This window comes from Chromatocurvus halotolerans, assembly GCF_004340525.1.
GTDB classification, from domain to species: Bacteria; Pseudomonadota; Gammaproteobacteria; order Pseudomonadales; family Halieaceae; genus Chromatocurvus; species Chromatocurvus halotolerans.
Map to the genome: position 1 here is coordinate 57672 of NZ_SLWX01000010.1, position 82007 is coordinate 139678.

The 82007-nt window shown below is 61.9% G+C and carries 67 protein-coding genes (1 of these 67 only partly in view); 25 read left to right on the plus strand and 42 right to left on the minus strand.

The features are described from left to right. The 4 genes from glmM to rlmE form a co-directional block, all read right to left on the minus strand. On the minus strand, positions 1–1058 hold the 5' portion of the coding sequence (gene glmM, locus EV688_RS11850) for a phosphoglucosamine mutase (RefSeq protein ID WP_205686670.1). 295 nt of this gene lie to the left of the window's left edge; 1058 of the gene's 1353 nt are visible here — the first part of the coding sequence; its start codon is at positions 1056–1058; the stop codon falls past the left edge of the window. Beyond that, entirely contained in the window at positions 1058–1927 is an 870-nt protein-coding gene (gene folP / locus EV688_RS11855) for a dihydropteroate synthase (protein ID WP_117318525.1), read from the minus strand. The genes glmM and folP overlap by 1 nt, the downstream gene beginning before the upstream one ends. A gap of 29 nt (positions 1928–1956) precedes the next feature. Continuing rightward, positions 1957–3894, minus strand: coding sequence for an ATP-dependent zinc metalloprotease FtsH (gene ftsH / locus EV688_RS11860; protein WP_117318625.1), 1938 nt, complete (start codon positions 3892–3894; stop codon positions 1957–1959). A 215-nt stretch (positions 3895–4109) separates the two neighbouring features. Continuing rightward, the gene (gene rlmE / locus EV688_RS11865) at positions 4110–4733 is read right to left on the minus strand and encodes a 23S rRNA (uridine(2552)-2'-O)-methyltransferase RlmE (RefSeq protein ID WP_117318523.1); all 624 of its coding nucleotides are present in this window, start codon (positions 4731–4733) and stop codon (positions 4110–4112) included. A gap of 89 nt (positions 4734–4822) precedes the next feature. Here rlmE and EV688_RS11870 point away from each other — a divergent pair, with 89 nt between their 5' ends. Continuing rightward, on the plus strand, positions 4823–5134 hold the full coding sequence (locus EV688_RS11870; RefSeq protein ID WP_117318521.1) for a YhbY family RNA-binding protein: 312 nt from the start codon (positions 4823–4825) through the stop codon (positions 5132–5134). 30 nt (positions 5135–5164) lie between these two features. Here EV688_RS11870 and greA read toward each other — a convergent pair whose 3' ends face one another. Genes greA through carA form a run of 3 tightly spaced genes read right to left on the minus strand, consistent with a single transcriptional unit; the run spans position 5165 to position 10013 of the window. Beyond that, complete coding sequence (greA, locus tag EV688_RS11875) at positions 5165–5641, minus strand: transcription elongation factor GreA (RefSeq protein ID WP_117318519.1); 477 nt, start codon at positions 5639–5641, stop codon at positions 5165–5167. Beyond that, positions 5638–8859: a carbamoyl-phosphate synthase large subunit gene (gene carB, locus EV688_RS11880; protein WP_117318517.1), complete on the minus strand. Its 3222-nt coding sequence runs from the start codon at positions 8857–8859 to the stop codon at positions 5638–5640. The genes greA and carB overlap by 4 nt, the downstream gene beginning before the upstream one ends. An 8-nt stretch (positions 8860–8867) precedes the next feature. Further along, positions 8868–10013, minus strand: coding sequence for a glutamine-hydrolyzing carbamoyl-phosphate synthase small subunit (carA, locus tag EV688_RS11885; RefSeq protein ID WP_117318515.1), 1146 nt, complete (start codon positions 10011–10013; stop codon positions 8868–8870). 342 nt (positions 10014–10355) lie between these two features. Here carA and EV688_RS11890 point away from each other — a divergent pair, with 342 nt between their 5' ends. Next, entirely contained in the window at positions 10356–11192 is an 837-nt protein-coding gene (locus EV688_RS11890; protein ID WP_117318513.1) for an SDR family NAD(P)-dependent oxidoreductase, read from the plus strand. Further along, on the plus strand, positions 11189–12394 hold the full coding sequence (locus EV688_RS11895) for an MFS transporter (protein WP_205686663.1): 1206 nt from the start codon (positions 11189–11191) through the stop codon (positions 12392–12394). The genes EV688_RS11890 and EV688_RS11895 overlap by 4 nt, the downstream gene beginning before the upstream one ends. Here the strand turns inward: EV688_RS11895 and EV688_RS11900 are convergent. The 10 genes from EV688_RS11900 to EV688_RS11945 all read right to left on the minus strand — a co-directional run bounded on the left by EV688_RS11900 (position 12383) and on the right by EV688_RS11945 (position 23129). Beyond that, on the minus strand, positions 12383–12820 hold the full coding sequence (locus tag EV688_RS11900; RefSeq protein WP_117318511.1) for an acyl-CoA thioesterase: 438 nt from the start codon (positions 12818–12820) through the stop codon (positions 12383–12385). The genes EV688_RS11895 and EV688_RS11900 overlap by 12 nt on opposite strands. Continuing rightward, positions 12817–13983, minus strand: a complete 1167-nt coding sequence (locus tag EV688_RS11905; protein ID WP_117318509.1) for an iron-containing alcohol dehydrogenase — start codon at positions 13981–13983, stop codon at positions 12817–12819. The genes EV688_RS11900 and EV688_RS11905 overlap by 4 nt, the downstream gene beginning before the upstream one ends. Before the next feature lie 17 nt (positions 13984–14000). After that, positions 14001–14981, minus strand: coding sequence for an NADPH:quinone oxidoreductase family protein (locus EV688_RS11910; protein WP_117318507.1), 981 nt, complete (start codon positions 14979–14981; stop codon positions 14001–14003). Between the two features lie 80 nt (positions 14982–15061). Further along, on the minus strand, positions 15062–16240 hold the full coding sequence (locus EV688_RS11915; protein WP_117318505.1) for an acetyl-CoA C-acyltransferase: 1179 nt from the start codon (positions 16238–16240) through the stop codon (positions 15062–15064). Positions 16241–16277: 37 nt separating this feature from the next. Next, positions 16278–17198: an SDR family NAD(P)-dependent oxidoreductase gene (locus tag EV688_RS11920; protein ID WP_117318503.1), complete on the minus strand. Its 921-nt coding sequence runs from the start codon at positions 17196–17198 to the stop codon at positions 16278–16280. Between the two features lie 31 nt (positions 17199–17229). Next, positions 17230–17694, minus strand: coding sequence for a MaoC family dehydratase (locus EV688_RS11925; protein ID WP_117318501.1), 465 nt, complete (start codon positions 17692–17694; stop codon positions 17230–17232). 72 nt (positions 17695–17766) lie between these two features. After that, the gene (locus EV688_RS11930; RefSeq protein WP_117318499.1) at positions 17767–19017 is read right to left on the minus strand and encodes an acyl-CoA dehydrogenase family protein; all 1251 of its coding nucleotides are present in this window, start codon (positions 19015–19017) and stop codon (positions 17767–17769) included. Positions 19018–19022: 5 nt separating this feature from the next. Next, positions 19023–20786: a class I adenylate-forming enzyme family protein gene (locus EV688_RS11935; RefSeq protein ID WP_117318497.1), complete on the minus strand. Its 1764-nt coding sequence runs from the start codon at positions 20784–20786 to the stop codon at positions 19023–19025. Continuing rightward, positions 20786–21922 carry an acyl-CoA dehydrogenase family protein gene (locus EV688_RS11940; protein ID WP_117318495.1) on the minus strand — a complete coding sequence of 379 codons (1137 nt, stop codon included), beginning with the start codon at positions 21920–21922 and terminating at the stop codon, positions 20786–20788. Before EV688_RS11940 ends, EV688_RS11935 begins: the two co-directional genes overlap by 1 nt. 25 nt (positions 21923–21947) lie before the next feature. Further along, positions 21948–23129 (minus strand): acyl-CoA dehydrogenase family protein, encoded by a 1182-nt coding sequence (locus EV688_RS11945; RefSeq protein WP_117318621.1) that lies wholly within the window; start codon positions 23127–23129, stop codon positions 21948–21950. A 157-nt stretch (positions 23130–23286) separates the two neighbouring features. Here EV688_RS11945 and EV688_RS11950 point away from each other — a divergent pair, with 157 nt between their 5' ends. After that, a complete protein-coding gene (locus tag EV688_RS11950; RefSeq protein WP_117318493.1) occupies positions 23287–23757 on the plus strand; it encodes a type III secretion system chaperone family protein in 471 nt (156 codons plus the stop codon). 4 nt (positions 23758–23761) lie between these two features. On the opposite strand, the gene EV688_RS11955 is transcribed toward EV688_RS11950, so the two are convergent. Next, a complete protein-coding gene (locus EV688_RS11955) occupies positions 23762–25021 on the minus strand; it encodes an MFS transporter (RefSeq protein WP_205686662.1) in 1260 nt (419 codons plus the stop codon). Between the two features lie 148 nt (positions 25022–25169). On the opposite strand from EV688_RS11955, the gene EV688_RS11960 reads away from it, so the two are divergent. The 4 genes from EV688_RS11960 to EV688_RS11975 all read left to right on the plus strand — a co-directional run bounded on the left by EV688_RS11960 (position 25170) and on the right by EV688_RS11975 (position 30540). Next, positions 25170–25850 carry a YIP1 family protein gene (locus EV688_RS11960; RefSeq protein ID WP_117318489.1) on the plus strand — a complete coding sequence of 227 codons (681 nt, stop codon included), beginning with the start codon at positions 25170–25172 and terminating at the stop codon, positions 25848–25850. A 255-nt stretch (positions 25851–26105) separates the two neighbouring features. After that, positions 26106–27851, plus strand: coding sequence for a DUF5666 domain-containing protein (locus EV688_RS11965; RefSeq protein ID WP_117318487.1), 1746 nt, complete (start codon positions 26106–26108; stop codon positions 27849–27851). Between the two features lie 105 nt (positions 27852–27956). After that, the gene (locus tag EV688_RS11970) at positions 27957–29390 is read left to right on the plus strand and encodes a tetratricopeptide repeat-containing sulfotransferase family protein (RefSeq protein ID WP_117318485.1); all 1434 of its coding nucleotides are present in this window, start codon (positions 27957–27959) and stop codon (positions 29388–29390) included. Then, positions 29362–30540, plus strand: coding sequence for a PrnB family protein (locus tag EV688_RS11975; protein WP_117318483.1), 1179 nt, complete (start codon positions 29362–29364; stop codon positions 30538–30540). The genes EV688_RS11970 and EV688_RS11975 overlap by 29 nt, the downstream gene beginning before the upstream one ends. On the opposite strand, the gene EV688_RS11980 is transcribed toward EV688_RS11975, so the two are convergent. The 4 genes from EV688_RS11980 to EV688_RS11995 all read right to left on the minus strand — a co-directional run bounded on the left by EV688_RS11980 (position 30518) and on the right by EV688_RS11995 (position 37524). Further along, positions 30518–31522: a cytochrome-c peroxidase gene (locus EV688_RS11980; RefSeq protein WP_162883933.1), complete on the minus strand. Its 1005-nt coding sequence runs from the start codon at positions 31520–31522 to the stop codon at positions 30518–30520. The genes EV688_RS11975 and EV688_RS11980 overlap by 23 nt on opposite strands. 66 nt (positions 31523–31588) lie before the next feature. After that, entirely contained in the window at positions 31589–34111 is a 2523-nt protein-coding gene (locus EV688_RS11985) for a TonB-dependent receptor plug domain-containing protein (protein WP_117318479.1), read from the minus strand. 112 nt (positions 34112–34223) lie between these two features. Continuing rightward, positions 34224–36944, minus strand: coding sequence for a cation-translocating P-type ATPase (locus EV688_RS11990; protein WP_117318477.1), 2721 nt, complete (start codon positions 36942–36944; stop codon positions 34224–34226). Next, positions 36934–37524 carry an HdeD family acid-resistance protein gene (locus EV688_RS11995; protein WP_117318475.1) on the minus strand — a complete coding sequence of 197 codons (591 nt, stop codon included), beginning with the start codon at positions 37522–37524 and terminating at the stop codon, positions 36934–36936. Before EV688_RS11995 ends, EV688_RS11990 begins: the two co-directional genes overlap by 11 nt. Before the next feature lie 248 nt (positions 37525–37772). On the opposite strand from EV688_RS11995, the gene EV688_RS12000 reads away from it, so the two are divergent. The 3 genes from EV688_RS12000 (at position 37773) to EV688_RS12010 (ending at position 41684) form a co-directional block, all read left to right on the plus strand. Beyond that, positions 37773–38333 (plus strand): acyl-CoA thioesterase, encoded by a 561-nt coding sequence (locus EV688_RS12000; protein ID WP_117318619.1) that lies wholly within the window; start codon positions 37773–37775, stop codon positions 38331–38333. A 124-nt stretch (positions 38334–38457) separates the two neighbouring features. Then, on the plus strand, positions 38458–39996 hold the full coding sequence (locus EV688_RS12005) for a C69 family dipeptidase (protein WP_117318473.1): 1539 nt from the start codon (positions 38458–38460) through the stop codon (positions 39994–39996). A gap of 2 nt (positions 39997–39998) precedes the next feature. Further along, entirely contained in the window at positions 39999–41684 is a 1686-nt protein-coding gene (locus tag EV688_RS12010; RefSeq protein ID WP_162883932.1) for a tetratricopeptide repeat-containing sulfotransferase family protein, read from the plus strand. A 22-nt stretch (positions 41685–41706) separates the two neighbouring features. Here EV688_RS12010 and EV688_RS12015 read toward each other — a convergent pair whose 3' ends face one another. Next, a complete protein-coding gene (locus EV688_RS12015; RefSeq protein WP_240624379.1) occupies positions 41707–43212 on the minus strand; it encodes a C69 family dipeptidase in 1506 nt (501 codons plus the stop codon). An 8-nt stretch (positions 43213–43220) separates the two neighbouring features. Continuing rightward, positions 43221–45437 (minus strand): TonB-dependent siderophore receptor, encoded by a 2217-nt coding sequence (locus EV688_RS12020; RefSeq protein ID WP_162883931.1) that lies wholly within the window; start codon positions 45435–45437, stop codon positions 43221–43223. 410 nt (positions 45438–45847) lie between these two features. Here EV688_RS12020 and EV688_RS12025 point away from each other — a divergent pair, with 410 nt between their 5' ends. Together EV688_RS12025 and EV688_RS12030 are read left to right on the plus strand one after the other, a co-directional pair. Continuing rightward, on the plus strand, positions 45848–46738 hold the full coding sequence (locus tag EV688_RS12025) for a trigger factor (protein ID WP_117318469.1): 891 nt from the start codon (positions 45848–45850) through the stop codon (positions 46736–46738). Further along, a complete protein-coding gene (locus tag EV688_RS12030; protein WP_117318468.1) occupies positions 46735–48099 on the plus strand; it encodes a sulfotransferase family protein in 1365 nt (454 codons plus the stop codon). Before EV688_RS12025 ends, EV688_RS12030 begins: the two co-directional genes overlap by 4 nt. Here EV688_RS12030 and EV688_RS12035 read toward each other — a convergent pair. The 3 genes from EV688_RS12035 to EV688_RS12045 all read right to left on the minus strand — a co-directional run bounded on the left by EV688_RS12035 (position 48069) and on the right by EV688_RS12045 (position 51083). Next, positions 48069–49172 (minus strand): histone deacetylase family protein, encoded by a 1104-nt coding sequence (locus EV688_RS12035; protein WP_117318467.1) that lies wholly within the window; start codon positions 49170–49172, stop codon positions 48069–48071. The two genes, EV688_RS12030 and EV688_RS12035, sit on opposite strands and share 31 nt — an antisense overlap. Further along, a complete protein-coding gene (locus EV688_RS12040) occupies positions 49173–49712 on the minus strand; it encodes a GNAT family N-acetyltransferase (protein ID WP_117318466.1) in 540 nt (179 codons plus the stop codon). 105 nt (positions 49713–49817) lie between these two features. Further along, on the minus strand, positions 49818–51083 hold the full coding sequence (locus tag EV688_RS12045) for an MFS transporter (protein WP_117318465.1): 1266 nt from the start codon (positions 51081–51083) through the stop codon (positions 49818–49820). A 210-nt stretch (positions 51084–51293) separates the two neighbouring features. On the opposite strand from EV688_RS12045, the gene EV688_RS12050 reads away from it, so the two are divergent. After that, positions 51294–51875 (plus strand): hypothetical protein, encoded by a 582-nt coding sequence (locus EV688_RS12050; protein ID WP_117318464.1) that lies wholly within the window; start codon positions 51294–51296, stop codon positions 51873–51875. Further along, the gene (locus EV688_RS12055; RefSeq protein WP_165876888.1) at positions 51794–53326 is read left to right on the plus strand and encodes a GTPase domain-containing protein; all 1533 of its coding nucleotides are present in this window, start codon (positions 51794–51796) and stop codon (positions 53324–53326) included. Before EV688_RS12050 ends, EV688_RS12055 begins: the two co-directional genes overlap by 82 nt. Positions 53327–53376: 50 nt before the next feature. On the opposite strand, the gene EV688_RS12060 is transcribed toward EV688_RS12055, so the two are convergent. The 5 genes from EV688_RS12060 to EV688_RS12080 all read right to left on the minus strand — a co-directional run bounded on the left by EV688_RS12060 (position 53377) and on the right by EV688_RS12080 (position 60054). Continuing rightward, positions 53377–55281 carry a GGDEF domain-containing protein gene (locus EV688_RS12060; RefSeq protein WP_117318462.1) on the minus strand — a complete coding sequence of 635 codons (1905 nt, stop codon included), beginning with the start codon at positions 55279–55281 and terminating at the stop codon, positions 53377–53379. Positions 55282–55582: 301 nt separating this feature from the next. Further along, positions 55583–57145, minus strand: a complete 1563-nt coding sequence (locus EV688_RS12065; RefSeq protein WP_117318460.1) for a cation:proton antiporter domain-containing protein — start codon at positions 57143–57145, stop codon at positions 55583–55585. A 78-nt stretch (positions 57146–57223) separates the two neighbouring features. After that, positions 57224–57814 carry a Crp/Fnr family transcriptional regulator gene (locus EV688_RS12070; protein WP_205686661.1) on the minus strand — a complete coding sequence of 197 codons (591 nt, stop codon included), beginning with the start codon at positions 57812–57814 and terminating at the stop codon, positions 57224–57226. A 13-nt stretch (positions 57815–57827) separates the two neighbouring features. After that, a complete protein-coding gene (locus EV688_RS12075) occupies positions 57828–58028 on the minus strand; it encodes a YgaP family membrane protein (protein WP_117318456.1) in 201 nt (66 codons plus the stop codon). Between the two features lie 103 nt (positions 58029–58131). Next, positions 58132–60054, minus strand: coding sequence for a propionyl-CoA synthetase (locus tag EV688_RS12080; RefSeq protein WP_117318454.1), 1923 nt, complete (start codon positions 60052–60054; stop codon positions 58132–58134). A gap of 251 nt (positions 60055–60305) precedes the next feature. On the opposite strand from EV688_RS12080, the gene EV688_RS12085 reads away from it, so the two are divergent. From EV688_RS12085 to EV688_RS12095, 3 genes are all read left to right on the plus strand, one after another. Then, positions 60306–60749, plus strand: a complete 444-nt coding sequence (locus EV688_RS12085) for a DsrE family protein (RefSeq protein ID WP_117318452.1) — start codon at positions 60306–60308, stop codon at positions 60747–60749. A 139-nt stretch (positions 60750–60888) separates the two neighbouring features. Then, complete coding sequence (locus EV688_RS12090; protein WP_162883930.1) at positions 60889–61824, plus strand: sulfurtransferase; 936 nt, start codon at positions 60889–60891, stop codon at positions 61822–61824. A gap of 4 nt (positions 61825–61828) precedes the next feature. After that, entirely contained in the window at positions 61829–62989 is a 1161-nt protein-coding gene (locus EV688_RS12095) for a YeeE/YedE family protein (protein ID WP_117318448.1), read from the plus strand. A 99-nt stretch (positions 62990–63088) separates the two neighbouring features. On the opposite strand, the gene EV688_RS12100 is transcribed toward EV688_RS12095, so the two are convergent. Next, entirely contained in the window at positions 63089–64846 is a 1758-nt protein-coding gene (locus EV688_RS12100; RefSeq protein ID WP_117318446.1) for an FAD-dependent oxidoreductase, read from the minus strand. A 343-nt stretch (positions 64847–65189) separates the two neighbouring features. Between EV688_RS12100 and EV688_RS12105 the strand changes: the two genes are divergently transcribed. Beyond that, a complete protein-coding gene (locus EV688_RS12105; RefSeq protein ID WP_117318444.1) occupies positions 65190–65648 on the plus strand; it encodes a GNAT family N-acetyltransferase in 459 nt (152 codons plus the stop codon). Between the two features lie 30 nt (positions 65649–65678). Here the strand turns inward: EV688_RS12105 and EV688_RS12110 are convergent, their stop codons facing one another. Together EV688_RS12110 and EV688_RS12115 are read right to left on the minus strand one after the other, a co-directional pair. After that, on the minus strand, positions 65679–66626 hold the full coding sequence (locus EV688_RS12110) for a hypothetical protein (protein WP_117318442.1): 948 nt from the start codon (positions 66624–66626) through the stop codon (positions 65679–65681). A 53-nt stretch (positions 66627–66679) separates the two neighbouring features. Next, the gene (locus tag EV688_RS12115; RefSeq protein WP_117318440.1) at positions 66680–69223 is read right to left on the minus strand and encodes a TonB-dependent receptor; all 2544 of its coding nucleotides are present in this window, start codon (positions 69221–69223) and stop codon (positions 66680–66682) included. 456 nt (positions 69224–69679) lie between these two features. On the opposite strand from EV688_RS12115, the gene EV688_RS12120 reads away from it, so the two are divergent. Both EV688_RS12120 and EV688_RS12125 read left to right on the plus strand, forming a co-directional pair. Continuing rightward, positions 69680–70102 (plus strand): hypothetical protein, encoded by a 423-nt coding sequence (locus tag EV688_RS12120; RefSeq protein WP_131917642.1) that lies wholly within the window; start codon positions 69680–69682, stop codon positions 70100–70102. Between the two features lie 346 nt (positions 70103–70448). Then, positions 70449–70997, plus strand: a complete 549-nt coding sequence (locus tag EV688_RS12125; protein ID WP_117318436.1) for a ferric reductase-like transmembrane domain-containing protein — start codon at positions 70449–70451, stop codon at positions 70995–70997. A gap of 1 nt (position 70998) precedes the next feature. Here the strand turns inward: EV688_RS12125 and EV688_RS17585 are convergent, their stop codons facing one another. Further along, on the minus strand, positions 70999–71304 hold the full coding sequence (locus EV688_RS17585; RefSeq protein ID WP_205686660.1) for an NAD(P)/FAD-dependent oxidoreductase: 306 nt from the start codon (positions 71302–71304) through the stop codon (positions 70999–71001). Between the two features lie 955 nt (positions 71305–72259). On the opposite strand from EV688_RS17585, the gene EV688_RS12135 reads away from it, so the two are divergent. After that, positions 72260–72904 (plus strand): NAD(P)-dependent oxidoreductase, encoded by a 645-nt coding sequence (locus EV688_RS12135; RefSeq protein WP_117318434.1) that lies wholly within the window; start codon positions 72260–72262, stop codon positions 72902–72904. Positions 72905–73261: 357 nt separating this feature from the next. Here EV688_RS12135 and EV688_RS12140 read toward each other — a convergent pair whose 3' ends face one another. Further along, positions 73262–73729: an aldo/keto reductase gene (locus EV688_RS12140; protein WP_117318432.1), complete on the minus strand. Its 468-nt coding sequence runs from the start codon at positions 73727–73729 to the stop codon at positions 73262–73264. A 345-nt stretch (positions 73730–74074) separates the two neighbouring features. Here EV688_RS12140 and EV688_RS12145 point away from each other — a divergent pair, with 345 nt between their 5' ends. Continuing rightward, positions 74075–74278 carry a hypothetical protein gene (locus EV688_RS12145; RefSeq protein WP_117318430.1) on the plus strand — a complete coding sequence of 68 codons (204 nt, stop codon included), beginning with the start codon at positions 74075–74077 and terminating at the stop codon, positions 74276–74278. Positions 74279–74283: 5 nt separating this feature from the next. Continuing rightward, the gene (locus EV688_RS12150; RefSeq protein WP_117318428.1) at positions 74284–74631 is read left to right on the plus strand and encodes a hypothetical protein; all 348 of its coding nucleotides are present in this window, start codon (positions 74284–74286) and stop codon (positions 74629–74631) included. Positions 74632–74878: 247 nt separating this feature from the next. Here EV688_RS12150 and EV688_RS17800 read toward each other — a convergent pair whose 3' ends face one another. The 3 genes from EV688_RS17800 to EV688_RS12160 all read right to left on the minus strand — a co-directional run bounded on the left by EV688_RS17800 (position 74879) and on the right by EV688_RS12160 (position 76650). After that, positions 74879–75001: a hypothetical protein gene (locus EV688_RS17800; RefSeq protein ID WP_276309882.1), complete on the minus strand. Its 123-nt coding sequence runs from the start codon at positions 74999–75001 to the stop codon at positions 74879–74881. A gap of 90 nt (positions 75002–75091) precedes the next feature. Beyond that, a complete protein-coding gene (locus tag EV688_RS12155) occupies positions 75092–75394 on the minus strand; it encodes a glycine zipper 2TM domain-containing protein (protein ID WP_009024665.1) in 303 nt (100 codons plus the stop codon). A gap of 293 nt (positions 75395–75687) precedes the next feature. After that, positions 75688–76650, minus strand: a complete 963-nt coding sequence (locus tag EV688_RS12160; RefSeq protein WP_117318424.1) for a transposase — start codon at positions 76648–76650, stop codon at positions 75688–75690. A gap of 463 nt (positions 76651–77113) precedes the next feature. On the opposite strand from EV688_RS12160, the gene EV688_RS17740 reads away from it, so the two are divergent. After that, the gene (locus tag EV688_RS17740) at positions 77114–79228 is read left to right on the plus strand and encodes a c-type cytochrome (RefSeq protein WP_117318420.1); all 2115 of its coding nucleotides are present in this window, start codon (positions 77114–77116) and stop codon (positions 79226–79228) included. A 226-nt stretch (positions 79229–79454) separates the two neighbouring features. Here the strand turns inward: EV688_RS17740 and EV688_RS12175 are convergent, their stop codons facing one another. Then, entirely contained in the window at positions 79455–80582 is a 1128-nt protein-coding gene (locus EV688_RS12175) for a hypothetical protein (RefSeq protein ID WP_117318418.1), read from the minus strand. A 1050-nt stretch (positions 80583–81632) separates the two neighbouring features. After that, positions 81633–82007 (minus strand): ATP-binding protein (locus EV688_RS12180; RefSeq protein ID WP_165876889.1); only part of this gene is annotated, 375 nt, incomplete at its 5' end.

The window sequence follows — 82007 nt, forward strand, 5'->3', positions numbered from 1 at the left end:
CGCAACACCTGCAGCGATGCGACGATACCGTCCCCAGTGGTCGTGACGTCACTGCAGATGATATGTCCGGATGACTCACCACCGAGCTGCCATTTCTCACTTTCCATCAACTCGCGAACGTAGCGGTCGCCGACCTTCGCCCGCCTGAACTGCAGGCCTAGCTCACTGAGGGCGAGCTCGAGGCCGAGATTCGACATGAGGGTACCCACGACACCGGCGTCGCTGACGCCAGTGTGCACACGATGTCGCGCAATGACGTAGAGAAGCTCGTCTCCATCGACAATCTCTCCGCGCTCGTCCACAAAAAGCACGCGATCGCCATCACCATCGTAGGCTACGCCAAGATCGGCCCCGGTTTCCCGCACCAGGTTACACAGGGCACGCATGTCGGTGGATCCCACCGCCTCGTTGATATTGAAGCCATCCGGCTGGACGCCGATCGCACTGACGTCTGCGCCCAGTTCACCGAGTACACTCGGGGCGATGCTGTAGGTTGCGCCGTGAGCACAGTCGATTGCGATGCGCAGACCGCGCAGGCTGAAGCCCTCGGGAACCGTGGACTTGCAGAACTCAATGTACCGCCCGGCGGCATCGACCACACGCTGCACCTTGCCAATATCCCGGGAACTGACCGTCGTCAGCGGCTTTTCCAGCTCGGCCTCGATTTCCAGCTCTATAGCGTCGGGCAGCTTGGCACCGCTGGCGGAAAAGAACTTGATGCCGTTGTCGTAAAAGGGGTTGTGCGAGGCGCTGATAACGATGCCGGCGTCGGCATTGTGCGTTCGGGTCATAAGCGCGACCGCGGGCGTCGGCATTGGCCCCAGAAGCTTGACGTCCACTCCCGCGGCCACCAGACCGGCCTCAAGCGCCGACTCGAACATGTAGCCGGATACGCGGGTATCCTTGCCAATGATGACCGAACAACGCCCCGCAGAACCGGCATGACGGGTAAACACCCGACCGCAGGCCCAGCCGAGCTTGAGCATGAAATCAGGGGTGATGGGCGACTCGCCCACCTTGCCGCGTATACCGTCAGTACCGAAAAAGCGTTTCTGCATCATGACTCCACAGTTTCAAGTGCGGCCAACATGGCCAGGGCATCCGCCGTAGCCGCGACGTCGTGGACGCGCACCACCGAGGCACCCCGCTGCACGGCCAGCAAGGCCAGCGCCACGCTCGCCGGCAGGCGTTCGTGCACGTCGCGACCCGTCAATGCGCCAATCAGCGACTTGCGGGACAACCCGACCAGTAGCGGCAATCCTTCACCGGCCAGTCGCGAAAGGTGCGCCAGCAAACGCAGATTGTGCGCCACAGACTTGCCAAAGCCAAATCCCGGGTCCAGCAAAAGGCGATCACGCGATATACCCGCCGCTTCGCTGGCTGCCACACGCGCTCTGAGAAACGTCAATACCTCGTCCACGACGTCACCGTAACGTGGCGCCGACTGCATCGTGGACGGCGACCCCTGCATGTGCATCAGGCATATTGGCAAGCCGGTGTCGCGCGCCGCCTCGAGCGCCCCCTCACGCATCAGCGCGCGCACATCATTGAGCATGCCCGCGCCAAGGGCAGCAGCCTCACACATCAGCGCCGGCGAACTTGTGTCCACGGAGATAATGGCGTCCACCGATCCGGCAAGACGCTCGACCACGGGAAGAACACGATCCATTTCCGCCTGCACGCTGACCGGCTCGGCACCGGGCCGCGTGGACTCCCCCCCCACATCGATAATGGCTGCGCCGGCGTTTACCATGGCACTGGCAGCGTCGAGGGCAGCATCGGGATCCGGGCGGCCATCTGTGTAGAGACGCCCACCGTCCGAGAAGGAATCCGGAGTGGTGTTGAGCACTCCCATGATCACGGGGGCCTGGAACGACAAAAGGCGATCGGCACACTGCAGTGCCGATCGCCTCTGTGTTACAGCCATTCTGGCGGAGACATTACCTGGGAGCAGGCTCAGTGCTCACCAGCGGGTCCGCCAATCGGGCTGGCAGGCTTGCTGCTGCCGTCTGCAACGTCAACCTCGTCCGCAGCCGCAGCCTTGCCGCTGGGTCCATCCTTGTCACTGCTGTCCCAATCCTTGGGTTCGCGCGGCGGACGTCCCGACATGATGTCTTCTATCTGGTCGGCGTCGATGGTCTCGTAGAGCATCAAGGCTTCCGCCATCAGGTGCAGCTTTTCGACGTTTTCCTCAAGCAGCTTTTCTGCCGTCTGGTAGCATTCGTCGATAATCCGGCGCACCTCGGCATCGATATTCTTGGCCGTCTCGTCCGACATGGCCTGATGCGACTGCGTTGCGCTACGTCCGAGGAAGGGCTCTTCACCACCCTCGTCGTACATCAGGGGGCCCATCTTCTCGGACAGCCCCCACTGGGTCACCATCTTTCGGGCAATCTGGGTGGCACGCTGGATGTCGTTAGAGGCGCCCGTGGTAATCCCGTCCTTGCCAAGGGTCATTTCCTCGGCAATACGGCCACCGAACAGGCTGCAGATCTGGCTGACAATGTGCCGCCTGCTGTGGCTGTAGCGATCCTCTTCGGGCAGGAACATGGTGACGCCCAGAGCGCGTCCGCGCGGAATGATGCTCACCTTGTACACCGGATCGTGCTCAGGCACCAGGCGACCGACAATGGCGTGCCCTGCCTCGTGATAGGCGGTGTTGCGCTTTTCCGTTTCCGACATGACCATCGATTTGCGCTCGGCGCCCATCATGATCTTGTCCTTGGCCAGCTCGAACTGCGTCATGCCGACCGTGCGCACGCCGGCCCGAGCCGCAAACAGGGCTGCTTCATTGACCAGGTTGGCCAGATCGGCACCAGAGAACCCGGGCGTACCGCGTGCAATCTTTGACGCCTCGACATCCTCCGACAGCGGCACCTTGCGCATGTGAACCTTGAGGATCTGCTCACGACCGCGAATGTCGGGCAGTCCGACCACGACCTGACGATCGAAACGGCCGGGACGAAGCAGTGCCGGGTCGAGCACATCGGGCCGGTTTGTGGCGGCAATGACGATAACGCCATCGTTGACTTCGAAACCGTCCATCTCCACCAGCAGCTGGTTCAGTGTCTGTTCCCGCTCGTCGTGGCCACCCCCCATACCGGCGCCGCGATGACGGCCGACGGCATCGATCTCATCAATGAAGATGATGCACGGTGCCTGCTTCTTGGCCTGCTCGAACATGTCCCTGACGCGGGAGGCGCCGACACCGACAAACATCTCGACGAAATCCGAACCGGAAATCGAGAAGAACGGGACCTTGGCCTCACCCGCGATGGCTTTCGCCAGCAGCGTCTTGCCGGTACCGGGCTGCCCCGCCATCAACACGCCTCTGGGGATACGCCCGCCGAGCTTCTGGAACCGGCTCGGATCGCGCAGGAATTCAACCAGTTCCTGGACATCCTCCTTCGCTTCATCGACACCCGCGACATCGGCAAAGGTGGTCGTGATCTGATCTTCGCCCAGCAGCCTGGCCTTGCTCTTGCCAAAACTCATGGGGCCGCCACGACCGCCGGCACCGCCCTGCATCTGGCGCATGAAGAACATGAACACCGCAATGATGATGAGGATCGGGAAGCTGGCAACAAGAAGCTGAGTCCACACGCTCTGCTGCTCGGGCTCACGCCCTTCGACCTCGACGCTGTGCGTCAGCAGATCGTCCATCAGCTTGGGGTCTTCAATCATGGGCCGGGTTGTCTCGAACCGGGAGCCATCGTTGCGGGTACCCATGATGGTGACACCATCAATGACTACCTTGGACACCTGATCACGATTCACCTCCTGGATGAACTCGGAATAGACCATCCGTTCGGTCGGCGTCTGCATGTTGAAATTGTTGAAAATCGACAGCAAAACTGCAGCGATAACCAACCAGAGAAGTAAATTTTTTGCCATATCGTTCAATGCTGCTTCCTCACCAGTCCAGTGTCAGAAAAACCGAGCGGGACAGCTCCTGTCAGTAAATGTGCCCAACCATTATAGCGCAAGTTCGCCGAGTCGGCTTCCTGCCGCACGTCTGCCCCGCTTCCGCGGTGAAAACGCCGTACCTCTCCCACACTCTATATCAATCGGTGCCGGCATACCATTTTCAAGGGCCAGCGGGAGAACGGCTATTCCCGGCGGTCCCGTGCCACCAGGTACACCTCTCTGGAGCGCGGCCTTGACGCCGCGGGCTTGCGGGTAAGGACCTGGCCGAAACCGTCGCGAGCATCCCTGAGAAGCGATTCAAAGCCCTCTCCCTGGAAGACCTTGCTGACGAATACGCCACCCGGACGCAGAACCCGCAGCGCCATGTCCAGCGCCAGCTCCACGAGGTACATCGACCGGGGCTGGTCCACGGCGGGCATCCCGCTCATGTTCGGCGCCATGTCCGACAGCACGACGTCCGCACCAACGGCGCCGATCCCGGCAAGCAACTGCTCGAAAACTGCGTCCTCGGTGAAGTCGCCCTGAATAAACGCGACGCCCGCAAGAGCATCCATCGGCAGGATGTCCGACGCAATGACCTGGCCCTGGTGACCCACCAGATTTGCCGCGACCTGGGACCAGCCACCCGGTGCACTGCCCAGATCCACCACCGTCATACCGGGCCGCAGCAGGCGGTCGCGCTCCTGGAGTTCAAGCAGCTTGTAGCACGCGCGGGAGCGATAGCCCTCCCGCTGAGCGCGCTTGACGTAAGGGTCGTCGCGGTGCTCCTGCAGCCAGGCCTTGCTGGAAGATCGTTTCTTTGCCATGCGTTCAGGTCCGGCTCCGGGGTTTCCGCCCGGGATGGGGCTGGTGTAGACTGCGCGGCCCCGCCAACGGACCACAGCGTAGCCGTCGAATGACTTCCATTGATCGCCAGGAGCAGCGTCGCCTCAAGGCCATTGGCCACAAGCTCAAACCGGTACTCACAATCGCCGGAAACGGCCTGACCGACAGCGTTATCGCCGAACTCGAGCGCGCCCTGAACGACCACGAACTGATAAAGATAAAGCTCTCGGTCGGTGATCGGGATGTGCGCGATGCCCTCATCGACTCGCTGCTGGAACGCAGCCGGGCGAAAGCGGTGCAGCGCATTGGCAACACTGTCCTGCTACTTCGCCGCAGCTCGCAACCTGATCCACGGCTGTCAAACCTGATCCGCAGGCCCTGATTCGACCACGGCAGGCAGCGACGGTCGCTGTCAGAGATGCTCCACCCGGTCTATCTCATACTCGGTATCGCCGCCGGGGGCTCTCACTACAACGACATCCCCTTCTTCCTTGCCTATCAGCGCCCGGGCAATCGGCGAACTCACTGAAATCAGATTGTTCCTGACGTCCGCCTCGTCGTCACCAACAATGCGGTAAACCACCGTGGCATCCGTATCGACATTGAGCAGCGTTACCGTGGTGCCGAAAATGACTTTGCCCGTGGGAGCAATCTGGGTGACGTCGATAACCTGAGCCCCCGCCAGCTTGCTCTCAATCTCAATGATGCGACCCTCGGCGAAGCTCTGCTGCTCCCGCGCTGCGTGGTATTCGGCATTTTCCTTGAGGTCACCGTGCTCGCGGGCGTCAGCGATCGCCTGACTGATACGCGGCCGGTCCACTTTCTTGAGCCGGTCCAGCTCCTGGCGAAGCGCGGCCTCGCCCTGCACCGTCATCGGAACCTTGTTCATGGCTGAATACTCCCGTGAAGATCCTGCAGCCGTCGCACCTTGGTGTCGCCCTCCTGCTTCAATGACAGGCAGACGGCCTCGGCAGCCGCCAGCGTCGTCGTGTAGAACACCCGGTGCGCCTCGGCACTGGCGCGGATCGGGGCTGAGTCGGCAATGGCGCGCCTGCCCTCGGTGGTGTTGATAATGATATCCGCCTCGTCATTCTTGATCATGTCGACGATATGCGGCCGCCCCTCCAGCACCTTGTTCACCCGCCGCACTTCGAGTCCGGCGGCTTCCAGCGCTGTCGCCGTGCCCCGGGTCGCCGCCAGCGTGAAGCCCAGCTCGACCATCTGCTTCGCCACGGCAATGGCGCCGGGCTTGTCGACATCCCGGACGCTGATCAGCACCGTGCCACTGCGCGGCGCGGGATCGCCAGCCGCGAGCTGCGCCTTGGCAAAGGCATCGGCAAAGGTATCGCCGGTACCCATGACTTCTCCCGTGGACTTCATTTCAGGGCCGAGGATGGGGTCGACACCCGGGAACTTGTTGAACGGCAGAATCGCTTCCTTGACGCTAAAATACGGCGGCACGATCTCGCGGTCGAAACCCTGTGAGGCGAGGGTCTGCCCCACCATGCAGCGAGCCGCGATCTTGGCCAGCGACGCGCCTATACACTTGGACACGAACGGCACTGTACGCGATGCGCGCGGGTTGACTTCAATAATGTAGACGGTGTCGTCCTGCCAGGCCAGCTGCACGTTCATCAAGCCACGCACGCCCAGTTCAAGCGCCATCTGCCGGACCTGCTCGCGCATCATGTCCTGGACGTGCGCCGGCAGACTGTAGGGCGGCAATGAGCAGGCGGAGTCGCCGGAGTGCACCCCGGCCTGCTCGATGTGCTGCATGATGGCACCGATGACCACCGTTTCACCGTCGCTGACGGCATCGATGTCCACTTCGATCGCGGCGCTCAGAAAGCTGTCCAGCAGCACCGGCGATTCATTGGAGACTGACACCGCGTCATTCATGTAGCGCAGGAGATCCTCCTCGCGATAGACGATTTCCATGGCGCGACCGCCGAGCACGTAGGACGGCCGCACCACCAGCGGGTAGCCGATATTCTGCGCCGCCGCCACCGCCGCATCGACGCTGCGTACGGTCGTGTTCGCCGGCTGCCGCAGGCCGAGCTTGTCGATCATCTGCTGGAAACGCTCACGGTCCTCAGCCCGGTCGATGGCATCCGGCGTGGTGCCGATGATCGGCACACCCGCCGCCTCGAGATCCCGCGCCAGCTTCAGCGGCGTCTGTCCGCCGAACTGCACAATCACGCCTTCCGGCTTCTCCAGATCGACTATTTCCAGTACGTCCTCCAGCGTGACCGGCTCGAAGTACAGGCGGTCGGAGGTATCGTAATCGGTGGAGACAGTCTCGGGGTTGCAGTTGATCATGATGGTCTCGTAGCCATCCTCGCGCATGGCCAGCACCGCGTGTACACAGCAGTAATCGAACTCGATACCCTGACCAATGCGGTTCGGACCACCGCCGATCACCAGGATCTTGCGGCGCGAGGAAGCGGCCGCCTCACACTCCTCCTCGTAGGTGGAGTACATGTAGGCGGTTTCGGCGGCAAATTCCGCGGCGCAGGTATCCACACGCTTGTAGACCGGGCGAATGCCAAGGCCATGGCGATGGGCACGCACCTCGGATTCAGAAACGCCGAACAACACGGCAAGGCGGGCATCAGAGAACCCCTTGCGCTTCAGGCTGAACATCCGCTCACGATCAATCTGGCCCAGAGCGAGCTTTTTCAGGCCATTCTCGGTGCTCACGATATCCTCAATCTGCACCAGGAACCACGGATCGACTCCGGAATAGCCGTGCACCTCGTCTACTGACATACCGGCGCGGAAGGCATCTGCAAGATACCAGATGCGGTCACAGCTGGGGTTGGTCAGTTCGGCCACCAGCTCATCGCGCAGATCGGGGTTATCCACATCCATCATATGCTCGAAGCCGGTGGATCCGACCTCGAGACTGCGCAGCGCTTTCTGCAGGGATTCCTGGAAGGTACGGCCAATGGCCATGGCCTCGCCCACGGATTTCATCTGCGTGGTGAGACGCGCATCTGCAGTACTGAATTTCTCGAAGGCGAAGCGCGGTATCTTGGTGACGACGTAGTCGATAGAGGGTTCGAACGATGCCGGCGTAGCGCCTCCGGTGATCTCGTTGCGCAACTCATCCAGCGTGTAGCCAACGGCCAGCTTGGCAGCCACTTTGGCGATCGGGAATCCCGTCGCCTTGGACGCCAGGGCGGAAGACCGGGAGACCCGGGGGTTCATTTCGATCACCACCAGGCGGCCGGTTTTCGGGTCCAGCCCGAACTGGACGTTGGAACCGCCGGTCTCGACGCCAATCTCGCGCAGCACCGCCAGCGAGGCGTTGCGCATGATCTGGTATTCCTTGTCAGTCAGCGTCTGCGCCGGCGCGACGGTGATGGAGTCGCCCGTGTGCACGCCCATAGCGTCCACATTCTCGATCGCGCAGACAATAATGCAATTGTCGTTGCGGTCGCGGACGACCTCCATCTCGAACTCTTTCCAGCCGATCAGGGACTCGTCAATCAGCAGCTCATTGGTCGGCGAAAGATCGAGCCCACGATTGCAGATTTGCTCGAACTCGTCGCGATTGTAGGCGATGCCGCCACCGGAGCCGCCCATGGTGAAGGACGGGCGGATGATGCACGGAAGACCGATGGAGTCGAGGACCTGGTAGGCCTCCTCAAGGCTGTGGGCGAGCATGGCCCGGGGCGTCTCGAGGCCGATGCGTTTCATGGCCTTGTCGAACAGATCGCGATCCTCGGCCATGTCGATCGCCGACTTGGTCGCGCCGATCATCTCAACGCCATGGGCTGCCAGGACACCCTCGCGATCCAGGTCGAGGGCGCAGTTGAGCGCGGTCTGGCCACCCATGGTGGGCAACAGGGCGTCGGGCTTCTCGGTTTCGATGATCCGCGCCACGGTGCGCCATTCGATGGGCTCGATGTAGGTCGAATCGGCCATCGCCGGATCGGTCATGATCGTGGCGGGATTCGAGTTCACCAGGATGACGCGGAACCCCTCCTCACGCAGCGCCTTGCAGGCCTGAGCCCCGGAGTAGTCGAATTCGCACGCCTGGCCGATGACGATGGGTCCGGCACCGAGGATGAGGATACTTTGGATGTCGGTACGCTTTGGCATTGCTGGCTTCAGTCCTGCGCTGGGCGAGCCCGCATGAGCTCGATGAAGTGGTCGAATAGCGGCGCCGCATCGTGCGGCCCCGGGCTCGCTTCCGGGTGCCCCTGAAAACTGAAGGCGGGCCGGTCGGTGCGATGAATGCCCTGCAGGGAGCCGTCAAACAGCGATCGGTGGGTCACTCGCAGATTCTCGGGTAGCGCAGCGTCATCCACCGCGAAACCGTGATTCTGGCTGGTGATCATGACGCTGCCATCGGCCAGATTCTGTACCGGGTGGTTGGCGCCGTGGTGACCGAACTTCATCTTGAGCGTCCGACCGCCGCTGGCCAGTGCCAGCAGCTGGTGCCCGAGGCAGATCCCGAACACGGGGGTATCGGTTTCCAGCAAGGCCGTGATGGCCTCGATGGCATAGTCGCAGGGCTCCGGATCGCCCGGCCCGTTGGACAGGAAGACGCCGTCCGGGCGCAGCGCCAGCACCTCGCTGGCAGGCGTGGTCGCCGGCACCACCGTCAGCCGACAACCCCGATCCACCAGCATGCGCAGAATATTGCGCTTGCAGCCGTAGTCATAGGCAACCACATGCAGATCGAGAGACGCCTTCGCGGGTTCAGCGTAACCGAGGTCCCACTGCCAGCTGCCCTCGTGCCAGGTGTAGGCCTCGGTCACTGACACCTCCCGAGCGAGATCGGCGCCGGCCAGCCCGGGAAAGGCACGGGCAGCGGCAATGGCGGCATCGCTGTCGGCCGCTGCATCGCCGGTGACGATGCAGCCGGCCTGGGCACCTTTTTCCCGCAGCACACGGGTCAGGCGGCGGGTATCGATATCGCCGATGGCAACGACACCGTTATCACGCAGCCAGGCAGCGAGTGGCTGGCTGTTCCGGTAGTTGCTGGCCATCAGGGGCAGGTCGCGAATGATCAGCCCGGCGGCCCAGACACGGCTGGACTCGTTGTCTTCCGAATTGGTACCGGTATTGCCGATATGCGGGTAGGTCAACGTCACCATCTGGCGGGCATAGGATGGATCGGTGAGTATCTCCTGGTAGCCGGTCATGGCGGTGTTGAACACCACCTCTCCGACACTGGAGCCTTCTGCGCCGACGGCGATGCCGCGGAACAGGTTGCCATCTTCAAGGGCGAGTAAAGCCGGGCTGGACAATCTGACCTCCACTCTGCGACAACTGGGCGCCCGTCGAGCGGCCGCAAAAAAGCGAGATGTGTTGACGCATCTCGCTTTCCGTGAAGTCCTCCGACGCTGCGCGGGGGTGGCGCGCGCACGATTCCGGCAACTGCTCCCTGCCAGACCCGTGCACACAATTTGGGGCGCGAGTGTAGGTGATCAGGGGATTGCTGTCCAGCGATAGATGGTGAGCGGGCGCGACAATGAGGACCCACCCGGAGCCGGTCGCGGCAGCCGGGAAAACCCTGGCGAAAACAGTTGCGTCCGCGTTCGGGTTTTTTAAGATGGGGGCACCACCCCAACAACAGGGACACGCTGATCATGAGTTACTGCACCGGGAAAACCGCTGTGATTACCGGCGCGGGCTCCGGCATCGGTCGCGCACTTGCCATCGAGCTGAACCGTCAGGGGTGTGCGCTTTTCCTTGGCGACATCGACCACGCGGGTCTGGCGGCAACCGTGACAGACCTGCCCCGCAAAGAGGTGCCCGCCGATCAGCGATCGATTGATGTCGCCGACAAGAGCGCCGTTGACCGTTGGGCCAGAGAGATCAGTGAGCATCACGGTCACAGGGATCATGCCGCCATCGATATTGTCATCAACAACGCGGGGGTCGCCTACAGTTCGCGGGTCGACGCCTGTGACTATGCCGAGGTGCAGTGGCTGATGGCCATCAATTTCTGGGGAGTCGTCCATGGCACGCTGGCGTTCCTGCCGATGCTGCAGGCAGCGCCCCGGGGACACCTGATCAACATGTCGTCCATCTTTGGCGTTATCGGTGTCCCTACGCAGTCTGCCTACAACGCCTCAAAGTTCGCCGTGCGTGGCTACACCGAGTCACTGCGCCAGGAACTCAGAGCAAGCCGTGTTCACACCTGTTGCGTGCACCCCGGCGGCGTCAGGACCAACATCGCCCGCAACGGTCGCGGCGGTGAACCCGGCCTGTCAGCCGATGACAGGGCGGCGCTATTCGAGCCGCTGGCGCGCACGACGCCCGAGAAGGCTGCAGCCCGGATCATCCGGGCCATTGAGCGGCGTCAGCCGCGCCTGCTGATAGGGCGGGACGCGCGCGTCATTGACCTGTTGGCGCGACTTTTCCCGGCGCGGTATCCGCACATGCTGCCAGGGCTCGGCAGGCTGGGTCAGGCCGCAGAGTGAGCGATACCCTGCAGTGGCGCCACACGGCGGTTCTCATTACCGCCCTTATGGCAACCGGTATCGGCCAGTCGCTGGTGTTTGCCATCCTCGCCCCCCTCGGGCGCGAGGTGGCACTTAGCGAGCTGCAGATCACCTCGATCATCAGCCTGTCGGCACTGGCCTTCGGCCTGGCATCACCATTCTGGGGCCGGGTCAGTGATCGCGTGGGCCGCAAGCCGATCATTATCGTCGGTCTTATCGGCTACACCATCGGCACACTGATCTTCACCTCCGTATTCTACGCCGGCCTTGCCGGCATGATTGGCGGACTCTCCCTTTATGTCGTTGCCCTGGTGGCACGCTGCGCACAGTCGCTGGTGATGTCAGCCGCGGGTCCCGCCAGCACCGCCTACGCCGCTGACCACACATCCCCGGCCGGCCGCACCCGCGCCATGGCCAAGCTGGGCACGGCGAACAGCCTGGGCATGATCCTGGGTCCCGCCGTCAGCGGCGCACTCGCGGCCTTCGGTCTGCTGGCGCCGCTTTACTTTGCGGGAGCGCTGTCAGCCTGTGCTGCCCTGCTGGTCTGGCGCATGCTGCCGATCACCCCGCCCCGCGATCGACGGAAACGGGAAGGGCCCGCCCGACTGCGCTTCAGTGATCCCCGCCTGCGCGCTTACGTGCTGACCGCAATAGCACTTTTCACCGGCTTTTCGGCCATCCAGCAGACTCTCGGCTTTCTGGTTCAGGACACGCTGGAACTGGACGGCATCGCTACCGCACAAATGACCGGCGCCGCCCTGATGGTCTCGGCCATCTTCACGTTCACAGTCCAGGTGACCGCCATGCAGTGGTTGAAGCTGCAGCCAGGGACCTTCATCCGGCTGGGGCTGCTGGCGATGCTGGTCGGCGCCGCCATACTCGGCGGCGGCAGCGCCTTTCTGTTACTCGCGGCGGGCATGGCGTTTCTGGGTGCGGGGCTCGGGCTGACCATGCCGGCCATCATTGCCGGCGCCTCACTGGCGGTCAGCGCGGACGAACAGGGGGGTGCCGCGGGGCTGATCGCCGCCTGCCCGGCGATCGGTTTCGTTGCCGGCCCCCTCTGTGGAGGACTGCTGTACCAGGTGGAGCCAGCCCTGGCACCGCTGTTTGCGGCGCTGATTTTTTTCCTTGCACTGCTGGTGCTCGCGCTGGGCCAGCGCAGCGCCCGATCAGTCGACTAGCAGGGTTTGCAATGCCCGGCGCAGCGTCTCGGGCAACGGCACCGGACGATTGGCGGGGCGCGCGACAAACACGTGTACGGAGAAGCCGCGGGCACAGGGACTGTCTTCGCCCCGGCGGAAAATCCCCACGCCGTATCGGACCGAACTGTTGCCCAGGTGATCGACGCGCAGGCCGGCGTCCAGTGCATCGGGGTAGGCCGCGGGCTTCAGGTAGTCACAGCCCGAGCTCACGACAAAGCCCACAACATTACCGCCGCTGATATCGAGGCCGCCCTCCTCAATCAGAAAGCGGTTCACCACCGAGTCGATATAGGAATAGTAGATGACGTTATTGATATGCCCGTAGATATCGTTGTCGGACCAGCGGGTATCCAGCGGATAGAAATGCCCATAATCCGCTCGCGAGCCGGCGCCCTGCTCCTTCACGCCGGATCACCATAGGCTGCACGGTAGATCGCTCGAGCATCCTCCAGTGCGAGCTCGCGGGGATTGTTCACCAGCAGGCGCTCCTGCAGCATGGCATCCTCTGCCAGACGGTCGATGGCATCCTCCCGGACGCCCGCGGCCGCCAGGGTGGCGGGCAGCGCGACATCGGCGATCAGCTCACGCAGTGCATCAATCAGTGCCTGGGTTTTCGCCTCGTCGCTGCCCGCAACGGGCCTGCCGACCACCAGCTCCGCCAGCTCCGCATACAGGCCGCTCGCCGCCGGCGCATTGAAGGCCAGTACGCTTGGCAGCACCAGTGAATTACTCAGGCCGTGGGGAATGTGATAGTGCCCACCCAGAGGATAGGCCAGGGCATGTACCGCCGCGACCGGCGCATTGGCGAAGGCCTGCCCCGCCTGCATGGCACCGAGCAGCATGGCGCTGCGCGCCTCGCGATTGCCTCCCTCGTGAACCGCCGTACGGATATTGCGCGACAGCAGGGACAGGGCGCTGCGCGCCAGATTGTCGGAAATCGGGTTTTTCCTGAGCCGCGAGGTGTAGGCCTCGATGGCGTGCACCATGGCATCAACGCCGGTCATCGCCGTTACCGCGGGGGGCAGTCCGAGCGTCAGGTCGGGATCGAGAACGGCAATGTCGGGCAGCAGCACCGGGGATGAAATTCCCGCCTTGGTCGTCTCGCCGGTGGTCAGCACCGCCACCGGCGTCACCTCGGAGCCGGTGCCGGCTGTGGTCGGCACCAGAATCAGCGGCAGGCGTCCACCACGCAGCTGCTCCACGCCATACATTGTGGCCAGCGGCTGGCGTCCATCCAGCAGCGCCGCAGCGACCTTTGCCACATCCATGGAACTACCGCCGCCAACGGCAATGACCCCGTCCGCCGCCTGCTCCCGGGCCAGGGCGACCGCGGCCTCGACCACCGACTCCGGCGGGTCCTCCCTTACCTGGTCAAACAGCACCACTTCAAGGCCCGCCGCCTCCAGCGCGTGGCACAGCGGCTGCACCAGACCGAGACTCACCAGACCGGGGTCGGTGACCAGCAGTGGGCGGCGGATTCCCAGAGGCGCACACAGTCCGTCCAGCTCCAGGGCGGCGCCCGGGGCACTGACAATCCGCGCGACGGTCGTGAACGTGTACGCTGTCATGGCGTTGCCTTCCGTTTTCAGTCCATCGTCAGCATGACCTTGCCGCGGGCGCGACGCTGGATCATGCAGTCATAGGCCTTGGCGTAGTCCTCGAGGGGGTAGATATCCGTGATAACCGGCTTCAACTCGCCGGACTCGAACATGGCCCAGAGCTCCTCGATATTGCGCAGGTTCTCCTGCGGCTCCTCACTGGTAAAGCGCCCCCAGAAGACCCCCATGATAGAGCAGCCCTTGAGCAGCGTCAGGTTGAGTGGAATGCTGGGGATGGGGCCGCTGGCAAAGCCGACCACCAGATAGCGGCCTTTCCAGGCCATGCCGCGTATCGCCGGTTCGGAAAAATCACCGCCGACCGGATCGTAGACCACATCCACGCCCTTGCCGTCGGTCAGCGTCTTGATGGCGTTCTTGAGATCGACCTCACTGTAATTGATAACCTCATCCGCGCCCAGCTTGCGGCACAGCTCCAGTTTCTCGTCGCTGCTGGCCGCTGCGATCACCCGGGCACCCATGTGCTTGCCCAGCTCGACCGCGGTGACGCCCACGCCACCAGCCGCGCCCAGCACCAGCAGGGTCTCGCCGGGCTGCAGGTTGGCCCGCTGCTTCAGCGCGTGGTAGGACGTAAAGTACGTCACCGAGACCCCTGCCGCCTGAACATGGCTCAGCGCTTCGGGCTTGCGGAAAACACCGTTTTCGTTCACCGCAATCCGCTCGCAGAAGGCGCCCACGCCGGCCATGGAAATCACGCTTTCGCCGACGGAAAAGCGGGTCACCTTGTCGCCCACTGCGCTGACTACGCCGGCGCACTCACCGCCCGGGATGAACGGCAGATCCGGCTGCATCTGGTACTTGCCCTGGATGATCAGCACGTCCGGAAAATTGAGGCCGGCGGCTTTCACGTCGATCAGAACATCGTGCTCCCCGAGCTCCGGCTCCGGCCAGTCCGTCACCAGGTCCAGCTTTTCGGGACCGCCATGTTCCCTGCATACCAACGCTTTCATCGTTTTTCCCCTGCGCTACCGCGCTGTCGCTGAATGAAGAAACAGCGCCCTGAAGCGCCGTCTGTCGGGTTTATCGGGGCTCAGGCTACCTCGAACAGGCCCGCGGCCCCCATACCGCCACCGACACACATGGTAACCACCACATATTTGACGCCCCGGCGTTTACCCTCGATCAGCGCGTGGCCGATCATGCGTGAGCCACTCATGCCGTAGGGATGGCCAACGGAAATGGCGCCCCCATTGACATTCAATGTGTCGTTATCTATGCCGAGCTGATCACGGCAGTAGATGACCTGAACCGCGAACGCCTCATTCAGCTCCCACAGACCGATATCGCCCACCGACAGGCCGTGCTGCTTGAGCAGCCGGGGCACAGCGAACACGGGGCCAATGCCCATTTCGTCCGGCTCACAGCCGGCAACAGCCATGCCACGATAATAGCCTAGGGGTGTCAGCCCGAGTCGCTGGGCCTCGCCCGCCTCCATCAGCACCTGGGCAGACGACCCGTCGGAGAGCTGTGAGGCATTGCCGGCGGTAATCGTGCCGCCCTCGATCACCGTTTTCAGGCCCGCCAGTCCCTCGGCCGTGGTTGCGCGCAAGCCCTCGTCGGCAGATACCGTCGCCTCTGCCTCTGATTGCTCACCGGTTTCCTTGTTCCAGACAATGCGCGTGCAGGTGACCGGGGTCAGCTCATCGTCAAAACGTCCCGCTTCATAGGCGGCCGCCGTGCGCTGCTGTGACTGCAGGCCGTACGCATCCATCTGCTCGCGGGAAACGCCGTAACGCTTCGCCACCACTTCCGCCGTCTGCAGCATGGGCATGTGGATATCCGGATGCATGGCGACCAGTTCGTCGTCCACCATGCGATGCACGTTCATGTGCTCGTTCTGCACCAGCGAGATGGACTCGAGGCCGCCGGCGACCGCGCAGGTCATGCCGTCGTGCAGGATCTGCTTGGCCGCGGTGGCAACGGCCATGAGTCCGGATGAGCACTGGCGATCCAGCGTCATCCCGGGAACCGAGACCGGCAGGCCCGCGCGCAGCGCAATCTGGCGGGCGACGTTCTGTCCCGTCGAGCCCTGCTGCAGTGCGCAACCCATGATCACATCCTCTACCTGTGCCGGATCGATACCCGCGCGGCGCACCGCTTCAGCGACAGATGCCGCGCCCAGGGTCGCGCCCGGCAGATTGTTGAACCCGCCCCGGTAGGCCTTGCCAATCGGGGTGCGGGCGGTCGATACAATGACAGCTTCTCTCATGATGTTCTCCTTGTCGCGGCGCCATCGCCGGCGTGATTCAGTCCAGCTTGATGCCCAGACCCTCTGCGGCCTTGCCGATCATTTTCCCGGTCTGCTCAAAACCCGCCTTGAGGGCACGCTCGCCATCGCTTGCCGCAATGGCATCCCAGTGCGCCGCAATGCCCTCGGGCGTCTGCTCTTCGGGTGACAGCCACAGGCCATCGCTCTCGACAATCCGGGCCACGGCAAAGCTGCCGGCGCCAGCAGCCAGAATGGTGTGCGTGGGCGCGTCTTCGCTGACCAGGTAGAGTACGGCGGGCGTGACGGTTTCCGGGGTCAGCAGCTCAAAGGCCTTTTCCGGCATCAGGCCCTCGGTCATGCGCGTGCCTGCGGTCGGCGCCAGGGCGTTGACGCGGATGTTGTACTTGGCGCCCTCCTGAACGAGGGTGTTCATCAGCCCGACAACCCCCATTTTGGCAGCACCATAGTTGGTCTGCCCGAAGTTGCCGTAGAGACCGGACGACGATGTCGTCACGACAATGCGGCCATATTCCTGCTCCTTCATGATGTCCCAGACGGCCTTGGTGCAGTAGACCGTGCCCATGAGGTGCACATCGACCACCAGCCGGAAATCCTCCATGCTGCCCTTGCTGAAGCTCTTGTCGCGCAGGATTCCGGCGTTGTTGACCAGAATGTCGATACGGCCCCACTGGTCCATGGCCTGGGCCACCATGGCCTTCACTTCCTCTTCCTTCGCCACGTTGGCGCCGTTGGCGATCGCCTCACCGCCGGCGGCCTCGATCTCGGCGACGACAGCATGCGCTGCGTCACTCGAACCGCCGGTGCCGTCCTTGCTGCTGCCAAGGTCATTGACCACGACCTTCGCACCGCGCTTCGCCAGCTCGATGGCGTGGCAGCGCCCCAGGCCCTGGCCGGCACCGGTCACGATAGCCACTTTACCGTCATATCGAATCGTCATTCCTGCTTCCTCTTGTTCGTTGATGCCTGCTTCAGGCGCATACCACCATGGACAGCCATTCTGCCGCCAGGGCCGGCGTCTCCTCGCCCTCAATCTCCACCGTCACGCTCGACTTGATCAGGAAGCGATTGTCATCCTTCTGCGTGACATCGAGAATTTCGGAATGCACGCGCACGCGCTTGCCCGCGCGCACCGGCGCGAGAAAACGCACTTTGTCGAAGCCGTAGTTGATACCCATCACCATGTTCTCGGGGAACACGCCCTCTTCCTCGCTCATCTTGACCAGCATAGACAGCGTGAGGAAGCCGTGGGCAATCGTGCCCCCGAAGGGGGTCTGCGCCGCGCGCTCCTCGTCGATGTGAATGAACTGGTGGTCCTCCGTGCAGTCGGCAAAGGCATTGATGCGTGCCTGGTCTATGGTGACCCAGGGGCCGGGCGGAAACTTCACGCCCTTCTGCTTCAGCATGTCAGCCTTGGGCACTGTCGTTACTGCCATTGTCGTTATCTCCGTGTTGTCATAAAGGGTTCGCCTCAGGTCCGGACCTTGGCCGGGCCACCGGGACTGGCGTCAGCCATCCCGGAATGTGGCGTTGACGTCCTGTTGTCCAGCGTATTTTTTCAGCTCGTTGCGGCCCACAACCATACGGTGCACGGCATCCGGACCATCGGCGAGGCGCAGCGTGCGCTGCGCCATGTACATACCCGCCAGCGGTGTATCCTGGGAAACGCCGAGTCCGCCAAACATCTGTATCGCCTCGTCGACAATGCGGATGGTGACGTTGGGCACGACGGTCTTGATCATGGAGATCCACACCCTTGCCTCGCGCGGGTCGACGTTGTCCATCATCCAGGCCGCCTTGAGCGTCAGCAGACGCGCCTGCTCGATATCCATGCGCGCATTGGCAACGATGTCAATGTTGCCGCCGAGACGGGCCAGCGGCTTGCCGAAGGCCACCCGTGTCGTCGCGCGCTCGCACATGAGCCGGAGGGCCTTTTCCGCCGCGCCCAGGGCACGCATGCAGTGATGTATGCGTCCCGGCCCCAGGCGGCCCTGGGAAATCTCGAAGCCGCGGCCGGCACCGAGAATGATGTTGTCCTTAGGCACCCGCGCGTTATTGAAGCGCAGGTGCATATGGCCGTGCGGTGCGTCATCCATCGAGAACACCTGCATTGGCCGGATGATCTCAACACCGGGATTGTCCAGAGGCACGAGGATCTGCGACTGCTGCTGGTGCTTCGGCGCCTCCGGATCCGTCTTGACCATGACGATCATGATCCTGCAGCGCGGGTCACCGGCGCCGGAGATCCAGTGCTTCTCGCCGTTGATTACCCACTCGTCGCCCTCCAGAACTGCGCTGGTGCTGATGTTGGTCGCGTCGGAGGAGGCAACGCCCGGCTCGGTCATGGCGTAGGCCGAACGGATTTCACCCGCCAACAGCGGCTCAAGCCACTCAGCCTTCTGCGCCTCGCTGCCGTATTTGTGCAACACTTCCATATTGCCGGTGTCCGGCGCCGCACAATTGAACACCTCCGCCGCGATGTGCGACTTGCCCATCTCCTCGGCGAGGTAGGCGTACTCTACCGTCGTCAGGCCAGAACCGTGCTCTCCGTCCGTCAGGAAGAAGTTCCACAGACCCTGTGCCCGGGCCTCGCGCTTGAGTCCCTCCATGATCTCGATCTGACGATCAGTGAACTGCCATCGGTCCCCCACCGCGATTTGCGCCATGTATTCCGCCTCGACCGGCTCAATGTGCTCGCTGATGAATTGCTTTACCCGCTCGAGCAGCGGCGCCACTTTCTCTGAAATGCCAAGATCCATCGTTGTTACTCCTGGGTTGTTCCGTTTGTCAGGTGGGTCGGCTTCGGGGACGCCGATGAGGCACCGGCCGCAAGCAGGTCGGAATACCGGGATTTCAGCTCCCGCTTGAAGATCTTCCCCGACGCGATTCGTGGCAGTGGCTCATGGGTGAACCACACATGTCCGGGCAGCTTGAAAGCCGCCAGATGACCGTGGAGATGTTCGTGCAGGGCGGCCGGGTCAAGTACGCTGTTGGGCTGCAGCACAATGACAGCTCCCACTGCCTCGCCCAGACGTTCGTCGGGCAGACCGAAAACGGCAACCTCGAACACCGCCGGGTGCCGATAGATCGCCGCCTCGACCTCGAGACAGCTGATGTTCTCCCCCCCGCGGATGATGATTTCTTTCTTGCGATCGACGATGTAAAGAAAGCCGCTGTCGTCGAGATAGCCAATGTCGCCGGTGTGAAACCAGCCGTTGCGGAAGGCCTCAGCGCTTGCCTCGGGTCGATTCCAGTAGCCGCGGCAGTTGGCCGGTGAGCGGATGCACACCTCGCCGTGCTCACCCGCAGCCAGCTGTCGCTGCGAATCATCGAGGATGGCAATATCGGTCACGGCAGGCACCGTCCGCCCGGTGCTGTGGGGATTGGCCAGGTAGAAGGCACCGCTGTTCACCGCGCCCAGCGCGTTGGTCTCGGTCAGACCGTAGCCGATGCCGGGGGATGACTTGCGAAAGGCGTCCTGGATCTTGCCCACCTGGTCCGGAGGCCGCGCTGCACCGCCGGCGAAAATCTCCGTCAGCGAGGAAAGATCGCGGCTCGATTTTCGCGCCGCCGCCTGCAACTCCGCCGACATGGTTGGCACACCGGTAAACCAGGTCACCTTTTCCACCTCGATCAGGCGCAGCGCTTCCTCGACATCCCACTTGTACATGATGACCAGCTTGCGGCCGGTAATCAGGGACAGCAGAAAGGCTGAGTGGCTGGCAGTGCAATGGAACAGGGGAATGGTCAGCAGGCCGCAGGCCGGTAGCGATGGCGCGTCTTTCGCCGACGGCGACAGCGTCTTGGTGACCGTACCCATGAGTATCCAGCTGTAGAGTGCCGACAGAATACCGCGGTGTGAGGACAGCGCGCCTTTGGGGTGGCCGGTAGAGCCCGAGGTATACATGATGGTGGCGTAGTCGTCCGGCGCTACCGCAATCTCGGGCATTGCCGCACCGGCGCGAGCGGCGACAACATCGGCAAACGGGGTGGCCGTGACCTCGAGCCCGCTGCAGTCATCAATCCCGATCAGGCGCAGCGCCAGCGGCTGCACCAGCGGCGCCAGTCGCCCGACACGGACCCGGTCAGCCACCACAAGACGTGCGCCGCTGTCGCGAAGTCCGTAGTCGAGTTCCTCCGTCGTCCACCAGGCGTTCATTGGCACAGCCACCGCACCGATCGACAGCACGGCCATGAAGCTGATCATCCACTGCGGATTGTTGCGGCTGAGGATTGCCACGCGATCGCCGGGCGCAACGCCGTAATCCTCACGCAGCGCCGTCGCCAGCGCTGCCGACTGTGACCAGGCCTGCGCATAGGTCAGCCGCTCGCCCTGGTAGACAGCGAACTCTTTCTCGGCATGACGCCGCATGAGCTGGAAATACTGCCCCATATTGACAGGCATTGCAGCGTAATTACGATACTCGACGCCATCCACTTCGGCGGTATTCAGTGCGAAGGGCTGCCCGGGCGCCGTCAGACGGGCGACCTCTTCCTCGAAGGCGACCAGCTGCGGATGCAGTGGCATCAGAAACCGCTCAGGCGCGCGAAGCGGTCGAGGTGATAGTTGTAGTCACCGAACTGGTGTTGAAGCACCCGTGCACGCTTGATGAAAAAGCCGATCTCGTGCTCGTCCGTCATGCCAATGCCGCCGTGCATCTGTATTCCTTCATTGGTCGAGAGCGTCGCCACCTCGCACAGCTTGGCCTTGGCCGCGCTCGCCAGCAGGGGAAGCTCCGGATCTTCCGCGTCGATCGCCTGCAGCGCCTGCAGCACAATGGAGCGCGAGAGCTCAAGCTCGGCGAACAGGTGCGCGGCGCGATGCTGCAGACCCTGGAAGGATCCGATGACCCTGCCGAACTGCTTGCGCTCGCCCAGGTAGGCAACGGTGCGCTCGAACGCCTCCGTGGCCAGCCCGAGCAGCATCGCCGACAGGCCGATCGAGGCAATGTCCAGTGTGCGCGACAGCCCCGGCCAGGCGGCTCCGATATCGCCAATGACGTTGTCGCTGTCAACGTGTACGTCATGCAGCGTCAGCACGCCGACGTTACGCGAATCGACCAGGTGGCGACGCTCCACATGCACACCCGGCGCGCCGGCCTCGACCAGGAAAGCGCTCAGACCGTGCTCAGCGCCGGGCCGCCCCTCGCTGCGCGCAATCACGATAAAGGCATCGGCGACATGGGCATCCGTCACCAGGCACTTGCTGCCTTCCAGGATGACATGTTCACCGTGCCGAGTGGCACGCAGGGCCGTGCGCAGTGGCGCATGATGGGCGTTCTCCTGCAGTGCCAGCGTCAGAATCTTCTCGCCGCTGGCGATTGCCGGCAGCCAATGTTCTTTCTGTGCCTCGGTGCCAAGCTCCGCAAGCGCCGTGGCAGCCACCAGGACACTCGACTCCAGGGGCGACGCACTGAGATTGCGCCCCGCCTGCTCCAGCACCAGACCGAGGCCGGTGTAGCCATAGCCCAGCCCGCCGTAGGCTTCCGGGATGGCAATTCCCGCCCAGCCCATGTCGGCCATATCCCGCCACACTGCGGGGTCGAATCCGGTCTCATCGTCACTATCGCGCAGCTTGCGCAGGTGTGACACCGTTGCCCGGTCCGCGAGAAAGCCCGCGGCGGCATCCTTGAGCATTACCTGATCTTCATTCAATACCAGCATGTCTTTTCTCCGCTGATCGCCGGACTCACGCGTCCGGCAGGCCAAGTACGCGCTTGGCGACAATGTTCAGCTGCACCTCGCTGGTACCGCCCTCAATGGAATTGCCCTTGGAGCGCAGCCAGCTGCGCGCCGCCTCGCCACCGCGATAGACATCACCTTCCCAGCCCAGGGCGTTCTCACCGCCCACGGCAACGTTCAGCTCGTTTCGACGCTTGTTCAGTTCGGTGCCGTAATACTTGAAAATTGACGACGCAGCGCCGAGACCCTGGCCGGCCTTCACTTCATCGCCGACCCGGGCCATGGTGGCGGCGAAGCAGCGCGCGTCGAGCTGGTACTGGGCAATGGACTGGCGCAGCGCGCTGTTGTCGAGGCGACCCTCTGCATCCGTACCGACGGTTTCGAGTGCCGTTTTACCGGGCGAGGGACCACTGCTCGCGCCGAAGCCGGAAATCATTTCCCGCTCATGGGTCAGCAGGTATTTCGCGATCGCCCAGCCCTTGCCCTCATCGCCGACGCGATTTTTCTTTTCCGCGCGGACGTTGTCGAAAAAGGTCTCACAGAAGGGAGAGGAACCGCTGATCAGGCGAATCGGGCGGGTGGTCACACCCGGCGACGCCATGTCGAAGAGCACAAAACTGATGCCCTCGTGCTTGGACCCACTGTTGTCGGTGCGCACGAGGCAGAATATCCAGTCTGCCTTGTTGGCGTAGGAGGTCCAGACCTTCTGGCCGTTGATCGTGTAGTGATCGCCGTGGTCCTCGGCGCGGGTCTGAAGGCTGGCGAGGTCCGAGCCGGCATTCGGCTCGGAATAGCCCTGGCACCAGCGGATTTCGCCACGACAGATCGGCGGCAGGTGTTCCTGCTTCTGCTCCTCATTGCCGAACTTGAGAAGCGCCGGTCCCAGCATCGAGATCCCGAAACTGTCCAGTGGACGCCGCGCGCCGATACGGGCCATCTCCTCCCGAAGCACACGCTGTTCCTCCGCATCCAGGCCACCGCCACCGTACTCCCGTGGCCAGTGAGGTACGGTCCAGCCGCGCCCGGCCATACGCTCACACCAGAGCTGCTGATCGGGGTGGGCTACCTCGGGGTTGCGCCCACCCATGTAGTAGTCTTCAAAGCTTTGCACAGGCTCGCGCATGGTCGGCGGGCAGTTGTGTTCAAGCCACTCGCGCGCCTCGGCGCGGAATTGCGTCAGGTCGGTCACGGCAATGCCTCTTTTCACGTTCTTCCACAATTTTGAACATACAGTATGTTTTGCTGTCGCTCAAGTATTCCCCGGTGGCGACACACAGCCCGCTCTCGAAACACCGGCATGGATTGCAGTATGATGCAGGCCCATGCACTTCGCACCGGCGACCCCCATGACAGGCCTGAAGAAACCCGATCGCAAGCAGCTGGAAGCATGGCTTGCCGACTCCCACGTGACCTTCGATCACTGCGGTGATTGCGAGGGCCTGCACCTCGCGGCCCTGCAGTCTGTGGACGGCGTGATAGACAGCCGGATCTTCCTTGAGCACTGGGGCATCCTGTTCACCACGGAACTGGAGATACGCCCCATGGCCATGCTGGCTGTCTGCGCCGATCTGGGCCGGCTCAACATGAATTACCCGACGCTGAAGGTGTTCCTCGATATCGTTGACGATGCAACACCGCAGCTGGTGATCGCGGGCACGCTGCCGATGGGGGCGGGTCTCAGCGAGGCCCAGTGTGCTCACTTTGTGTCCACGACCATGGAAGGAACCCGCGAGCTCGCGGCCGAATGCCTGGCACTGGACTACCTGTTCCCGGAGGGAAAGAGCGAGCGAGCGCCGCCGAGCCGCGCATTGCACTGACGGGTCATCCAGGGGGCCACGCGTCGCGGCGCTCTGTCTGCATCAGCCAGCGCCGCTTGCGCGCGAGCAACAGCGTCGCCAGCAGGCCGAACAGACCAAACCCCAGCAGTGATGGGGCGAAACCGAAGGCGTCCGCCAGCGCGCCAAGAATGAACGCGCCGACAGCGGGCGTGCCCATCGCCAGCACTGTCCAAAGACTGAGCACGCGGCCGCGGAAGCTGTCGTCCACACGCAACTGCGCCAGCGCCTGACAACCTGTGCCTACCATCGTTGTGATCATGCCGACCGCCATCACCAGCAAGCCCACTGCCACCGTTCCCGGCAGGACGTAGATCAGCATCAGTGCCAGTGACCCCACCACCAGGCTCCCGATCACAATGGACAGCAGTTGGGTCTCATTGCCGCTTTGCCGGGAAATAATGAGACCGCCGACAATCGACCCCACGCCCGCGCAGGCGGTCAGAATGGCAAGTGTGGATGCGTCGCCGCGCAGGAGCTTGCCCGACAGCGCCGGCAGCAGCTCGATCGCCGTGCGTCCGAGCATGCCGTTGATCAGCGTGAATGCGAGGATCAGACGGATACCCCGGTGCTGCCTCGCGTAGCGCAGTCCCGCTGCGAGTTCAACGCCCATGGAACGCGAAGCACTGGCATGCGCCGCCTTCCCGACACGCAGGGAGAGCATGACCGGCAGCGTCGCGAGAAAAAGCAGGCTGGACGCCAGAAACGCCCAACCCACTGAAACCACGGCAAGCAGACCCGCACCCGCCGCTGGACCGACAATTCTTGAGGTATTGAAGACAATCGCCGAATAACCAATGGCGCTGGGCAGCGCATCGCGGGTGACCAGCCTTGGAATCAATGCCAGGCGAATCGGTGTGTGCGCTGCCGTGGCTGCCCCAAGCAGCACTGCGAGACAGAGCAACACCGACAGGGAAAACAGGCCAAGCGCCAGTGTCAGCGCCGTGCCCGCGGCAATTGCCGCCTGACAGGTCAGCGTGACGAGCAGCCCGTTGCGTGGATTGATCCTGTCGGAAACGATGCCGAATATCGGCGATAGAACAAAGGTGGGCAGAAGCATGAGGCTGGCGACCACACCCACCCAGAACGCGGATTCAGTCAGGTCCCAGGCGCTCCAACCCAGCAGGAAACGCAGGAGCCAGCCGGCGAATGTGGAAAAACAGCTGGAGACGAAGTAACGTCGGTACAGCGGCTCAGCAAACGCAGAACGGTGCCGGGATGACTCGCTGGCGTCCGGAGCGATCAATGCAGTACCTGAAACCCATCCTGAAAGGGAACGGGACATTACCGGCAATGACGGCAGGGCGCAAACCGTAGCCAGGCCAGATGCCGAGACACCCCGCGGCGAGGGCACCATCAGTGCCGACGCTATCTGACGATACAAGGAGACCCGCATGACTGACAACACAGCCTTCAATCCTGACGCGATTATTCGCAAGGTCAGATGGGTGATCACCGATCCCGGCGGTTATTTCCGACAAATGCCACGCAGCGGCGGTTTCGTGGAGCCCATGGTGTTCATTGCGATCATGGCCGCCGTGCTTGGTGTTATCTCCGCCGTATGGGCCTTGTTCGGGGCTACCACGGGAGTCGTGGCCGGTGGTTTTTTTGCCGCGCTTATCATTACGCCGATCGCCGCGGTGATCGGCGCCTTTATCGGCGCCGCCATCCTGTTCGTGATCTGGAAGCTCATGGGCTCGGGTGAAAACTACGAGACGGCCTTCCGCTGCCAGTCCTCGGTGGCCGCCATCTATCCTGTCGTCGGCATCGTTTCCATCATTCCTTATGTCGGCAACATTCTTGCCATTGCCTGGGGCGCTTTCCTCATGATCGAGGCCAGCGTTCAGGTCCATGGACGCTCGCGCAAACTCGCCACCACCGTATTCGGCATACTCGCCGTGCTGCTGATCCTGTCCAATACGGCAGGTGAACGCGCGTCGCGGCAGATGGCCGAGCGAATGGAAAACATGGGCTCGGAGTTCGAGGGTTACGAAGAGATGTCGCCAGAGGAAGCAGGCCGCAAGATGGGTGAATTCCTGCGAGGCATGGAGGAGGCACAGAAGAAAAACAACTGACCCTGCCGCATGGGCGGGGCAGTCCGCTCCCACCCTCCCGACCATCCGGGATCAGCTGGCTGATCCCGGCTCCGCCTCCAGCGCAAGACGACACAAACCGCAAACCCTGCCGGCCCCGGTGGCAAATCGGCAGGTGGTCACTCTTGACAGCGACCTTAATTGGGATTATTTTCCCATTCTGAGAATCGCGCGTTCATTGCACACCCGTGATGACATTCGTTAGAGAAGCCCGGCAGGGCCATCAGGAGATGAACCATGAAAACGACAAGCACCGGTAAACCCGTCATGACCGCCAGCGCCCTTGCACTGGTCCTGACTGCCTGCGGAGGCGGCGGTGGCGGTGGCGGCTTTGTCGGCAACACGGCCACGGAGTCGGTCACCGGTGGTGGCAGCACCAGCAGCGTCGGCCAGAGCACCACAGGCACCATTGACGGCTTCGGCAGCATTTTCGTGAACGGTGTCAGGTTTGAGACCGATGACGCCGAGGTGCTCATCGACGGCGAGAGCCGCGGCGAGGACGCGCTCAGTGTGGGCATGGTCGTTACCGTGCAGGGTGAGATCAATGACGACGGTGTCAGCGGCACCGCACAACGCATTCTTTACGACGACGAGCTGACCGGACCGGTTACCAGTATTGAGTACAGCCCGGACGGCGATGCACTGCTCATGCGCGTTCTCGGGTTCGCCGTGATCGTCGAGCGCAACGGCACGCGCTTTGACGACACGACCTTTGACACCCTTGCCGTGGATGACGTGGTGGAAGTCTCCGGCTTTATCGGCCAGGGCAACCGGCTGCGCGCGACACGGATCGAACGCAAATCGCGCTTCCAGCCCGGCCGCACAGAAGTGGAACTGAAAGGCCGGGTGCGAAACCTCACCGCCACCACCTTCACCCTCGGCGAGCTCACCGTGGACTACAGCAATGCAGAGCTGGACGATATCGACAGCGGCGGGCTCGAGGACGGGCTGCTTGTGGCAGTTGAAGGCACGTTGAATGGCAGCACCATTACGGCCAGTGAGGTGGAAGGCGAGGATGAGCCCAACCGCGGCGGGCGTTTTGCCGAGGGCGAAGCGGTGCGTCTTCACGGCAGTGTGTCCCGCTACGTGAGCAACGCCGATTTTCGACTCAACGGCACACCGGTGGATGCGTCATCGGCAGGTTTCAGTCCCGCCGACCTCACGCTCTTCAACGGCGCCGTAGTGCAGATAAACGGCACCTGGAATGGCAATGTGCTGGTCGCAGACGCAGTCGAGGCCCGCCGCGGGAGAATCAAGCTTGAAGCCAGCGTGGATGATGTCGATGCCGGCGCCGGTGAAATCAGTCTGCGGCTGTTCTCCGGCACAGTCGACGTTCTGGTAGACGCTCGCACCCGATTCGATGATGAAACCGACCAGGTCAGGCGTATGACCCTGGCCGATGTTCGCAGCGGTGACTTTCTTGAAATCGAGGCTTACCTGTTGGGAGATCGACTGATTGCCACGCTGGTGGACCGGGATGACCCCGACGATGACGTGATCAGGGCACCCGTTGAATCCTTCGTGGCAAATTCGGAAATCACGCTTCTTGGCATCACCTATCAGATCGGCGATACCGACTACGAAGATGCGGATGACAACACGGTGGATGCCGACAGCTTTTTCAGTCTCCTCCAGATCGGTGATCTGGTTGAAATTGAAGACAAGGAAGACGCCGACGGCGTGGCCGATGACATCGAGCTCGAAGACCGGCTCCGGCTGGAGGGGACTCGGGAGTTCGGCTGTGGCTTCGAGGATGACAGCAGCAGCTGCGATGATTCAGTCTTCGATGACGAATCATCGGACGACACCTCCGGGGATGACGATCTCGACGAGAGCGACTCGCTGGACGATGTCACCGACGATGATTCCCTGGACGATGACGTGACCGGTGACGACCTCTCCGAGGACGACATCGACGATGCAACAACAGACGAGACTGATGGCGACACAACGGATGAGGAAGAGGCCGACGACGGGATCTGACCCATCCGCCTTCCGGGTCTTAGCAACGGGGCCCGGGATGCCGCGACCCGCTCGGAGTGTGCTAACGTGCGTCGTTATTCACTCATCGGCGGCACTTGATCGGGCATGACAGCGGCGGGTCAAAAAGACGGGGACCGGGCAGCGCTGGAGGCCCTGCAGGCAGATATCCAGCAGAAGCGCTTCGCTTCTGCCCTGGAGCGCAGCCGTGAAATCCTTGAGGATGACACTGATGCGGGACCTGCAGTCTGGGCGCTATGCGGCAAGGCACTGGAGGGGCTTCAGCGCAATGACAACGCGCTGTCCATCTACCTTCAGGGCCTTGAGAAATACCGCGACAATGCGCGCCTGCATCTGTACGCCGGACATGCCCTGACCCGTGCGGGTGAGTCACGACAGGCCGTTCATCACTTCCATCAGGCTCTCAGGATCAGTCCCTCGCTGCTGGATGCCTACCGGGGGTTGCTGAACTTCGAGGCCGTGCACCCGGACAGCCGGGACACCGCGCGCATTCTCTCGGTAGCGTTGAACGAGTCCCGCAACGAGATGGATCGTGCACGTGCCTGCTTCCTGCTGGGTCAGATTTCCGTGGATGCCGGTCGCGACGATGTCGGCTTTACCTTTTATCGCCGTGCCAACCACCTTGTCGGCAATGGCTTCAGTGCCCGGCAGCGACAGTTCATGGTCCCGGCCTCCACGCTGGCGATCAACCGACAGCATTTCCGTGGCCCGGAGGGCAGAAAGCTCCCCGGCGAGAGCTGTCCGGCCATTATCATCGCGGGACTGCCGCGCTCCGGGAAAAGCCTCGTGGAATCGCTGCTGGCAGCGGATGTCCGCATTCTGCCCGGGGGCGAGCTGGCGTTTGTTCGCCGCTTTGTGTCCGACCTCGACACCTCAAAGAATATTGCCGATCTTGCTGAGGACCTTCGCCGCAGGGCCACGCAGAGTCCGCATGGCTCGCCGCTCGCGCGCCGCTACCTCGATTATGCACATCGCGCACGGCCCGATCACCCGCCGCGTTATGTCACGGACACCTCACCGGCCAATCTGCGACGCATTGGCTACCTGTCACTACTGCACCCCGATGTACCGATTGTCTTTTGTCGGCGGAATCCACTGGACCTGGCTGTCGCCCTGTATTTCAAGCATTTCAAGACCGGCCACGGCTACAGCTACAGCCTGGGGACGATAGGCAGGGCTATTGCCAGATCAGAAAGGCTAATGGCGCACTGGCTGCGTGAATTACCCAACCCGATGGCCACGGTGCATTACGAATCGCTCACCAGGGATCCCACCGGAGCGCTGCAGGCACTTGCCCGGGATCTTGAACTCGATATCCATGTCGGCCATCCGGCAGCACCTGATGGCCCTTCTGCAACGCCGGAATCCGAATGGCGTCTTTTCACCTCACGCTCAATCGATTCCCACGGCAGCATCCGGCCCGACCTGATAGGCTTTGGCGCTCGCTTCCAGCGGCAGATGCAGGCCGCGATGACTGCGTACAAGGAGGACTATGCAAACGCCCCTCGCATCGAAGTTTGACCACTGGATACGCCAGGACTTCCGCGACATGAATACCGCGCTGGAGGAGCTGTACTTCGCCCAGGAGAATCGGGACAACCTGGAAGGGGTCGGCGACGGCATCAAGCAGCAGCTGGTTACCGAGGGTCGGGACTACATTGCGCAATTGCTCAGGGAGGGGAACACCGATGAGGGCTTTGACCACGGCTTCGAGCTGCTGGGCAACGTGGGGTTCTACATGGCAGCGTGCCGGCGCCACGGCATCACCGACCCGGCACGCGAAACCCGATCCCCATTGAGAGAAGCCTCCGCACTGGCCATGCAGCTGGGGGCCTCACTGGGCGCTGTTCCTCGCTTCGCCTCGAGCCACCTGGAAACGCACAACCGGGCCGTCAATGGCGTCTACAAGACCTTCACGGCACTCAACGACGAGCGCATTTTCATTGACTACAATACGCGCGGCGTTTTCGGCTACATTCGCACCGCCGAGGCGCTACTGCACTCTCTGCCGCTGGGTGTGTCCCACCCGGTCACCCTCGACCTGCTGCGGGTTGCCCGGGCAGCCCTGGAGGACGTCTTTGCCTCCAACCAGGAGCTGTTCACCGCGCTTGATATGCAGCGTTTCTTCTTCTGCATCCGGCCCTATTACAAGCCACATCGGGTCGGTCTGCGCGAGTACCGCGGGGCGAACGCCGGCGACTTTGCGGGCATCAACGTGATCGATCTCCTGCTCGGCCTGTGCCGCGCCGACGACCCCTATTATTCCCAGCTGCTTGTGGACAAGTTTCTGTTCATGCGGCCCGAGGACCAACTGCTGCTTCGCGACTGCATGCGGCGCAAAAGCCTGCTGAACAGCTTCCTGGAGGAAGCCGAGGAGCACGCCGGGGAAGACTGGTTCCAGACCAACGTGTCTGCATTCCTTGAGGTATGCGAGGCACATGGCAGGGTTGCTGTTCAACACCATGAACTACTGGTCGAGAAGTATATCGTGCAGCCGGCGTCGGACGCTGGCCTCGAGGACAAGGCAGATCTCAGTGCCAGCGGGCCGCCGCTGCCTGTATTACTCAAGGGCCTGAAGACACTGTGCGATCTGCGCTCCGCGGCACCGCGGGATGACATCCCGTCCCGCTATCGGGATATCGGGCGACTCAAGGCTTGTGTCCACCGATAAACGCCTTCGGTGGCGCAAAGTGCGGGGGCACCTCACCCGTCAGGGACGTCAGAAAACTCACGATCTCCCCTGTAGCGCCGTCGTCAGGATCTCGCCCGAGCTGGACCCGTGACATGACGCGAACTGCCTGCGCCAGCGTCGGCACCGAGGCATCGTGGAAATAGGGCGCCGTCTCTGCGACGTTGCGCAATGAGGCAACCCGGAAGACATCGCGGTCCGCGTCGCGGCCGCTGACCTCCATCACGCCGTGATGCGGCTCGTCGGAGCCCGTATGCGCCCAGTAATCCGCCATCAGGCCAAACTTCTGCAGTGACTGGCCGCCCAGTAGTTCTCCGTTGTGGCAACCGGCGCAGCCCACATCCATGAAACGCCTGAGACCCGATTTCTGTGTTTGCGTCATCGCGGCATCGTCGCCCGTCAGCCACGCATCGAAGGGGGCCGGCGTTCGCAGGGTGCGCTGGTAGGCTTCCAGCGCCTCGCCGTAATGATCGACGGCCAGCGGCTCATCGGCATCGGGAAAAGCCGCTGCGAACCGCGAGCGGTAACCGTGCTCGATCAGCGACGCCAGGATATCCTCCCGCTGATCAAAACCCATCGAGCCAGTAATGGAACCCAGCGCCTGCGCCTTTCCGGACGGACGGTCAGCCAGCCAGCGCAAGCCCGCACCCGCTGTCTGCGTATTGAAGACGGTCATTGAGTGAAAGCCGGTCCGGCCGCCGCGGGCAGTTGTGGAGCGAGCACGCCGATCCGAGCCATGGTCCTCGATCAGATGGCAGCTGGCGCAGGCGGTGTCGCCACTTGAGGACAGGCGGGGGTCCCAGAACAGGGCTCGCCCAAGGGTTGCCTGCGGAGCATGGCGCTCTTCAGGAGTCACCTCCGGGATGGCAATAAAGTGGGTTCTGGCCCGTTCCCGCAATGTTACGTCGGCCCGCGCAATCTCTATCGGCCTTACGAGAACGGCACAGACTGCCAGCAGGAGCAACCGGCGCCAACACGGCATCAACAGCCGGATTGACGACGGTGCCCAACCACTTTTCGTCGCCATCAACTAGAACTGAACTGCCACACGTCCATACAGGAAGCGCCCGTTAAAGCCGAACGGCGAAAAACCCGAGTAGGGAAAAATGCGATCAAAGGTCGTGGGCGTCAGTCCCGCCGCCAGGTCGTTGGACACCGTATCATCGGGATAGACGTCGAAAAGATTGTTCGCACCCACGGCTGCAGATATGTTGCGGGTGAAGGAATACGCCACCTCGAGATCGGTGATCCACTGTGCATCCAGCTTTTCATCGAACTCCGCGGACGTGCCCGGGTCGAGTGTCTCACCGAAGCGGGTGAAGCGAAGGTCTACCGTCAGATCGTCGTAATACCACGCCCCCCCCAGGTTGATCTTGTCTTCCGGACCTCCATCCTCGAAACGCGTGACTTCACGGCGGGCAAACAGGTTGTCCTCGGTAACGCCAACCTGCGCCAGCTCTTCGGGCGGCGGCAGTACGCGAGTCACTTCGTTATCGGTGTAGTTATAACCGCCGTTCAGACGCAGCGACCCCCACTCCCCCAGCTCAAGGTTGTAGGTGGCGACAACATCAAAGCCGCTGGTCTCACTATCAATGCCGTTCAGGAAAAAGCGGGCGCGGTTGGCACCTGTACCTGCCAGCAGTTGTTCTATCCCCGGACCGGAAAGGTTCTCGGACAGAACAATGCGGTCATCTATCTCAATGTAAAAGTAGTCTGCGGTCACGGAGAGCCCGTCCAGTGGCTGCCACGAGAAGCCACCCGAGAAGGATATACTGGTCTCTTCCTCCAGGCCCGGTGAGCCAAGCGCCCTGGCGACATCACTGTCAGGGCGAAAGGTGCCGGTTTCCGTCGGCACGGCGTCAACGAAAACCGTGGCGATAGAGGTAAAAGATTGCTGCGCCAGTGATGGTGCGCGAAACCCGGTCGATGTGGATGCCCGCAGGGCAAAGCCCTCCACAATCTCATAACGCGTGGCGAACTTACCGTTGAAGGTTGAGCCGAAGTCCGAATAGTCCTCAAACCGGCCGGCAACCGCCACGTTCCAGCGCGAGGTCACGTCGGCATCAATATCGAGATACAGACTGATGTTATCGCGACTGGCATCGACCTCCGACTCGGGAGTGAAGCCCGGAAACACCTGGGACCCGGCAGCGCGATCTTCAAACTCACCGAGTTGATAACTACCGGGCTCTCCGGCCTCTATCTTGTAGGTGTCATCCCTGTACTCAACACCGAAAGCGACGTTGACCGGGCGACCGCCAAGGTCCAGGAGCTTCGACGCACCCGCATTGAACACCAGGTGCTCATTGATCAAGGTACCGGCGAAGAACTGCGTGGGACTGCTCGGGCCGAAAGAGGCATTCAGCGTGTTCTTGATCGTATAGTCCAGCTCATTGCCACCGACCAGCAATGAAGCGTCCAGGTCCCAGCCATTCCAGTCACCGCGTACACCGGCGGCCACGCTGTAATCCGTGATATCGGTAGTGATGAGCGGCAGGAAGCCATCCGGGTAGATTTCTGTCCAGTTGCGGCTGTCCTGGGCGCGGCGATAAAAGCCCGCACTCTCGCCCTGACGCTCACCGTAACTGCCGAAGCTGTAAAGCTCCCAGTCATCGTTCAACGGCACGCCGGCGTTGTAGAACAGCGCGATATCCTCGACATCCGCATTGCCAAAGCGGTGATTGATGCGATCAAAATCCAGTTCCCTGGGATCGGCACTACCATCCGGAAGGCTCGCGTAATTGTTTCGCGGGTCAAAGCCGCTGCGATTGGTGGGATCGCGATCACGGAATTCACCGGCGACGTTGAGAAAGCCACCGTCACCGAGCTCAACGCCGCCGTTCAGTCGGACGGTCAGTGTATCGCCGTCATTGACATTCCGATCACCACCCTGCGTCAACTGCAGGGCGCCATCAGGCCCGATCGCGGCGCTTCCCAGCCCCGGCGTACCATCCATTTCGCTGTCGTATTCGCCATAGGTGACCGACGCGCCGAAGCCGCTAGAGGCATCCTTGAGAACGATGTTGATAACGCCGGCGATGGCGTCGGACCCGTATTGCGCCGCGGCACCGTCTCTCAACACTTCAATACGCTTGATGGCATTGGCGGGAATCATGTTCATATCCACGGCAGAGGACCCGCGCCCCACAGAGCCGTTCAGGTTCAGCAACGCAGAGGCATGCCGACGCTTTCCATTCACCAGAACCAGCGTGTGATCGGGGGCCAGGCCGCGCAGCGTTGCCGGGCGCACGTGATCGGTGCCGTCAGTGACGGAGGGCAGCGGAAAATTGAAGCTGGGCAGAAGGCGGTTCAGCAACTGGTTGGTTTCAGTGATACCGGTGGACATCAACATGTCCTCGGAGATCACGTCAATCGGCACAGCGCTCTCGAGAATTGAGCGATCAGAGCGCCGGGTCCCCGTGACAACCACCTCCTCGACCATCGCCTCGGCACCCGGCTCCTGCGCGCTAGCCGTTGCGGCGCAAAGTGCAGCGGTAATGCCGGCCATGGCCGCGGCCAGTGGTCGTCTTGCAAAGTTATCCTGTCGCATCATTCTGTCCCCGTATGTCGTGTCGCTCATCGATTCGTCGTTGTTGTTGTTATCCGTTTGTTCCCAGAACGTAGATAATCGAACACGGTGGGACAATGGCGAATCCTGTGAACAATTACCTTTGCCCTCCCGATGCAGATTTCTTGCCGTGTCTGTGTGGCCGCCGGCGCCACCACTTCGCCGCCTCGTCGAGCGCGAGGAGAGACAGGGCAACAGCGAGCAAAAGACTCCACAGTGACAGGGAAACCGGCTCCACTGCGAGCACGTCCCGCAGCACAGGCATATACATCGCCCCGATATGCACACCCTGCGCGAGAATCACCGCCAGGATCAACAGCCGGTTGGCGGCAAAGGGAACCTGCAACACGGAGCGGGTTTCTGAGCGACAGCTGAAGGTATGCACATTCTCGAACAGCACCATCAGCAGCAGCACCAGGTTACGGGCCTCAAATTCGCCAATACCGAAGAACTCAAACATCACGAAAAACAGCAGGAACGCCATGCTCCCCATGTAACCGCCCGAAATAAGGGTCTGTCGGATCATGCGCTGGTTGAAAATGCGTTCCCGGACGGGACGTGGCTTGCGCTTAAGAGCCCCGGGCTCCACGCCCTCTGAGGCCAGTGCAACGTCCTGAATCCCGTTGGTGACAAGATTCAGCCAGAGCAGCTGTATCGCGGTGAGCGGCAGCGGCAGTCCGGCGAAAAGCGCAAGAAAGAACAGCAGGACCTCGGCAACGCCGGTTGACAGCAGCAGCCAGGTCACCTTGCGGACATTGTCATAAGCACAACGACCCTGCTCAATGCCATCGACAAGTGACGCAAAATTATCATCGCCGAGGATCAGCGAGGCGGCCCGGCGCGCCACGTCGGTGCCCCCGCGACCCATGGCAACGCCAATATGCGCCGTCTTCAGTGCTGGGGCGTCATTGACGCCATCCCCGGTGACCGCAACGAGCTCCCCGGCATCCTGCAGCAGCTCAACGATCTGCGTTTTCTGCGACGGCTCAACCCGGGCGAATACCGGCGCGGCGCGAACACGCGCGGCGAGTGACTCGGGTTCATCTTCAAGTTCGCGCAGCGCAGCGCCGGTCAGCGCCTCCGACGCCTCATCTGCCATACCCAGTTCGCGGGCGATCGCCAGTCCCGTGGCAGGATGATCGCCGGTGATCATCCGGATCTGTACGCCTGCCTCGCGGCAGCGCTTTACCGCCTCGGGCACCTCTTCCCGGATCGGATCGATCAGTGCCGCAAAACCCACGAACCCGAGTCCGGCAAGGTCATCCGCACCGTAATCGTTGGCTGTGTCTGATACGCGCCCAGTGGCGACGGCAAGCACGCGATATCCTTCCTGCGCGAGGCACTCCTCGCGTTTAAGCAGCGCCTCCTGGTCGACCTCTGCACACATCGGAAGGACCGCTTCCGCAGCGCCCTTGACGTGCGCCACCACGGCATTATCGACCTCATTGAAGGTTGCGGCGAAGCGCCGCTCGGAACTGAAGGGCAGACTGGCGACCTCCGGGTAACGCTCGAGCATTCGCCCACGCTCTTCGTTGGTCTTGGCGCCCAGCACGAGAAAGGCCAGATCGACGCTATCGCCCTCGCTTGCCGCTGGCTCACCCGCCTTGTCAAAGCGGATACACGCGTCGTTGCACAGCATGCCGGCACGTACCAGGTGCGCTATGGCAGCTGCGCATTCATCATGTGGCTCGCTGTCATCACGATGTATGCGACCGTCAGGCCTGTATCCCTCGCCGGAGACGTCCCATTGCTCGCCACTGGCGAGTTCCAGGCGCTGTATGGTGAGCTGGTTTTCCGTCAGCGTTCCTGTCTTGTCGCTGGCGATCAGCGTACAGGACCCGAGTCCCTCAACGGCGGCTAACTGACGCACAATCACATTGCACCGCGCCATCCGCCGGGTCGCAAGCGCCATCGCCACAGTGATGGCGATAGGCAGGCCCGCAGGAATGGCCGACACCGCGAGGGCCACGCCGAGAAAGAATATCTGTTCGGGTGTCTCACCACGCAGGAACTGGGTGATACTCAACAGAACAACGGCAAACAGCACGAAAAGCGCAATCTGCCGGGTGAGACGGCGCAGCTTCAGCACCAGCGGCGGTGCCTGCGACTCACCGTGCGCCAGGGACTCGGCGATCTGTCCGACCTCGGTGTCCTTGCCAATACGACAGACAATGCCCCGGGCGTTGCCGCTCATGACGGTGCTGCCGGCGAAAGCCATCGTGGTGCGCTCGTTGACCACGGCGCCTTCTTTCACCTCGTCGTCTGCGTTCTTGGCTACCGGCGTGGATTCGCCGGTCAGCGGCGCCTCGTCCACCTCAAGGTCCTGGCTGGAAAGCAGGCGCAGGTCCGCCGGCACAGCGTCGCCCTGTGCAAGCTCCACGATATCACCGGGCACCAGCCCTGTGGCATCCACCCGCTCCTCGCGCCCGGCTCTCACTGCCCGGGTGCGCACCCGGATCATGTCCTGGAGGGCCGCTGCGCTCGCCTCGGCGCGGCCTTCCTGAAGGGCACCGATCCCCGCATTGATCAGCAACACCGCAGCAATGAATGTCGCGTTGGCGAGGTTATCAAGCGCCAGCGAGACTGCGGCAGCGATGAGCAGAATGTAGACCAGCGGATCCTTGAACTGACGCAGAAAAATGCGTAGCGCGCCCGCACGATTCTCCTCGGGAAGTGCGTTCGCACCCCAGGAAGCCTGACGCCTCTCTACCTCGTCGAGGGCAAGTCCGTCGGTGTCACTGTCCAGCCTGTCGAGCGCCTCGCGGCCGGTCAGGGCGTGCCAGGCCTCTTCAGTAGGGGCGTTTCGATCATGCGCCATGCTGCTCGCTGCGTACGGTCAACGCGAGTGACGTCAGCAGTGTTCCGTTGAAGAGTATCTCGATCGCCACGAACAGCCCGATGACCCAGAGCCCGGTTGCCGGCCAGCCCACAACGATCAGACCGGCCAGCGCCACATTGACGAGCCCGGTAAACGCTGCCAGCTTCCAGCGCCAGCCGCGACGCTGCCACTGCCATGCGTGATAAAGACGAAAGACGCCGATGGCCAGCAGGAATGACGCGAGCAGCAGAGTCAGGGACAACGAGCCGCTCAGTGGATCCCACAGGAGAAGACCACTGAATATGAGGTAGATCACGGCGACCAGAAGGTGCAGGCCACGGCCTCCCCAGCTTTCCTCACCTGCGGCGAAGCCGTGCCAGAGCTGCAGCAGACCGGCCGCGAGAACCAACGCGCCGAAAACGATAACGCTTGCCATCGTCAGCGCAAACGTAAAAAAGAGTCCTGTGATGCCGAATGCAATCATGGCAATGCCAAGAGCAAGCAACCAGCCCCATTTTACCGGGAGTTCCACCGATTCTTCGATAAGGGTTGCGCCGGGTTCGATGTGTCTGTCAGTCATGACTTCTCCTTCGCGCCGGTGACGCTGTCTGCGGAATCCGAGGCCGGCATGAAAGACGGGGGAGCACGAGTGGGCCACGCGGCAAATTCGATGTCCTCCGGGGAGCCGGCTGTTCAGGTTCTGTACGGATTACCCACTCTACCAGACCATACTCATCCTGATCGATGTCGGCCAGTACAGCGGTGCAAAAGCGCGGCGTGTGCGCTATCTTCAGGTCTTTCGAGCCGGACGAAGAGGTGGATTCGCCGATGGAAGGACAAGCCGTCAGCTACTCGAAGACCGTCATTACCGAACTGATGATCCCCTCCTATGCGAATTTCGGGGGCAAGATACATGGCGGCACTCTTCTCTCGCTCATGGACAAGGTGGCCTATGCCTGCGCCAGCAAGCACGCGCGCGCCTATTGCGTTACTGTCGCCGTCGGCGGCGTGAACTTCCTGCAGCCGGTCGAAGTGGGAGAGCTCGTGTCCATGCTTGCCTCTGTCAATTACGTCGGCAGAACATCGCTGGTGGTGGGCATCAAGGTGATTGCAGAAAATGTCCAGACCGGTGTCGTCAAGCATACCAACACCTCGTATTTTACCCTCGTTGCCAAGGACGATAGCGGCAAACTGATCGAGGTGCCGCCACTCATTCTGGAATCCGAGGAGGATGTACGGCGCTTCCACTCCGCCGGTCGCCGTCATCGCCTGCGCTCCGAGCTTTTCCGGGCGATGGAGGTGCACAGGGAGGAGTTCAAGCTCAACGAGCAGGTGCGCGCCGACCTCGCCGACGAACGCTGTATTATCCGTCTTGATAACAATGAGTAAGGCTGTGGACTGAAAGAGCGCCGGGCCACCCCGGCAAGCCCGCCCTGAAAGCCAGGCCCTCACCCGGAATCATCGGATAGCGTAGAATTGGAGCTGCAAAGCCTTTGTTTTCGGAGCCAGTACCTTGACCAGATTCATTACCTGCACGTTTATCCTGTTACTGACGAGTATCGCCCCCGATGTGGACGCCAGCTATGGCTACTATGTCGGCAAGAACCTCACGGCCGACGGCAGCGTGCTGCTCGGCGGCACCGGCGAGGAGCCCTCCAGTCACTGGCTGGAGATTGTCCCCCGCCAGATGCACCCGGCCAATGCAACGATTACCGTCGGCGCCACGGCGTCTGCCTCGCTGCCTGCCCGGCTCATCGAGATTCCACAGGTGCGGGAAACCTTCCGCTACATCACGATGAACTACACCAGCTATGCCGGCTTTCCGGCGCCGATAACCAATGGCGGTCTCAACGAGCACCAGGTCGCGATTCGCGACATCTGGTCGCCCTCACGGGATGAGCTGGTGGCAATGACACCCAGCGACCAGACGGGCCCCAACTACAGCGATCTTGCCCGCATAGCGCTGGAGCGCGCGGAAACAGCGCGGCAGGCCGTGGAAATCATCGGCGCACTGATCGACGAGTTCGGCTACACCACCTACGGCGGCAACTCCCACCTGATCGCCGATGCGAACGAAGGCTGGGTCGTTCTGGAGTTCGCCGGCGGGCAGGGTCTCTGGGTCGCAGAGCGGCTGGGCGCGAATGATGTCCGGGTCAGCTATCCCGGATACATCGGGGACGTTCCTGCAGACTACCTCAGTCGTGATGACTGGATGGGGTCGCCAAACCTGATTGCTTTCGCCATCGAGCAGGGCTGGTACGATCCGGACCCGGCACAGCCCTTCAACGTCGACAAGGTCTATGGTCTGGGCGGCACCATGCGTCACCCGGGCACCAAGTACGTCTCGCCGCAGGTGCTAGAGGAGGAGTTCCGGGCCATGGCCCCGGTGACACCGGAGGCGATGATGGCCATGGTTCGCGACCCACGGATTGCCGATGACCACGCGGGTTACGGCCAGGTCGCCCAGCTGCGCGATGATCTTCCCCACCCGGACCTGGCACTGCTCTGGGTCGCCCCTACGGGTTCGGTCACCGCACCGTTCCTGCCGTGGTGGATCGGTACGCGGGATGTCCCCGCGGAGTACGGCCAGCATCGCTACCTCACTGAGGGTTCAGGGCCGAACTTTATCAACCCCGACTTCCAGCTGCGCGAGGCGACCGAGTTCGCGGGCCGCGTTTTCAAGCGTCTGATGTACTATACCTGCGCGTATCCGGAAGAGCTCCTCGAGCGTGTCCAGGGCACACTGCAGGCATTCGAAGACAACACTCGCTCCGCTCTGCCGCACATCGAACGTGCCGCCGCCCTCGCTTATGCCGCCGGTGAACCGGCCGCCGCGCAGGCGCTGCTCACCCGAGAGAGCCATGCCCGCGCCGCCGAAGCGCTGTCCATTGGCCGCGATCTGGTGGCCGGCATCGGCACCGAGGTGCGGCTTCGCCATGGCATTCCGGGGGTGCCGAATGCGGGCGATATCAACGAGGGCGGACCCGCCGTCAGCTGCCTGGTCGGCGCAGATCCCGACCGATTACCCGCAGATCGGGCCGGGAAGCGATGAGCATGCCCGAGTCCCTCGATCCCCGCTTGCGCAATGGTGTTGGACAGCATCGCAGGGGTGATGTCGCGGCGGCAGCAAGGATCTACAAGGCTATCCTCGACCGGGAACCGGAACACTGGCAGGCGCTGCATTACCTGGGTCTCGCGCGGCTGCAGCAGGGCCAGCTCAAGGAGGCCGACAGCCTGTTGTCACGCTCTGTCAGCATCGAGCCGCGTAACGCCAATGCCTGGAGCGATCTGGGCAGTGTCAGGGTGAAGGCCGATGCACCACAGGAGGCTCTGGCTCCCTTCTCAAAAGCGCTCGAACTGTCACCTGAGCATCCCGATGCGCTGAATAACATGGCCCGGGCGCTGCGGCTGCTGAGCCGCTTCGACCAGGCGCGACCACTGCTGGAGCGGCTGGTAGCGCTGCAGCCGGGACAGCCTGGGCCCCTGCGGGCACTTGCCGATGTGCAGACGAAAAGCGGCGATGTCGTGTCGGCGATAGACACCTTTCAGGAAGCCCTGAAAATCGACCCGGACGATCCGCGCATCCGCCTGGGCCTGGGTGATGCCTGCGAGTCTGCGGGGCGCTTTCGACAGGCGCGGATGCAATACCTTTCCATTCTGCGCCGGGAACCGGAGAGTCCGCTGGCCCTGTCCCGACTGCTGCAGATGCGCGAGGGTGAAGTGGAGCCGGAGTGGGTCCAGACAGCGCAGCGACTGGCAGAGAGTACCGCCACGCCAGAGGACGGCCGCATTCGACTGAATATTGCCCTTGGCTATCATGCGGATCGCGCCGGCGAGTACCGCACGGCCTTTCGCCATTTGCGGCGCGGCTACGACGCTCAGGCAGCGCGCGCACCCTTCGACAGCGACGGCTACAGGCGCGCGATTGACCGGCTGATCGACACCCTGGACCACGCGTTCTTCGCGGAAGCCACGGATTCGGGGCTCGACTCGCAGCGCCCGGTCTTCGTCGTCGGCATGCCCCGCTCCGGAACCACGCTCACCGAGCAGATCCTCGCCAGCCATTCCCGGGTCGCCGCCGGCGGTGAGATGTCGATGCTGCTGAAAGTGAGCTACCAGATCGCCGAACTGTCCCGCTCCGGCAAACCCTACCCGGAGGGCCTGCTAACGACCGGACGTGTCTCGCTACGACGCATGGGCCGGCGCTACCTCGAGGCGCTGGAAAAGGTGTCAGAGAGCGCCGACCGGGTCACCGACAAGCTGCCATTCAATTTCATGCACCTGGGCGTGATAGCCCTGCTGTTCCCGGGCGCAAAGGTGATTCACTGCCGCCGCCATCCGCTGGACAACTGCCTGTCCTGTTACTTCACCAGCTTCGCCGACCAGATCCACTTCGCCAATCGGCTCGACACACTGGGACACTACTATCTCGACTATCACCGACTGATGCAGCACTGGCACGACGTACTGCCGATCGAGATTCTGGATCTGCCGTATGAGAGCATGGTGGAGGACACCGAGGGTCAGGTCCGGAAACTTCTGGACCATTGCGGCCTCGCATGGGAAGACGCCTGCCTCGACTTTCATCGCACGGAACGAGGGGTGCGCACCCCCAGCCGGTGGCAGGTGCGACAGCCGATCTACCGAGGCTCAGTGCAGCGCTGGCGCCATTACGAGGAAGAGCTGGAGCCACTGCGGAAAATCCTGTCCCCCATTCTGCCCGTCGGGGACGCGGCCTGAGTCACATCCCAGGCCGCGTCGGTCATTCAACCCGGCAATTCACGTAGGGACCGTAGCGTGTACCCATCTCGCGGGCATCCGCCGGAACTTCCGTCCCCTCGAGGAGCCTGTGGCGGGCTTCGATGCTGCCAAGCAGAGCGTCACCCAGCGCCAGCGCGGCCCGCGCACGGGCTGACGAATAATCGTCGATCACCGCCCGCGCCATCGCCGGTTCCCCGGCGTTGAACAGCACCAGTGAGCGGGACTCAATCGCGCCAGCCTGCTCGATGCTCTGGTCCTCGAAGGCGGTCAGCGCCTCGGTGACCTCGGGCAGGAATCTGGCCGGCGCGTCACAGGTGTAGTACATCAGCCGCTTGAACAGGCGTCCCGCAAATCGCGAGGCTTCCTGCACCGCGAAGTCCGGCCGCACGAAGGTCGATGCCTGCCCCTTGGTCAGATAACGGTGCTTGCCGAACTCCGGCAGCACCTCGGAACCCGCAATCCAGTAGGGGACGAAGGGTGCCGTCACGGAACCCGTGGGCGCCACCCAGAGCATTTTCAGCTCCGGGTGTGGATCCTGCTGCCGGATATGTGCCACCTGGCCATAGCCCGCGGCATCCGAGGAAATCAGCGGATCGCGCACCGCATTCATCATCTGCCGCAGGGTAACACCGCCTTCCATTGCCTGCTGACGCAGCCGCGCCTCGATGATGCGTACGCCTTCGGAGCGGCCTTCACCGTTACCGTAAACCGCGTTGGCGTCGAAGGGCTCACCGGAATCAGGGTCCCACCAGCCCTGATCCACGGCAAAGGAGATGAAGTTCGCCGACCCCATCCATCCCTCGCGCTCCCGAAAGTCTACCGGCACTTCATGGATGTAGCCTGGGTACGACATCCGCACCTCGTCGGAACCCAGGCGCTGTGCAATCCACAGCCCCTGACCACCGGCAAAGTTCAGCACCACCCAGCCCTCGTTCGCATCCGCGAACAGGTGCGAGTTACCGCCGTAGGTGGAATAGCCGTATTCGTCCATCAACCCGCCGATAATCGTCACCGCCTCACGGGCACTGGTAGCGCGCTCCATGGCGATGCGGGAGAGGTCCGAGTAATTGGGACCCCTCTGGGGCTCCGGCGTCATCGCCGCCAGCTCGGGTCGCGAGGGTGCCCAGATGTCCCGAGCGGCCACCCCGTGCTCGTTCAGTCCACCATTGGTCAGCGGCGGTGGAAATCCTTCGTAATCGGTGTAGTTCATCGTGATGTATTTCGCCGTCTGTGGGACCTGCGGTATCTCGATGAACTCACCGGGGTAGGTGGCGCGCCCGTCAACGCCGACGGAAATGGTTGCCCCTTCAGGATGCGTGCCGGCCGGGACGATCTCCAGCCAGTGGCTGGAGACCTCTTCGCCGGTTCCGCCGAGCAGCACGCTGCCGTCGGCAGTGAGGCCACTACCGACGTAGATGCCGTAGCTGGCTAGCGCCGGTGCCGCGAAGGCCAGCGTAAGCGCGAGGCCGCAGCCAGCACGCAGAATCCGCTGCATATCACTATCCATGCCCATCATCACATTGTGTAGCGCAGGCCGACGGTAATGCGCTGCTGATCAATGAACATGATGCCAAAACCGGGATTCCCCTGCTTCGCGACCAGAATGTCCTCGTCGAAGACGTTCAACCAGTTCGCGTAGATCTGGAAGTTCTGCAAGCGGCCGTCGCGGGGCGCGTAGGATGCATTGAGGTCAAAACGCTCGTGGGCGCCAGCCTCCAGCGCACCGAAGCGATTAACGTTGGTCGGACCGTCAATGAAGCTGTAGTCACCGCTGATTTTGAGCGTGGCACCAACCCGAAGACCTGCCATGGGGCCTTCCAGGAACTCGTAGGTGCTGATGATGGCGCCCGCGTGCTCCGGCACGGTCCGCGGTGGTGCCGAGCCACTGTTGGGGTCGGTGATATTGATATCGGACCAGGCGTAGTTCGCGGAGACGTTCCAGCCGGGCAGTATCTCGCCGACGATCTCGGCTTCAAGGCCCGTGGCCTCCTGCGCACCTTCCAGGACCGTGCTGCCGAACCCACCGAAGGAGCCGAGGAAGGAACTCGACACCTCGATGTTGGTGATCTCGTAGTCATACAGCGCCAGCGAGGCACCGACCGCGCCGCCGAACATCTCGGTCTTCAGGCCGATTTCGTGCTGCTCCATCTCCTGCGGCGCGCTCACGTTGTTGCCGTCAGCATCGGTGAAGGTTTGCGGCTCAAAGCCCTCGCTGTAGCTGTAATACACCCGCGCGTCGTTGACGAAGCCCCAGTCGTCCAGAATGTCGTAGGTGGCACCAAACCGATAGACCTCCTGCTCGAAACCGACGTTGGTCACCTCCGGCGGATCGTTCACCACATTGGCATTGATGGGAATGGTGGTGACCGTGTTGTTCTTCTGGTAGAGCACCCCGAACATCAGCCGCAGCCGGTCGGTAGGCTTGAGAAGCACCTGGGCGCTCAATAGAAGGTCCTCCGTCTCCTCCAGTAGTTCCTGGCGAACACCGAAGACCTCCTTGCGACTGCCCTGGATCGGGTTGAAATCCGAACCGTCTGCGAAGCGCGGCTGGCCGTCGTAATCGTCACCGTACATGCCGATAGTGCCAAACCCCTGGAACGCGGAATTCAGCAGCTGGAATCTGTCCGGGTTTTGGTTATCGCTGTACTCGGCGGCGAGAAAGAACTCGTGGTTCTTGCCCATGAGATCGAAATCGCCACCGAGGGTCTGGCGCAGGGTGAGTTCCTCACCATCGCGCTCGATGTCGTAGGTATAGATGTAGATCTCGTCGTCACCCAGCGAGTAGGCACCGAAGGGGCCGAACGGATAGAAATAGGACAGGTCCTCGTCGTACTTGTTCCACGCCACCTGGGTCGTGGAATTCCAGCCGTTGGCGAATTGGTGCTCGAGTTCAAGAATGCCGAAGTGCATATCCAGCGTTTCCCGGGACTGATCCGGGTGCGAAAAATACCACTGCTCTGGATCCACGTCGGGCAAGGCCAGCGAGCCGTCCGGCTGCTCTATCAGTGCACCACCATCCCAGGGATCCATCGTGCGTTCCTGATGGTGCAGGGTTGCGCGGAGCGTCGTCATCGGCGTGATGTCCCAGGCAACGGAGCCCAGCACCATGAACTTCTCGTTGGGAAAGTCTTCCTGGTTGATGTCGAGCGGCAGATCGAACTCATCGTACTTGACCACGAAGCGACCGGATACAGTGCCGGCATCGTTGAGCGGGCCGCCGATGTCCAGGGAGTAATTCTGCGTATCGTAGTTGCCAAACTCCACGCCGACTTCCGCGCGCGGGGTTCGCAGCGGCCGCTTCAGGATGGAGTTGATCTCACCGCCGAAGGAGCCAGTCACGCCGTACAGGACCGTCGCCGGGCCGCGGACAATCTCGATGCGCTCGGCGGCGTAGGACTCGACGGAAGTCAGAATGTTGCCAAACAGGATGTTGTTCACGCGGTGGCGGCCATTGAAGATGCCGCGCATCACGATCTGCTCGAAGCCGAAACCGAAGCCGGACCGCTGCACGCCCGGCACCAGGTCCGTGGCCTCGTAGGCGGAATCGGCGTTGATGGTGTTCATCATCTCCGGCGTGATGACCGTGACCGCCTGGGGGGTGTCGATCAGTTGCATGTCCAGACCGGTCGCGGTGTTCTGCTCTTCCGGCCGGAACTTGCGCGCGACGCCGCGCACAACGATTTCTTCTATCGTCCCCTGGTTGGCCTGCTGCACGGCTTCCTGTGCGGACACTCCCGTGCTCGCGGTGCCGGCAGAAACGAGCGCGGTGGACGTGAGAAGTGACTGTAAATAGCGACTGCGTGAAATTGGTCGGCTGGACATTGTCTGAGGACCCTCTGTTGAAAGCATAAAACGCCCCATAAAGACAGCGCCGTCGGACATCGGCGCTTCAATAGCGGCTTGCGAATAGTTGACCTTGTGGAGTTCGCGGGGGTTCTTCTGGCCGCTTGAAACAACACTACCCTCTGGGCATGAACGCCAGCAGATATTGTTTACACCACTAAAAAATTTAGTATACATCATGTACTTGCGCGAGCCAAATTCAGCGATGCGCCACTCTGGGGTCAGTTCCCGGTAGGACCTGGCCCCAGGGTGGCCTGCTATACTGCGCGACATTTCTCACCGACGCTTCGGAGTTCACCATGGAGCCCGCCCGCATCCTCGCTGAACACACAGACGGCCTGCGCCATGAATACCGGGTAACTCTCGACCCGCAGCAGGTCAGTGAGGCCGTGGATGCGCAGCTGCGAAGGGCCGGGGCAGGGCTGGCAGTGCCGGGTTTCCGGCCCGGACGCGCCCCGCTTGCGGTCCTGCGCAGCCATCACGGCAGGCGCCTGCGTAATGATGTCGTCGACCGCCTTGCCATTGGCGTCGCTCGCCGCCTGATTGCTGAGCGAGGTCTGTCCCCACTCGGCCGCCCGTCCATTCACATCGACACTGCCGCGCCGGAAACCTTCGTCCTGACGGTAGAGGTCACGCCCGAAATCACGCTGGGCCACATGGCAGACATCCACATCCATCGGCTGCAGGTCGAGAATGGCGATGCCGGGAGCAAGGACCTCGCCCAGGAATATGTGCGACGACAGTTGTTCGACGCGCTGATCGCGCAATGCGCCTTTCCGGTGCCGGGAGACTGGGTCGACACGGAGTATGCGGTGCTGATCGCCGGCTACCGCGATGCGGTTGGCGAGGAACCGGATCCGGCAACCCGCAGTGATCTTGAAGCCATCGCCGAGCGTCGGATCCGGCTGGCGCTTCTGCTGTCCGAGGTCGCTCGCGGCAATGCGATTGAGGTACCCCGGAGCGAAGTCGAGCAGCGGGTCGAGCAGATTGCAGACCGCGACCCGGAACACCAGAACGAGATCATCGATTACTACCTGGATCACCCGACCGCCATGGCCGAGCTTCAGTCGCCCCTGCTGGAGGCGCGGGTCGTGGACTTCATTCTTGAGCACTGCCATATCAGCGAGGAAACGGTGGACGCAGAGCACCTCAGAATGCTGGTGCTAGGTGATACCGCGGATGCGTCGTGAGTGCCGCTTCAGACCGGCGGACGCTGCTGCAGAAAACCCTGCAGCAGCCGACAAACCCGGCCATCCATGAGCAGCTCGCCCGCGTGTTGCTCGCGCAGCGGGATTTGACGGCCCTCGCCGCGCTGCAGTCCGTGCTCGATGAACGCTTTGGCGATCACCCTTTCACCCACCTGATTGCCGGCCACGCGGCCAAGGCACGCGGCGATGCAGACGCTGCCGCGCAGCGCTATCGTCGGGCTCTGGCACTGCAGCCTGCCTCCGGCGAGGCCCAGTACAACCTGGTTGACCTGGAAGTCGACCTGCAGAGCGCCGAACGCAAGCGCATTGCTGAACTGGCTGAAAGCCCTGCTGGAGATACACTGCCAGCCGCAGACCGCATCAATATTCACTTTGCGCACGCCCGTCTGCTTGAGCGGGCGGGTGAGGCGGAGCCGGCCTTCGCTCATTACCGGCTCGCCAACGACCTGGCGAAGGCAACGCTTGACGAACGCGGCATCCGCCACGATGCCGCGAGCGCCGAACGACAGCTGCAAGCCGACCTGAAAAACTGGCGCGCCGGGTTGTTCGAGAACCCCTTGCCGCCTCCCGGCATCGATCTGACGCCGGTTTTCGTGACCGGTCTGCCCCGCTCGGGGACCACGCTGGTCGAACAGATTCTCGCCAGCCATCCGCAGGTCTGTGCGGGCGGCGAATTGACGCTGGGGCCAGGGGTGCAGCAGGCCTTTCGCCAGCAGCTCGGTATCGGACCTGCCGACCCACTGCCATCGCCCACGGATACGGCGCTGCGCGAAGCGCTCGCGCGCGCCCGCGAGCAGTATCTGAATGGGTTGTTCGAGCACGGACTGGACGCTCGCTGGGTGGTTGACAAGCTGCCAGCCAATGCAAGGATTTCCGGCTTTTTACGCCTGCTGTTCCCCGACGCGCCAATTATCCACTGCCGGCGCGCGCCCCAGGCACTGGCCTGGTCGCTGTATGCGGCCAACTTTGCAGCGCACGAGGCCTGGTACCACGACCTCAATGACATGGCTGGCGTCTTTCAGCGCCACGACCGCTTGATAGCGCACTGGCGAACCCTGCTGCCGCCGCCTTTCATCGAGTTGACCTACGAGACACTGGTGCGGGCACCGGACGTGCAGATCCCTCGCCTGCTGGCTGACTGTGGCATTCCTTTCGACGCGGCCACGCTGCAGCCGGAGTTGCTTGACCGACCGGTCTTCACTGCCAGTCATGCCCAGGTCCGCAGGCCGATCCACAGCGCTGCCATCGCGCGTTGGCGGCCGCAGGCGAAACATCTGGTGCAGTTCGCATCAGTCGATGACGCTGAAGAAGCTCAGCCATCCTCATTAAATGCCGAGCGGTGAAACTCGGCAGCATGCTCGGCTTCCCTGACACCACTTTCCCGCAGTTCGGGAACGTCACCTCCCGACAGCACCTCAAGCACGGCATGAACACCACGCGACAGTGAGGAGAGGTTATAGCCGCCCTCCAGAACCAGGGCCAGTCGACCATCGCAGTGCTTGTCGGCGATGTCCTGAACAATGCGCGTAATGACGCGAAAACCATCGTATGTGAGATTCAACGCCATATCGTTGCGGTGAGCATCAAAGCCCGCCGAGACCAGCACAAGGTCGGGTTTGAAGTGGTCCGCTGCCGGTACCAGAATCTCGCGAAACACCTTTTCAAAGGCAATATCGCCTGCGGATTCCGGCAGCGGTACATTGATGGTGTAGCCCTCGCCGAGGCCATCACCGATTTCCTCGAGGTCGCCAGAGCCCGGGTAAAAGGGTGCGGCGCAGTGGGTATCGAAAAACAGCACGTCCGGGTCAGCCCAGAAGATATCCTGGGTGCCATTGCCATGATGGGCATCCCAGTCAATGATTAGGATGCGCTCACAGCCAAGCTTTGCCTGTGCATGCGCGGCGGCGACGGCGACGTTGTTGAGCAGACAGAAGCCACGGGCACGCACCGGCTCGGCGTGATGACCGGGCGGGCGAACCAGCGCAAAGGCGCTGTCCGCCTCACCTTTCACGACGCACTCTACTGCCGCAATGGCATTGCCAGCGGCGGCAGTGGCCGCATCGATACTGGCCGGCGATACCGCCGTGGTGTCCTTGTCCAGCCAGGCGCGCTTGCCCGCCAGCGACAGAATATGATCGAGATAGGAGGTTGTGTGCACACGCGCGAGTTGCTCGTAGGTGGCGGATCTGGCACCCGTGCAAATCTTAACACCGGGCACAGGGTGTTCATCGAGATGCTCCTTGATCTCCGACAGGCGGCCCGGGTGCTCCGGGTAGCTCCACTTGAAGTCCAGCCCCTCCAGAACGCTTCTGACTCGCTTCTCCACTCGACTGGGCAGAAAGGGCAGCTCTACCTCAGGGTTGTGTTCCAGCATGATCGGGTCATAGAACACGTGGACACCACGATCACCAATCATTCAATTCTCCAGAGCGGCCCTGACCGTGGCCGTGTACGCTGCGGCACGAACGCCGGTGGTCTTGAAGCCCATTCGGGTCCAGACCGCCTTTGCCTGTTTATTGGTTGCCGAATATTCCAGGATCAGCTCATGGGCATTGTGGCGTTCGGCAAATGCCACCAGCGACTCGAGCAGCGCCCGGAAAATACCAAGGCCGCGAAACGCCGGTTCCACCCAGACATCATCAATAATGCCAGAGCGCAATTCTACCGACTCCGCCTGCTCCCAGATGCCCTGACTGCGCCAGACGTAAACATAGCCCATACCCACAAGCCCGCTTTCGGGGTGATCCGCCACATACAGCCGCTTGTTGTCCTCAAGCAGCGCCGCGTGCAGCACCGACAGCAGGCGCTGATATTCTTCTTCCTTGAGTGTCTGTGGCGCGGCGCCGGACACATGTAGCGCCAGTTTGACCAGAAATTCAACGAGCACCGGGAGATCCGCTTCCGCCGCTTCGCGGATCACGAAGCGCGGCTTTTTTCTGCGCTGTATCGTCACCATGGTTCATGATGCCTGTCCTCCCGGTGCATCGCAACGGCGCCGCCGGTGGCGGCGTTGATTTCAAAAAAAACGCTGGACCTCCCACAGGGGCCCAGGGCTGCTCACTCAAGGCTGTTCCTCGGCCTCGCGTTCAGCCTCCGCGTGCTCGGCGGCCCAGGCCCCAGCGGCCTCTACCGCCACGGGAGACGTACTGGGCAGCACACCCAGATAACTCTCCGTCTCCTGCACCGGAACCACCGCGCGCTGGGTCATGCGGTAAAGAGCGTACAGAGCGATCGTTGAAAACGTTGCGCCGAGAACCAGCCAGAACGCGAACGGATCCATCACCTGCATCGCCCAGCCCGTGATCAAGGGGCCGGTAATTGCGCCCAGTCCGAACGTGAAAACCAGTCCACCGGAAGCGGCCGGCATGTCCTCCGCCGCCAGAAAATCGTTGGTGTAAGCCAGAAACAGCGCATAGAGCGGCGTTGTGACGCCGCCGGCAAAGAACGCTGCCGCCATCAATGGCAACAGCCCGCCGCCCGTCACCCAGCCCGCGGCACAGGAGGCAGCGCCGAGAGACGCGGCCGCAAATATCAGCTTGCGCCGATCCATCTGGTCCGAGAGCCAGCCGATAGGATACTGCAGCACCAGTGCGCCGCCGAACATCATTGCGACAAACAGGGCGATCTGTGACGCGGTCAGTCCAATCTGCGTGCCGAAGACGGCTCCCATGCCAGACTGGGTCGCATAGACGCTGCCGAGCAGGAAGATCCCCACGGTGCCCAGCGGCGAACTGACAAAAAGGTGGCGCAGCGACATGGGACGCGCAACGTCAACCGCCGGCACGGGAACGGCGGACAGAAGAATGGGCGCGAACGACACCGATACCAGAATCGAGGCACAGATGAACAGGACAGACGTGCCCGCGTCCCCCAGAGTGAGCAGACCCTGCGCGCCGATAATACCCAGTGTCTGCGCCATCATGTAGGCCGACAGTACCTTGCCCCGGGTCTCATTGGTTGCGGCATTGTTGAGCCAGCTCTCCGCGGCGACATAGATACCTGACATGCAGAAACCGACCAGCACTCTCAGCAGCGTCCAGGCCCAGGGTTCGGTGATCAGGGGAAAGGTGATCAGGCCTGCCGACATGAAACTGCCCAGCGCCGCAAAGACGCGCACGTGCCCCACGCGTCGGATCAGCAGCGGGGTATAGCGCGCGCCGGACAGGAAACCCATGAAATAGCCCGAAGTGACAAGCGCCAACTCTGCAGCCGAGAACCCCTCAATGCCGCCGCGCAGACCGATCAGCGTGAAATGCATGCCGTTGCCCAGCATGATCAGCAGAACCCCGAGCAAGAGCGCCCATACCCCTGACAACATTTTCATCATCGCGCTGTCTCTCGCTACCGGCGGCGTTTCCGACAGTGTCCAGCCTAGCGCAGTCCAGCCTCAGATGCAGTGCTGACCGCCTGTGCGGTAGCTGAGACGCAGGCTGTCGATCCGGTGCATAAGCTCTGGATATTTCAGTTTGAAATATCCCCTGTTTGCTGCGACTTTAAGCTCACATGTCCGCGGAAAGTCGGCCACGAGTCTCCCATCATGAAAAGCCAGATATCCGAATTCTGCACCGAATTCAGTGAAACCCTGTTCCCCCTTTCCCAATTGCTGGGAGATACGGTGGACCAGATGGAAGCGGTAGACAGCGCCTCCGAAAAGGAACTCGTCACGGCGTCGTTTTCCAACATCTTTCACCGTCTGGAGGCTCTAATAAAGAAGGTACAGGGTCAGGAGGCCTACGTACTGCTTTTCGGTCCCTTGAAGAGCGGCAAGTCCACCCTCATCAATGCGATCAGCGCTGGCTACGTCAGCGAGGTGACCAGCCTGCCTGCCTACCCCTGCATGGTCTACCTGAAGTATGGCGAGACACCGTCCTACTCGGTATTCCGCTATAGCGGCAAGCGGGAGGAGCTCGATTCCCCCGAGGCGCTCAAGCATCTGCTGGAGCAAAGTCACCGCACACTATCGGAACGTATCCGCGCCATGGACGATTTTGGCGAGACCTTTGATCCGACCACACACCTCCCTCCGCAATCCGGCGCGTGCAGGTGGAACTGCCAGCCAGGAACCTGCGCGAGTCGGGAACGGTCCTGGTGGACACCCCGGGGCTCTACAGCAAGATGAAGTTCGGGTACGACTTCATGACGCGCGAATTCCGCGACAGCGCCGCCTGCGCCGTATTCGTGGTCAAGACGGACAACCTGTTTCTGGAGCAGGTGTTCGACGATTTCAACGATCTGCTCGAGCAGTTCAGTCGCGTGTTCGTGGTGGTGAATATCGACAAGAACAAGAGCGACCTGCAGGCCGACGGGAGTCTCTCGCCCAGCCTGGAAAGCCGCGACCCGGACAGGATTGTCGAGGCTTTTGAAATGCTCACCATGAGCGCACCCCTGCGCCGGGCATCGGAAACAGGACGGCTTCACCTGTACCCGATCGACCTGCGTTCGGCGGCCGCACGGCGCCTTCAGGCATCAGCCGCCCCGGTGGAGCCACTCACGCAGGGCGACGAGGCAGCGGATGAGCCGGATGCCTTCGATGACTTCCTGAACGACCTGATGGGCTACCTCAACAGCACGGATTACCTGCGCGAGTTCATGACCGACACCATCCGTCAGTCGGGGAAGCTCTGTGCGGAAATCAGGCAACACTGCGCATCACATCTTGAAAGCGTTGTCGACGCCGAGCAATCGCGCCAGCGAACGACCCTGGATGCCATCGCCCGCAAACAACAGGCGCTGGAGGTGGCAAACACAACCGCCCCAGTGGAATGGATGGCTGACACTCTGGGTCGACTGAAGCGGGAGAGGGAGGAGAGCGTCAACACGACCCGTGCGACATTCAGGGAAGCGGCGCAGCCCGCTATCGCTACCTGGCTGGAATCGGATGAGAGCCTGGAGCAGCTGAAATCCACGTTGAAAGGACTGATGGACGAGAGCTGCCAGCGCTTTCTGGCCGAAGAGGAAATACGACTCACGGCATGTGCACGCTCGGCCCATGCCGGATTCTCCCTGTCCAGCGCTGAGGCCGAGTCTTTTGCCATTCTGGGGATAGACCTGCCCAGCCTCGCGGACGAGTCGCTGAGTGAAAGTGCCTCACCGGCGCTGGATCCGTCCGGGCAGGCGCCCGATCTGAATCCGTTTCCCGTGCGCATGGGGTTCACGGACAAGCTTCTGTTCCGCTCGCCGGACACGGTACGCAAGCGGCTGTTCAAGGATCCCGCACAGGAAATTCCGGCCAGGGCCAAGCGTGGCAAGCTGGAGGACAACGCCGGCGAGGCGATTTTCGCGCTGGCCGAGCCCGATTTGAAGCAGCGACTGGAACAGCTGTCGGCCAGGATCGGCGAATCCGCGGTAGACGCCTATGTCGCAGGCGTCTCCCGACGCGTGCAAGCCGCCTGTACAAAAGTCAAAAAAGACCTGGACGACCAGGAAGCGCACGCCAACCAGACACTCGCCAGGCTAACGGAGCTGAAGGAGAAATACCGTGGGCTCTCCGATCTTGCGGAGGAGGTCTCCGCCACTGTTCACGATCTGGAGGAAAAGCACGCACCGGAGCTGGAACTGACCTCAGGCTGATGGCTTCCGACCGCTCTACGTTTGCGCAGCGTCAACCCGGCGCTGAAGCGTCACGCCACAGGCGCGGCTTCAATCCGGTCCTTGCCGCCTGCCTTCGCGCGGTAGAGAGCTTCGTCTGCTGCTGAATAAAGCGCTTCCGCGCTGGCGCGTGACCGGGTGACAGCAGCCACGCCGATACTCGCACTCACGCGCAATGTCTCGCCACCTGCGCTGACCACATGCAGTTCCCTGATGGCAAGCAGTGCACGCTCGGCCACCGTGCAGGCGCCATCCACTCCGGTGCGCGGCAGCAACATCAGGAACTCTTCACCGCCGATCCGGGACAGCTCGTCCCCGGGGCGCAGGAGCGCCGACAGCGCGGAAGCGATCTTCTGCAGGACGCGGTCGCCTGCGGGGTGGCCATGCTGATCATTGACGCTCTTGAAGTCATCGAGATCCAGAAGCACCATTGAGAGCTCGCCCCGCGCCGGATCCAGCTCCTGCAGGCGGGACGCCAGACGGTCAAAGGCATGGCGGCGATTGCCGACACCGGTGAGAGGGTCGAGGATTGAGAGCTCCCGCAATCGGCGCATGTCGCGCAGCCGCCAAAGCACAATTCCACCGAGGATCAGTCCGCCAACGACAAGCAAGACCGTCCAGAAACGTTGTTGGCGCAGATCTCGGCGCTGCTTGTCCAGTTCGAGAGATCGTACCCTGGCCTGCTGCTGCAGAAGCTCGATGCGCAATGCCTGGCGTTCGTTCTCGAGACCTTCACGCCGGCTCTGCTGCCGCTCCGCTGCGTTTTCCTGCTGCAGCGCTGTCTTCTCCCGGTGAAATACCACCATCGCTTGATAGGCCGCTTCAAAGTTGCCGAGCGCGGCCTCCATCTCCGCCTCACTTCGGCGGAGGTCGATCTCCCAGCGCGTGCCGCGGAGTTCCGGAATGGCATTGATAATGGACTGCGCTCGCGTCAGGGCACCCCGGGCTGCCTGTGCATTGCCTGCCTCGGCCTGACAGACGGCCACGCGTTTCAGCAGTTCGGCCTTGTAGTCCTCGGGCCCGATCGCCGTCAGCGCCCTGCCGATGACAGCGAGTGCCTGCTCGCAGTCGCCGCGGTCGCCGTGTGTGCTGCCAAGCCCGTACAGCGCCATGAAGCGCCCGTGAGTATCCCCTCGCGCCTCGGTCATGGCTCGGTACCGATCAAACGCCGCGAGTGCCTCAGGGTAGTCGCCGGCGTAGCGGTGGGCCGTTGCGAGCCCGTAAACCGCCTCACCGCTAAACACCGCGTACCCGACCTCGTCGTAGTCCTGCAGCGCCAGCCGATAATGTCGGATCGCCCGGTCATACTCGTCGATGTAGGTGTATAGCACGCCAAATACCTCGTTCACCGCAGCGACCAGAAAAATGTCACCCAAGGCCACGGCGTCGGCGTGCGCGCCCTGAAGCTCCTCGACCGCCACGTCATGGCGACCCGCGAGGGTCAGGGCATAGCCGAGTTCGGCGCGGGTCAGAGTCGCAATGCGTGACAGGCCGGCAGCGCGCGACTCTCGAACGGTCGCTTCAAGCTGCACGATCGCCTCGGTATAGGCGCCCGCCCGCAGCAGGCGAACGCCCTCATGAAAATGCAGCATCTGGCGCAGGCGTGCCGGAGTATCTTCTTCCAGCGCGTCGATACCACGCTGCACCGTGTCGGCATAAACCTCGTCGACGTGCAGATACTGAAGTGCCTGCGCCAGCAACAGATAGAGCGCGACGCGCTCGTTGCGACCCGCCGTCCCAGCGCCTTGCGCAAGTGCTTCAAGGGCTGCGCGAGCCTGCCATGGGTCCTGCCAGACACGCGGCTCGAGGGCCTGGAGTTCTTGCGCCAACGACTCCTCCAGGGCTTCCGGCAACAGGCGCGGCTGGGCGCTGACGAGTGTCGCAATGACGGCCAGAGGGGCCACAAGCGCACGTAGCGAGAAAGTCAGAACGTTCAACGAGCGGATATTCCAAGAATTAGGACCCACAAATAATAACACCGGGACCGACGCAAAAGCGGAAGGGGCGACCGGGCTGTGACAGCCATCGAGAAACTGAGGCGCTGCGCGCACTTTGGGGTGATGCGGGAAGCCCCGGCTACACGTGCTTCCAAAAAGTAACGGTGACGCAGAGTGGCAGCAGGACCGAACTGCCAGGCAGCGGAAGCATAATGACCCGGTTGGTTACCATCCCCGGTATTGCCATTCCTGGCTATCTCGCGATAAGACTCTTTTATGCAATGAAGCAGGCTGGGTGAAGTCAGGGCACTGCGGGCCCGGCGCTGTCCAGCGCACCGACGGTTCGGTCCGCCAGGCCCATGCCTGCCTGGTACATCGTCAGGTAGGTGTGCGTGGCGCCCGCCTCGGTAATGCGCGCCACGTGGTCCTCATGCAGGGCGTGGGACACGATGGGCCCGGTGAATCCCTTGGCACGCAGGCTGCGCGCGGCGACCACCTTGGCCTCGATGTCATCCATGGCCAGTACGGCGGCCTTGATCGAGGAGACATCCACACCGCGCCAGAAATTGCTGTCCTCGGCATCGGCGAACACCACGTTGCGACCGGCGTCCCGATGGGCGATAGCCTTGTAGGTATCACCATCCAGGCCCGCCGGTGATTTTCCCTGGGCGCAAAGATGATCATAGGCGGCGGTGCCCGTCCGGCCCATGCCAAAAATGAGAATATCGGCGGCACCCAGATCCGTGGGCTGCTCATCCGGATGCATGGCACGGCGTTCGAAGCGCTGCAGCCGGTCCTCAATACGCGCAAACAGGGGGTGGGCCATGCGGTTCAGGGGCGCGGCAATCACGAAGGAGATCGAGACCGCGAGAGCCAGCGGTACCAGCCAGTCCTGCAGCACCACCGCGGCAACGATCAGGCCGAATTCGCTGTAGGCGGAAAGGCTGACGGCGGCGAGAAACGATGTGCGGGCGCGAAGCCCGAAAGCGATCAGCAGGAAGAAAAACAGCATACCCTTGAGCGGCAGCATGACGCCCACGCCAAGCGCGAACAGCAGTGCTTTCAGATCCGGCAGGCCGGACATGCCGATCTCGAGAAAGAACCCCACGAGGAAAATCTCCCGCAAGGCCCACAGGGACTCCGAGAGCTCCTTGGCCCGCTGATGGCTGGACAACAGCACGCCCATCAGGAGGGCGCCAATTTCCGAACTCAGCCCCATGGCCTCGAAGCCCATACCGCCGATGACCAGCGCCAGCATCATCCCCATCAGCACCAGCAGCTCATCATGGCCGGCAAAATCCAGAAGCCAGTGCATCAGCGGACGTAGCAGCGGCAGTCCGAATACCGACAACGCCCAGATGTTGGGCGTCTGCCCGCTCCATATGGCCAGTACCACGAGGGCAATCACATCCTGGACGATGAGGATGCCAATCGCGGTACGGCCATGGAAAACCGCCAGCTCTCGCTTCGACTCCAGCAGCTTCGCCGCCAGCACGGTGGAAGAGAATGAAAGCGCAATGGCCAGCAGGAGCGCCGTGTTCCAGTCCACCCCGACGAAGTAGAACAACCCGGGGGCAAACACGACAACGCTGATGGCAAAGTGCAGCAGTGCCCCACCGAGAACCTGTGGCTGGGCAATCTGCCGCAGCTTGAGTTTCAGGCCCACGGTGAACAGCAGAAGCAGCACGCCCAGGTGGGCCACGTAGTGCAGAATATTGTCCGTATCGGCGGGCAGACCAAGGCCGGCACCAAAAATATTGATCGCGAAACCGGCAGCCAGAAAACCCACCAGGGGCGGCAGACCTACCTGACGCACGGCCAGGCCGAAGAAAAACGCAAAGCTGATACAGATGACTTCAAACATGACCGGCGCCTTGTCAGTCGCTCGCCCTGGCGGCGGAGCGCCGATGTTACCGCACGAATGCCATCATGCGCGACGGCTTCAGCCGTCGTCGGCGATGTCGTCCAGCGCGTCGCGGTCCAGCAGCGTGACCTGCCCGCGCTCCATGCCAACCAGATTGGCGGCAGCGAAGCGCGCCAGCTGGCGGCTGACCACCGCACGTCCGGAGCCGGTCTCTACGGCGAGCTGCTCGTGGGTAGCCACCACCTTGCCGTCGGCATTTGCGAGGCGCAACAGGGCCCGGGCGAGGCGCGCCGTGAAACCTGTCAGCGCGACATCCTCGACCAGGCGCTCAAAGTCGCTGAAGCGATGGGCGACAGCCGTAAATACCTGGCTGCGGAAATCGCTGTCACCGGCCAGGCGGCGATGGAAATCGGCCGCTGACATGATCTCCGCCGACAGCGCCGTCTCCGCGACCCCGCAGGCGGCATAGTCACGCCCCTCTACCAGGCAGGAGAACGTCTGCAGACAGATATCACCCCGCGAGACACGGTAAAGCACGATCTCGCGACCGCTCGCGGCGGTCAGGGTGACGCGCAGCGTTCCCTCATGCAGAATCACGAAACCCCGACAGGGGTCGCCCGGACGAAAAAGTACCGTTCCGGCCTCAATGCGCTGAGGCGCAGCGCTCACCGCCATTGCGCTGCTACGGCGTCTGCCGGGGTGCCGGACACGTGCGAATGCCAAGCAGACTGTAGGCGGGACAGACACCGAGCAGTCCCGTCGCCAGGGGCACCAGACCCAGCCAGCCCCAGGCTGTCTGTGGGCCGACAAACACCAGTGACAGAATGCCGAGTCCGACGATGGTGCGCAGAACGCGATCGATGGTTCCTTCGTTGCGTTGCATGGTTCTCTCCTTCACTCATTTGCGATAGGTTCCCAAGAAGCCTGACACCGGCGACCGGGACGCGTCGGTGACTTGGTCACACTCGGTCCTCGCCGCAACCTCTTCAGGGCCTTTTTTCTTCATGACCCACCGCGGCCGGCCCCTGCAGACCATGAAGCCTCATCGTGCTTTCAATATCGGAAAGGCTTTCCACATCATCAATGGTTGATGGCACCGCGTACTCCTCCCCATCGGCAATCTGGCGAATCAGTTTGCGCAGGATTTTTCCCGAGCGGGTCTTGGGCAGGCGCTGCACCACAAGAGCGTGGTTGAAACAGGCGATAGGGCCAATCTGCTTGCGCACCATCGCAATGAGTTCCTGTTCCAGCAGCTTCTCATCGACCTCAATTCCGTCCTTCAGAATCACCAGTCCCGTTGGTGCCTGCCCCTTGATCGGATCTTTCAGGCCAATCACGACACACTCGGCGACCGCGGGATGCGCCGCGACTATTTCCTCCATTTCACCCGTGGACAGGCGATGGCCCGCTACATTGATCACGTCATCGGTGCGCCCCATGATGAAGACATAGCCTTCTTCATCCATGTAGCCTCCATCACCAGTTGTGTAATAACCGGGGACGTCGCTCAAATAACCATCGCGAAAGCGCGCGAAATCACGCCAGAGCGTTGCGAGGCACGACGGTGGCAACGGAAGTTTTATGGCGATGGAGCCCTGCTCTCCGGGTGGCAGCTGATGTCCTTCCGCGTCCAGTATCCGGATATCGTAGCCCGGCATCGGCAGCGTTGAAGAACCGGGCTTCGTGGGTTTTGCCTCGATCCCCATGAGATTGCCGCAGATCGCCCATCCGGTTTCGGTCTGCCACCAGTGGTCTACGACGGTCTTGCCGGTTTTTTCGACTGTCCACTCATACGTGGGCGGATCCAGCCGCTCACCGGCCATGAAGATGGTCTGCAGTGCCGAGGTGTCGTATTTGCCAAACTCCAGCGCCTGGGCATCTTCCTTGATAATGGCACGGAAAGCCGTCGGTGCTGCGAACAGCACCTTCACACGGTAATCGGCACAGACACGCCAGAAAGCGCCTGCGTCTGGCGTGCGCACAGGCTTGCCTTCGTAGACGACCGTCGTACAGCCGGCCAGCAGCGGGGCATAGACGATGTAGGAATGCCCCACTACCCAGCCCACGTCTGAAGCGGCCCAGAAGACGTCTCCGGGACTCATGTCATAGATGGCTTTCATGGAGTATTTCAGCGCGACAGCATGTCCGCCATTGTCGCGCTGAACTCCCTTTGGCTTGCCGGTGGTGCCTGAAGTGTAGAGAACATAGAGTGGATCGGTACCCTTGACCGGGACACAGTCAGCCGGTTCCGCTGCCGCCATCGCGTCTTTCCAGTCAATATCCTGGCCGTCAATCAACTGCGCCGGGGCTTCCGGACGTTGCAGCACCACACTTCGCAGCGACTTGTGTGTCGACAGACGCAGCGCCTCATCCAGCATCGGCTTGTATTCAACAATCCGCTTGACCTCGACACCACAGGACGCCGATACCACAACCTTTGGCTCGGCATCCTCAATACGCACAGCGAGCTCACGCGACGAAAAACCACCGAACACCACAGAGTGCACCGCACCCAGGCGAGCCACCGCCAGCATTGCCACCAATGCCTCCGGCACCATTGGCATATAGATGATGACTCGATCCCCCCGCTCAACCCCCTGCTGCCTGAGAACCCCCGCAAACCGGGCGACCTGATCGCGCAGCTCAGAGTAACTCAGCGTAAGACGGGTTTCCGTGACAGGTGAATCGTAAATCACTGCAGCCTGATCGCCACGCCCCTGCTCGATATGGTAATCCAGCGCCATATAGGCGGTGTTCATCTCGCCATCGGCAAACCAGCGATCGATGCCGTTCTCATCCCGGGACAGGATAGTCTGCGGCGGCCTGTACCAGGGCAGATCGTCGGCTTTTTCCGCCCAGAACGTTTCCGGATGCTCAATAGACTCAGTGTATTCAGAAAGATAGGACATGGAGCGATTCCCCTATGTGCGGTTCCCGACAGCGCTATCGCCCGGGCGGGCATTAACGTTGTTATCGCCTGACCCTGACCGGCCTGCTGCGCTGAACTATACCAAGCCCGAATGCTGCTGACACTGTCACGTGATGGGGAACTCACGGGGATAGCGCTGACCGGGAGTGACTTTGTCACCGACCGGGTCCGGTTAACGGCGTACTGTCACTGTGGCTTCGATCAATCCACCGTAAACGAGGAGTTTTTCCCATGCACAACACCGTCAAAGCCATGGCAATTTCCGCACTGATTGCCGTTGCACCTTTCGGCGCTCAGGCCGACAGCCACAACCGTAGCATTGACGAAGTACTGGTCATTCTTTCCAGCGATTCGCTGCAGACTCAGGGTATGGCCATGGTGCTGTCCAATACCATGGCCCAGCAAGGCGCCAGGGTGAATGTACTGCTGTGTGACAAAGCCGGCGACCTGGCACTGAAATCCTATGAAGCGCCAGCACTCAAGCCCAGGGACATGACACCCGGACAGATGCTTCGCGGACTGCTTAAGCAGGGCGGCGAGGCCAAGGTCTGCGCGCTGTACCTGCCCAACAGCGAGCATGACAAGGAAGACCTGATCGACGGCGTCGGTGTTGCCATGCCGCCGGAAATGGCCGGCCAGATGCTGAATGGAAAGATGCGAACTTTCATCTTCTGATACGGCTCTATACCACGATACGCCGCGCCGATGGCGCGGTTTTCCGCAAACCTGCCCGCTCGTACTGTAGGCGTCAGGCGCCTGCCGACCCATCGGCAGACCACCCACTCTTGCTACAATTGGCGTCATGATGAAAAAAATGCGTTTCTTACTGGTACTTCTCACCACCCTGCTAGCGGTCACCGGCACCCGTGCTGCGCCCGAAGGCTGGTCCCCCCTGCTGACTCCAGAGACATTGGCCAGCATGCTGGAGGGCGGCGCCGCGCCGCAAATCCTGCGTATCAGCGGCGACCACGACGCGGGACACATTGCCGGCTCCGTCTCCGCCAACTACGCGGACTTTCGTGGTCCGTCCGGCAATCCCGGCGCCCTGCCATCCCTCCAGGCCCTGACCGACACGGTTCAGTCACTGGGACTGGAAGGAACCCGGCCCGTGGTTCTGGTTCACGATGGCACCAGCCCCTCGGACATGGGCACGGCCACCCGCCTCTACTGGACCCTGAAGTCTCTGGGCCTGCAGGACCTGGCCATCCTCAACGGTGGCTTCAGCGCCTGGAAGGACGCTGGACTGCCGGTTCGTGTGGGCACGGTGGCGGCAACACCGACAGACTGGACCCCGAAGTGGCACGACGACTGGCGGATCAGCACCCAGGAGATGGAGCGTCGTCTCGATGATCCCGACGTCCGCATGATAGATGCACGTCCGACGGCCTTTTACAACGGCTCACAATCCTCTGTCGCCCGGCCAGGCACCATCGAGGGCGCCGCCAGCCTGAGCTTCGACCGCTGGTTCGACGATAGCCGAATGAAGCATCCTGAGGAACTCCGGCAGATCCTGGCATCGAGTCCACTGCCCGACGCCTCCCAGACCGCCTCCTTCTGCAATACCGGCCACTGGGCATCGATCAACTGGTTCGTACTCAGCGAGCTGGCCGGCGTGCCGGATACCCGCCTGTATGCCGAAAGCATGGCGGAATGGAGCGCGGCTGACCGACCCATGGATAACCAACCGAGCCGGATCGCCCACTACTGGGATATGACCGTGGAATGGGTCAATGGACTGTGGAAGGGCTGAACCGATGACAGCAGCAAACCGTCCTCCGATACGCGCCATCCGCAGTGCTCTGACTCTGTTCAGCCTGGCGGTGATCGGATTCACCTTCGCCATGGCGGGCCCCAGGGCCGCCCTGCTGATGCTGATCGGGCTGGGCTTCGGGCTGGTGCTTGAGGGCCTGCGCTTCGGATTCACCGGACCGTGGCGGCGCATGATCCAGGCCCGCGATGGCCGCGGGCTGCTGGCCCAGTTCGTGGCCATCGGCCTGTGTGCGCTGGTCGCCTTCCCACTGCTGGCGGCGTTTCCGGATGAGCTCTATGGCGCCCACGCCCCGGTGGGCATCGCCATGCTGGCAGCGGCCTTCGTGTTCGGCGCGACCATGCAGATAGTGCTGGGCTGCGGCTCCGGTGTACTGGTCAATGCAGGCAGCGGGAACCTGATGGCGGTGCTGGCCCTGCTGGGCTTCGTTGTCGGCAGCTTCTTCGGCACACTGCATCTCGACTGGTGGACCGGCCTGGGCTCGCTGCCGGTGCATACGCTACAGGGCAGTTTCGGCGAGAGTGCCGGACTGTGGGTGACGCTGACCGGCCTGGCCGCACTCGCGATTCTGGTGGCGCGGCTTTCAAGGCCTGGCCAGCGCCTGCCGTCACCGCGGCTGTGGCTGGCGGCCATCCTGGTGGCAGCCCTGGCGGTACTGAACCTCGTAGTGGCCGGCCAGTCATGGGGAATCGTCTACGGCCTGGGATTGTGGGGCGCGAAAGCGGGCCAGGCAGCCGGCATGGATGTGCTGGCCACTGCCTTCTGGTCGGCACCGGACCACGCCGAACGCCTGCAGCAGAGCCTGCTGACGGACGTCACCAGTCTGACCAATATCGGCATTATCATTGGCGCCTTTGTCGCCATGCGCTGGCGCCGGGATCCGGGGCCGCAGGTACCGCGCGGCAGTACGCCCGGCCGCCTGGGTATCGCGCTGTCCGGCCTGATTCTCGGCTACAGCGCCCGCATCGCCTTCGGCTGTAATGTCGGCGCCTATTTCAGCGGCATTGCCACGGGTAGTTTCCACGGCTGGGCGTGGTTCGCGGCCGCCTTTGCCGGCTCGGCGCTCGCACTGCATGCACGGCCCAGGGTTCTGCAATGGCTGTCACTGAGCGCCGCAGCGACGCCCGGCGGGAGCATACGCCCATGATGTCGATATTCCACCGTCCCGGCCGCACCGCTACTGGCCTGCTGACCCTTGCCCTGATTGCGCTTTTGCTGATCCTGGATGCGCGTCAGTCCATGCCGATCAATCCCCACGCCGCCCCGTCACCGGTGGCGCTGGGATCGGGGCAGGCGCCGGCCGGGGCCCACTGTACCCAGCGCTGATGCTGCTTATGGCATGGGCGCGCAGCAGGGTCCCGCCGGACAGATTGTAAACGGTGTTGAAACCGCGCTGCATGAGGATGCGAGTGGCTACGTAGCTGCGGGCGCCCGACGCGCAGCTGACCACCGTCGGCTGCGCCGAATCCAGCTCGGCGATCCGTTCGCGCAGTTCGTGAAGTGGTATGTTGATGGCATGCGGTGCACCGTATAGTGCACTGCCAGACACCTCGTCGCGGCTGCGCACATCAAGCACCTGATAGCCGTCGAGATCGCTGTCGATGGGCATGATCACCGCCGTGCCCGCGAGATCATTTGCCGCGACAAAGCCCGCCATGTGCACAGGATCCTTGGCGGCCCCGAAGGACGGCGCATAGGCGAGGTCCAGTGCTGTCAGATCATGCACGGTAGCACCGAAGTGCATGGCAGTGGCGATCACATCGATGCGCTTGTCGATGCCTTCCCGACCCACCGCCTGCGCGCCGAGAATCCTGCCGGTGCCGGCTTCATAGACCAGTTTGAGTGTCACTGGCTGCGCCCCAGGATAGTAACCCACGTGGTGATTCGCGCGAACCACACAACACCGGGCGTCGAGGCCCGAGCGCCGCGCCATGCTCATGGTCAGCCCGACCATCCCGGCAGCCAGGCCGAACACGCGCACAATGGCAGTACCCCAGGCTCGTGGTACCGGTGCGGAACTGCCGGTCACGGCATGCTCACCGGCCAGACGACCCGCGCGGTTTGCGGGGCCGGCCAGGGCCACCCGCATCTGCTTGCCCGTGGGCCCAAACGTGTATTCGCAGGCATCCCCTACCGCATAGATATCCGGATCATCGGTCTGCCCATGCGCATTCACATGAATGCCGCCCGAGTCACCCAGCGACAGTCCAGCCTGCTCGGCAAGCTGGACGCTAGGCCTGACCCCGATACCGAGGATCACCATATCGGTATCAATCGTCTCTCCACTGCCGAGTACGACGCCCGTGGCCAGGCCCTCTGCAGACACCAGGGCCGAGATACCGTCACCCAGCCGCAGGTCGATATCGTGTGCCGCGATCTCCTCCTCCAGCATGTGTGCCAACTCCGGGTCCATCAGCGGCAGTACCTGTGGCTGCAGCTCGACCAGCGTGACCGCAACCCCGCGCGAGTGGAGCTGCTCCATCATTTCCAGTCCGATATAGCCAGCGCCGACAACGACCGCCCGACCTGGCTGTGCACGGGTCATGAAGGCATTGATACGGTCGGTGTCCGTCACGTTACGCACACTGAAAACATTGCTGGCCGATATACCCGCCAGCGGCGGCACAATGGGTGCCGCCCCGGGGGCCAGAATCAGCTTGTCATAGGCCTGACGGAAGTGCTCACCTGTTGTGTGATTGAGCACCGTCACTTCGCGGCGCGAACGGTCAATGTCGACGACCTCGTGCCGTGTGCGCACATCAATATTGAAGCGATCGGCAAACAGCGCCGGCCTCGCCACAAACAGACTCTCGCGCTCCGCAATCTCGCCGCCGACATGGTAGGGCAGGCCGCAATTGGCGAAGGAGACGTGCTCGTCCTTTTCAAACATGATGATGGTGGCATGTTCGTTCATGCGCCTGGCTCGGGTGACGGCGCTGGCGCCGCCGGCCACACCGCCCACAACGACAAGCGTCGGTGAAGCGGCTGTGGTGGAATCTGTCATGGTAAACCCCGTGGATTGGCTGTGGTTCAAATAGGTCTGGGAGTTGGCTGCTCGCGGAGTCTCTGACCGGCACTGACGCGTGCCGGCCTCACGAGTGAGCCGCGCGCTGGAACCCGGATGTCCCGGTAACGCGATAACGGCAGGTGAAGAATGCCATCTTCGACCTGCCCACGTCGGTGACTTGGTCACAGTCAGGTATCGGGCCCGGCAGACGGTTGAAACCCTCACCCCGCAAGAGGCATGGATAAACGCTGATTTACGTGCCACGCTGCCGCGCAATGATGGTGAAACGCGACCATGAATGCATTCTTACCCATACGCTGACCCCAAGGAGACCCGCGACATGACCGAGCTGTCCGTGCGCCCGAACCAGCCATTTGACCTTGAGCCCCTTGCCGAACTCCTGGTTGACGAAGCCGACCTGGCCAAGGTCAACCCCAACGCCAAACACCCGTTTGATCCGCTCGAGTGGCAAGAAAAATGGCTGAACGAGCCGGATGATGCGTCTTACTACCTCATTGATTCCCAGGGACGCGAGGTGGGCTTTTTCGCCCTTCGGGTTGGCATTGGCCCGGAGGTGCGCCATCTTACCTATGCCTTCGTTGCGCCGGAGGCACGCGGCGGTGCAGGCGGTCAGCTCGCTGCCGAAGTGGAAGCCTCGGCCCGATCACTCGGGGCGCTGTCGATCACGCTGAAGGTGGATCTGGATAACGCACCGGCTCTGAACGCCTACCTGTCGGCAGGCTTTGAGGAACTCGGTCGTAGTGGCGACGTCGCCACGATGCGGAAGGATCTGGATTGATGTCGAAAAAGTGTCTGAACACGATTCCGCTCAAGCGCCAGTTATCGGGATCCTCCTGCGGCACAGTGTAATCACCGAGAGCAGGAACATTGCCGCCGTAGCGACGGCGGCAATGGGGTACTGAAGCGGCTGGATCCAGACCGCCGGAAACCACCCGGCCATGGTCATTGCGTCCACGGGTATTGAGAGCAGGTACGCCGTTGGGATGGCGTAGCGGATCACCAATCCCGTATTGCGGATTCGCACCAGTCTGCCAGCCAGGTACAGGCCCCAGCCCGCGATGAGGGCGACAGCCGAGTAATACAGCTCGGACACATAGCCAAGCAGGCGTGGGTCATAGAGGGCGATGTTCAGCAGGTAAATGAACCAGATCACGAAGACCGTCTCGGTGGCGGCAACACGTGCGGCGCTGTTGCTCTGCCGGGCGACAGGCGCCGGTGGGGCCAGGTGTAGCCGTCGCCGACACCAGCGCATCATGCGGCAGCGCGTGTCCCTGTTGGCCGCCATGAGCAGAACCAGCGGGAGAAAAATAAAGCTGCTGGCCTGCACGAGCAGGAGACTCGCAGGCAGCGCTGGCTGACCGTTGACCATCAGCGGTTCGATCCCCAGCCATACGGACCAGTTTGCCCAGGTCCACTCGAAGAAGCCCATCCACAGAAAGGTACCACCAGCGTAGCCCATAATACTGCCCGAAATATCATCGGCAGTGAGGCCTCGCCAGACCAGGGTAACGCCGACCGCAGCCAGGGTCAGGGACGCCAGGCTGTCCTGCCAGGACGGGCCGCTGAACAGGGCGTGCTGCAGCGCCAAGGTGATGTTTGCCAGAGCCACGCCGGCGAAGACCAGCAGCAGCGCCGCCAGGGTCTGGCGCAGCGGAAGAAGACGGCGGCTGCGCGGCTGCTGCATCACTTTTGCCGAATCCATGAGGGACCTGCTGTCATCTATCCCCGCAATCCGGTTGTGAATGGCACTTCCCATGGCGGGCTCTCCCTTCGCTTACTTTCGTGCTACTGACACCTTGCTAAGGCCTTTTAGCGCCCGAAGCTGTAAGACGCGCGCAGGCCGAAAGCACGCGGCGGTGGCAGGTAGAATTGTGCGCTGTCGGGCAGGACAAAGGTGGCGCCGGCGAGCGAAAAGTCGTTGATGTAGCCACCGGTATTAAAACCGTCGCGAATCGTCTCGTCGTCGAAGAGGTTGTCCACGTAGGCCATGGCCTCCCAGTTGCCGCTGGCCACACCGAGGCGCAGGTCAGTCAACCAGTAGCTATCAAAGCGCAGCAGATTACTCTGGTTCGAGAAGCGCTCGTCACGGAAGGTTGTCTGAACTTCGGCAAACCAGTTGCTGTTTGCGGTCAGCTGGTCCGTGTAGTTAACGATGCCGACGAATGAGTGCCGGGGAACGCGCTCCAGGTCGTTGCCGGTGAAATCCACCCTGCATGTCGACCGGCCGGCGGTGGTGGTGACCACCTCACAGCCCCCCGCGTAGGCGATGGCGCCGGCACTGCTGGTGAGCTGTGTGAAGTCCGTAAACTCCGATTCCAGAAAAGTGTATCCCGCCTGCAGGCTGAGCCTGTCCGTGGCCAACAAGGTGACATCGAGCTCGGCACCGTAGACCTCGGCATCGGCATTGAGCACCCGCGCCACGAGAAAGCCGTTCGCATCCGGCACCTGGCTTGTGACCTGCTTGTCCGTGAAATCTTGCAGGAAAAGCGCGCCGTTGACGCGCAGGCGTCGGTTGAACAGGTCGGTCTTCGCACCAAGTTCGTACACAATGACCTGCTCCCGGTCGAAGCGGCCCTGCTCCGGCTGGAAGGTGCCTCCACCGCCGTTCACGGTGCTGATGCCTGCGGGCTTGATGCCCTGCGCCAGGGAGAAATAGGTCATGGCGTTGTCGCTGATGGTGTACTGCAGAGTTGCCTTGGGCGCGACGAAGCTGTCGTCCTGGGATGCCAGCACCTGGCCCGCAGGCACGGGGAAGAGCACCGAACCACCGCCGAAGATACCCAGGGGGTCAATGATCGAATTGTCAAGGTCGGGGCCGCTGACCTCGAGCTGCTCATCGACGTAGCGCGCCTCGAAGGTAAGCTCCCAGTGGTCGTTGAAGGCCCAGCCCACAAGTCCAAAGGCGGCCCAGTGCTCGATGTCGCGGGTCCATAGATCCGAATTGCGCGGCAATGTGGTCCCAACGGCGGCCACGAAGGGTCCGCAGTTCGGAGCGATATCCGCGGACAGGAATGGCGGCGCGTAGGTAAGACAGGTCACACCGCCGTTCAGCGTTTCACGGTTCTCCTCCCAGTACTCGGCACCCACGGTCCAGGTGAGTGGTCCGTCACCCGCAGACTGAAGGCGGATCTCCTGACTGAACAGGCGCGTTTCGTTATCGATCCAGATTTCGCCAAAGGCGGGCAGGTCGTCGGCGCGGCCGAAGGCGTTGAAGTCCTGATACTGAAAACTGTCTGCCGAGGCGAGATGTGTCAGGGAAATAAACTGGGCCCGACCCAGGCCACCGAGGTTGTCGAATTCCCGCGTGACGTCAAGTGTCGCGCGAAGCACTTCCTGGCTGCTGCCCGGGTACTCGCGGCCCGTGCGTGGATTGTCGCTGTTGCTGATAGTCAGGTCGCCGGCACTCGGTGGTGTACCGCGAATGCCGAGGATCGCGGTTACCGAGGGATCCACGACCGGGCCGAGTGCACTGGCCGGCATGGCAAATGACGCATCGGGCGCCGGATGGCCCTGGGGCTGGATTCCGAACTCTGACTCCTCATAGGAGAGGCGGCCCTGCACGGCCCACTCCCTCGATGGCTCCAAGGCGAAAGTTATGGCACCGCTGCTACCGCTGCGATCACCAAGGTCCCCGCCCGTGATCGGGCTATCGTAGAAGCCGTCGTGGTTCCAGGTCGCAGCACTGACCCCCAGACGCAAGGTATCGCCAAGCACGGGGCCGGACACCCGTCCGCGAATCATCTGCTGACCGTAGTTGCCGATGTCCGTCTCGATCGCATAGGCAAAGGTATCACCGGGCCCGCGGGTCTTGTAACTGATGGCGCCGGCGAAGGCCGACCGGCCGTAAAGTGCATGCTGCGGTCCCTTGACGATCTCGATCTGCTCGACATCGAACAGGAGGGGATCGATGAGCAGCGTACCGCCAGAGGTGATCATCGCCTCCGTGGTGATATCAATGCCGTCCAGGAGTACTGCCATGTTCGGCCGCCCGCGTGTCGGCGTCAGGCCTCGGATGTTGAGGTTGATGTCCTGCGGCACGGACCCCTGCTCAAGGTGGACGCTGGCGCTCTGAGCCGTGACATCAGCGAGCTGGTAGAGGCCCCGACGGAAGAACATCTGCGCATCCAGCGCATCCAGCGCGACCGGCACAGTCTGCAGCGACTCCTCGCGGCGACGCGCATAGACGATAACCTCTTCGATAGCCCGACCGTTCGCATCCGTCCCCGGCTCAGCCCCATCCCGGGGTGGCGCCGCGGATCCGGCCAGAGCGGACGCGGCAAGCAGGCCCGGAACGGACAGGAAGAGGATAGTGGGTAGGGCGGAGCGCGGCAGGGAGAGAGCTGTCTGGGCCATTATTCGTCTCTTTTTTGTCTAACAGGTGTACTTTCGGTTTATCATTTTTTGTGTCAACTTTAGTTGACATTTTTTCCTTTGGCCACAACATTTTTTCCTGGCAACGAAAAAGTGTCCATAATTTGTGACACCTGCCAGTGCTCAAGTTTTTCTAGCTGGCTCGGGTCGCTCTGACACCTGATGCCGGTCTACTCTCGGCTCTCGCGCCAGAAACCAATGGGGATCTCTTGGGCTGCACCGCGGCCGGCGACTGGAACGCCGAACTGGTCGCGATGAGTACGCGGTAAGGCTTGGTCATCATGCTACTGACGCTGAGGACCATGGCGCTCAACCCGCTACCAGAATGGGGCTGGTGTTCTCGTGAAGATGCACAGAGCAGGAGATGGCCTCTAGGCAAACCAATCTATTGGCCTGGGCGTCCTTACTAGCTACTGAATTAACCAAAGGGCACAACGCATGAATCGCTTGACAATAATGACTGGTTTACTTTGGCTCTGGGCAGCCTGGCACCTGGGGTTCGGCCTGCTGTCCACCTTCGCTCCGGAGGCAGGCGCGTCTGCGGTAGGCTGGACCGCAGCCGGTGGGTGGACGCCAGAACTGATCACCATGAGCACGCAATACGGGATGGTTATGGTGCTTCTGGCACTCATGTTTGTGATCATGGCGCTAAATCCGCTGCAGTACCTCAACCTGATCTGGGTGGCTGTAGCTGAGCAGGTGCTGGGCATTATCTACGCAGCCTATATCTACGTTGAGTACGGCCAGCTGACGGTCCCTCAGATGCTTCTCCAGGCGGGTATAAACAGTGTTGTCGTCATCCTGTTCGTGGTGCTCTGGCTTGGGTTGCGGGACGCCGGACCGCACCCAGCGAAGGCATGATCCGACCCAATGGCTTACCGATTGGTCAGCCCTGTGGGTGAGCGCGAACCTGACTGGGTCGATCGGCATTTGGGGAAAATCATTATCGTGGTCGCCCTGTTTTGCACCATCGCCCTGGTCGGACGGGCGATGACAGGCTAGTCTTGTGGGTCAAAAACGAGCAGGCCGCCCTGATACCACGTCAATAGCCGAAGTCGGGGCGGCAAGCGTTCAGCGTCGGGCACCACTGCTATCGTTCATTGTTCTACTATACCTGACCCTAGTTTTCGCGCCCCTGGGCTTTGCCTTTCTGCATGGCGCGATTCACGCCCGGTCCCCTGTCGACACGCTGGCGTCTTCTCTTGGCATGGTCGCTTTCGCGGCGCTGCTGGTCGACTTCCTCTTCTCGGGGCGGACCCGCTGGATCTCTGACAGAATCGGTGTGCGGCGCACCCTGCGGATCCACCGGTGGGTGGCCTACGCGATCATCTCCTGCATCGCGCTCCACCCGTTCCTGTACACCGCGCCCGACGGGGTTTCATGGCCATGGTTCAACGCCAACGATCCCACCTTGATTCTCGGCAACTGGTCGCTTTTTACCGGACTCGCGGCCTGGATTCTTACAGCCGGCATTATTCTTATTGCGGTGGACCACAGGAAACTTCCGGGGTCTTACCGCGCATGGCGGTTGATGCATGCGGGCAGCGCACTGCTGCTTGGCACACTTATCGCTGTCCATGCCATTAGCGCGGATGGCTACAGCGGCCAGACCGGGCTCGCTGTTTACTGGATTCTGCTGCTCTGTGTGGGACTGCTGATATTGATTGAGATGTTTCTTGTGCAGCCCTGGCGACGGCGCCTTGCACTCCGAAGAAAGCACGAACATCCCAGCTGTTCCGGAAACCGCCCGACATGATTCAAGCTGGACCCATTGTTTGGCCGTGGGCATTCACATGAATGCCGCCCGAGTCACCCAATCGCAGGTCGATATCGTGTGACGCGATCTCCTCCTCCAGCATATGTGCCAACTTCGGGTCCATCAGAGGCAGTACCTGTGGCTGCAGCTCGACCAGCGTGACCGCAACCCCGCGCGCGTGGAGCTGCTCCATCATTTCCAGGCCGATATAGCCAGCGCCGACAACAACCGCCCGACCGGGCTGTGCACGGGGTGACGCCCCGGGACCCAGAATCAGATTGTCAGCGACTGTGGTGGAATCTGTCATGGTAAACCCCGTGGATTGACCGTGGTTCAAATAGGTCCGGGAGTTGGCGGCGCGCAGAATCTGTGACCGGCACTGACGCACGCCCGACTCACGGGTGCGCCCCGCGCTGGAATTCGGATGTCCCGGCAACGCGATTACGATAGGGACGGCGTTCCATCTTCCACCTGCCCATGTCGGTGACATGGTCATCGTCAGGTAATTACGAGCTTCCTGGCTGAGATCGTTAATGTCCGTTATGGGGCCCGCCTTTGCGAAGCCCGACACCCGCCAGGTGCGACTGATTAACAATGTGGCTCCACCCGAACGCCTGCGCATTGTCGACCAGGGCACAAGTCGGGATAGGCGCTTACCCGGGCACTCTCAGACCCAGCCTGCGGCGCGGACTCTCGCCGTGGAAAACGAAGACAGTCTGGGCGTCAGCGCGTCGACGCCACAAATCACAGTCGTGGCATTGGCCCACCATCCTGTTTTGTGAACCCGTAACCAAGGAAACTGCGTCATCGGCGGAAAGACGGCATGAGTTCGAATTGGTTGAGCACTCCTGAGGGCGAATTCTGTCAGGTGGAGGACCCAATCCGCGGCAAAAAAAAGTTGATCCAGCCCGGGTGGCCTCTTCGTAGCCCAGCTACATTCATTCGATTGGAGGTGCAACATGCCTCAACCAAGTATGATCTTTTTTCTTGCCGCATTTACCTTTGCCGCAGTCATAACCTATAGCATCTGGCAGATCCGCCGAGCCCGAAAGGCGAAGCTCAGCGGAGAGCAGCCGGCGCTCGGGAACGCCGGCGAAAACCGCTCGTAAACCGGGCGGAGCGACCTGCCGCGACCCATTTGGAGAGGGAGGGGCAGGGACCTTACCGGCCAGGCACTGGTCAGATTCCAGCCTGGTCAAATTCTCTTGCGCAATCCGGAAAGTGGGTCTGTGGCTCGGCCCCTTCAAATTTACAGGTAAGTCATGAAGCACAGAAACCTACTCATCATCGGCGCAAGCAAAGGCATCGGCCGGCGTGCGGTCGATTGCGCGCTGGAGCGCGGCTGTTCGGTGCGCGCGATGGCGCGGGACGCCGGCAAGATCAATCTTGAGCATGAACGGCTTGAGAAATTTTCCGGAGACGCGACGGATGCCGACGACGTGCGGCGTGCGCTAGAGGGCATCGACGCGGTGATTGTCGCGATTGGGGTGCTGGCGGGCATCACGCGGCTTTTGCGCCCCGTAACGGTATTCTCGCGCGCCACCGAGGTCCTGGTCGACGAGATGGATGCAACCGGGCCGAAGCGTCTGGTCGTCGTGACCGGGTACGGCGCCGGCGAAACACGCGGAGCGATGAATGCAGTCGAGGAACTGGGGCACACTATACTTCTCGGCCGTGCGTACGCCGACAAGAGCGTGCAGGAAAAGATCGTCGAGCGCAGCAGCCTGGACTGGACTATCGTGCGACCGACGATTCTGACCAACGGACGGGCGACAGGCAGGTACAGGGTCCTGGTCAACCCGGAATCCTGGCGGAACGGATTCATTTCCCGGGCAGACGTTGCGCATTTCCTGGTCGAGTGCGCGCTTGATAAGAAGTATCTGCATGAAGCGCCGGTGTTGAACTAGGGTTGCACCCCGGCCTTGTGAATCCGGCGAGCCGGATCGGCCACACAGAGACCGATTTTGCAGATCTCCTCGGGCAGGTCGACACACTCGAGAATCTCGTTGCATGATCACCGAGCCGTGTGATCCGCTCGCGCGCCTGTTTCATCCCTGCGTTGAAATCCTCCGCCGGGTTGACCCCGAATAACAGAAGGAAGTCAGAGAATCGGCACAATGGAAGTCACCGGGAAATCCCGGTAGCCGATGATGGCATCGATGAGGCCGTCGCAGTCATCCACTCTTCACGCTTCCGGGCTGGAGTGTGGTCAATTCTGAACAGCAGGCCGCCCGCATGGGGCAGCTCCGCTTCCCGGTGGTTTGTCAGCTCTCGTTCCAGCCGGGCGCGAATTCGGGATGAATCAGCCGTTCATGGCGATCGAGAGCAACGATCCGGTCCATCTCGCTACTGGTCAACTCAAAATCGAAGATATCGATATTGTCGTGGATGTGTGAGGGTTCGCCAGACTTGGGGATGGCGATCACCTGCTCCTGCTGCAACAGCCAGCGCAGAGCCACCTGCACCGGCGTTTTTCCGTTCACCTCGGCTATTTCGCGAAGCGTGGGATCCTCTGCAACCTGCCCGTGGGCGATAGGGCAGTAGGCGGTGACCAGGATGCCGTGTTCGCGGCAGTAGTTGCGTATCGGAATCTCGCCGAGAAAGGGGTGATATTCGATCTGGTTGGCAAAAATCGGGCTGCGGGAGGCTTCGCGGGCTTTTTCGAGCCTCGGTACCGTGAAGTTGCTCACGCCCATGTGCTTCACCTGACCGCGATGCTGCAGGTCGTTCATTGCCAGCGTGCGCTATTTATTCTTGCGATCAGTCGGTTATGCAATATGGAACCCCGCTGCTCATCGCCGATACGGGCTGCGGCGCTGTCCGCCTATCACACCCCCTATCATGATCGAACCGGCCGTCGGGGAGGCACAGCCCTCCCACGCGCGACTTGAGCTGCCTACCGAGAACGTTTTGCCGAGCTCCGCTACACCGGGCCGTATTCGGCCACTTGTATTCATCGACCGGGATGCGGTAGCGTAAAGTCTTGTTTTGCACAAACGCTGAGGGCGTTCCGGGCGCTCTTTCCTTTCCCTGGCAATATCCCCTGACAATCGCGGCCCATTACCAAGGAGTTTTGTATGTCCAGCGAACAAACAACCACCTGGCCGGAATTGGCCATCAGTCTCTACGACAAGCTCACCGGCCGCGGCGCCGAGATCACCTACGAGTTCGAGAACATGGAAGTTTGGGTGCCGAGCGGTACCGGAACCGATGCCGTCAGCGCCAAATGGAAGTTGAATGGCGTTCTGAAAATCCGCACCCGGGACAACGTCGGCGGTTAACTCCCATGCCGCACTCGTTGAGCGTGGAGGCCGACTTCTCCCTGGAGGCTGCCGATGGCACCACTCTTCACATTGAGTCGGATTCTGACCGGGTCACAGTACATCTGCCGGACTTCAGGACGGCCCGCGAAAATGCCGGGCTGTACCGGGACAAGGCGACGCGCGTGAAGGCACTGCATCGGCTGCAGCGGGGCCTGCAGATCAGCGATCTGACGCTCGACATTGTAGTGCGCCAGCACCGCGTGGCGTGTCTGGCCCCCGATTCCCGCGGCAGCTGGCTGTCGCTGTGGATGGGGCTGGGAAACATGGCGCTGTTCCCGATGGGTATGCTGCGGGCCCTGCTGATTCGCTGACGCCCCCCGGCAGACTGGCTTACATGCCGCCCCCAGCAGGCAGACACTTGACGTTAAATAGGAAAATGGTGGGCCGTGCTGGATTCGAACCAGCGACCAATTGGTTAAAAGTCGGACAGCCATTTTCCAGGTGATTGATTTAATTTAACTTTTGTCGGTGACGCCCGTTGCAAGTTGCACCGAAATGCACAACAAAGCAGGACTGTTCCCGGCAAAAGTCCGGCAGTGGCGACCAATTGGAATTCTACTAACTGTCCTCTTCCGAGAAGGCTTTCTCCAGAAAGGTGGCGTAGCCGAGGATGGGTATAGCCTCCGCGACCGCTGCGCGGCGCAGGCCCAACGGATTGTCGGTGTCAGAATCGCCGATCAAAAGCTGTAGTCAAGTATCACGTAGTAGCTACGGCGGGTATAGCGCCCGGGGCGTACACGCGGCAGTCACGTCTCCAGGGGGCTGTCCGCCTCAGGACAGCGGTTCCAGTCTCATCCGCACGGCGATCGTGGGACCCGGATCCACGGACGTGCGCGTCTCATGAATCCTATCCTCAAAGCGGTAGCGCACGCGATAGCCGCTGAGCTGCTCGCGTTCCTCGATCTCGTAGCTCGTGGAACACACCTCCTCCGTCACGTAGTAGCTGTCGTCGCGACGCCGGCGCTGACCAATGTCGTTGCCGATGGAGGCGCCGAGAAGCGCGCCCGCACCGGTAATGAGATCTCGCCGGCTCGAATTGTCACCGAGGACGGATCCCGCGGCCGCGCCGACCACACCGCCAAGGGGTATAGGGTATAGGACAGATAAAGGACCTTTCGGGATTAGACATCCTCGCTGACTGTGCCGACTGGGACTACAGACCGGTCAAAGTTTCCATCTGTTGACCCGTAAATCCAGTTCGCGGCGTGCGGCATGTTATTCCTATCCGGTCAATCCTGACGGAGCGCGCGCAACCGCTCACGCCATGCGGTTTTCAATGGCTTCCTTGCTGGCTATGGGACGAAGTCCTTCCCGGCGAAAAGCAGCAATGTACCCCAGGGCACCCTCTCTCGACGCTTCGCGCCGATTCACCTTGTCCCAGGCGGCGCTCTGGTCGGTGGCGTCAGCAGCGGCCGGGTCAGCGTTTCCCGTTCTTTGTGGCGCAGGTGAGTCAGTATTCGATCAATGACGTCCTGGTCCTCGATACAAGCGATGACCCTGACAGATCCGCCACAAAGACTGCAGACCTCGATGTCGATGTTGAAAACTCGCTTTAGGCGTTGAGCCCAGGTCATTGCGGTATGACGCTCGGCGGGTGTGCGGACTTCTGCGTTGGAGGTGGACTTGATGCCTTTCCCACGCCTTGCTGGTGTGACCAGCCCACGCCAGCGGTGGTTCGGCGCGAGTACGCCGTGATAGCGGGTGAGGTTGACCCTTGGTTTGGGGACCAGTGCTGCCAATCGCGCAATGAAGTCCACCGGTTCGAAGGCGACCTGCGTAGTCCCATCCCGGTACGGTGTCTTCAAGGTGTAAACCACCTTGCCAGTGGAACTCAGTGACAGGCGGGGAACTGCTACGGCAGGGCGGGAAATGTACCGACAAAGGCGCTCACGCTTGCCTTTCTGATTTCCCTCACAGCTGACCCCGGCGTGCAGGGAAAAGCCGTTGGCCTTGGCCACCCGCCCCAGGCTAGGGTCAGGCCTGTCCAGCGGGCGGATGGTGCGGATCATAAACGCTTTACGTCCCTGCTGTGGGCCGACGGCAATGCGGTAGGAAATGGAGCTGCCCAGAATCTGAGGCATGGCATCGGTATCCTCGGCGGGATCGAGGTCCAGCCAGGTGCTCTCGGTGTCCTGTTCCAGCAGGCCCTGGCGCTCAAGGCAACGGCCGACGCGCTGGCTGATCAGTTGGACCAACTCCTCCAACTCGCCTTTGCCCGGTGCATTGACGCGTTGAAATCGGGGTGGTCGATTGTCGCGATACACATAGACGCCAACAATCTGTAGAGCCGCAACGTAGGAATTTACCTGAGATTTTGTTCGAGCCCGCACGGGACCTGGGCGACGTACCGAGCCGTGGGGCTCTGTAGAATGAACTGGGCTTTGCTCTGGCAGGCATCAGCTGGATTTGGAGGCGCTGCTGCGGATCATGGTGTTCAGCAGGCTCTGCGATCCGGAGTCAAAGCGTGGCGTGTTACGGCGGCTGGAGACTGTCATGAAAATTTACAAAAGACACAACTCACCTCATTTTTGATACTACTTTTCACTGTATATCAATACGCTACGCGCATGGTCCAGTCTTTGCTTAAGCCATGGAGCAGCAGCGGCGGACTAGATCGCAAAGCAGACCAGCACGCAGCTTCAAGCTCAAAATACGACATGGCGATACGGATGAACTTGATGAGAACGAGTATTTTTCTTATATACAGGTCTGATGCCGCAAAGATGCCTGCATTGAAGGTGCCGTGGGAGGGCATCAGTTCCACATCGGAAATAAGTTCTAAGGAGGGCATTCATGGCACGCAGTAGCTTCTCTCTGACATGCTGGATTTTTTTCTGGATTTCCACTCTTAGCCTGCCAACTCAATCGGCACAGTATCAGGCTGGTGTTGACTATCAGGTTCTCTCCCCACCTCTGGGAACCACGAATAGCCGCATCGCATTCGTGGAGTTTTTCGCTTCCATCTGTGCACATTGCTATGACCTAGAGGGGACGAGCCTCGCCAACTGGAAGGCATCGCTGCCCACCGATGTGGTCACGGTACGATCCCCGGTGTTCTGGAACGACCCAATGGAACTCCACGCGCGCGCATATCTCGCGGCAGAATCCCTCGGTATCGCCGATGCTGCGCATCTCGCGCTGTATGAGGCTATCCACCTTGAACGACGCCGACTTCTGACCGAGGCAGAGCTGGCGGAGGTGTTCGCGACCCTAGGCGTCGGAGCGGCCGAATTCAGCGCGGCCTTCAACTCCGCCACCACGCAAGAGCGACTGAACCAGGCGCGGCAGCGCGCAGAGTCGACCGGCATTCCAGGAGTCCCTGCATTTTTGATCGCCGGGAAGTACCTGATCACTCCGCGTAGCGCCGGTGGACGCGAGACGATGCTGGACGTCGCTGAGTACCTTTTCTCTCGAGTCCGGGAAGAGCGCGGGATGCCGGCGCCCGCTCCTGAGGCCTTCGTTATTGACGATGACGCGGATCACTGGAATGCGGATATCGGGCTCATGAATGGCGGTGTGATTCCCGCCGCAGCAGCACAGCTTTTCCGGGTTTACTACGGAGCCTTGGGCCGGCTTCCCGATGGCGGTGGGTTCCGCTGGTGGTCGGGTGAGATCAACGAGGGAAGACATGATCTGCGCAGCATGGCCGCGGGTTTTGTATTTTCGAATGAATTCCAGCGAATCAGCGATGGAGATGCCGATGGGACGGTCTCCGATAGCGAGTTCATCGCACACATGTACAGGAATGTATTTGGGAGAGAACCCGATCCCGACGGCGCAGCGTGGTGGACCGCCGAACTCTCGAGCGGGCGCCGATCCCAGGCCGATGTTCTGGTCGCTATGACGCAGTCAAATGAATATGTGGAACTCACGCTTGAACCGGTTTCCCGCTATCTCCCACAAGGCGGAGATGCGCCACCGGCGGAAGATGGGCCACCGCCCAGTGAACCGCCGCCGGAGCCTGACCCCGGTTCGGAAGAACCACCGGTGCCGCCGGAAACAGGTGAAATTTCACTGACAGATGAGCAAGAAGCGAAATACGATAAATCCTGCAGAGTGTGTCACGAGGTGGGCGTCGCCGGTGCACCTCGCACAGGCAGCTCTGAGGACTGGGCGCCGCGTCTGGCCAAGGGGATGGATGCCCTGCTTACATCGGTAAGGAACGGCTTCAATGCAATGCCTCCTCGGGGTATGTGTTTTGACTGTAATGATGATGACTACCGGGCACTGATTCACTATATGTCGTCGGGACCCACAGAAGCAGAAACTGAGAACGCTCGCGAGGCGAGGGAGTTTCTCGCATCCAATGCGCTTCGCCAAAACGTCATCGTCACCGCATCTGGACTTCAATACGAGATTCTTCAAACAGGCTTTGGCCCCAGCCCAAGCGTCATATCCGACGTCGAGGTCCATTACCAGATGACTTTGCTGGACGGGACCGTGATCGATTCATCGTACCAGCAGGGCGAGCCGGCGAGGTTAAGACTGAACGCCGTGATTGATGGACTGAGTGAAGGCATTCGGTTGATGAACGTGGGCTCGATCTATCGGTTTTACGTCCTAGCGGATCTTGCATACGGGGCTGCGGTAAGCAACTTTATTGAGCCGGACGCAGCACTGATTATAGATGTTGAACTTCTGGGAGTTGAGGGCGATTCAGGCATTGACGGGCAGGCTATTTACAATCAGGCGTGTGCCGCTTGTCACATGATTGGCGTAGCAGGCGCTCCCGTCCTGGGCAACGCCGACCAGTGGGCACCGCGCATTGCCAGGGGCTTGGAGGCACTCTACACAAGCGCCCTCAATGGGCTTGTCGGTACTCCCATGGTTGCCAAAGGCGGTCGCTCAGATCTCTCGGATGAGCAGGTCAAAGCAGCTGTGCGTTACATGGTCAACAACAGCTTGTAAGCCAAACTGGGCATCACTCGTTGAGGATCGCGCGGCGACCCGCCGCCGCGCAGTCCCGGCACCATTCTACTGCGTGCCATCGACATCCGATCCGACACGGACCGCATTGCTGTTAATAGACGCCTCCGCTTTTGGCCATATTTCGTGACTCTGCCACCACGTGTTGGTGCCCATCTACGAGGATAGACATCGATGCGGGAGAAGGTGAAGGCGCCTATGTCCTCTATCAGCGATCGAGAGCCTCCAGGCTAACGCCCCGATCGCTGAAGCGTAGCGTCGCATCACCGACGCGGATTGTCTTACCCGGGCGCAGCAGGGCCTCATCGAGTATCCAGCCGCTGTCGATGCGCGCGTCGTCGACGATGACGGCCCAGTCTGTGTTGTTGGGGGCGACGGCAACGGGGTATCTGACTCCCAGCAAAAAGCCGCTACCCGGCGGCGCCGCGAAGCCACCGACTGCAAGACTGTAGCGACTCGCGGTTGGCTGTCGCTCGACGGTAATGATCCTGCCGTCCGGCTGTGGAACAAGCGCAATCAGCGGCTCGCCAGTGTCAGCCTCGCCCCACAGCGCCAGCGCCGTCTGCTCCCCGGCCGCGCGGAGCCAGCGCTCCGCCGTCGGCGGCAGCGCGTTGGCCATCCAGCGGTTGGCGGTTGTGAGGGGACGAGGCAGCACACCGTAGCGGTCATCGAGCATGCGCAGATAGATGCCGTCGCCATACATCGCCGACCAACCCGTAGCCCAGTGAAGCGGCAGGGTATCGAGATCGCGCCCCGCCACATTGCTATGCCGCAGTCCTCCGAGTCCGAGGCGCGGCAGCACCAGGGCATGGAGAATCTCGTGAACAATGGTCTGTGGCGAGACGCGGCTGGAGAGGATCGCGCGGCGCCCGCCGCCACGGCCGGCGAACGGAAGGTTGTAGTTGGTGAGCATGACCGTAATGTCATGTTCCGCAGGTCGGAGCTCTGCATCAGCCGCCGCGCAGTCCCGGTATACGGACTCCATAACGGAACCGCCGAGCCGTAGATAGCGGTCTGGCGGACCAATAGTCCGCCAGTCGCCAATACGAAAACGCAGCGCGATGCCCGATCGCAAAAGCAGCTCCTGCTGCAGGTAGTGCCGAAGACCGACACGCTCGTCCTCAATCCAGGCGCGCAGGTTGTCAGGGCTCCATTCGCGGCCGCGGATGGCCCCTTGAACGACCGCGATTCCCGGAATGCCTTTAAACCCGCAGGGTAGAAAGGCAATAGTCAGTTCGCCCCCTTCTGCGGCGGCCCGCGGCACGAGCAGCAGGGCAAGCACCGCAAGCGTGAGGACAGACGCATGGCAGCGAGCGCGCTCGACCAAACACCTCATGGGAGCCTGTCCGCGGCCGCTGGACGCTCTCCGCAACCGTCGGTTGGCGCGGAGTTCAGGTCGGGGGATGGGCTGCAAATTTATCGGGAATCTCCAGCCAGTCCCTGGCCATCAATCGCAAACGGGAGTACCAATCCAGCGGCGGCGGCATTGGGTACTGCTGCGATGATGAGACCTGGCGCTATCTGCAGGGGAAGCTTCATGTGGCATCAACGATACTTGCTTTCGTTGTATATCATCAAGGATCTGTGTTCAGGCTTGTGAGAGCGCAGCTATCCTCTACTCACTCCAACTCGTTGCACCAGGCTCTCGCCGTGGATTCCCTACCAGTATCCGACCGGAGACACTCACGGCGCACAGTGAACAGAAAAAATGGCGCAGACTCGACAGCGTGCAACTGCCGACACCTGCGCCGTCAGCAGCGTCGCTATCCATAGGCGCATGTACCTCCGGCGCTTGTTTTCCAGATCCTTCCCGTCCCACAGGAAATCCATCGCCGCTCGATCGGCCGAGGCATACGCGTAGGTTGATGCGGCGAAGCGAGTACAGTGCTGCACGAACATCGTCGTGCGGCGTATCACCGGGTCGCGAGCGCCTCACAAGACTGTATATCTCGTAGAAACGGTGCCGCGCCTTCCCCAGCGCCTCTGATATTTCCTGATAGCTGCTCCCGGTTGCATGGATCATTGTCGATCCTCCGACAGGGTCCTCACATATGTGCGCGCGCACGTTCAGCATCGCCACAGGTTTCTGCAGGGTGCAACCCTCGGTCGAGCGACAGAGGGATCTGGAGAGAGACCCTGATGGTTTTCACTGGAACCTACCGACGGCACTGACGGACCCGAGGAGATCAATCCAGCGTTACGGATGCGATTTCGTCGAGTCCGGTCGGTTCGTCGGGAGATCGCTGGGCAAATCCAGGGCGGGGCAAAGGTAAGATCAAACCCCTGGAACAGAAAAAAAAGGGCAATGCGTATTCCGGCGAACGTGACCGCCCGTTCCGGGCATCGTGACCGACTTGCACACCGATGCTCGCTGGCGACGGCATTTTTACACTGACCGGTCACGCTCGGTCAATTTACTGCTGGTTTTCCGCAGGGATTCGCCGGTGAGATTCAGCCGGTGGGCACCGTGCAGCAGCCGGTCCAGGATAGCGTCAGCCAACGTTGCCTCGCCGATGTATTCGTGCCAGTACTCGGTCGGCAGCTGGCTGGCAATCAGCGTGGATCGGCGCCCATGTCGGTCTTCGATCACCTCCATCAAGTCATTTCTATGGGCGGCGCTCACCTTCTGGATGCCCCAGTCATCCAGGATCAGCAGGTCGGTCTTTAGCAGCTGGTTCATCAGACGTGGATAGCTGCCGTCACCGTGGGCGATGCGCAGCATCTCGAACAGCCGCGGCAGGCGCAGGTAACGCACGCTATA

Bases quoted from the DNA above. Each gene is read 5' to 3' on its own strand.
- EV688_RS11870 (WP_117318521.1), top strand. From the start codon at position 4,823: ATGACTTCCATTGATCGCCAGGAGCAGCGTCGCCTCAAGGCCATTGGC.
- EV688_RS11950 (WP_117318493.1), top strand. From the start codon at position 23,287: ATGACAGGCCTGAAGAAACCCGATCGCAAGCAGCTGGAAGCATGGCTT.
- EV688_RS11910 (WP_117318507.1), bottom strand. From the start codon at position 14,981: ATGAAAGCGTTGGTATGCAGGGAACATGGCGGTCCCGAAAAGCTGGAC.
- EV688_RS17740 (WP_117318420.1), top strand. From the start codon at position 77,114: ATGGCACGCAGTAGCTTCTCTCTGACATGCTGGATTTTTTTCTGGATT.
- EV688_RS11995 (WP_117318475.1), bottom strand. From the start codon at position 37,524: ATGACTGACAGACACATCGAACCCGGCGCAACCCTTATCGAAGAATCG.
- EV688_RS12145 (WP_117318430.1), top strand. From the start codon at position 74,075: ATGTCCAGCGAACAAACAACCACCTGGCCGGAATTGGCCATCAGTCTC.
- ftsH (WP_117318625.1), bottom strand. From the start codon at position 3,894: ATGGCAAAAAATTTACTTCTCTGGTTGGTTATCGCTGCAGTTTTGCTG.
- EV688_RS11920 (WP_117318503.1), bottom strand. From the start codon at position 17,198: ATGACGATTCGATATGACGGTAAAGTGGCTATCGTGACCGGTGCCGGC.
- EV688_RS12140 (WP_117318432.1), bottom strand. From the start codon at position 73,729: ATGAACGACCTGCAGCATCGCGGTCAGGTGAAGCACATGGGCGTGAGC.
- EV688_RS12110 (WP_117318442.1), bottom strand. From the start codon at position 66,626: ATGGGAAGTGCCATTCACAACCGGATTGCGGGGATAGATGACAGCAGG.
- EV688_RS12045 (WP_117318465.1), bottom strand. From the start codon at position 51,083: ATGATGAAAATGTTGTCAGGGGTATGGGCGCTCTTGCTCGGGGTTCTG.
- EV688_RS12050 (WP_117318464.1), top strand. From the start codon at position 51,294: ATGAAAAGCCAGATATCCGAATTCTGCACCGAATTCAGTGAAACCCTG.
- carB (WP_117318517.1), bottom strand. From the start codon at position 8,859: ATGCCAAAGCGTACCGACATCCAAAGTATCCTCATCCTCGGTGCCGGA.
- EV688_RS12120 (WP_131917642.1), top strand. From the start codon at position 69,680: ATGAATCGCTTGACAATAATGACTGGTTTACTTTGGCTCTGGGCAGCC.
- EV688_RS12090 (WP_162883930.1), top strand. From the start codon at position 60,889: ATGCGTTTCTTACTGGTACTTCTCACCACCCTGCTAGCGGTCACCGGC.
- EV688_RS12135 (WP_117318434.1), top strand. From the start codon at position 72,260: ATGAAGCACAGAAACCTACTCATCATCGGCGCAAGCAAAGGCATCGGC.
- EV688_RS12075 (WP_117318456.1), bottom strand. From the start codon at position 58,028: ATGCAACGCAACGAAGGAACCATCGATCGCGTTCTGCGCACCATCGTC.
- EV688_RS11970 (WP_117318485.1), top strand. From the start codon at position 27,957: ATGACAGCGGCGGGTCAAAAAGACGGGGACCGGGCAGCGCTGGAGGCC.
- EV688_RS11935 (WP_117318497.1), bottom strand. From the start codon at position 20,786: ATGCCACTGCATCCGCAGCTGGTCGCCTTCGAGGAAGAGGTCGCCCGT.
- rlmE (WP_117318523.1), bottom strand. From the start codon at position 4,733: ATGGCAAAGAAACGATCTTCCAGCAAGGCCTGGCTGCAGGAGCACCGC.
- EV688_RS12175 (WP_117318418.1), bottom strand. From the start codon at position 80,582: ATGAGGTGTTTGGTCGAGCGCGCTCGCTGCCATGCGTCTGTCCTCACG.
- EV688_RS12125 (WP_117318436.1), top strand. From the start codon at position 70,449: ATGGTCGCTTTCGCGGCGCTGCTGGTCGACTTCCTCTTCTCGGGGCGG.
- EV688_RS11975 (WP_117318483.1), top strand. From the start codon at position 29,362: ATGCAAACGCCCCTCGCATCGAAGTTTGACCACTGGATACGCCAGGAC.
- EV688_RS11925 (WP_117318501.1), bottom strand. From the start codon at position 17,694: ATGGCAGTAACGACAGTGCCCAAGGCTGACATGCTGAAGCAGAAGGGC.
- EV688_RS12025 (WP_117318469.1), top strand. From the start codon at position 45,848: ATGGAGCCCGCCCGCATCCTCGCTGAACACACAGACGGCCTGCGCCAT.
- EV688_RS12085 (WP_117318452.1), top strand. From the start codon at position 60,306: ATGCACAACACCGTCAAAGCCATGGCAATTTCCGCACTGATTGCCGTT.
- EV688_RS11965 (WP_117318487.1), top strand. From the start codon at position 26,106: ATGAAAACGACAAGCACCGGTAAACCCGTCATGACCGCCAGCGCCCTT.
- EV688_RS12095 (WP_117318448.1), top strand. From the start codon at position 61,829: ATGACAGCAGCAAACCGTCCTCCGATACGCGCCATCCGCAGTGCTCTG.
- EV688_RS12150 (WP_117318428.1), top strand. From the start codon at position 74,284: ATGCCGCACTCGTTGAGCGTGGAGGCCGACTTCTCCCTGGAGGCTGCC.
- EV688_RS11930 (WP_117318499.1), bottom strand. From the start codon at position 19,017: ATGGATCTTGGCATTTCAGAGAAAGTGGCGCCGCTGCTCGAGCGGGTA.
- EV688_RS12065 (WP_117318460.1), bottom strand. From the start codon at position 57,145: ATGTTTGAAGTCATCTGTATCAGCTTTGCGTTTTTCTTCGGCCTGGCC.
- EV688_RS11985 (WP_117318479.1), bottom strand. From the start codon at position 34,111: ATGATGCGACAGGATAACTTTGCAAGACGACCACTGGCCGCGGCCATG.
- EV688_RS11990 (WP_117318477.1), bottom strand. From the start codon at position 36,944: ATGGCGCATGATCGAAACGCCCCTACTGAAGAGGCCTGGCACGCCCTG.
- EV688_RS11915 (WP_117318505.1), bottom strand. From the start codon at position 16,240: ATGAGAGAAGCTGTCATTGTATCGACCGCCCGCACCCCGATTGGCAAG.
- EV688_RS12035 (WP_117318467.1), bottom strand. From the start codon at position 49,172: ATGATTGGTGATCGTGGTGTCCACGTGTTCTATGACCCGATCATGCTG.
- EV688_RS11905 (WP_117318509.1), bottom strand. From the start codon at position 13,983: ATGACAGCGTACACGTTCACGACCGTCGCGCGGATTGTCAGTGCCCCG.
- EV688_RS12105 (WP_117318444.1), top strand. From the start codon at position 65,190: ATGACCGAGCTGTCCGTGCGCCCGAACCAGCCATTTGACCTTGAGCCC.
- EV688_RS12115 (WP_117318440.1), bottom strand. From the start codon at position 69,223: ATGGCCCAGACAGCTCTCTCCCTGCCGCGCTCCGCCCTACCCACTATC.
- EV688_RS11940 (WP_117318495.1), bottom strand. From the start codon at position 21,922: ATGCTGGTATTGAATGAAGATCAGGTAATGCTCAAGGATGCCGCCGCG.
- EV688_RS12000 (WP_117318619.1), top strand. From the start codon at position 37,773: ATGGAAGGACAAGCCGTCAGCTACTCGAAGACCGTCATTACCGAACTG.
- EV688_RS12100 (WP_117318446.1), bottom strand. From the start codon at position 64,846: ATGACAGATTCCACCACAGCCGCTTCACCGACGCTTGTCGTTGTGGGC.
- EV688_RS17585 (WP_205686660.1), bottom strand. From the start codon at position 71,304: ATGACAGATTCCACCACAGTCGCTGACAATCTGATTCTGGGTCCCGGG.
- EV688_RS12080 (WP_117318454.1), bottom strand. From the start codon at position 60,054: ATGTCCTATCTTTCTGAATACACTGAGTCTATTGAGCATCCGGAAACG.
- folP (WP_117318525.1), bottom strand. From the start codon at position 1,927: ATGGCTGTAACACAGAGGCGATCGGCACTGCAGTGTGCCGATCGCCTT.
- EV688_RS12010 (WP_162883932.1), top strand. From the start codon at position 39,999: ATGCCCGAGTCCCTCGATCCCCGCTTGCGCAATGGTGTTGGACAGCAT.
- EV688_RS12015 (WP_240624379.1), bottom strand. From the start codon at position 43,212: ATGGATAGTGATATGCAGCGGATTCTGCGTGCTGGCTGCGGCCTCGCG.
- EV688_RS12040 (WP_117318466.1), bottom strand. From the start codon at position 49,712: ATGGTGACGATACAGCGCAGAAAAAAGCCGCGCTTCGTGATCCGCGAA.
- EV688_RS11890 (WP_117318513.1), top strand. From the start codon at position 10,356: ATGAGTTACTGCACCGGGAAAACCGCTGTGATTACCGGCGCGGGCTCC.
- EV688_RS11960 (WP_117318489.1), top strand. From the start codon at position 25,170: ATGACTGACAACACAGCCTTCAATCCTGACGCGATTATTCGCAAGGTC.
- greA (WP_117318519.1), bottom strand. From the start codon at position 5,641: ATGAACAAGGTTCCGATGACGGTGCAGGGCGAGGCCGCGCTTCGCCAG.